Raw genomic sequence first — 111070 nt, 5'->3', positions numbered from 1 at the left:
GGCAGGACAGAGGGGGGTGCTGTCCCGCCAGCATTTCTAACTTCACTTCCCCGCCCGCCTCCCCGCTTCATAAGCCCGCCGCGCCCACACTGCCATTTCATCGGGATCGTCGAAGGCGTCGTCGGGCACGCTCCAATAGGGCATCGCCACCTCCTTGCCGTGGCGCGAGCCGGTATAGGTCCACTGGCGGCAGCCCGCGGCCTCGAAATCGGGAATGGTTTCCTCATCCGCCTTGAGCATCAGCTCGCCACGCACGACGACCGCGACAATGACGCCGTCGCAATAGATGCCCTTGCCACCGAACATTTTTCGGATGCCGATCGGCCCAAGGCTTTCGAACAATTCTTCAAGGCGCGCATTATCCATGCCGCGATCATCTCATCCGTCACCGGCCTTGTCATCGCCGCAACCAAAAGCATGCTGACAGGTTGAAACCTGGAAACGGAGTTCCCGCCATGCCTGTCCTGCTCAAAGGCTCCTGCCGCTGCGGCGCCGTCCGCTTCGAGGTGGAGAGCCACACGCCAGTGCCCTTCATGCTCTGCTACTGCTCGATCTGCCGTAAGCAGCAGGGCGGCGGCGGGTTCGCCATCAATCTCGGCGCCGAGTACGAGACGATGAACGTAACGGGCAAGCGCAGCCTCGGCGTCTACCGTGCCGAAATCGAGGATGACGAGCACCCGCATTGCGAGGTCTCGACCGGCGAGCGCAATTTCTGCCGGAAATGCGGCGCGGCACTCTGGCTCTATGATCCGACCTGGCCGGAGCTTGTGCATCCGTTTGCCTCGGCGATCGACACCGACCTGCCGACACCACCGGAAAAGGTGCATCTGATGCTGAAATACAAGGCGAACTGGGTCGAGCCGGTCGTCGGCAGACAAGACAAGGTGTTCGACGTCTATCCAGAGGAATCGATCGCCGACTGGCACAAGCGGACTGGAATGTGGGTTGATTAGGCAATTCCGGCAACACTGCGCAGCGGTTTTCCGCCCGGAATTGCATCAAGACGACCATCTGGCGACAGGAGACCGAAATGAAGCTCACGACGCACAAGAAATTCAAAGGCGATCGTTTGATGCCTTGGGGCAAGGGCACGGTCGTCTCGGATGCGAAGGGATATGTTTTCCTGTCCGGCAACACCGCCACCGTCGACGACTACGATCCCTCGAAACACCAGGGCGGCGCTGTCGGCGACGCGGCAGCGCAGTGGCGCGAAATCCTGGCCAACATCAAGGAGGATCTGGAGGAACTTGGCAGCTCGCTCGACCATCTGGTCAAGGTGACGTTCTACGTCAAAGGGCCTTTTCCGTCCGGCGGCGTTCTCAGTTCACCCAATTTCCGTCTGGATGTGTTGGACGAATTCTTCGCCGAACATTGCCCGAAGCACTGTAGCTACAACAATCCGCCGCCATCAGAGGTAATCGGGGTGGCCGCCCTGGCGCAGCCGGATCTTGTTGTCGAGCTTGTCGTCATCGCTGCGCTGCCCGACTGAGGGGGAGCGTTGGCGCCTGATCAGGCTGAGGCGCGTGCCTCGGCAAGCGCCTTAAGATCGGCAGGCTTCAGCTCGACGGATTCGCCGCAGCCGCAGGCTGAGCTCTGGTTCGGATTCTTGAAGGTGAAGCCGGTACGCAACGTCGTCTGCTCGAAATCCATCTCGGTGCCGAACAGAAAGAGCGCGGCTTCAGGCGCGACATAGACATGCGCGCCGTCACGCTCGATATGGTCGTCCTTGGGATTCGGCTCGGTCACCAGGTCAACCGTATACTCCATGCCGGCGCAACCGCCCTTCTTGATGCCGAGCCGGATACCATGCGCACCTTCGCGCGTGGCGACGATCTCGCGCACCCGGTCGGCGGCCTTTTCGGTCATCGTGATGACGGCGAAGCGTCCCATGTCTTTCCTACTCCATTCCATGCAGGTTCAAGGCCTGCCGAATGATTCTCACCTAAAATGGTGAAGTTTTACAACTGGCGCAAGGGTATAGGCCTCAATACCACCCGACCGCGACCTGCGCCTCTTCCGACATGCGATCGGGCGTCCATGGCGGATCGAACACCATGCTGACCTCGACGCCGGAAACGCCTTCCACGGCGCCGACGGCGTTCTCGACCCAGCCCGGCATCTCGCCGGCCACCGGGCAGCCCGGCGCGGTCAGCGTCATGTCGATCTTGACCGAACGGTCGTCCTCGATATCGATCTTGTAGACCAGGCCGAGCTCGTAGATGTCAGCCGGGATTTCCGGGTCGTAGACGGTCTTCAGCGCCGAAACGATGTCGTCGGTCAGCCGCGCCAGCTCGTCGGCGGGGATCGCCGAGGCCGTGACGATACCGTTCGCTACCGTTTCCGGCGCTTTTTCTGCGGTGGTGCTCACGTCGTCCATCATCGTCACCCGAAGAACTTTCGCGCCTTTTCCAGCGCCTCGGCCAAAGCGTCGACTTCGGCCCTTGTATTATACATGCCGAACGATGCCCTGCATGTGGAGGTGACGCCGAAGCGTTTCAACAGCGGCTGGGCGCAATGCGTGCCCGCGCGGACGGCAACACCTTGCCGATCGATCACCATCGACACGTCATGCGCATGGATACCCTGCAATTCGAACGAGATGATGGCGCCCTTGCCGGGCGCGTCGCCGAAGATGCGCAGCGAGTTGATCGCCCGCAGCCGCTCATGCGCGTATGCCTTGAGGTCCGCCTCGTGCGCGGCGATGCGCTCGCGGCCGATCTTCTCCATATAGTCGAGCGCGGCGCCCAGGCCGATTGCCTGCACGATCGGCGGCGTGCCGGCCTCGAAGCGGTGTGGCGGCTCGTTGTAGGTGACGATGTCCTCCGTCACCTCCTCGATCATTTCGCCGCCGCCCATGAAGGGGCGCATCTCTTCCAGCCTGTTCTTCTTGCCGTAGAGCACGCCGATGCCCGACGGACCGTAGACCTTGTGGCCGGTGAAGACGAAGAAATCGCAGTCGAGATCCTGCACGTCGATCGGCATGTGCACGGCGCTCTGGCTGCCGTCGACGAGCACGGGAATTCCACGCGAATGCGCGATGCGCACGATCTCCTTGATCGGCGTCACCGTGCCCAGCGCATTGGACATCTGGGTGATGGCGACCAGCTTGGTGCGGTCGGTCAGGCGCTTTTCGAATTCCTCGATGTGGAAGGCACCGAGATCGTCGACCGGCACCCAGACGAGCTTGGCGCCCTGCCGCTCGCGGATGAAATGCCACGGCACGATGTTGGAATGGTGCTCCATGATCGACAGCACGATCTCGTCGCCCTCGCCGATCCGCGGCATGCCCCAGCCATAGGCGACGGTGTTGATCGCCGAGGTGGTATTAGAGGTGAAGACGATATTGTCGGTGCTCGGCGCGTTCAAAAACCGCTGCACCGACTTCCGGGCGTTCTCATAGGCGTCCGTCGCCGCATTCGACAGGAAATGCAGGCCGCGATGCACGTTGGCGTATTCCTGGGAATAAGCGTGCTGGATGGTGTCGAGCACCACCTGCGGCTTCTGCGCCGAGGCGCCATTGTCGAGATAGACCAGCGGCTTGCCATAGACCTGGCGCGACAGGATCGGGAAGTCGCGGCGGATCGCCTCGACGTCGTAGGGGGTGGTTTCGATCTTCTGGTCCATTTCGAAGTCCTTGCCGGCCAAGGCCGCGATCCTTCCAACACCCCTCATCCGTCCGAGCTTCGCTCGGCCACCTTCTCCCACAAGGGGAGAAGGAAAGGCGCTTATCCGTGCGTCGAAAACCAGCCGTCGAGCCGCGCTTCGAGCGCTTCGACCAGCGCCTCGTCGTCCAGTTCCTCGATCACTTCCGCGACGAACGCCTTCACCAGAAGACCCCGCGCCGACTTCTCGTCGATGCCGCGCGCCATCAGGTAAAACAGATGGTCGTGGTCGATCTCGGTTACGGTGGCGCCATGGCCGCAGACGACGTCGTCGGCGAAGATCTCCAGCTCAGGCTTGGTCGAGAACTCGCCGTCATCGGACAGAAGCAGCGTGTTGCAGGCCATTTTGGCGTTGGTTTTCTGCGCGTATTGATGCACGTTGATGCGGCCCTGGAAGACGCCCCGCGCCTTGCCGGTCACCACATTGCGGATCACTTCGGTCGACGTTGTGTGCGGCACGGCATGGTCGAGTACCATGGTGGTGTCGGTGTGCGTGTCGCCGGCCAGAAGATTGATGCCGCGCAGCTTGAAATCGGCGCCCTCGCCCGTCGTCCTGACCACGACCTCCTGGCGCACCAGCTTGCCGCCGGCGTTCATCACGAACAGCGTCAGCTTCGCGTCCTTGCCGATATGCGCCTTGAACTGCGCGAGATGCGTGGCCGTCTCCGGCTGCTCCTGCACGATCAGCCAGGTCACTTCCGCGCGGTCGCCAACCACGAGCTGGCTGACCGAAGAGGCGAGCGCCTCGTCGCCTTCGCCTGCCTGGCGCTCGACGATGACTGCCTTCGCGCCGGCCCCGACACGCGCCAAGAGCCGCACATGCGACTGGCCGCCGGCCTGCAGGTTCTGCAATTCGATCGGCTTTTCCAGCTCGGCGCCGTCGGCGATGTCGACGAAATAGCCGTCGGCGACGAAAGCCGTGTTCAGCGCGCCGATCGCGTCGTCACTGCCATAGGGATCGAGTCCAGGCGCGACGCTGCCGTCGGTCAGCTTCTCCGACAGGCGCTGCACGGCGACGCCGTCGATCTCCGGCAGTTTCGTCTGCGAGAGGCCGTTCAGCACCGGCAGGACCGCCGACCCTTCAAGGATCGGCGCAAGCGCCTTTGTGACGGCGCCGGCCTCGAAAGCCGGAACCTTGGTCAGCAGCCGGCGCAGATCCGTGTAGTGCCAGGATTCGACGCGGCGCGTCGGCAGGCCGTGCTTGATCGCCTCGATCGCATCGTCGCGCTTGACCATCACCGCGCGGTCGCCAGGCAGCAGCGACAGCCGCTCGCCGAAGGCATCGATCAGCGCCGTCTCGGCCAATGTCCGCTGGGGCTGTGCGTGCATGTTCATGACTTTCGCCTCGACTGCTCCCATCTCACGCGGCTTGCCCGATCACGCCGGCATAGCCGTTGGCCTCGAGGTCGAGCGCCAGCGACTTGTCGCCCGACTTGATCACCTGGCCCCTGTAGAGCACGTGCACCGTATCAGGCACGATATGCTCGAGCAGGCGCTGGTAGTGGGTGATGACGACGATGGCGCGGTCCGGCGAGCGCAGCGCGTTGACGCCGTCCGAGACGATCTTCAGCGCGTCGATGTCGAGGCCGGAATCGGTTTCGTCGAGCACGCAGAGTTTTGGCTCCAAGAGCTTCATCTGCAGGATCTCGGCGCGCTTCTTCTCGCCGCCCGAGAAGCCGACATTGAGCGGCCGCTTCAGCATGTTCATGTCCATGCTGAGCGAGGCGGCAGCCTCCTTCACCCGCTTCAGGAATTCCGGAACCTTCAGCGGCTCCTCGCCGCGCGCCTTGCGCTGCTCGTTCATCGCCACTTTCAGGAATTCCATGGTGGCGACGCCCGGTATCTCCATCGGGTACTGGAAGGCGAGGAAGATGCCGGCGGTGGCGCGCTCGGCCGGATCCATTTCGAGGATCGACTGGCCGTTATAGAGGATGTCGCCCTCCGTCACCTCATAGTCCTCGCGGCCGGCGAGGATATAGGACAGCGTCGACTTGCCCGAGCCGTTCGGCCCCATGATGGCGGCGACCTCGCCGGCTTTCACCGTCAGGTTCAGCCCGCGGATGATCTCGGTGCCGTCATCGACGATGCGGGCGTGCAAATTCTTGATCTCAAGCATAATTTCTTCCTGAATGTCTTTTGCGGTCAGCCGACCGAACCCTCAAGCGAGATGCCGATCAGCTTCTGCGCCTCGACGGCGAACTCCATCGGCAGCTGCTGGATGACGTCCTTGACGAAGCCGTTGACGATCAGTGCGATTGCTTCCTCTTCGGGGATGCCGCGCTGCATGACGTAGAACTTCTGGTCCTCGGAGATCTTCGAGGTCGTCGCTTCGTGCTCGAACTTCGCCGTCGCGTTCTTGGCCTCCATGTAAGGCACGGTGTGCGCGCCGCACTGGTCGCCGATCAGCAGCGAATCGCAATTGGTGAAGTTGCGCGCGTTGGCCGCCTTGCGATGCGCCGAAACCTGGCCGCGATAGGTGTTCTGCGAGAAGCCGGCGGCGATACCCTTGGAGATGATGCGGCTCGACGTGTTCTTGCCGAGATGGATCATCTTGGTGCCGCTGTCGACCTGCTGATAACCGTTCGACACCGCGATCGAATAGAATTCGCCGCTGGAATCGTCGCCGCGCAGGATGCAGCTCGGATATTTCCAGGTGATCGCCGAACCGGTCTCGACCTGTGTCCACGAGATCTTCGAGCGGTCGCCGCGGCAGTCGCCGCGCTTGGTGACGAAATTGTAGATGCCGCCCTTGCCCTCGGCATCGCCGGGATACCAGTTCTGCACCGTCGAGTACTTGATCTCGGCATCGTCGAGCGCGATCAGCTCGACCACCGCGGCATGCAGCTGGTTCTCGTCGCGCTGCGGCGCCGTGCAGCCTTCGAGATAGGAGACATAGGCCCCCTCCTCGGCGATGATCAGCGTGCGCTCGAACTGGCCAGTGTTCTTCTCGTTGATGCGGAAATAGGTCGATAGTTCCATCGGGCAGCGAACGCCCTTGGGCACGAAGACGAACGAGCCGTCGGTGAACACCGCGGAATTAAGCGTCGCGTAGAAATTGTCCGAGGTCGGCACGACCGAGCCGAGATATTTCTTCACCAGCTCCGGATGCTCGCGGATCGCTTCCGAGATCGAGCAAAAGATGACGCCCGCCTGCGCCAGTTCCTTCTTGAAGGTGGTGACCACCGAAACGGAATCGAACACGGCGTCGACCGCGACTCGGCCGGACTTGTAGACGTTGTCGCCGATCTCGTCCTCGTCCGTGACGGCGGGCTTCTGCACGCCGGCGAGGATCTCCTGCTCCTTGAGCGGGATGCCGAGCTTCTCGTAGACCTTGAGCAGTTCAGGGTCGACTTCGCTCAGCGATTTCGGCCCCGGCGTGCTCTTCGGCGCGGCATAGTAGTGGATGTCCTGGAAGTTGATCTTCGGATAGTGGACGCGCGCCCAGGTCGGCTCTTCCAGCGTCAGCCAGCGGCGATAGGCTCCCAGACGCCATTCCAGCATCCAGTCCGGCTCGCCCTTCTTCTCGGAGATCAGACGGATGATATCTTCGCTCAGGCCCTTGGGGGCCTTGTCCATCTCGATCTCTGTCTGGAATCCGTATTTATACTGGTCGACGTCGATCTTTCGAACCCGATCGATCGTCTCCTGCACAGCAGGCATAAGCGTTCTCCATCCACGCCGGGGTCAAGGCCCGGCAGTTTTCAAACTATGGCACCGCCGAAATCGCGCCCCAGGGAGGGACTCGCGGCGGAGTAGGCTCCATATAGTGCGTGTCCGCCGGAAATTCACCCGGCCAGGACAAAACGCACGGCTCTACCAGGCCCTAAAGCCTGAATTCGTTTTCGAGCAGCGGAAATCCGGAAACCGCAAGGCGTTTCTCGTTCCGATGCTTTGCCGCGTCAGGCGGCTTCTTCCTTGCCCGCCCGGCGCGCGACGATGCCGGCCAGCGCCGCCCGGAACGCCGCGATATCCTCGGCGGCGGTCGCACGCCCGATCGAGACGCGCAAGGCGCCCAGGCTGTCGCCATGGCCCATCGCCTTGAGCACATGGCTCGGTCCGACCTTTCCCGACGAGCAGGCCGAGCCCGCCGACAGCGCGACGCCGGCAAGATCGAAAGCGATCTGCGCCGTCTCGGCCTTGATGCCGGGAATAGCGAAGAATGTCGTGTTGGCAAGCCTTGGCGATGCTGCTCCAAAGATTTCCGCGTCGGGCGCCAATTCGGTCACTATGGCTTCGACCTCGTCGCGCCGGCGCGCGATGGCCTCCATCTCGGCGAGACCGGCCAGCGCGGCACGCGCGGCGGCGCCGAAACCTGCGATCCCGGCGACGTTTTCCGTGCCGGCGCGGTGCCCTTTTTCCTGGCCGCCGCCATTGATCAGTGGGCGCGGCATCATCAGGTCGGACGCGGCGACGATCGCGCCGATGCCTTTCGGACCGCCGATCTTGTGCGAGGACAGGATCAGATAATCGGCATAAGGACCTGACATATCGATCGGAATCCGCCCAACGGCCTGCACGGCGTCGACGACCAGCACCCCGCCCGCTTCCTTGACGATTTCGGCAATGCGCCCAATCGGCTGGACGACGCCGGTCTCGTTGTTGGCGGTGTGGATCGCCACCAGCGGCAGGCCGGCGGCCTTGTCATGCGCGGCGAGCGCTGCGGCAAGCGCGTCGAGATCGGCAATGCCGTTGCGATCGACGCCGATCCTCGTCATCAGCGCCGCAGCGAAGCGCCCACCATTCAGGATGCAGGGATGATCCGCCGCCGAGACATAGAGATGGCTCATGCGGATGGCGCCGCGTCCCATTTGCCAGTCGGGCCCCAGCAGCGTCGAAGCAGCTTCGGTGGCGCCGGAGGTGAAGACGACATGTTCGGGCCTGGCGTTGACCAGCCGCGCCACGTCGCGGCGCGCGTCTTCGACCAGCCGGCGCGAGGCCCGGCCCTCGGTGTGGACCGATGAGGGGTTGGCGGCATCGAGCGCGGCGACCATCGCCGCGCGCGCTTCCGCAAGGAGCGGCGCGCTGGCGTTGTAGTCGAGATAGGCGCGGGTTGCGGCCATTTTCGCTCAGTTCGTCCTTTCGCCAACTATCCCGCGAGGATAGCGCGTTATTTCCTTGAAATTGCAAGGCAAGCCGTCCTATTTACGCGGCTTGCGGCGCGGGCGGCCGGACCATCGGGTTTCGGCCTCCCAGTTTTGAACAATTCTAAACTAGCTTCTAGGAAGACGCTCGCCCGGCGTCAAGGCCACAGAAGGTGTGGGGCCGCACGAGAGTTGGGCCGAAGAGTTCCGGGCTAGCGCATTCATATGCCACGTGGAGTATTTTATGCCTGAGGTCATTTTCGCCGGTCCGGCTGGTCGCCTGGAGGGACGTTATCAGCCCTCGAAGGAAAAGAGCGCCCCGATCGCCATCGTGCTGCACCCGCACCCGCAATTCGGCGGCACGATGAACAACAAGATCGTCTACGACCTCTTCTACATGTTCCAGAAGCGCGATTTCACCGTGCTGCGCTTCAATTTCCGCGGCATCGGCCGCAGCCAGGGCGAGTTCGACCACGGCACCGGCGAATTGTCGGACGCGGCCGCGGCGCTCGACTGGGTGCAGTCGCTGCATCCGGATTCCAAGAGCTGCTGGGTCGCCGGCTATTCGTTCGGCTCATGGATCGGCATGCAGCTTCTGATGCGCCGGCCTGAGATCGAGGGCTTCATCTCGGTCGCGCCGCAGCCCAACACCTATGATTTCTCCTTCCTGGCGCCCTGCCCGTCATCCGGCCTGATTATCCATGGCGATGCCGACAAGGTGGCCCCGCCGAAGGACGTACAGGGCCTGGTCGACAAGCTGCACACGCAAAAGGGCATCACTATCACCCAGAAAACGCTGCCCGGCGCGAACCATTTCTTCGCCAACGATTCCGAGCTGCTGATCCAGGAGTGCGCCGACTATCTCGACCGTCGCCTCGCCGGCGAGCTCGCAGATCCGAGGCCGAAGCGCCTCCGCTAAGGCCGCCAGTCCAAGCGTCTTAGGGGGTCTGGGTTCGGTCGACGCCGGTCTCCACCGGATCGGCCGCCGCAATTCTGCCTCTCGGCGCGCGGGACGGTCCCAGCCGGAATGTCCGCTTGCGCACGGGCAGCTTCGAGCCTGACTGGCCGAAGATGAAGCCAAGCCGGGCAAACACCAGCCCCGAGACCACCGCAAAGGCCAACCCGAGGCCGAAGCCCGCGACCGTGTCGCTCGGATAGTGCGCGCCGACGAAGACGCGTGTCGAGGCGATGCAGGCGGTGACCGCCAGCGCGACATACCAGCGCCGCGGGAACAGCAGCAGCAGGATGCCGAACACCGCGCCCATCGTCGTGGCATGGCCGGACGGAAAGCCGGCAAAGCGCGCGTCCATGGAGAAAGGATGCAGCGACAAGACGCCGAAACTGTCGAAATAGAGCGGCCGGGCCCGGCCGATGCCGTATTTCAACAGGTTGACCGCCAGACCGGACAGGCCGACGGCGCAGAGCACCAGGAACGCGAAACACGTCCAGTTGTAGACGACCAGCCGCCCACGCATGGACAGGCCGCGCCAATCCGTCAGATTGGCAGCGACGAGGCAGAGCGCCGCCGGAATGAGATACCAACCGCCCAAGCCGAACTGCGTGAAGAAATCGGTGAAGCGCACGAAGCCGGGTGACCATTCGCCGCGCATCTCGCCCGCGCCGGTGTCGAGACGCAGGAAGATCGTCACGGTGAGCAGCATCCAGGCCACAAGCCAGACGCTCCACAGAATTCGCGGATAGCGCGCCGGCCGCACGACAAAGCGTCGCTTCACGATCGACATCGTGTCGCGGAAATTGCCGAGCGAGCGGCGGTAAAGGGCAAGTGGCGCGGCGGACATGGCTTCGGCGCAAAGTCTATAGGGACATTCGATGCCCGACGCTATTCATCACGGAGTCACCCGGTAAAGGCCGAGCGAAAGCTTGTCTCCTGACGAATAGTTGATGCCGTCGATCTCGGTCAGCCGCTTCGCCGATTTGCCCTGGGCGGTCAGCACATCCGAAAGCTTCTGCTCGTCCTTGATCGGCGCCAGCCCAAGCGCGCAGGGCGGATCGGCGAGCAGATGCCGCGCCACCCCCTCGACATCGGTAAGCACGGTCTTGGTGCCGACCAGGAAGACCAGGCTCGGCTCCTGGAATTTCGCCGAGGCGAGCACCGTGGTGTCGCAGAGCCGGTTGGCGTCGACGGCGGCCTTGACGGCGGGGCTGAGCCAGATCGGTTTCAGCAACGGCGCGATGACGCCGAACAGCAGGCTGAAGGTGATGCCGGCGCCGAAGGCGATTGCGGCGATGCGCGGAAGCGGCACCTGCAACTGCCTGGGGAAAGCAAGATAGCCGGTGACCAGAGCGGCGATCGCGGCCGGTATGCTCCACCAGGAGAAGGTCTTTGTCAGATAAAGCGGCGCGCCGACGCAGACCACGGCAAGGCCGATCGCCACCACGGCAAGGCCGAAAGCCGTCGCCCACCACAGCCATGTCTGCCAGCGCTTCAGCGGCGCGTTGGCCTTGTCAGCCGGCAAGGTGAGCAGCCAGCCGACCAAAAGCGCCATGCCCGGATAGGCAGGCATCACATAATGCGGCAGCTTGGTCGGGATCGCCTCGAACACCAACCAGAACGGGACGTACCAGGCCAGGCAGAAGCGCAGGCGCGGATCGTCCCAAAAACGGTTGATCGCCTGGAGCCCGGCGCCGACCGCGATCAGCCCGAAGGGCCACATGAACAGCGAATAGGTCAGCATGTAGAAGCCGGGCGGCAGGCCGTGCGATTCCTCGCCCTGCGCCACCTTGTTCAGCATGTCCTTGCCGACCGCCTCCTGGAAGAAGGCGCCGCCGCTCTTCCAGGTGATGAGAATGAGCCACGGCAGCACGATCACGAGCACGATCAGGATGCCGCGCACCAGCTTCATCTTCAGGAGCCAGCGCCAATCGCGGTCGAAGGCAAAGAGCGCAGCGGCCGTCAGCAGCGACAGTAGCGGCGAAACCGGGCCCTTGATGAGGATGCCGAAGCCTTGCGCGATCCAGAAAATCCGCGGCAGATGCCCGGGAACCGGTTCGTTGCGCTTCGAAGCCCAATAGACCTGCGCCAGCGCGCCTTGCGCTATCACGCAGCAGGCAAGCAGCATGGCATCGGTCTTGGCGTCGCGGCCCTCGAAGGCGGTGGCGAAGATCGCCGCCATCATCAGGCCGGCGGCCAGCCCGGCATTGGCGCCGAAGAGTTTTGTCCCGGTCCAGCCGATACCGACGACCGCGAGCGCGATGCCCAGCATCGAGACCAGGCGATAGATCCAGATGGGCGCCGCAGCCCCCTCGCCGCTCAATGCGACCGCCGCCGACTGCAGCCAGTAGATGCCGATCGGCTTCTTGTAGCGCGTGACATCCTGCAGGCGGATATCGACATAGTCGCCCGTCTCGACCATCTGCTTGGTCGCCTGGACGAAGCGGGATTCGTCGCGGTCGACCGGCGGAAGGCTGGCCAGCCCGCTGACAGTCATGACGATGCTGAACAGAAAGAGGAAGAGGTAGTTCCTGTTCATCGCGGGAGCTCGTCCGATCTGAAACTGCGGGATGGCCCCGTCGCGGCGCATGGAACGCATTGCCTTGCGCGGGCGCCTCATTACGCCAGCAAAAGGGACGAAGCAAGGATATGTGGGCGTCTCCGAATCGGACGCAAAACCGGAAACCACTTTTGCTGATCGCGGTCTTTCGTTTGGCGGGCGATCGGACGCAAAACCGGAAACCACTTTTGCTGATCGCGCTTGGATGCTAAACGCGCGCCTTCATATCAGCATGGCCAAGTGCCCGGCGACCTCCAGGAAGAACAAATGTCCGCCTTCAAATCCGATTTCCTGCGCATCATGAGCGAGCGCGGCTTCATCCACCAGATTTCGGATGAATCGGCCCTCGACCAGCTTTTCGCCAAGGAAACGATCAGTGCTTATATCGGCTTCGACGCCACCGCCAAGAGCCTACATGCGGGATCGCTGATCCAGATCATGATGCTGCATTGGCTGCAGCAGACCGGTCATCGGCCGATCGCGCTGATGGGCGGCGGGACCTCGATGATCGGCGACCCGTCCTTCAAGGACGAGGCGCGCAAGCTGCTCACTCCTAAGGACATCGACGACAATCTGGTCGGCATCCGCCGCAATTTTGTGCCTTACCTGAAGTTCGGCAGCGGTCCGGGCGACGCGGTCATGGTCAACAACGCCGACTGGCTGATGCAGATCAACTACGTCAACTTCCTGCGCGATGTCGGCCGGCATTTCTCCGTCAACCGCATGCTGGCCTTCGATAGCGTGAAGCTGAGACTCGACCGCGAGCAGTCGCTGTCCTTCCTCGAATTCAACTACATGATCCTGCAGGCCTACGACTTCGTCGAGCTGTACAAGCGCGTCGGCTGCCGGCTGCAGATGGGCGGCTCGGACCAGTGGGGCAACATCGTCAACGGCATCGACCTCGGCCATCGCATGGAGGGCGTGCAGCTCTTCGCCATGACCACGCCGCTGCTCACCACCTCGTCCGGCGCCAAGATGGGTAAGTCCGCCTCGGGCGCGGTCTGGCTCGATGGCGACATGCTCTCGCCTTACGAATTCTGGCAGTACTGGCGCAACACCGAAGACGCCGATGTCGGCCGCTTCCTGAAGCTCTACACGACGCTGCCGCTCGACGAGGTGGCGCGCCTTGAAAAGCTCGGCGGCTCGGAGATCAACGAGGCAAAGAAGATCCTTGCTACCGAGATCACCGCCATGCTGCATGGCCGCGACGCGGCCGAGACCGCAAGCGAGACGGCGCGCAAGACTTTCGAGGAAGGCGCGCTCGCCGACACTCTGCCCAGCATCGAAGTAGCCAAATCGGACCTCGAAGCCGGGATCGGCATTCTGGCGCTGTTCGTAAGCGCCGGGCTGGCCGGCTCGAATGGCGAAGCGCGTCGCCATATCCAGGGCGGCGCCGTACGCGTCAACGACCAGCCGCTGACCGACGACCGGCGTGTCGTCACGCTTCGGGACCTCGGTCCCGAAGGCGTCGCGAAACTTTCGCTCGGCAAGAAGAAACACGTGCTGGTTCGGCCGATCTGATCGGCTGCACCTTACTGCCCACTTTGGGACGGTTGCTGCCTGTACTCGAAGATCGAGCGGAATATGCCCGGCGCCACCACCGATAGCGGATTGATGTTGAGCGTCGGCTTGTTGGCGTTGCCGCGTAGCCGGTAGGTGACGCCAATCAGTCCGCGGTCGCGCCCGTTGCCGAGCAGCGGTCCGAACAACGGCAGTTCGCCGAAGATGCGGTTGAGACCATAGACCGGCATGAAGGTCCCGGTCATGTCCATGTTGTTGTTCGCATCGTAGAGCGTGCCCTGGAAGGTCGTGCCGATGCGCGGGCCGCGCAGCAGGCCGTTCGCCAGTTTGAGATAGCCGGAACCCTTGTCGATCTCGGCGTAGCCGCGCTCGAACTGCACTCTGGACGTGTCGATGTTGCTTTTGACGGCCTGGTTTAGGCTGCGTGTATCGCCGGCCGGCGTTGTCGACACGATCGAGGCCAGCTTGGGCTCGTTGACCACATAGAAGTTGCGGGCATCCACCTGTCCCTTCATCGGCCCGTCGGCGGCGCCCGAGAGCGACAGCGTGATCGCGCCGCCTTCCATATGCTCATAGACGTTGAGGAACCGCAGGATGGCGCCGGCATCGGCAGATTTCACCCTGAGCACGCGACCGCCTTCGCTTGTGGTGTTGTTGATCGCGATCGCCGCGCCGGAGCTTGCCGCGGCGGTGACGTTGAGCCCGTTCACGCGCGATCCGGCGGCGCTGTATTCGAGCCTGAGATTGGAGAGCACCTCGTCGTGGAAGCCGGTCAGCGATGCCACGTCGGCGCTCACCGAGACGGCATCGCTGCCCGCGCCCTTGGTCGCGGTGTCGACATCCGAGGTGAACTGCTTGATCAGCGAGCGGGCGTCGAGCGACGCACCGCTGACGTCGACGGCATAACCCTTGCCGGAGCGCTTCACCGAAACGGCGACGTCGTCGCCCCGGTTCAACGAAACCTTGCTGAAGCGGGCCGTGGATAACGCGCCGTTGACCAGCGTCACATTGCCGTCGATCGAAAAGCTTTTTCCGCCGAGATCGAAATCCGACAGCGTGGTGGTGCTGCCGGACTTTGCCATGTTGAAAGCGACCTTGGCGGGAATGCCAGCGCCCTTGCTCCAGCCGGCCCAGGGAATGTCGAGCCTGGCGTTGGTCAGGTCCGCCGAAACCTGCTGGGCGCCCTCGCCGCTCTTGTCGATCGCCACCTTGATGGTTCCCGAAAGCAGATCCGACAGTCCAGGCATGCTGGCATTGCGCGTCTTGTCGTCGAGGACCAAAGTAACCTTGCGGCTTCGCGCCGGCCCGTCGTCGGCTAGCGGCTCGACCAGATCGAGCTCGGCCGAAATCCCGTTGAGCTTGGCCTCGGCGGAAATCACCGCCTGCTTCGGCCCGACGGTGATCGAGCCATTGGCGTCGGTGACCGTCTGGTCCTCGAAAGGCTTGGCCAACGACAGGCCCTGATAGTCGAGCGAAACCAGCCAATCGAGGGTCGAGGTATCCATGCCCTTCGTCAGCGGAATGTCCGCCCTGACATGGCCGGTGACGGTGCCGGACAGATCCTCGGGTGCCAATCCGACATGGCGCATGGCGTTGATCGGCTCGTAGGAGGCAAGCTCGGCGATAGCCGGGGCCTCACCCGCAACGTCGATGTCGAGGCCGCCAACCACAATCGGCAGGTTCGCGTTCTTGATCGTCAACGTGCCGCCGCTTGCCGCCACGGTGCGGCCGCTCGGCATATAGACGCTGCCGGAGGAGAGCGCGATGTCGACATCGTTGCCGTGGAAGGCAACGATGCCGACGGCGTCACGGACCGGCGGGATGCGCCCGGCGGTATCGAAGCGCGATCCTTCGATCTGGAAACGGCCGAACACTTCGTCGCCGGTAAGCGGCACGCCGTTGCCCAGGCGGCCCGGCGCGACCTGGAACTGCAGTTTGGCGTCGGTCACCGTGCCGCCGAACAGATTGCTCAGCACCCAAAGCCGCGCGTTGCGGGCCGAGAACCACGGCCACAATTGCTTGACATGCGAGACCGGCATGTCGTGAACGTTGAGCGACAGCGATACTCCTGGAGGACCGTTGTCGATGAAAGCGACCGTGGCGGCCCCCAGCACCTCGCCCGATCCGCCGGAGCGCACGCCGATCTGCTCGGCGACGAGCTTGCGGCTCTTCGGCTGGTAGACGCCGGCGATACGGGCCAGGAACTGAAGCGCCGGTTCCGGCGATTCCGAGGGCGCCAGCGTCGAGCCATCGCTGGTGAGATCATAGCGGTAGGCAGGCTCCTCCCCGGCTGCTGCCGGCTTCGGCCCGATCGATCCGGCAAAGTCGAAGCTGGAGCGGCCGCTTCTGATCAGCAGCCGGTCGACCGAGATCTTGTTCGAACCGGCCACCAGCGTGGCATCGGCATCGACATCGGTCGGCAACAGCCCGCGTTCGTCCAGGTCGAGCACCGAACCGTTGAGCGAGAGTGATGCCGCCAGGCGCGAAGGGTTGTCGCCCGACGCTTCCGATCCCGACAGCTTCAACGCGATCGAACCCAGTTTAGCGCCGTCGGCCGCCGGGCTGATTCCTGTCGACCTGTTCCCGCCGGAGGGGCCGGCTATCTCGAGTTTGGCGTCCAGCGACGAAATACGCTTTGCCGTCGCGTCGCGCGTCGCCGAGGCGATCAACGTCGCGTGCCGGCCGTCGACATCGGCATCATACGAGAACTGCATGCTTCCCGTACCGGTTTGCGCGACGGTCGCCGAGGCGACGGTCACGCGCTTGACTGGCCCGGTGTCCGGCAGCTCGAACTCGACATTGCGCAGATCGATCTGGCGCATCGAGTCCTCGCGCACGGCATCCAGCGCGTCATTGACGCCTGAAAATACCGCCGCCGACACTTTCTCCGGGTCGATAAGGCCGTTCTCGTTGCGCAACGCCGCCGTCCAGTCGCCTCCGCCGGAGGGCATGGCGGCCACCACGATATGGGCGTCGGAAAATCTGGCGGCGGTCAGCCGGACTTCGCCGGAAAGCAGCGGCAGCAGACGCATGCCGAAACGCACGCGCCCGATATCGGCCATCGGCTTGCCGTCGGCCGTCTTCAGGCTGACATCGTTCACCTGCAGGGCGACGAAGCTCGACCCGTCGAGCGTCAGTCGCGCTGCGCCGACGGCGACGTCGACGTCGACGCCCGCCAGCTTCTCTATGGCGGTCTCCGCCTCGGCCCGGAGGCGCTCCGTGCCTACGCCCGAGGCCCCGAGAACATAGACGCCTGCCGCCGCCAGGAGCACGAGCGCGCAAAGCCCGGCAAACACGCGACCGAGCATGCGGAAACGCCGCCGCACGGCTGCCCGGCCCAGCGGCGGCACGCTACACGCGGACGGAAACCTCGCCAGGTCGGTGATCTCGTCACGCCTGAACCTGATCTTCTCGTGCTGCGGTTCTTCCTGATCCAAGCAATATTCCGTTGTGACGAACCCGTCGTAGACGAATCCCCGCTTCACGTTATATCGATGATTTCCCGCGCGTAACCGCTAGCAAGGGCATCGATATGGCTGATCTCGACGTGGGCGACGCAGCACCCCAATTCGATCTCCCGCGTGACGGCGGGGGCTCCCTCAGCCTTGCTGCGCTCCGGGGCAAGCCGGTTGTACTCTATTTTTATCCGCAGGACGACACCACAAGTTGCACCAACGAGGCGATCGGCTTCTCGCAGTTGAAGCCGGAATTCGAAAAGGCCGGTGCAGTGGTGATCGGTCTATCGCCCGATAGCGTCAAGAAACACGACAAATTCAAGGCGAAGTACGATCTCACCGTCGATCTCGTCGCCGATGAGGAGCGCAAGGTGATCGAGGCCTATCATTTGTGGGTCGAGAAGATGATGTACGGGCGCAAATATATGGGTGTCGAGCGCGCCACCTTCCTGATCGGCAAGGACGGTCGCATCGCCCGCATCTGGCGTCAGGTTCGCGTCAAGGGCCATGCCGAAGCGGTGCTCGAGGCCGTGCGCGCGCTCTGAAACGGGAGCGCGTGGCTTTCGCGATCGCCCGCCGCTCGCCAGCCCCATCTCCGTTGCAACCGGCCACCCGCAGAGCGCGACTGGTTGCGCCGATACTGCGGCCGGCAAAACTTTGTTAACCCTAATAATGTGTAATCGAGCTGTCGTTGGTCCCCGTAACGAAAGCTCGGTCCCGTGAAACAAACCGGTCAGTCAGCGGTCTTCGGCAAGCGCAAGGAACCGCATACGGTCATCATTGCCCGGGGCAACGAGATCAGGCATTTCACCATCCGCCCCTGGCTCGTTGCCTTCATCGGCTCGGCCCTGGCGGCCATCGCCATCGGCTATCTGCTCGCGACGTCCTATCTCGTGCTGCGCGATGACCTGATCGGCGCCACGACGGCAAGACAGGCGCGCATGCAGCAGGCTTATGAGGACCGCATCTCGGCGCTTCGTTCCCAGGTCGACCGCATCACCAGCCGCCAGCTTCTGGACCAGCAGTTGATGGAAACCAAGGTCAGCGAGCTGCTGGCCAGGCAGACCCAGCTCAGCGAGCGCCACGGACGGCTCGGCCCGATTCTTGAGCGCGCCGAGAACGAGGTCGGCGACACACCTGCAACGGGCGCAGCGGCACCCAAGCCCGACGAGCACGCTGAGGTCACCGGCAGCCTCTCGCAGGCGCCGACCTATTCGGTCGCATCCTTGAGCGCCGGCGACACAAGGCCCTTCTCACTCTGGTCGACAAGGTCCGATCCGCTCGATGGCGAAACGGCCGCCGACCGCGCCGACAAGTTGTTCGTCTCGATCAATGCGTCGTTGAAGGCCATCGAGAACCAGCAGCTTTCGCGCATCACCACGCTTGCCGACAACGCCTATAAGAATGCCGATGCCATCGCCCAGGCACTGGAAGCGGCGGGCCTGCCGGTCGACAGCGAACTCAACAAGAGCGATGTCGGCGGCCCGCTGGTTCCGCTTGATCCGTCGATGGTTTTCGACAGCAAGGTCAAGGAGTTGGACGAGGCGCTCGATGCGCTCGACGAGGTCAAGAAAGAGGCGAGCAAGCTGCCGCTCGCCAACCCGGCCCCGGGCCATGCGGTGACCAGCCCGTTCGGCGTGCGCACCGACCCGATCCTGGGCAGCGCCGCCTTGCATACGGGAATGGATTTCAGGGCGCCGATCGGCATGCCGGCCAAGGTTACCGCCGCTGGCACCGTCACCAGGGCCGGCTGGGCGGGCGGCTATGGCCGCATGGTCGAGGTCGACCACGGCAACGGCTTTGCCACACGCTATGGCCATTTGAGCGAGATCGATGTGAGCGTCGGCCAGAAGCTCGCCGCCGGGGACGTCATCGGCAAGACCGGCAGCAGCGGCCGCTCGACAGGTCCGCACCTGCACTACGAGGTGCGCCACGGCGGCGAAGCGGTCGACCCGCTGCGCTTCCTGACTGTCGGCAAGAAGGTCGCGCAGTATCTTTGACCGGCTGATCCAGCACCGGCGCCCGCGAATTCGCTAAGCGCCGGGATTCTCTTGCCCTGCCGGATACATCGTTGCCGCCGAAACCAAGGCAGGATGCCGTTCTTCAACGCGGCCCCGTCGACGCGCGGAACCTGGAATTGTGAAGCGATAGACCGATCCGACCTCCGGCCCGTCAGGCTTTGACATGGATATCCCGCGGGAACTTCGTCAGCGTCTCGTTCCCGGTTTCGGTCACCAGGATGGTCTCGCTGACCTCGATGCCCCAGCCGTCCATCCACATGCCCAGGATGGAATGAACGACATTGCCGGGTTGCAGCACCGTCTTGTCACCCGGTCTCAGGCTGATCGTATGCTCGCCCCAATCCGGCGGATAAGCGACGCCGATGGAATAGCCGATGCGCGATTCCTTCTTCAGCCCGTGACGCTCTATGACCTTGCGCCACGCGGCTTCGACCGCTTCGGCGGTCGTGCCCGGCCGCACCGCATCGAGCACCGCATCCATGCCTTCGATCACCGCCTTTGCCGTGTCCGCGACGCGAGCCGGCGTCTTGCCGAGTTGCATGGTCCTGGCAAGCCCCGCGGCGTAGCGGCGGCAGACGCCGGCAAGCTCGAGCGCGATCGTTTCGTCCTTTCCGAACCGCCGATCGCTCCACATGATATGCGGCGCGGAAGCATTTTCGCCGCCGAGGATCGTCGGCGGCAGCGCCGTGATGTCGCCGGCGAAATCCGGGCTGCTGGCGATCTGCGCCGCCTGGATCGAAGCGATCGCGTCGCATTCGCGCACGCCTGGCGCGATGACTTCGTAGGCCCGCGCGACAGCCGCTTGCGCCAGCCTCGACGCGTTGCGCAGATAGGCGATTTCCGGCGCTGATTTCACCGCGCGGATCCAGTTCACGAGCAGATCGGCATCGTGCCATGTCCCATTGGGCAATCCGGCGACGAGCCGCGCATGCGCCTTCGGCGAGAAATAATAGGCTTCGAGCTCGACGCCAATGTGGCGGCTTCCCCAGCCCTTGGCGACGATCCAGGCCGCGATCCAGTCCATGGGATGACGGTCGGCGCGCTGCACGTGGTCTTCCGGGAAGCCGACCACATTTTCCGGCTTCATCCAGGCCGTCAGCAACCCGCCGGCCGCATCCATGGCGCGGCCGATCCAGACCGGCTCGACATCCTCGATCGGCACAAGCACCACCTGTGGCGTGTAGAACGACCAGCCGTCATAGCCGGTGATGTAATGCTGGTTGGCGACGTCGTTGACGATCAGGAGTTCGATGCCGCGCCTGGCCATCTCGGCGCGGATTTTTGCAAGCCGCTGCTGATACTCTTCGCGGGCAAAAGGCAGTTCAATCATCTTTTCTCCTCGCCGGACTATCTGATCGGGGGCGAGCCGCGGCTTCCCTTGCCACCACCATCGCGGTGGTTTTCACGACCGGCAATCGGCCAGCACAACGCATAGGCAGGGCCTGGCCCGACAGAGGCGGCTTCCCCACCGACATGGTCACCACCCCCTGTTGACGAGCCGGTGACGTGTTCGCCGAACAGGAAGGCGATTGACTCGAAGTAAGTTGTAGGATGATATATATGACCCGATATCCAGACGTCGACGTTCATGACTGTTCAACGCCTTTCACCGGAAATCCTCGGCGCTATGGAAAGTGCTGTCGGACAAAACGGGATCGCCACCAATCCGGCCGGAATGGCGAAGTACCTCGGCGACTGGGCCGGCGACTATCGCGGCGGGGCTCTTGCCGTGCTGCGGCCAGCTTCGGTGGCCGAGGTCCAGGCACTGATGCGGTTGTGCAATGAGTTCGGGCTGGGCGTCGTTCCACAGGGTGGCAACACCGGTCTGGTATCAGGCGCGATCGACAGCAAAGGCGGCCTTGTTGTCGTCAGCCTGGAGCGGATGAACGCCATCCGGCAGATCGATGAGGAGAATTTCACGCTGCAGGCCGATGCCGGCTGCGTGCTGCAGGCGATCAAGGACGCGTGCGAGGCGCGGGATTGCTTGTTCCCGTTGGCGCTCGGCGCGCAAGGTAGTTGCCAGATCGGCGGCAATGCGGCCACCAACGCTGGGGGCGTCAACGTGCTGCGCTACGGCATGGCGCGCGATCTGATCCTTGGCCTCGAAGTGGTGCTGGCGGACGGTGAGCTGTGGAGCGGCTTTTCCGGCCTGCGCAAGAACAACAGCGGCTATGACCTGAAGCAGCTTTTCATCGGCTCGGAAGGCACGCTGGGCATCATCACCGGGGTCGAGGTCAAGTTGTTTCCGAAGCCGGCCAAAACGGACACCGCCTATCTCGGCCTGGCTTCGTTCGAGGCAGCCATCAGGCTGTTCAACCGGGCGCGCAGCGACTGTTCGGACCTGATCTCCGCTTTCGAGATCATCGGCTCGGAATGCATCGAGCTTGCGCGGCTGATCGACCCCGCGATGAGAGCGCCGGTCTCGGCGCCCGTCCAGGTGCTGATCGAATTGTCGTCCAGCGCGGCTGTCGATCTCAACGGCTTGATGGCCGGCTTCCTCGCCGATGCCATGGACAATGGCCTGGTGACGGACGCGGTTCTCGCCGCCAGCACCGCGCAGGCCAGGAGTTTTTGGGCGATCCGCGAAGGACTGGTCGAAGGCCAGGCCAAGCGCGGCTATCACGTGCGCACCGACCTGTCGGTGCGGATTTCCGATATTCCAGCCCTGATCGAGCAGGCCCGCCGCTTCGTCGCGAATGATCATCGCGGCTGGATTCCCCTCGCCTACGGCCACGCCGGCGACGGCAACATCCATTTCAACGTGCTGCCGCCGCCCGAACTTGCCGAGCACGAGGCTCGCGCGCGTGGCTCCGAGATTGTTGCCGGGCTCTACGAAATCACCGTTGGCCTCGGCGGCTCGATCAGCGCGGAGCACGGCATCGGCCGCAGCCGCCGAAAGGAATTCTGGGTCGGGCTTTCGCCGGCGCATCGGCGCATGGTCGCGGCGCTGAAGAACGCCCTCGACCCCAAGGGCCTGATGAACCCCGGCTGCCTGCTGCCATCCACGGAAGGGCTTCCATGAAACAAAGACTGGCCGCCATCGGCACTGTCGAAACGCTGCCGCACCGTGTCGCCGCCTTCCTCAGCCGCGAGATCGAATCCGGTGAACTGAACCCCGGCGCGCGCCTGCCGACCGAGCAGGAGCTGTCGGAAAAATTCGGCGTCAGCCGCAATGTCGTGCGCGAGGCGATCGCCCAGCTTCGTGCCGACGGCATGATCGAGGCGCGCCAAGGCATCGGCGCCTTCGTGCTGGCGCCCGAGCAGCGGGCCGCGATCCGCATCGACCGCGAGGCGCTCAAGGATACGCATAATATGGAGCGGCTGTTCGAGCTGCGCTGCATCCTCGAGGCCGAATCGGCGGCGCTCGCGGCGGCGCGCCGCAGTCAGGAACATCTCGGCTCGATCAAGGCGGCGCTCGACCGCATGGGGGGCGAGGAGCGTTGGGAGGAAGGCAGCATCGACGCCGACCTGCTCTTCCACCGCGAGATCGCGCGCGCGACCGGCAACAGCTACATCCACACCTTCATTTCCTTTGTCTGCGAGCAGATCCGCCACTCGATCCACTACGCGCGCATGACCAACCCGCTGCACGATCTGGTCGAGATCAATGTCGGCGAGCATGTGCGCATCTATGACGCGCTGGTGGCGGGCGACCCGGCGGCGGCGGAAGCGGCAATGCGCGCCCATATCATCGGTGCCGCCAATCGCGTCGGCGTCAAGCTGCCGCTCTCGAAAGCCAAGGGAGCAAAATAGTCATGTCGGCAAGCATCACCCGCATCACCGACGTCTGCCTGCTGGTCGAAAACATCGAAAGGACGGTCGACTTCTACGTTGAAAAACTCGGCTTCCGCCTGCGCCGCCGCGCCGAAGGTTTTGCCGATTTCCATGGCGAAGGCGTCACCCTCGCCGCCTGGGAGCTCGATCACATCAACCGCCATACCGGCGTGTCGAAGCTGAGATCGCCGCGCCACGCGCACAAGGTCTGTGTTGCCGTGCAGCTCGATAGGCCCGCCGACATCGACCGGATGCATGCCGATCTCAGCGCCAAGGGCGTGCCCTTCTATGGCCCGCCTGACAACTACGTCTGGAATGCGCGCTGCGCCTATTTCACCGACCCGGACGACACGCTCTGGGAACTTTACGCCTGGCTCGACGGCGGCCCCGGCGACTACCACGACGAACAGCCGTAGACGCCGCGCTGAAGGGAGCGGCGCCTGAAAGAGACGACAAAGTCTGCAACAGGAGCGAAAAATGAGTGGGAACCGAGACTTCGAATTGAACCGCCGCACTTTCGTCAAAGGCGGCATGGCAGCCGTTGCGGCCGCATCGGCCGGCATGCAGCTGGTGCTGACGCCGGGCGCAAAGGCCGCCGGCAAGGTCGTCATCCAGTATGACTGGCTGATGTCCAACGGCCAGATCGGCGATATCGCGGCCGTCGCCAACGGCTATTTCAAGGATGCCGGACTGGAGGTCGAATTCAGCCCCGGCGGCCCCAATGCGTCGACAGTGCCGCCGGTCATTTCGGGCGCCGCGCAGCTTGGCCAGTTCTCGGAAACGCCGCAGCTCTATTCGGCCCGCGCTAGCGGCGTGCCGATCAAGATCATCGCCTGCGGCTTCCGCACCGGCCCCTACGCGCTGACCTCGAAGCCGGCCAAGCCGATCCGCAGCGTGGCCGACCTCAAGGGCAAGAAGATCGGCATCCAGCCGACGGCGCGCTTCGTCATCGACGAGATCCTGGCCAAGAACGGCATCGATCCGTCGGAGGTGACCATCGTCAATGTCGGCTTCGACAAGGCCCCGCTGGTGCGCGGCGATGTCGACGCGATCGGCGGCTGGATCACCAACACCCAGGCGCTCAGCGTTGTCGGCGACGACCGCATAGACCTCCTGGTGCGCGACCTCGGCCTGAGCTCCTATGCCGATGTCTATTTCGCCACCGACGGGGCGATCGAGAAGGATCCGGAAACGCTGGCCCAGTTCGTCGGCGCCGTCGGCAAGGGCTGGGGTTGGGTGCATGCCAACCCGCAGGAAGCGGTCAAGAAGATGGTCGCCGCCTATCCGGAAATGGATCTCGGCTGGGAGGAAAAGACCGTCAATCTGGTGCTGAAGCTCTCCTTCGACGGCACGACCGCCAAGGATGGCTGGGGCACGTTCGATCCGGCCTCGATCGAGGAGCAGCTGGTGTTGCTCGACACGGTCGGCCAGTATCCAAACGGCCGTCCGGCCGCCAAGGATGTCTACACCACCAAGATCCTGGAGCTTTCGGCCGCAGACCGGCCCAAGCTCGACGCACCCGCGGCCTAAGGCATGATCCCAAACAGTGGGAACCGGTTATTGGAAAAGATCATGCTCCAACAAAGAGTTGGATTGGCATGACGATTGAATCAAACGTCGTGCTGATCTAATGCACAACGCGATCGAAGCGCGACAGTTGGATGTCGGCTATGGCGGCCGGCAGATGGCCGTCAAAGTGCTCGCCGGCCTCGACCTCACCGTCGCGGCCGGTTCCTTCCTGTCGATCCTGGGGCCGTCCGGCTGCGGCAAGTCGACCTTGCTCCGCGTGGTGGCCGACCTGCTCGATCCGCTCGGCGGCACGATCAGCGTGCTTGGCGAAACGCCGCATGCGGTGCGTTCGCGCCGCGATGTCGGCTTCGTCTTCCAGGATTCGACGCTGCTCCCCTGGCGCACGGTACGCGACAATGTGCGCCTGCCGCTCGGCGTCGGCCAAGGCAGCCTGACCCGCAAGATCGAGGACCGCAGCGCGGAACTGCTGGAGCTGATGGGCCTCGGCGGCCTCAGTGAGCGCCTGCCGCGTCAGCTCTCCGGCGGCCAGCGCCAGCGCGTTGCGATCGCGCGCGCCCTGCTCGGCGAACCAAAACTGCTTCTGATGGACGAGCCCTTCGGCGCACTGGACGAGATCACCCGCGATCGTCTCAACGACGAACTGCTGTCTCTCTGGCGGCGCACCGGCACGACCGTCCTCTTCGTCACTCATTCGATCGCCGAAGCCGCATACCTCGGCGAACGCGTCATCGTGCTCGCCGCCAATCCGGGGCGCATCCTCAAGGATCTCGACATGCGGCCCTTCAAGCAGGAAGGCAATCGCTGCAAACGCGAGGATCCGGCGATCGTCGCCGCCATGGCCGATCTGCGCGTGGCGCTGGAGCACGCATCGTGAGACAGCCGCCGCTCTCCCCGCAAATGACGATTGCGCTTCCCGTCCTGGGTGCGGCATCGATCTTGCTCGCGTGGCAATACCTCCTGCCGCTGCTCGGCGTGCCGGCCTATATCGTGCCGACGCCCACGGCGATCTTCGGTGTCTTCCAGAAGAGCTTTTCGCTCCTCATCGACAACCTGCGGCCGACGCTGATCGAGGCGCTGGCCGGCTTCGTCATCGGCAATTTGGCTGCCGTGCTGCTGGCCGTTCTCTTCGTCCACAGCCGCGTTCTGCAGGCTGCCTATTTCCCAATCGTGCTCTTCTTCAACACCATCCCGATCCTGGCGCTGTCGCCGATCATCATCCTGATCTTCGGTCTCGGCATGACTCCGAAGATCGTCATCGCCGCGGTGATCTGCTTCTTCCCGACGCTGGTGAACATGATCCGCGGCCTCGATTCGGCCAGCGACAACGAGCACGAGCTGTTCCGGGTGCTGTCGGCGACGCGTTCGGAGATTTTCTGGAGCCTGCGCCTGCCGCGCGCCTTACCGATGCTGTTCTCCTCGCTCAGGATCGCGTCGGCCACCGCCGTGATCGGCGCCATCGTCGGCGAGTGGATCGGCTCGGACAAAGGGCTCGGCGCGCTGATCATCCAGGCCACCTTCAACTACCAGTCCGACCGGCTTTATGCGGCGATCGTGCTGTCATCGTCACTGTCGATCGCGCTGTTCTGTATTGTCGTGCTGATCGAGCGGCGGGTTATCCGTTATTAGGGCAATGCCGGGGAAGTGCGTGGCAAATCTTCCGGAACTGTACAAAAACAAAGTCTAGAGCACTCCGCGACGTTGTGAAACGCTGGACCGCTCCAACCGCCCCACTGGCTTCGAGTTTGAGCCTCCCGCTGCGAAATGGCGATCGCAGCGGGTTCCTGTTGCCGCAATCAGAAATATTTTTGAATTCCATTTGACTGAATAAATCTTCTCTGCAAGTCTGGCCGCAGAGATGGGAGCGCAAGGCATGGCGTTGCGGGGGACCAATCAGGAATTCGGGCGACCGTACAACCGGCGCATCGTGCTTGAGTCCATCCGCCGCTTCGGCCCCATCGCGCGCGGCGACATCGCCCGGCATGTCGGACTGACAGTCCAGACCGTTTCGACCATCGTTCGCGAGTTGGAGGAACAAGGCTACATCCTGTCGGTACGCGAGGAGCCGAAGGGTCGTGGCCTGCCGCCGGCGACGCTGCGCATCAACCCAGACGGCGGATATGCCGTCGGCATCCACCTCACTCCGCTCGGCATCGACGCGGCGCTGATCAACCTCAGCGGCGATGTGATCGAGGGTGCGCACCGCGACGTGCCCAACGCCGCTCCCGATGACGCGTTCGAAGCAATCGGCGCCATGGTCGCCGAGATGACAGGGCGCCGCCCGGGCAGCCGCGTCATCGGTATCGGCATGGCGCTTCCTGGCCCGTTCGGTGTCGAACCCATGAGCTTCGTCGGCCCGACGACCATGGTTGGTTGGCGGGACGTTTTGCTACGCGAGCGGCTGTCGGCAGCCACCGGCCTGCCGGCCTTCTTCGAAAACGACATGGCGGCCGCCGCCATGGGCGAGCGCCTTTATGGTCTCGGCGCAAAGCATTCCGAATATTACTATCTCTATTTCGGCGTGGGGCTCGGCGGCGCCATGCTGCATGACGGCAGCGTGCTGCGCGGCGCCTGGGGCAATGCCGGCGAGATCGGCCATATCCCCGTCGTTCCGGGCGGCGAGCCGTGCCCCTGCGGCAATCGCGGCTGCCTCGAACGCTATATTTCGCTGGACGCGCGAAGCCGCTGGAGCGGCGACGATGCCGGCTGGGTGGCCGAGGTCGCGCCCGTATTTCGCAACGCGATCGCCATCATCGAGAACCTCTTCGATCCCGAAACCATCGTTCTTGGCGGATTGGCCTCGTCTGGCCTGCTCGAACGGCTGGCGGCATCGCTGGAGCCGCTGCTGAACTCGGTTTCGGCGCGCAAGGATCGCACCACACCGCGTATCCTGGTGGCGCAAGGTGGCCAGCACGCGGTGCTGCGCGGAGCGGCGGCACTTGCCGTTTCGGGCGTGCTCTCCCCGCGCTTCGGCCAGATCTTCACCGCCAAGCGGCAGCGCGATGGCGACCTTCTGAGAGGCGGAGACGTCGCGGCATGAGCGAACCCCTGCTGGTCCTCGACAACGTCGCCAAGAACTACGGCGCCATCCAGGCGCTGCGCGGTATCAGCTTTTCGATCGGACGCGGCGAGGTTGTAGCCCTGCTCGGCGACAACGGCGCCGGCAAGTCGACGCTGGTCAAGATCATCGCAGGCGGGCTCGAACCGACCTCGGGCCGCATGCTCTTCGAAGGCAAGGAATTCCTCGCCAGGTCTCCGGCCGAGGCCAAGGCCGCCGGCATCGAAACCGTCTACCAGGACCTTTCGCTCTGCACCAATGTCGATGTCGTAGCCAACTTCTTCATGGGACGCGAGATCACCCGCAAGGTGCTGGGCGTTCCGGTCCTCGACGAGCGCGCGATGGAAGCGGTGGTCGGCAAGGCGCTGGCCAATGCCGGCACGCGTATTCCTTCGCTGCGCACCAAGGTCGAGCATCTCTCGGGCGGCCAGCGGCAGGCGATCGAGCTCAACCGCTTCGTCCATTGGGGCGGCAAGCTGGTGCTGCTCGACGAGCCCTTCGCCGCGCTCGGCGTCGAACAGACGCGCCGTGGCCTCGACATGATCCGCCAGGTGGCAAGGCAGGGTATCGGCGTCGTCATCATCACCCACATCATGCAGCAGGCCTTCCAAGTCGCCGACCGGATCGTGGTGATCCGCCAGGGCGTCGTGGCCGGCGACGTTGCCCGCAACAAGACAAGTCCCGACGCGGTGATCAACATGATTACCGGGGAGACGCTCGCCGGTGCCGGACCGGCGGGCTGAGAAACAATGAGGGGTCCGGCGCAAGAGGAGCGAACGACATGAAGCGACTGCTACTTTCTGTCTTCGGCATCCTGGCACTGGCCTTTGCCACGCTAACGCCGGCATTCGCCCAGTCCAAGGGTACCGTCTATTACCTGGTGCCGACATTGCTTGACGAATTCCAGACCGGCTCGGTGAGCGCTCTGGAACTGTTCCTGAAGCAGGTCGGCTATGAGATGAAAACGCTGAACGCGGACAACAAGACCGACGCTCAGCAATCGCAAATGAATGACGTTATCGCGCTGAAGCCCAAGGCGATCATCCTCGCCGCGGTCGATTTCAACGCGTTGAAGCCATCCGTTGAAGCCGCCCGGGCCGCCGGCATCCCGGTGGTCGAGTTCGACCGCCAGATCACCGCAACGCCGTCCGACTTCACCTCGGTCGCAGGCACGGTCGAGATCGGCCACATCGCGGCCGATCAGGCCGAGGCCCTGCTGAAGGCCAAAAACGGCTCGGTCAAGGGCAAGATCCTCCAGGTGCTCGGCGATCCGGGCGATCCCTACACGCTCGATATCCAGAAAGGTTTCGAGGAGAAGATGAAGGCGTTTCCGGACGTCAAGATCATTTCGCTGCCGGCCATGCAGTGGGAAGCGAGCAATGCCGGCACCATCGTTGCCGACCAGATGCTGGCCAATCCAGACATCGACCTGATCTTCAGCCATGCCGCCCACCTCTCGGTCGCCGCGGTCGCTTCGCTCGAAGCCGCCGGCAAGAAGCCGGGCGATGTCATGCTGATGAGCTCGAACGGCGCGCCGGTCGGCCTCGACCTCATCCGGAAGGGCTGGCTGAACGTCGAGGTCGAGCAGCCGCTTTACGCGCAGGCCGCAGCCGTCGCCATGTTCATGGATAAGGTCGCCAACAAGCAGGAGATCAAGCCCGGTGACTACGACGTGCTCGGCCTGAAGTCGGTGGTGACCAAGGAAGCCTGGGGACCCAACATCAAGATCCCGGGCGCCGCGATCACCAAGGCAAACGTCGACAATCCCGCCTTCTGGGGCAACCAGAAGCCGCCGACGGATACGGTCAAGTCCGTCGAATAGGCTTTCCCAGCAGAGCTCCGGGCCGTCATGGCCCGGGGCACTGCGGTGCGTCCGCGCAGAAGCGGTCGTGCATCCCGTCCTGACGCCAACCGGATCGCCCCATGAATCCGCGCACTCGCCATAGTCTCGAGCTCGTGCTCGACAATCTCGTCTGGTTCATGCTGGTTTTCGTGCTGGCGGTGTTCTCGATGTTCATTCCGAACTTCTTCCAGCTCGGCATCTTCGCCAACATCGTCGAGGCTTCGAGCGTACTGGGCGTCATGTCGATCGGGCTGGCGCTGGTCATCATTGCCGGCCACATGGACCTTTCGGTCGAATCGGTCGCCGCGCTGAGCGCCATGGCGGTCGGCATCATGTTCTGCTCGTCCGGCATCGGCCTCGGCGTGCAACTGCATCCGGATTGGCTGATGGTGCCGGTATCGCTCGCCATCGCGCTGGCGGTGGGCGCGATCATTGGTGTCATCAACGGCCTCCTCATCGTCAGATTGAAGATGAGCGCCTTCATCATCACACTTGCTTCCTACATCTGGGTGCGCGGCCTCGTGCTGGTCATCTCCGGCGGTCGCTCCGCACAGGACCTCGCCCCCGCGATCCGCTGGTTCGGCATCCAGCGCCTTGCCGGTCTGCCCCTCACCGCATGGATCGCGGTCGCCTGCTTCGTCATCTTTTCGTTGATCCTGGCCAAGACGCCTTTCGGCCGGCATCTGGTGATGATCGGCGGCAACGAGACGGCGACCTTCCGCGCCGGCATCCGCGTCAACCGCAACCTGATCGTCGCCTTCGTGCTCGCCGGCGCCATTGCCGGGCTTGCCGGTTGGCTGCTTGCCATCCGCACCTCCGGCGCCACCGCCAATCTCGGCGTCGGGCTCCTCTTCAACGCGTTCGCCGCCGTCGTCATCGGCGGCGTCAGCCTGAAGGGCGGCGTCGGCACACTACCCGGGGTTTACGCCGGCGTGTTGCTGCTGTCGGCCATCAACACGGCCATCAACCTGATGGGCCTGCCGGCTAACTTCACCCAGGTCATTCATGGTCTGCTGGTGCTGGCGGCCGTGCTGCTCGACGCTTTCAAGCAAACCATTCGTCAAAAACTCGCATGACAGGACCGCTCGCATGACCGGACGCATCGAAGGCAAGGTGGCAGCGATCGTCGGGGCCGCGCGCGGCATCGGCAAGGGCATAGCCCAGCGCTTTGCCGAGGAAGGCGCAAGGCTGGTGCTCGCTGACAGCGAGGCCGAGGCCGGCAAGGCGAGCGCCGATGAGCTCGGCGCCGCTTTCATCCACACCGACATCTCGAGGATGGCCGACGCGGAAGCCGTTGTGGCGTTGGCGCTGGAGCGCCATGGCCGCCTCGACATCATCGTCCAGAACGCCGGCATCTACCCCTGGCAATTAATCGAGAACACCAGTCCCGACGATTGGGACCGCGTCATGGCGGTTAATTTGCGCGGCACCTTCAACGCCGCCCGCGCCGCCCTGACACCGATGAGGGCACAGCAGAGCGGCCGCATGCTCTTCACATCCTCGATTACCGGTCCACAGGTGAGCAGCCCCGGCCACGGTCACTATTCCGCCAGCAAGGCCGGCATCAACGGCTTCATCCGTTCCGCGGCTCTGGAGTTTTCCGGCTATGGCATCACCGTCAACGGCGTCGAGCCCGGCAACATCCTGACCGAGGGCATGAAGCTGCATCGCGATGCCGCGTTCATCAAGAGCATGGAGGACGCCGTGCCGCTCGGCCGCCTTGGTACGCCGCGCGACGTCGCCAACGCCTTCCTGTTCCTGGCCTCGGACGACGCCAGCTATATCACCGGCACCACTATTGTCGTCGATGGCGGCCAGCTCCTGCCGGAAGGCCAGGATTTCCGCCTGACACCATCGTGATTCGCTGCAACTCCGGCGCCCGTCCACCCTTGGCGGCGACAGCCGCTCTTGCAATGACCGGCTCGTTCATCGCCTGTTCAACCGGCCTGCTGTAGCATGGTGAGCCTGAATCGCACGGAGGACGAATCGTGTCAAAAACCCCAATCTTCTTGATCCGAATGGCCTTGGCAGTCATTTGCTTCGTCGGCTTGGCGGTGACCGCCACCACCCTTTTCCCCGCCACCGCCTCGGCCCAGCAGCTGCGGCGATGCGCCAATGAAGGCGGCATATGCCGCTTGCCCTATCCCACGGAGGTGATTTACGGCGCGCGTGGTCGAACAACCTCGCGGTTTTTCGAACGCCGGTCCGTGCCCTGCTCGAATCGCGTGTTTGGCGACCCCGCCCCCGGCCGCGAAAAGGCCTGTTATTTCGTGGCGCGAGGCGGCGACTATGGCGATGAGGACAATTACGGGGACGACGATTACGGCTCACGCCCCGACCGTGGCGAATGGGTCGCCTGCGCCAGGGAGGGTGAGTTCTGCGATTTCCGCGGCCGCGCGATGGTCAGATACGGCGCGCGTGGCCAGTACACGCAGGATGTTTTCAGGAACGGTGTCAGATGCGGCAACGACGCCTTTGGTGATGACCCCGCCCCTGGCGCTCGCAAACGCTGCTACGTCAGGCAGTAGCCGCGCCTGAACCCGGCGCGCAATAGGGTGGCGGCCCCAGCGAGGGCCGTCGCCGCATTCTGCTTCAGCTTGTCCGGCAGGCTGGTGGGCGATGACGGGCTCGAACCGCCGACATCTTCGGTGTAAACGAATTGAGCCTTGTTCCCGTCACTACCTCTAGTTTCATCGTGCGATTGATTTTGCTGCACTTTTGAGCTAACAGGTACCCTACGGTTCCCTAGAATTCCCGCGACTTCTGTTGCTAATCTGTAGCTAATTTTGCCATGCCCCTCACGAAGACTGATGTCGAGCAAATGGAGCCGAACTCGACAATGTGGGATTCCGGCCGCGGCTCAGTTCCCGGCTTCGGCGTACGCCGCCAAACCAAGCACCCCAGCTTCTGCATTAAATACTCTACCAAGGGCAAGCAAAGGTGGTTCACTATCGGACGCCTTGGCGCGCCATGGACGGTCGAGACGGCGCGAATTGAGGCTAAGAGGTTGTTTGGGCTGATTGCTGCTGGGGAAGACCCTTCGGTAGCGCGGGACAGACCGCCGGGAATGAACGTCTCGGACCTATGCGACAGATATATGGTGGCCGCTGAAGCCGGGGCGATCCTCACCCGCTTTAATCGCCCCAAGAAGGCATCGACACTCGCAATAGACAAGGGACGCATCAGCCGCCACATCAAACCGCTTATAGGCGGGAAGGCAGTAGATGAGATCGACAGCCGAGCTGTTAGGCGCCTGATTGGCGACATTACGACCGGCAAGACGGCTGCCGTGGTGAAGACGAAGCTCCGCGGCCGGGCCAACGTAAGGGGCGGTCCAGCGACAGCTGCCCGCGTCGCTGACCTGCTATCGGGTATCATGACATGGGCGGTCGACGAGGGTGTGATCGAACACAATCCTGTTCACCGCGTACGACGCTTCCGCAGCGAGGCCCGCCAACGATTTTTGAGTAACGAGGAATTAGGACGGCTGGGGGCGATCCTAGCCGCAGGAAAGGACCGTGAGGCGAAGGCCTTCAACCCTCACGCGATCAACATTGTGGCGCTGCTTTGCTTGAGTGGATGCCGGGTCGGCGAAATGACCGGCCTGCGATGGAGCGAAGTTGATTTCGGCCTGAAGTGCCTTCGCTTAGAGGATACCAAGACCGGCAAGAGCCTCCGAGCTATTGGAGATCCCGCAATCAGTATCTTGAGAGCTCAGAGTCGCATCGCAGGAAGCCCATTCGTGTTCACAGGAAGTCGGCGTAAAGCACCTTATCAGGGCATCGGCAAGGAGACCCGCCGCATACTCAATGCAGCAAACATCGAGGGGGCTACTCCCCATACGCTGCGACACACCTTTGCTTCCGTAGCGTCAAGCCTAGGCTATTCCGACGGCACAATCGCCGGTCTGCTTGGACACAAGGGCAGAGGCGTGACTTCCCGGTATATTCATCGCCCCGATCAAGCACTAGCTTCCGCTGCGCAGGCTGTAAGCGAAAAGATCAACGGGTTGCTCAATCAGGCGCAAATCCCGACACTGCCGGTCGAAAGCACCGATACAACCGATTCTTCGTAGAGGGCCTTGAAACCCCAAGAGGGCGTTCATAACTTCCAGCCTACGGACCCTGTATGGGGGTCCGTCTTGCCCTCAAACGGGGCATGGTTGAGCCTGCGGGCTTAACTTGGAGACAGCGAGCCTTTCCGCGATAGCCCGATCAGCTGCGGCAAGGTCATGGCGCCTAATCAGCGCCTCCGGATGATCGGACGGCCGTCTCGTCAGACCGAACTCAACTGAGTGTGAGTCGGGCTGGCGGACGGCGTTTTTGTATGCTGCCCCCTAGCCCGGCTCCTTTGCGAAGGAGCTGTAATAGATGAAACCTCTCAAAACAACACCGGAAGCCGCTTTGCGGGCGGGCCTATTGAAGTTGGCCTCAGCCGCAGCTGTCCGTGCGGGAACTGATGCCAGCGAGTTCCTTCCCCACTACGGCACCAAATCATCCAAGCGTTATCGCCGAAACGAACTGCTGAGCACCAAAGAGGCGGCGGTGGTCCTCAAGATCAGCCTAAAGACCCTGCAGAACTGGCGTGTCACAGGGCACGGTCCTCAATACGTGAAAATCGGCTCGGCAGTTAGCTATCGCTACGGCGATCTCTTAGTATTCATCCGGCGCAATACCCACAGCTCCACGAGCGAGGGAGGCGGACGATGAAGGGCCTATCCCACACCAAGTCGGCTCCGATTTACCACGACGCGGAGAAACGGAGACGTAGGTTTGACGAAGTGATTCGCGCGAGCAGGGTCGCTCCCCCAATTCACGTTACCGTGGATGCGCTTGCCACAACGCTTGTTGCTGGCGACTCCAGCCCGGATCTTTTGATCGCCTCGCCCGCCTCCGAAGTTTGCGTAACGCAAACTTTGCAGGGGATATCTGTCGAACCTGCAGGCATCAAAAATCCGCTCGGAGCCAATGTTCCTTCGGTGGAAGAAGCGCGCACCTCGCCAATTTCCGTCCTGCTGACGTGCCGCGCGCAAACTCCACCCCGGGACAAGAAATACCAAGCGAGGTTATATGCGACCGCTGTTGCGGCGTATGGGGCCTATTACGAAATAGAGCGCAGCAGCGCGCTTTGGAAGGAGTTTATCGAGGTAGCCAATGCGGTTAAGGCCACTAAGCACCCTATCCGTCTAAAGGATCGCTCCAAAGCCCTTCTTTTGGTCATGAGGTTTGTTTTCGGGTGGTCTCATGACTATGACCGCGCCTACAAGCTCGCGCGCGGCCTTGAACTTTGTCGACTGAGGAAGCTCCAGCCTCAAGACATGCTTCCGGAACTCGAACGCAAAGGCATCGAAAAGCTTTATCAAGCAGCACGCGAACAGTTGCCCTATAGTGGCAAGACTGCCCAAGAGAAGGCGGATATGCGTATGAGCTATGACCCGGCGGTCGCCGACGATTTTTTAGCCGATCTCGATGGAGGCTCGAAGCGCAAATCGCTGGTGGCCAACCACACCTCCCCCGATCTCGATGGCGGTTCAAATGGCAAACCGGCAACAGCGCGTCCTATTATGAACTATCAGGATGCGGTGACCGACGATTTCTTCGCTGATCTCGATGACGGATCAGATGGCAAGTCGCCAACAGAGCCTCCGATCCTATCAGGATCCGAGCTGAAGCGAGCTGGCGAGCGGATTCTTTGCATCGAACTTGAAGTTGAGCAACTGGCCATGATTCTCAAATCGCCGGAGCACCAACGTTTTTCGATTTTGTTTGACTGTGCCGGTATCCTTAGGGACGGCTGGCGACGGTACGTTGCGGCCGAAGTTACCAAGGTCGGCAGCAAGCACTGGGACCGGTAGGCCTTCATTCTGAGCGGTGACAAGTAGCGAAAGCCCTTGTCACCATCTTGCTCGTAAAGGGCACATAGCCACCTTCGGCCCAATCCCAATTCAAAGCATCGAACAGCAACGCCTGCGGTGGACTCGCCACGCAGAGCCGACCTGTTCTTCGAACCTGCCGATGTCGTTGCCAAGAGGTAACGCATTTGGGTTGGTTCGGGCGTGGGAGTGGCGGGGCAGCCTTCGAAGGTGTGACGGTCAGGTAGGCCCACGACCCCTACGGGGAAGACCTTCCCACCGAGGAAAGCACCCAACATCGCCCCAACAGGCACCCCCTTATCATCAACCACAGGAGAGACAACATGAACGTGGAGAACACCGTTTCACCCGCGATGGTGAGAGATCTCATCACCGGATACACGGAGATGGTGGAGAGCCGAGTGTTCTGGGGAGGATGGGAGCCCACGCTACTCACCTTCATGTTCAACCAGCTCAAGGGGTCGGAGAATAACGTCGCGTTTCAAATGCAGGACGCCGTAGAGGCGATATACGCGAACATTTTGAACTGGTGCTTTCGTAAGCCGAGGAACGTGCCGACCCTCGCGATGCCGCTTTGGATCTGCACCCCGGACTACCCCGTCTATAAGCGAAACAAGGATAGCCTTCGCGTCATCACGCCCAACAACGGGCGACACGTCCACGCTATCGCACTAACGCCGCCGGGCACGCGTATGAAAGACACACTGGATAGCCATTTCGACGAGCAACAACGGCGATATGCCGGACGTGATCGCCCACTTTCGTGCATCGATACGCGACCGATTAGGGATCACCTCAAGCTGGTTACCGACTATGCACCCAAAGGCATCAAGAACCCGCGCATCGGCCCGGATGGGATGTTCGTCCTCCCGAGAACACATTCCGAGATGGAAGGCCGCCGGGCCGAAAAAGCCTATCTCAGCGACCTCGCCTAGCGACGCGCGTAAACGGGATTGCTTGGATGCTGGCGGTGCCGGAAGAGAGCAGCTTCGGCGCAGACGGACCGTCGCCGTGCTGTCAGACGTCCGACGCGTAAAGGGTTTTGCAGGGGGGCAAACCGCCTGCGTGAATCCAAGAGATCGGAGTTGCAATATGGTCGATTATACAGACGAACCTCGACATGACCGCAGACGTCCCCCGAGGCGGCCTGCCCGCCCCGGTAGCAGGCAGTCACCGCCCGAACCGAGCGAAGCCTCCTCTATAGATTATTTCAGCGACATGCCGGACCTCTCAACCGGTGATCGGACGATAACGGATCCGCATGAGCTTTTGGGATGGCTGGTGGCAGAGGCGAAATGGGTCGGGGAATGGGAGCACGTCTCCGCAGCCTTCATGACGGTCCTCGACGAGCTTCTCAAGCAGGTCCGATCTGCTGGATATTTGCCAAGCCTCGGGAGCGAGTTCGAAGAGATGCTCACCATCCTTTTTAGGCCTCGCGACACGGTCCGTGTGAGTCAAGCTCTGGTCCGCTTGGTTAAGCGCCTCCTGATAGAGGCGGTGTGCTACCGTCACCATCAAGAGCTCTCTTCGCTTATTGGCCGCTTTGCAGAAATCGCCGGAGTTGACGACGGTCTCTCAATCGACATTGGCGAGCGCAAGGTTCGCATCACCTCTTCTCGTGCGCTCCGCCGCTCACGTCGGATTCGGGTAGAGATTGCCTTTGATCGGCAGCCGCGATCCTAGGCGGACATGCCGTAAGCCTTTGAGCTGACCCCCATGGCGGTGGCGACCCCCAATCGCCCCGCCAGCAAAGAACGAGCTGATAATGCCGAAGAGCTGTCACGGCAGGGTCCGAACCGGCCATGGCCGAAGCTGGTGCCCGTGATTTTGACGCGAAACGCCTTATCCCTGAGATCGAGTTGGCCATATTCTATCGCCTGCCGACAGAACCACCGTTGCGGCACGCCCCAGTTGTCGTGGCCTCGGTGAAATATCTAAAACATTGATTTTATTACATAATCTTGACAAGTTGGCCTCGGATCGCTATAATGCGACCTGTTCAGATGGCCGTTTTGGCCCTGAAAACCGCTGAAAAGGTGAGTTGTTGGGCACTTTTACGATAGGGCGTCACGCCCGGCTTAGGCCGCCAGCGGCCCTGCGCCGACACCGCCGACCATCATCTGAAAATTTAACCAACGAGGCCCCCTTAGCGGGGCCTCTTCCATTTGGAGATGCGAATGACCCATCAAGCAGGTTCTACCGCTGTACCGGCTGCCACTTTGCCTGCCCTCATCGTCCTTGGCCTCGACGACGGCGGGAAGGCCCATGCATCATGGTTTGGCGAGGCCGAAGTCGGTATGGCAGAGAAGGCCGCGGGGATGATGGGCATGGCAGCCCTGCCAGTAGCTGATGCCGACGACCTACATGAACTTGCCGGACGGCTCCCACAAGGCCGGGTGTTCGAGAGCGGTCGAGCCTTTGTGCCCTTTGTGAAGCGCGCGCTCTACGACGCCATCGCCACGCACCTGCCGCCGGGCTACCAGTTCCCTGTTCGCGCTGCTGATGACCGGCCGACACCCAAGCCGAGGAAGAAGGCATCGGCCGCCGACGCGTCGGAGAGTGGACCGAAGCGACCCGAGCCGCATCGGCCAACCGACTGGGACAAGATCGAAGTCGGCAGCCTCGTTCTAGCGACCACGGGGGCGTACGAAGGATGGTACGAGGCAACGGTGACCAAGATCAGCGCCGAAGGGGTCTACACCCTGCGCTGGCGTGACTGGCTTGAGGAGCCCGCCTTCACCCGTAAGCTCGTTCACATCGCCTTGCTGCACCCGGACCACCGGGACTGACGCCATCTGACGAGGGCGGCACGGCTCAGGCGGCCGCCCACTCATCCCCGACATTCATTGACATAAACACGGTCGCTTAGCGGCCCAGAGTAGGATTCACTAATGGCGATGGAATGTACCTTTCGTGAGGCGTGTGCGCTCGGCAGTCGGCAGCAGCGCATCGCGAGCTTGAACGACAGCTTGCGTAGGACGGGTCAAGGCGGCCGCGTGGTGCTGACCGTCGGCATTACCGGGCTGCGAGCGGACGTTCGTGCCGAGGTCATTGCGGCGGTCGCTCGGTTCGACGAGTTCAATGAGGACAATGATCCAAGCGGAGAGCACGACTGCGCGGTGATCGAAGTCGATGGCAACACCGTCATCTGGAAGATCGACTACTACGACAAGCCCATGCAGTTCGGCTCCGACGACCCGGCAGACCCGGCGGTCACCACTCGCGTTTTGACCATCATGCTCTCCGAGGAATATTGAGATGCTCGGCCGCGGTCTTTCACGCCGCGCTTTGCTGAGCGCGTTGCCTGCTGGCTTTGTCGCCGCAACAGCATCTGCCGCCGATGGCCATTCAGCGTTACCGGATGATGGTCTGGTCGACCCGACCGCCGAGGACGTGTCGCCCGCGCTTATGCAGGCCATCTGCGCGCACTGCGCAGCTTACTGGGAACTTCGGCAAATCGCTCGACGGACCGACGATGTCGTCATCGGCCGTCCTGTGACGCGCGAAGAATTCGACCATCTAGATGCGGCGAGCGATCTTGAGGAGCGATTGCTGCTGGCGATTTGCGAGTATCCCGCCGCGAATGACGCCGAGCGCCACGACAAGGCGACGTACCTGCTCGCTGTCTTCGAACGCGATGAGCGCGAACCTGAACTGGTTACAGCTATCTTGAGGTCGATGACCCGGGAGGCGGCTCAGCCGACTGAGCCGTGATCGGCCTATTTGACATTTGCAAGAGCGGCCGTGACACCTTGCAGCGCCAGCGCGTCAGGCCTTGGACATCATCTGCCGGGCTTTCGCCCCGCGCTCAACGGCTTTGGCCGCTCGCTACCCGGAGATGGTAAAAGCAAAAGCTCGGCAACGTCCACCGCCAGCGCAGCCGCCAATCGGTCAAGGAGATCGATGGACGGGTTAAACTTCAGGCTCTCGATTTCGCTGATCGTTCCGCGGTCAACCTCGGCTTCAAGCGCGAGGCTCTCCTGACTGATACCCTTTGCGGCTCGAACACGTCGAAGATTCCAAGCGATGCGGCTGCGTCCATCCATGCGGGCGACGCGACCAACTTGCCGCCCACTAATCTATCGGATATAGCCGACATATTCGGGAATATTCGGTTGGGTGGGTAACGGCGCGCCACTATCACGGCATTTGAAACGCGACTTGGGGGACAGGAATGAAAATTGCAGTTGGCATCATCGGGATTTTGCTCGGGATAATAACAATGCTGCAGTCCTGTGCAGTGGCGACGGGCGGCAACATCTTGGCCAACCAAGAACTCGCTGGCGCAGGTTCGGTTGGCGTATTGGTCGGACTTCTCTTTTTCGTTGGAGGAGCCTTTGCGTTTGGCCTGCCGCTGGTGGCGGCCATCGTTTTCGTTGTCGGCAGCTTCTTCGCGCTGATTGCGATCAACGCCTTTCCAGACATGAAGGTATGGGCGGTTGCAGACCTTCTCCTTGCAGCGATGGCCTTCTTTGCATGGCGGAGTGCGCGGCGCTCAGGGGCCAATGTTGAAACCAGCGGATAGCGCGCGACCCAATTGGTGACATGGGCCAACGCCCAGCACATCGCGATGGACTTAAACTCATATGGAGCGACGAAATGGCTGAGCTGTCGAGGCGCATAAAACAGGCGTTCGTCGGGCTGTCCCTCTTTGGAGCGTGCTTCAGCTTAGGAACGATGCCGGTGCGAGCCGCGCAGGTGGCTGGGGACAAGGGCACGGTCTACGCAGAGATGGTCGCCGTGGAACAGATGTGCTCCTTTCTCGGGAGCCCCGCCCTGTTATCTCTCGCTGATCTGAAGGCCCTAGACCCGGGAGCTTATGATCTCTCGTTCCGAGAATTTTCATCTTCAATGGATATGTGGCTCACAGCGAAAAATAAATCGGTGGGTGCTGATCATCCGGACACCATCTTCGCAAGCGATCAAACTCAGAGCGACATAACCACTCGTTTCAATTTGTGCTTCGGATTGCATAGCGCGGACAAAAACTTGATTAATGTCCTGAAGGTCGTTTTCGACGAAGGAATGCCGCCGCCTGATTTGTGGTTCAAGCAAATTAACCTCGGAAGAGCGGTGGACATATCTACTGTAGTGTTTATAGCTGCGATGCAGGACGGCAACGAGTACCTGAAGAGATATCTCGAGGGTACGGCAGGCTTGCTCGCGAGCCGTGTCGCCACCGCGCGGCAAAATCGCGCTGCACAGCAGTCAGCAGCTTCAAATGAGGAAGGCGAGTCCGACGAAGATCCCGGTGACGATCTGGATTCAGTCTTGGGCGGTGGCCCAGCATACGCGCAGTACACCTGCGAGATAACTGAATCGGCCCTTTACGGGGTGCCAGATTTCAACGGCCCCGGCAAATCAGTCACCGCAGAGATTAGCGTCAAAGGCGACGGCAATGCCATCATAAATGGCAAGGGCATTAAGGCAGCGAAGGTTTTTCCAGCGTCGGCAGGATCAGACGAACCGTTTAACAGTGTAGTTTACAGAGCGATTGACGTGAAGAACGCGCTATTCTCGACGGAAGGGCTAGGGCCGGGTCTGATCAATCCAAGCCAAGACGAACTTCAGGCATTCGAGCAGATGAAGGGAATTATGCAAGGAATGAGCGATTCACTTTTCGGAGGACGAACCCGAATTTTAGGCATTTCGCTCGCAAACGACACCGTCGTGTTTGGCGATTTGAAGCCCGGTGCGAACTTCGTCAATCGAAGCACGCCGAATTGCACCCGAACGCGCTGAACCCGCTCACACATCAACGGGCAGCTCACACGCCGGTCGCTCGGCACCCACAGCCGTTAAAGGGAAAATCGGCCCTGCGAAGCCCGCCAGCGCGTTTTTGCGTTCGGCCGGTGTTGGGGTGCGGGCTCGCCTGACCGGTAGCTGCGCCGGGCCGCAAGGCGCTACCTGTCACCACAAACCGATCCGTGGCTGACTATTTGCTGAACACCGTCGCTGGATCAGCATCTAAGCTGAATTCGTGGATTGTGCCGCTCTTGTCCGTCAGGCGAAACCAGTGCTCCTGTAGCGCCCGAGGTGAGATGACTCTGCCCGTTACATCTTCGACCGCCCTCAAGGCATCGTCAGCGTCGGCATCGTTTGTGGCGATGACATCTTCGCCGAAGAGTTCGTCGACGCGGTAGCGAGCCATCATCGTACCCCAAGGCGCTTCGCCTCTGCCTCAAGGGTCTCGCGGTCGTTGCCATGCTTGGCGATCAACTCGCGCACTTGAGGAATCGACAGCCCGAATTTGCTGGCGAAATAGCCAACCTCGTATTCTTCATCACCCGATACACGGTCCCGGTCACGGAAATCCGTTTTGCTCTTCGTCGGCCATGTGCCTGTCCTCCGCTCGTGAAAAAGAAAGCGGACATCGGCAAAATGTTCCACTTTGATGCTTCAGCGACTGCTAAGGAACGCAACCAGCTCCCCAGCCATTCCTCAGGGTCAGGGAGTTTCAGTGCATGCGTACCCAAAAAGGGCAACTCACCTTCATCGAGTTCCAATCGCCGACGCTGGTCGAGAAAGCTCCCGGCTGCAACCGTCGCGAAGATACCGCTGGCGAAGAACAGCGTTCCATCAATCGCGCTCCCGTGCTCAATAGCCGGATTCTGCACCTGAAACACGAGATACAGTCCCAGCGCCACCGCCGCAATCGTGACCGTCCAGGCCAGCGGGACACCGAAGATGATGATGGCTGTAATGGCCACGAACAGCATGACGTTCAATTGCCGTTCATAGAACTCGCCGCCAGCGCTTACGCCGACCAAGGCAACCGATAACAGGATCAGGAACATACCTACAACTAGCGAAGCCCCTTCGAGCCAGGAGGGGCGCGGCTTTCGCCATGCGAAAACCACTGCGATGACGACAGGCGGGATGATAGCTCCAGGCAGGAGCATGGACTGCACGATTGCGCTTGGGAGCATCAGCATGTTGAGCGCCAGCGTCAGCACGTCCAACAAGGCCACCCAGATCATCCAGGCGCGGATGATCTTCGCCGTTTGCGACCAAACTCGTGCGCGAAACAGACGCTTGATCTCACCTTTGAGGCGGATATCGCGTGTTCGGCGCGCCAGAAGCCGGTCAACTTCGGCACTTAAGGCAGGGTCATCCTGCGCATCGAGGTGCATGAGGTCTGACAAGTCGATAGGCCTTACGCTTCTCCTGATCGTCCACTCGAAGCCTTTCGGAGCTCCGCAAAGCGCGAGCCTGTCAAACTATCCTGAAGATTTCATTTCTAGCATAGTGTGTTTCAGAAGCTCGGGTGGCCAGAAATCTTCCGGCCGCCATCGGGGGACCAGCTTTGGAAAGCGCCGACCCCAAAAGTTGATTGCTTTTTATCCCGCCGAGGTGGAAGAATTCGGGTGCTTGGGTGTGGCATTTCTGTGGTGGGCGTTCCCATTGGCGATAGGCCGCATGGTCAAACTGCGGAGTCGATTCGACAGCTCTCGCCAACGTCCAGCCCGGAGATACAATCTCGTTAAGGAAACTGTTACCGTGAAACCTTTGGGTTTTGCGGGTTCGCGCTCAGTATGCCGTGCCACAGTAAGCGCCAGCAAGGTCGGGCGACGGCTTTTTGGCTCGTCACTGTTCCCGTCCATTCTCCAAAAAGGGTGATTATCAGCGCAAGCTAATATGTGCTATAGTTAATCGTAGAGTCTGCAGCTAACTGGTGTCTGTCCCCTCACCCACCTCGTCTCTCCTGACGCTGCTGCGAGGCTTCGCTGAAAGAGGGCCGGTCGTTGCGCTAAGCGGCCGACCCTCTTTCTCGTCGGCCACCATGTTACTATCCTGAATTGTAGGTCCGCCGGTCGCTGTCCTCCCAAGACTTTGCGCGGTGGGCTTCAAGGCCCGGACTGCCGGGTAGACAGTTCCGATCCTCTTCCTATTTCACACAGATTTTTGTTGATTTCTGTAAGCCTTGACCCAACGATAAGCGCTCGGGTTTTGGGTGGAGTTGGGCTGGTGGACGTTCAAGCCGATTATAGGCGGGCGAGCACCGCTAGAGAGCTTGTCCATGCAGCGCTCCTGAGCGCCCCGTTTGCCGAGACGGTTTCGATCAAAGAAACCATCGCTGCCGTCCGCCGACTAGGTCCCGGACTCCGCGAGAGCGATTGCCAACTCACCGAATGCATCATGTACGAGGCGATATTGCTGGGCCGCTTCGTCGCCTTCGACATCCATGAATAGATGCGAGCCTACGGCGTTCCTCTGGTTCCCCCTCGGTCTCGGAACGATTCCCTCACGGGGGAGTTCCGTCTTTGAGGGCACCGATTGGATGCCCTATTCAATGGCCATCCTTAACGAGTCTGCCCGAGCCTTCCGGCAGTTGATCACTTCGGAAGACTACCGCCGAAATTTGCGCAAGCAGCTGGGCTTGAGCGTCGAACCGCCGCTGCCGACGTCTTTCACTGAATTGTTAGGCGCGCTGGATCGGCGGGACGAGGAAACAGACGAGGCAAGCTCGTAGGGACTGGATTGCACCCACTGCATTTCCTCTCAACACGGATTGACGCGATTTGGCCATCTTGGCAAATTCAGACCTGTTCCAGCGGCACCCCAACGCCCCCGCGTTTAGTCCCCGCCGCTGCAAACGCCCAAGCTCTAGCCCGACAGCCCCCTGTCGGGCTTTTTTCTTTTCCTCAACTTTTAGGGAACCGAATCCTACGTTCGGACGTTGCGGCCGCTGGGGAGAGGGAATCCCGCCGATGTCAGACGGAAACCAGACGATACCAGTCGTCCAGAAGCTGGTTCAAGAAACCGGCATTGCTGCGGCGCAAGCCCACGAACTTGCCCTCCTGATCGGATTGAATTGGAACTCGCTAATGCGAGAGGCAAAGCTCCTTCAGGCTGGGGCAAGGGCCGAGGTCACCCAGGACAGACCACCCCCGAGGATTGACGCGCTAGGGACGCAATTCCTATCCTGACCACCGGTCCGCCAGCCCGGGAGTGCCCTCCTTGGAACGGTGCTGCGGGCTGTGAGGGTCGGGTCGCCGGTAGACGGTCCGGCCCTCTTCCTATTTCACGCAGATTTTGAAATGATTTTCCGGTAGCGGGTCAGTTTGAAATTTAAGGCCGCCATTCAGCCGAGTCGCTTAATGTCATATGATTCGGCACATGGGCAAGAAGGCAAAGCAGAAAGCCAAACAGGCGATTGAAGTGTCATTGGAAGGCGAGCTTGCTGCGGAAGCCGTCTACTATGCCCGCAAGGTCGGCATCACCAAAGAGGAAGCCGCCAAGATCATCCGGGAAACCCACCAGCCGAAGCTCTCAATAGTCCGCAAAGACAAGCCCAGATAGACGCTTAGGCAATCTTCTTTTGTAAGGGCCGCGCACCATTGGCTTTTCGGCTTGTTTCGGCTCGATAAGCGCAACGATATCCGCGATCTCGCAAAGCTTGTCGGTCACGCCAGCGGCCATCGCAGCGGTAACGCGCAGCATCTTATGGATGCGCATGAAGTTGTAATACATGAAGTGGAGCGCAACCGCGTTGGCGCGGGCTTCTGACTATGGAAATCTTCCAAGTTTTCGACGACGGCACTAATGAAGAAGAGGCCCTGTGGCGCGCGATCTCCAAGCGCAGCAGAGCGTAGACTGTCATCGGACCTTCAACACGCAATCGCCTTCCCAAGAACACACTGAGACGTCCCGCCAACGAAGGCCAAGGCTTAGGCAGGTATTGTTATTCAGCCATAATGGAGACGGGGTTTTGGTAAGGTGCCCGTGAATTGAATGCCCACGCGGTCGTTCCGTCGCCACCGCCGGATAGATTGATACGCGACGCCGTCGGTGGGCACATATTAGACGAACCGCTCTGGCACAAACGCCTCGACCGGCACCTTGAGTTCAGCCCCACCGCTGTTCTGGTTTCGAATCGTGCAGCTGATTTCGGAGTCGTTGGTGCCGTTGATAATCGCCGCGCCTTTCAGCACTCGCTGACGCCTTTCTCGGCGGTTTTCGGACTCTTCAACCATCGTGACCTCCATCAGGCCACCCCCAGCCATTTTACGCTCGGCGGGACGCAATTCCAATTCGCTTCTTTCCACGCGTACGGGCAGGAACTGGTTAGGATCCGCTTCCGGTTACTGACGCAAATTCGGTGGGAACGGCGCGTCGTCTGATGGGACGAACGGCACCCTCTACCAACCTCGCTGCCCTTGCCGCCAGCTGCGAGCAAAGCCGATCAGAACTACCCCGGTAGTGCCAAGAAGACAGACAAGGATGCAATTGAACAGCTGCGATAGCACCCCGGGCGCGAAGATCGCGCCGGGTGCGAATGGATTAATGTTGGGGTACTCAAATGTGACCCATTGAAGGAAAGCGGCAGCTATGAGGGAGCCCCCTACAAACTGAAGTAGTGTGACGAAGAGCGCTTTCATTTTGTCCCGCGCTTGGCTGAAGTTTTTTTCGTCGGTTTGGTGCCGACCTTTCGACCGAGCCCGCTTGACTTCGCCAGAGCGGAGCGCTGCGCAGCGTAGTTGGGTGCCACCATAGGATAGTCGCGAGCCAAGCCCCACTTCTCCCGATACTCATCGGGCGTCAGGCCGTAGTGCACGCCGATGTGGCGCTTCAATGATTTGAACCTCTTTCCGTCCTCAAGGCAAATGATGTAGTCAGGAAATACAGACCGCTTCGGGTTTACCGCTGGAGTATAAATTGGCTTCTCGGGCTCAACCGGTTGTCCGACCTTCGCGAGCGACGAATTCACACTTTGGATCAGGTCAGGCAGCGAAGCGACTGGCACTGCGTTCTTGCTGACATAAGCCGAAACGATATCCGCGGTTAGGCCCATCAACACAGCCTGTGTGTTCGAAACTTCGTCTGCCACGTAATAGCTCCTGGTTATTAGGGATGGACTTATCTAGCGAATTCACTTGGGATTGCCAGCCAGAAATAACGAAGCGGGCGGCGCGTCGCCTATCTTGCCGTCCCATGCCCATTCAGAATTCGATAAACCTGCATCCGCGAGCAACCCACCAACTTCGCAATTTGCGTCGGATTATGGTTCTGATCACGAAGAGCCAGCACCTGCCCTCTATCCAGGCGCTGTTTGCCGCCCTTATATACGCCTTCGCGTTTGGCCTGCTCGATGCCATCGCGCTGTCGTTCTTTGATGAACCGACGCTCCATCTGAGCGACCATACCAAGCACGGTAAGCACGATATGACCCATTTCTCCCCGCGTTGACACGTGCGGGTCGAGCACGGTCACGAACGCGCCCTTCTGCTCGCATTCGTAAATCAGGTTGAGGACGTCACGCGTGTCGCGGCCAAGCCGGTCTAAGCGCGTCACCATCAATTCATCCCCGGGGCGGAGGAACTCTAGAACGGTTGCCAGTTCGGCGCGGCGGTCGCGGCTGCCGCCCGACACCTTCTCTGACCGAATGACCTCGCACCCTTCAGCTTTTAGCTTGGCGAGTTGCGTTTCGAGGTCCTGATCAACCGTGCTGACGCGAGCGTAACCAATGCGAGCCATAGCCTGTCACCTCAAGGTCGAAAAGCTCGACGCTACCCTGTCGTAAATAGTCAGTGTCAAGTGACCTCTTCGGCGATGAATACTCGCGTGTAGCTCCTTGCAGCTGCACATGAACGAGGCCTGCCCGATCCGAGGCGGGCTTGTTCCCGTCCTCGCTGCTCGTCTCTCTAACGGCACCGGCTTCAACACCTCAGGCCACTTCGAATCGTTTTTAGCTACTGCTAACAATTGTGATTCCGCAGGAACTGATTTCGGCTTAGCACTCGGCTTAGAAAGAGATTGGGCGGACGCGCGGGTCGGAGCATGACAAACCACGTAAGAAACGGCGGCGACCTATTTGAAGCCGCAATGATCACGGTCATGGCCTTGGCGGTTATCGGTATCATCCTGATCATTGCGGTGGGAATTTACTGACGTCGTTCAGCCCCGCTATCCAATCGGCCTTGAGCGGCACCCTAGGTAGGCATCGGGGGCAAAGAAAAACAGTTTCATCTGGTCGCCCGCTTCACAAAAGCCAATCAGGCGCTTGGAATTGTGCAGCAAGCACCCTTTAAAAATCAACGGCATAGAGGGGAACGAATATCAAAGGGTATCGTTGAACCCGGTTTGGGGTCACGCCTCCTGGGAGCCACGCTTAAGCCGATACCTCGGGCCGCGACCTCGTGCAGAGGCTTCTGGAAGAAACCGGCATTACCGAGGCAACAAGCGCGAGAGTTGGTCTCACTACTCGGCACGAATTGGTCTTCGCTCGTCCGAGAGGCCAAAGCCATCACCAACAAGCCGAGGCCGCCCAGACTGCGCTCGTAACACATCTCTCCAAGCTCGCGCTTGGCAGCAAAGCCGCCCGCGAAAATGGAACATTAGCGCCTGATCCCGGTTCGGTACGCAACTCAACCCGGTCACCCAACTTGGCACATGTCCTTTCCCCGAACGTTTTGGTCCGTAAGCTTCAGAACATCTCCGATCTGACCCAGTCAGATATAGCTATTTTAGAAGGCATTCCGCTTTCAAAGAGGGAGTGTCGTGCAAACGAGGATATTGTACGCGAGGGCGAGCGACCCACCCATTCATTTGTGGTCTTGGAGGGCTTGGTGGGATCCACCAAGCTTACCGGCGACGGCAAACGGCAGATCACGTCCTTCTTTGTTCCGGGAGATATTCCCGATCTGCACGGTATGCATCTCTCGGTTCTGGACTGCACCTTTTCATCGCTCGCGCGCGCCAGTCTGGGCTTCATGCGGCATGATGCCATGCGAGCCATCTGCGACCGACATGCCTCCATAGCCGCTATATTTTGGCGCTCGACGCTGATCGACGCAGCAATATACCGAGAATGGGTTACCAACGTTGGAAGGCGCGACGCCTATACTCGTATGGCTCACATATTGTGCGAACTGATCGTTCGCCTTCACTCGATGGGGGTTATCAAAGATCATGTAGCCAATCTCCCGATCACGCAGGCGGCCCTTGCCGACGCGTTGGGCCTGTCAACCGTCCACGTGAACCGAGTGCTTCAGGAGCTACGACGCAACGGGCTGATATTTACCGAGGGCACCCGATTTCATGCTGTTGATTGGGCCGGGCTCGTCCGAGCCGGAGATTTTGACGCCACCTACTTGCATCAAAGGACCGCAATAACATTCTGATGGCGAGCTGGTGCGATGGCGAGATACTTCTTTGATAGCGGTGATCGCGACGTTGTCCTCAAGGACGAGGTAGGCATCGAATGCGATGGGATCGGAAGCGCGCGTGATCTGGCCATAGAAGGTCTGGTAGATCTGACGAGGGAATTCCTTAAGGACCTCAATGGCCAGGAGTTGTTCATCGAAATCCGCAACGAGCATGGAGAAACGCTGGCAAGGTTAAGCCTATCTCTGCATGCGCAACCGAGCACTCAATGAAGGCTAGGGATTTCTGCGACTGCTGGCCATCACGGTGCATGTTCAGCTCACGTGCACGCCGTCCGAACTCGCTGCCTGATACAAGTGCTGAAATCCACAGGCGTCCGAGAAGCGTCCTCATGCCGCTTGGGCGCAAACTACCGTTGACAGCCGCTGACCTCCCATGACGCGCTGGTCGCTTCCCGCGGTGAGGCTGTCACATCAGGTTTTAGGCTTGATGGCGCGCTGTCACAAATGACTGCCAGCTGCTCTGATGTTACGACCCTCGTCGCGGGCGAAGTTACGTCACCCGGGGGTATACCCTGATGATATCGAACATTGGGTGGGGTCATACTGAGCTCACAGACGAGACTCGACCAGAGGCATGTCCTGCGGCGTCGACATCGATTCTCGACGGCACCTCTTGCTGGTTACTCACGCGCGCCATAAGGAGTATCGGGGGAGGAAGACATCATGATCATTGTACTGGAAGGACTGGAAGGCGTCGGGAAAACAACGTTAGGGCTAGCCCTAGCAGAGGCAACAAGCTCGCTCTACGTTAAAACACCTCCTGCTGAATTCAATCCAGTAAGAGGCGCTATTGCTAAAGCAGAAAATCGCTTCGCAAATTTCTACTTCTACCTATCCTCGATTTACACCATCCAGAAAACAATTTCTCCATTTAAGCTATCGAAAGACAGGCACGCAGTCGTAGATCGGTACATCTATTCAACCATCGCGTACCATGCTGACGGGGAAGATTTTAATCCTCCACCGTTTCCAGTCGGCTCAATTTTATCGGCTGACCTTACCGTGCATATCGTGTGTTCGGACGCAAACCGTGAAGCTCGAGTCAACAACAGGGGTCATCATATATTTGAGCGCGTGAACTCAAATGAAAAGGCAATCCTTACGTACTTTGCGCGCCAGTGCGACATGGAGCACAAAAATGACGTTACTCTTGAAGAATCCACAAAATCTCTAGCCGAGAGAATCATAACTAGGTTTACAAAATAAATAGACCTGCTCGGTCGTCAGGCTTGGGTTCTGGCGGCGTTGTACCGAAATTTGGCGCTCCACCTCGCCAGCCAGACAGAAGCCAACACTTTCAGCAATTGCCACAATGTCATCAGAATTGAACGTACGACTCTTCGATGCTCCAAACACAACCGCGCATGGAGCACCAGCCTTAAGACAAACGTACATTGATTGAAAGGTATTACGCAGATCGGCTTCGAATTCGTCTACTGCAAGACGCCGATGGCGTTTGGATCGCGCTCCTATCTCTTGTATACGATGCTGCTCGATATCGTGACCAAACCACTCCATCGATAGCCGCTGTGACTTAACATAGTCAACCACCCCGAAATAAGGGGGCGACGTCACGATTAGGTCGACTGCATCAGCTCCGACGTAGTCTGTCAGAGCTTGAGATCTGCCCTGTATGACCAACGAATCGAATGGAATTGAACCGGCAATCGCTCTATCTCTCTCTCGGTAGGCCGCTAGCAGAGATCTAGTCAACTCAAAAAGAGCTTCCGAGACGCTTCGTTTGGGATCTCCTTTTGGAGAAGTGTTGTCGCAGACATAGCCCCAATGGCGCGTTTCGCGCGATACGCCGAGAAGGATAGCAGAAAAGCAAAACTCCCCGATTAACCTGACGCAAGGGTCATCGTACCTCGCAATCAAGTGAAACAGCCTTTTTAAATCCGGAAGGACGGAACCTGAATACCATTTGCTCGCCTGAACCAAGGGAGGAAGGGGGGCGTCGGTATTAATCACCACGCTTCGACTGGTAAAATCTGTTAGAATGCGGTCAAGAGTCGCCTCGATCTCCACGCTAGAAATGCTCAGAGTCTTAGCCTTTGATATCAATACGCTGATTGGATTTATGTCGACACCAACGGATCTGCGCATGAGCCGCTGCGCCTCGACCAGCGTCGTGCCCGACCCGCAAAACGGGTCCACAACCAACTCACCGGGGCTGCTGAGCAGCGATATTAGTATCGAAGGGAGTTGCGAGATAAATCGGCCGGGGTGAAAATGAGCTGCCGAAAAACCGGACCGACTACGAGCGCCGTCAAAATTCCACGACACCTCCTCGAGCTGGCGTAGCGCCAGCCGAATTCGGCTCGATGATCCAACCGCTTCTTTCAGCGCAATGTCCAAACTGCCTCCCGACGGCATCAGCTAGTCGCCCCCTGACTTTGGGCGAGGCGACGTAAACGTTCAAGCGATAAGTTGGCTGGGGCTCGCCCATCGACCACGGTTCGCTGGTGGCAGTATCGAAGAACCGCAGGCGACGCGTCAAAACGTCCCCAACCGACTCGACCGAAACATAGACTAAGGTGTTCAACTCGTGCTCTAGACCTTGGGTGATCCGATCCCTGTGATCGAGCAGAACGGTTCGAGGCATTCGCACCTCAGACCTAAAAGCCAGCGAAACCTCGTAGAGTTCGACCCCCCGGTGCAGGTGAACAAAATACCGGCTGAGCTCCGACTCGCGTTGAAGTCGAGCGTTCAAGCGCTCGTCAGTTAGGAACCAGTCGAATTTGCTGATCAGGCCAAGCTGGATTGCCTCGAACACGATTCTAGCAAAGACAGCTTGGTTTTGCCGGTGCATTCTGACGCCCAAGATGGTCCTGTACGATTGTTCGCGAGCGGACATCCAGCTTTCGATCAGACTTTTCTTGGCGACAGGAAAGAATTTGTCGCCATTTTTATCAACAATAAGCTCAGACGCGATTTCAACAGGAGTGCTGTGATCGACGGAGAAGCCTAGATAGTGGGCCATTCTGAACACGTTATCGATGTTATCGAGATCGATATCACCGAAGAGATATTTAGACAGCGGGTGGTTTCCAGCTAGGATTGATCTAACGGTTTCCTCAATTCCAAGAGAAGAGATGACCTTCGAAAGCTGCGGAGCCTGCCCTTCATATATCTGATGATCCTCTGCCAAAGGATGATGGCTAGCATCAAGAATGTTACTTGCAATCTGCTCGTGATTTATTCGGTAACGCCTGACGAATTCGTACTCGACTGTATGGCCGAATGGGGGAGTACCTATGTCATGAAGCAAGATGGCACATAGAAGCGCGTTGATTTCAGTCGAGTCAAAATCAATGGTTCTTATTCGAGTTCCGAGGTGCATTACCCCAAGAGTGTGAGAAAGTCGTCGAACCTCCGACAAAGCCGCAAGTTGGATCGACTCGTAGTTTAGTAGACGGATTGATGAAAGCCTCTTAAGCTCAGGTGAATTTAGTAGAGGAGAAAGAAAACTGGGAACGGAGATCTGTCCATACACGGGGTCATAAACAATTTGGTAGCTCCTACTCAAAACGAATTCCCTCTATTTAGCCTATTCGCGGTAGAGTGAAGAGACAGCTGAGTGGAGATTGCGGCTGCTTGATCATGTAAGCGCCACGTCTCGAAACCACTTTCTCCGAGCGCACCAGCAACTATGCGACGTAGCAGTTGCCGACTGTCCCGCTTTATAAAAAATATGCGCAACTCAGTGAGATCAAAGGAGAACCAAATATAGTTGTTTCCATTTACTCCGGATAAATTGTCGAATGCAATTGTTTTGTGTGGCGAAAGCTCGTTAGCGCTGATGCATTTTTGTACCTCCGTTTCGAGCGCGGCGTGAAATTCCGTTTCCAGCCCGCTGGCAATCCCAAGAGGCACAAGGTGAATGTGCGCGTGATCGCAACACCCGAGAGATCTGACGCTCCCGTCAGCGGGCCCATGTTCAAGGAACACCTTCGGCGAACCACCAACTTTCATCGCTTCGGTGAAGCTGAGGATCGTGCCTTTGGCGGCACTCAATTCAAAAGATGACAATTCCGAGAAGCTGCGGTGGTGCTCATCGGTATAAAACAAGGAATGATCCGCGCGAATTGGCGCAATGTCGCTGGTCACGCGCAGCGAGCTATCGAGTTGGACAAACCCGCCTCTATCGCTAAGCGAACCACAGAGAAAACATGTCGGGTCAAGCATCGGGCTTAAACAGATCGCCTATATCACGCACCTGATGATCCCATGGCTTCCCCGGAAAGGCGCGGCGAAATTGACCGTCCGGTCTCCGCATCCTTATTAATTGATCCGCTGTGGTCACCCCGATTTGAGTCACGTGTGTCTGACATCGTGCTGCGATATCCATAACGATTTCGGTCTGATCGATTGGAGCACTAAAGAGCAACTCGAAGTCGACCGACGGCCCGCAACCCAGTTCCGCTTTTTCCATATGAAGTGCAGCAGCGATTGCGTCGACGGCCGGATCAAGCGGCAGGCGCTCCTCATCTATTATGAAACCCACCTTGGCGATCCGAGAAAGTTGCTGAAGCGATGCGGCAAGGCCATCGGACACGTCCATACACGAGATAGCAAGCCCTGAGGCGACGAGAGCCCGACCCATGGCGATTCGCGGTTCAGGCTTGATCCACTTTTGAAGTGCCCGATCAAGCTGACTTTTCCGTACAAGATCCGGCCCTCTGGTAACGGCGGCAAGCGCCGCGGCTGGCCGACCGATGTCACCTGTCACAAAGACCGCTTGTCCGGATGACATTGTGGACCTTGAAAGCTGCCTCCCAGCCTCGACAATCCCGATGGCGGTGCCGCTCAGTACATCAGCTTCGTAAGTGCCTGAATCCCCTCCAACTAACTGGCACTTGAAGTCCTTGCATGCCATGTCGATCCCGTCGAGGATCTGCATTATATCGTCCTTGGAACGTTCAGGGCGATACCTAAGGACAGACAGAAAACCTAGCGGTTCGCTGCCCATGGCAGCAAGGTCACTCACGTTCGCCGCGACAACGTAGTACCCGACTGAGCGCAAATTGAGATGCCCGGTTTGAAAAAGTCTGAAGCCTGTGCCTCGAACGAAATCCGTCGTTACACAAAGGTCAAAACCCGGTCGAATTCGCAGAACCGCAGCGTCATCCTGCGCTTGCACGCCTTCAATGACGTCCCCCTTCTCCGGGGACGTTCGGCTGACCAACATGGCTAAGATATCAGATTCTTTGATCATCGTTTCTTCGTCCGAGATAAACCCAGCAAGCCAGTGAGCGTGATAGCTAGAGAGGCGCAAACATTGACCAACTTTTGCAGATTTCCATCCTTTTCCGGGGTAAGTAAATAAAATATCGCAGCACCAAGACCAAGGAACGAGAGGGCAACCTCAACTACGCCCTTCCAAGTAAGATTTTCGGTTGCGTAAGTTATGCTTGATGCCTTTCGCCGAAAATATCCTGCCTTCGGAACAGAAATGTATTCTGAAAAATGCAATATTATAAACTGGAAAAATATATAATATGAAGTCGCGCGGGCACGGTCGAGACCTTCGTCGCTGGTATATGGAGCGCCTATGCTCATTATAGTGTCCTTGACGTACGCCAACTTATAGAAATTGGCGTCGGACCCTACGTTGATGAAAATTGCCAGCAGGATCACGAATCCAGCAGGAATGCGGACGTAGCGATTTCTTGTGCTGGAGCCAGAGGAGTCGCTAAAAAATACATCGATGTATGACGCGTGGTGCGGCAGGGTCTTTGCCCAATCCATGTCGCTGCGATAAAGATCTTTTAGTATTGCCCGATGCTTTTTGATGCCTTGATCAAAGTCAAATAGACATATAGTCGATGAAACATAAAGTCTGGTTAAAATATCTATGTCTTGCGAATGGAGAGAGTTCGATAATTGTTGAATAGTCGCTGATATTTTGGATCTTTGCTTATAAGTGCTAACCCTTCCAATATACAAAAGTTGCAACACATAACATGTGTTTACGATGTCACCGGACTTGTTAGTGGCGTCGGCGACAGGTTTTAGCAGATTGTTTCCGCTGAGAAAATCCTTAAAAAGCTTCTCAACCAGAGGATCAGCTTCTTTTTTTGGCAATAGCATCGTTAACAGCGCCGTCTTCGCCGCCACTCTTGGGATGTCTTTTAGTAGACGCTGTTTTTCGCTCGTTTCGGCGTGATCGATGTTTTTCAAGAGGTCGTCCGCGAAGCGAAGAACCTCCGCATCAATCCCGTGACGCCTCGATACAAACAGCATGAACGCGGTCCCGGCCAATCCGAACTGGTCAGATCGGCATCCTGCGTCGTCGAGAAACTCGCCTATCAGCAGCTTTTCGCTTCGATGGTTTAGATAGTCGGCCAGAAACTTCCGAAGTGAGCTCCGCTGCCTGACCAGATACTCCGGAACCTCTTTGAGATCGGAAACCATTTCCCTTCCCCCCTGTTATCCCGCCGCGGTTCGCAGGACCGCGACGTCGACAGCAGCTTTACAAGGGAATATCCTGCCGCTCAACGTGTGTCAGATTCGCCCCCCCCGAGCATGGATCTTGTCGGCTAGCGCTGCGCGTCTCCCTCTTCGTGGAGCTTGTAGAAGGGAAGCTTTGCGATCTCACTGACCATGGTTGTCATCGTTACCTCGCCGTACGTTTCAGCGACCGTTCGGGGTGCTTGTCCCTGAATCGCATCGAGGATGCGCAGCGGAATACCAGCTTCCATAATGTTGTTTTGAAGCGATGTCTCCAGCCATGGTTGGGAGCGACCCTTGGGGTCTGCCACGAAGCTACGACCGAATTCGGCTAGGCGGTTCTTGAGGCCTCGTCGCTCTCGACCGTCCCTTCCCCGCATCGGGGTGATCTGGATTATCCAACTGCCATCCCGCTGGCTTGGAAGGTCTTCCGGTTCTCGCGGCGTTGCTCACGAGCTTGGGCAGAATGGCCTTGGCCTCTTCGTCGGAAAGGCCTTTCGACCGATAAGGGATAGGCCGTCTGTGGCACATTGGCTCCCTACGTCGCCACTACGCGGCTTCCGCTACCTGAGGCGCAGCACACATATTAACTAGCTCGCGGATCAAGCCCGCCGCATCCTCGGCGATCTCCTCAGGTAGCATTGCTTTGGCTATGGCGATGGGTGTGACGTCGAGTACCCTTTTTATAGATCGGTCGTCCGTCTGCGTGATCTCTTTTCCTCGCGCGTCAAGCATCGCGTCGGCCACATCCCGTGAGGCAAAATTGGCGGGTGCCACAAGGGCGTGTTCGGCAAATAGGTCGGTGACTTCTCCCACGGGGCGGTCTGACGCTCTTGCAATAGCCGTCGGAAGGAGGAGGTAATTCTCGATGTGCCGACGTCGCCATACCCGTAGATGAAGATTTTCCTCGTGGTTGCTGACCGATTTGTCTCGAAGCGTCGCCTTATCAACTTGCTCAAGTTCTAAGTCATCGCGGTCACGCAGGCTCAGGGCTTTCAAATCAGGGACCTCCGCCTTCAGCTGCAGAAACAGCTGCTTTCGCTCTGTGCTTCCTCCCGTCCAAGGCCAGATCACCAGACCTTTTGGCCATTCAATCCCCAACGTATCTGCCCACGCCTTTAGCAGTCGAGCATCGCTGTTGTTCTCTACGATCAGCATACATTTCGACTTACGGAGAGGGTCAATCTTGGGCGCATAGTCACTTCCCAAACCGATGAACAAGTTGATCTTCTGATCGTCTTTCTGAAGATACCGCGCGCCAGCACCCTTAAACTCCAAGACCTTCGTGTGATCAGCCCATCTCAAAATTTCGGTGCTATGGGTAGCCATCAAGACCTGCTTGCCTGTAACCGCAACAATTTCCTCAAGAGCCTCGACTAGCTGCGCCTGAAGTGAAGGATGAAGGTGAGCGTCAGGCTCGTCTAAAAGAAGCGTTTTCACAGTAGGGCTCAGTGCAAGCGTGTATACGCTTAGCCATTGAAGAAATCCGCTGCCCTCGGCCATTAAGTCGCGCGGCTGAAAGTTAGGATAGCGTTTGAATTTCTTTCCGTCCCAAGTTCCTTTAATGCATTTCACTCGAATGTATGCATGGTAGAGTTGATTGAAAGGTTCAACGTCCAGCTGCATGCCAAAGAGCCGTGCCATCGTAGCCTGAAGCACCTCCCAAGGGTCTTCACGGCGAAGCCTGTCTAGATCAGAGTTCTTTATTTTAGTACGGCCCTCTTTGAGCTTCGCTCGTTCCTGCTCGTTCACCTGAAACATGTCGTGTATCAGGTTGCGTATTACACCTCCCGCTAGGCCTCGACCAATCATTGCGCGTCGTTCAGCGCCAGACATTTGGTTCTCGCGGCTAACGATCCCTGCAAAAGGAGGAAGGTAAGCTACGGTAGGGAGAATGTCTGTCGCTGCAAGATTCGTGTCGGCGGTTTTTATGAACAAGCGGTCGTTGGTAAGGGCAAGCGCCAACTTGAGACGCTTCTCAGCCCCAGCAGCATCCAACCACCTACACTCAACTGCGAGTGAGTAGCCATCGCCGCCGGGATTTTGCGACTTAAGATTGGTCCAAAGGTGCTTAAGGCTGGCGACGGCTATCGGAGAGAACTCGTCATCGGACAACCCCAAACCTTGTCCATGAAAATTTGGGAGCAGGCTCGGCATTCCTTTCTCCATCGCAAGGAGAAAGCGGCAAAATTCCCAAACAGCTATTGCCTGCAAGAGAGTAGATTTGCCCGAGTTGTTAGCCCCTGCGAGGAACGAAATGCCATGCGGGTGCAACTCAAAAGTAGAATCTGTAAACCGCTTAAACCTAGTCAAGCGAACGCTTTTGATCATTGATGACGCCCCTCCTGCCACGATATCTCTAGTAGCAGGGGGAGGTATGCGTCAATTGATGACCCTCCGTGCCAATAGGCCATTCGCATGCACGAACGGCACCACAAGCTTCTCGCTTGGATAATGGGCAAGGGATTTGGTAAGGGTCTGTACGATGGGCCCTTGAGCAGGAGCAGGATGCTGATCGCGCTTGTTTTGAGCCGTGCCTTCCGAACGAGACCAACGGACGAGGGTCATGGCCCGGCCTTCCGCCTGAAACGTGCGTCCTTGTCACGCTATGTTCGACTTGATCTTTAGCGACACGGGAATTTGTACTGCAGGATCACCACGGCCGCCGCGAACCAGTTCGAACGAACCTCATCGACGTCGGTTTGCATGCCCGAGATCTCGTGTGCGTATGTCCTGATAAAATCGTCGGTCGTGGTGGCATCTGGAATGCAGGCACGAGGGATCGATTTCAACACGCCCATATTTCGGAGGGTCACGAATGACCCTATGCAATAGCCTGCATGAAGGTACTCTTGCGAATTGCGGGGGTCGGAACCGTCAACAACCGGCGCGCACCAGTCGCGCATCTGTAGTGCTGACACGGCTCCATCATCTGTACGGCCGACACCCGGCGCAGCCATTGCCATGATGGGCAGAAGCATCGATGCCTTGAGGAACTTCATGGATCTGCTCAAAGGTTGCCGCATAACCGATAGCCGGGGAATCTGCTTCGACCGACTATCCGTCCAAAAGCATCCTAAGGGAAAGCCAGTCCTGCCAACGTTGCAAGCTCCGTTGATCAATTCAAGGCCCGATTAAACCGATGTCCAGCTCGTCTGAGTCCGACGAGTCGATCAAAAATGACGGCTGCTGCTGTTGCTATTCTGTAGCTATTAAGCCGTAAGCTTCACAAAATTCCTAGAGAAAAATGCAGATTTCTGTTTTAAAATCAAGGTGGTGGGCGATGACGGGCTCGAACCGCCGACATCTTCGGTGTAAACGAAGCGCTCTACCAACTGAGCTAATCGCCCGCTTGAGCGCGGACCTTTAAGCAGTTAGGGCCTCATTCGCAAGGCCAAATGAATAGACGGCGCGCCTGTCGCGGTGCGGATTTCCCGAGCCTCGGCGCCGCTGTCAAAAAACCTTCTCCCGATTGCTGTAATGCGTGAATGCCGCGCTTGACACCCGCGGGCGAACCCCTTATCCACCGCCCCAACGACGAACACGCCTGACACGTGCTCGTCAGTGCGCGGGTGTAGCTCAGTCGGTTAGAGTGCCGGCCTGTCACGCCGGAGGTCGCGGGTTCGAGCCCCGTCACTCGCGCCATCTTTTCAAGGGTTTAAGCCCTTTCCTCCGTTCCTAGCCGAGCAATTTGCGACCTTTGCACCGGCAATCGTCGGCGGCTCGTACCGCGTCAAGTAGACCCTAAGTCCGCTCCAGGCCTTTGATCCCGGAACCATTCCAAACTTGTCTCGTTCAGCCCTCGGGCGAAAAACGGGAGAGATCAGATGGCTGTGAGATGTCGGATTTCCATCGACGATGAGAGGGATGTCGACGAGCTTGCCTTCCAGGAATTGCCGCGGGTCGGCGAAAGCGTCTCGATACCGGTCGACGGATCGAACAGGGACCTGCGCGTGCTCCGCGTCGTGCATATGCCCGGCAGCGAGCAAGGCGCAACGACGATGTTGGAACTGACCAGCAGGATTCTTTAGCGCGGCCGCTTGGAAATCATTCGCCCAGCACGACCCCGGAAGCGACGATCTGGGCCGTCCTTTCGGTGAGCTTCTGGCGCTTTACAAGTGTGGGCTTTTCGTAAGGCTTTTTCATCCTACCGTTCCAAATCGGCGCGCCGACAGGACGATGAACGCGCTCGCCTCAGTTGCGTTCCGCGATAAGGGGCCGCTAAAAAAGCCGCGAAAAATGGAAGGCGGGAGGCCTCAGGCCTTGGCGAGCAGCGCCTCGACCTCCTCGAGGGTCGGCATGGACGGCGCCGTGCCGGGGCGAGTCACCGAAATGCCGGCTACCGCGCAGGCAAAGCGCACGGCCTCCAGCGGCTCGACGCCTCTTGCCAAGGCGGCTGCGAGACCGCCGTTGAACGCGTCACCCGCCCCCGTGGTCTCGATCACCGGGCCGGCATTGACCGCGTCGGCATGTTCGGATCGGTGCTTGGTGTGCAGCAGCGCGCCCTTTTTCCCCAGCGTCACGATGACGGTGCCGACGCCCTTGGCGAGCAGCGCGTCGGCGGCGCGGCGGGCGTCGTCGCTCGAGGAGACATTGATGCCGGTCAACCCTTCTGCCTCGGTCTCGTTGGGCGTGACATAGTCGCAGAGCGCGTAGATGCGGTCGGGCAGGCTGGCGGCCGGCGCGGGATTGAGAATGGTCGTCACCCCTGCCCCGCGCGCGATTTCCAGCGCCCTCAGGGCCGCATCGATCGGCTGTTCGAGCTGGGTGACGAAGACGCCGGCGGAACGGATGAGCTCGGCATGCGCGTCGATGTCGGCTGGTGAGATCAGCATTGCCGCGCCCGGACTGACGATGATGGCATTGTTGCCGGTGCCTTCCTCGACGAAGATATAGGCCGCGCCCGTATAGCTGTCCGGCGTGTCGATGACGGCGCTTTTCACGCCTGCATCCTTCCAGGTCTGTTTCGCCATATCGGCGAAGGGATCGACGCCGAGCCTGGTCAGAAAGGTGATGTCGGCGCCGAGCTTGCCTGCCGCCACCGCCTGGTTCGAGCCCTTGCCGCCAGGGCCGAGCTTGAAGGAATTGCCGAGGATCGTTTCACCCAGGCGCGGCTGGCGCTCGGCGCGATAGGCGGTGTCGGCGACGAACACGCCCAGGATTACAACAGGTTTCATGATGAAGGGTTTGCCGGTAGCCATGTCCTTACTCGGCATCCGGCGGCACGACGCCTTTGCGGAAGGCAAAGCAGCCATAGAAGCGGCGCTCGCCTGTCTGGATCACGCAATAGGCTTTCTTCGAGCGCTCGTAGAAGGCGTAGCGTTCGATCGAGATCATCGGCCAGGCTTTGCCCTCGGCCGCGTCGATCTCCCTCTGAACTTCCTTCTGCACCGGCGGGATTTCGTTCGGCTTGCCGACGATCTCCATGCGCGCTGCCGCATCGTCGACGAAAGTATCCAGCGGATAGAGCGACAGCACCGCCTTCACCACCTCCGCCGCCGTCGCATCGATGCGCAGCAGCTTGCCGAGCACCGTCTGCCGCGCCACCGAATCGGACGGGAAATTGGTGTCGGCGATGATCAGGTCGTCACCATGGCCCATCGCCCGCAGCGCCTGGAGCACATCGGCATTGAGCAGCGGATTGATCCCTTTGAGCATGGTCTCCTCTTGAAGGGTTGATGCGGTCAGAGACGCTTGCCGGTTTCGGCGTCGAACAGATGGACCTGGTCGAGGCGCGGCCTGAGCTTGAGCGTGTCGCCCGGCTTGAAGTCGTGACGCTCGCGGAACAGCGCCACCATCTCTCCCTCGCCGAACCGTACGAACACCAGCGTCTCCGAGCCTGTCGGTTCGACCACCGAAATCGTGGATGCGACGCCGTCCGGATGGATTTCCAGGTGCTCGGGGCGCACGCCATAGACGACGGCCTGGCCGTCCGCCGCGGCGATATTGGTCGGCATCGGAAACGCCGAGCCTGCAATGTCGACCCTGGGCTTCCCGTCCTTTTTAACGGTGCCCTTGAGCAGGTTCATCGCCGGCGAGCCGATGAAGCCGGCGACGAACAGATTGGCCGGCCGGTCGAACAGCTCCAGCGGCGCGCCGACCTGTTCGATGCGGCCGTCGCGCATCACCACGATCTTGTCGGCCATGGTCATGGCCTCGATCTGGTCGTGGGTGACGTAGATGGTGGTCGTCTTCAGCCGCTGGTGCAGCTCCTTGATCTCAGTGCGCATCTGCACGCGCAGCTTGGCGTCGAGATTGGAAAGCGGCTCGTCGAACAGGAACACCTGCGGGTTGCGCACGATAGCGCGGCCCATGGCGACGCGCTGGCGCTGGCCGCCGGAAAGCTGGCGCGGGTAGCGCTTGAGATAAGGCGCAAGGTCGAGGATGTCGGCGGCGCGCTTCACCCGTTCGGCAACCACGGCCGGATCGGTGCCGCGCAGCTTCAGCGCGAAGGCCATATTCTGCTCCACCGTCTTGTGCGGATAGAGCGCGTAGTTCTGGAACACCATGGCGATGTCGCGCTTCGCCGGCGGCAGGTTGTTGACGACCCGGTCGCCGATCGAGATCGTGCCGCCGGAAACCGTCTCCAGCCCGGCCACCATCCTGAGCAGCGTGGACTTGCCGCATCCCGACGGGCCGACCAGCACGACGAACTGTCCGTCGGCAATATCGACGCTGACCTCATGCAGGACCTTGACGGTTCCGAACGCCTTGGCCACACTGCTGATCGCGACTTGAGCCATCGTCTCCCCTTTATCGTTTGCGGTGAAGCTAGCCATTGCGAACGGTCACGGCAAGTCGGTATCTTATAGATAAAAAGCCAATCTTGTTGACAAGGTAATCGATTACGCGAATAGTGGCGAGTGCCAATCCGAGAGCAGGCCTGCTACCCTGAGATCGGAGCTCCGGCGACGCAGGGTGGGGCCCCACGTCCGGTATGATCGAGGAGAACCGTGAGACGTTTCGACGTCCGAGAGATTGGCCACTTCAATTCAATCGCTGATGTTCTGGGAGGAACCTGTAAATGAGAGTCGACCTGTATGAAAAACTGATGCGCGCCGGAGCGAACCGTCGCGATCTGCTGAAGGGTGCGGCCAGCATGGCAGCGATCGCCGCCGCCTCCGGCGCCGGGCTCGGCGCGCTGACGAAGCCTGCGGCCGCCGATGACAGTGTGCGCGCGAAAATCCTGCAGATCCCGGGCGTCGGCAAGGGTCAACCGACGGATGCCGACTTCCAGAAAGTCGGCGAGCTTTGCCTGGGAGCGACCAAGGCCAATGTCAAGGAAGGCGAGTTCGCCGGAGTCGAGCTCACCTTCATGGGCCTCAACAACCAGAACCTGCACAACGTGCTGTTCCGCGGCTTCCTGAAGCCATGGGAGGCCTATACCGGCGCCAAGATCAGCTGGATCGACCTTGCCCAGGCCGACTACAACGCCCGCCTGCAGCAGTCCATCGCAACCAAGACCGTCGATTTCGACATCATCGAGATGGGCGCGCCCTTCGAAGGCGATGTCTGCGGCAAGGGCCTGACCTCCGAGATGCCCGACTGGGTCAAGAAACAGATCGATTTCGAGGATCTGGTCAACTATCTCAAGCCGCCGGTCGGCACGTGGAACGGCAAGCAGTATCGCGTGACCATCGACGGCGACACGCACAATTTCAACTACCGCACCGACGTGTTCGCGGATGCCGATCTCGCCAAGGCCTGGAAGGAAAGCGGCGCCACGACCGAATGGGGCGTGCCGAAGACCTGGCAGCAGGTGCAGGCCGTCACCAAGTTCCTCAAGGGCAAGAAATTCAAGGGCCAGGACGTCTACGGCTATCTCGACGCGCCCAAGCCCTGGGGCGGCTTCGGCTTCTATTTCCTCGGAAGCCGCGCCACAGCCTATGCCAAGCATCCCGACGACAAGGCCTGGCTGTTCGATGCCGACACGATGAAGCCGCGCATCAACAATCCGGCCTGGGTGCGCGCCATCCAGGACGTCATCGACGCCCTGCCCTCCGAACCCGCCGACCAGATTAACGCCGATCCGAACACGACCGCGTTCCAGCAGTTCCTGGCCGGCACCGGCTCGATGATCCCCTGGTGGGGCGATGTCGGCTCGAATGTGAAGACCAATGACTCATCGGTCATCGGCGACGTCACCGGCTTCTCGATCCTGCCGGGCTCCGACGACGTCTACAATTCCAAGACCGGCAAGTGGGAAAAGCTCGCCAGCGGCCCGAACTATGCGCCGAACTGCGCCTATCTCGGCTGGGGCGTCTATGTCATGGCCCGCGTCGATTCCGACGAAAAGAAGAAGAAGGCCGCGTGGTCGGCGGCCGCCCATCTCGGCGGCAAGGACCTGTCGATCTGGACGGCGATGTATCCGTCGGGCTTCCAGCCCTACCGCAACTCCCATTTCAACATTCCCGAATGGGTTGCGGCCGGCTATGACGAGGCCTTCATCACCTCCTATCTCAAGTCGGAAGGCGATTCCTACAACCATCCGAACGCGGCGATCGAGCCACGCATTCCCGGCATCTTCCAGTACTATTCGGCTGCCGAGGACATCCTGGCCAACACTTTCGCCGGCAAGATGAAGGCACAGGAAGGCGCCGATGCCATCGCCGCGGCCTGGGAGAAGCTGACCGACCAGATCGGCCGCGAAAACCAGGTAAAGCTCTACAAAGCCTCGCTCGGCATGTAGGCTGGCTTATGAGACGTCGCGGCCCGGTGGCACATCGTCACCGGGCCGCATCTTTACCGGCTCGGCCGGTTTGATGCGTTAGAGCAATTCCAGGAAAAGTGTGAGCGGTTTTCCGTCCGGAATTGCATAAAACAAAGAGATAGAGCGGTTCGCCGTTTCCGTGAAACGGTGAGGCGCTCTAGAAGGCGAGAGGCGTGGCTGAGCAGACTTCGACCGCGAATGCGTGGCCGGCACATCCGGCCGACCTGATCCCGACAGGCCGCAAGCGCCTCGGCTGGGGCCTGCTGGCCATTGCAACGCTTGGCTTGCTGGCGATCATCGTCGTGCAGATCCTCTATAAGACTGAGATGTCCACGGTCGGCTTCGACACATGGCGCCCGGTGGTCTACGCCTACATCTTGTGGGGCGCAGCACTTGGCGCCTGGCAGGTGCTGACGCGCGGCGAGGACGGGCAGCGCGCGCTGTTCCTTTTGCCGGCCCTGCTCTTCACCATCGCCATGGTGATCTTCCCGACGCTGTTCGGCTTCTACATCGCGCTGACCGACTGGAACCTCAGCTCGTTCTCGGGCCGCCGTTTCAACGGCCTCGACAATTTCTGGCAGATGCTTGCCGACCCCTATTACCGCAACGCGCTGTTCAACATGGTGCTCTATGTGCTTGCGGTGCTGGTCGAATATGTCATCGCCTTCGGCCTGGCGCTGCTGCTCAATGCGCAGATCCGGGCACGCAAATTCTTCCGCGTCGTCTTCCTGCTGCCGCTGATGCTATCGCCGGTCGCCGTGTCCTGGATGGTCGGCAAGTCGCTAATGGAGTACCGGTTCGGCCCGGCGGCTACGCTGGCGCGTCATCTCGGCTGGGACAACCCCGCCTTCTTCTCCGATCCGATCACCGCCCGCATCTCGATCATGATGCTCGATGCCTGGACCTTCATCCCGTTCATGATGATCATGTTGCTTGCCGGCCTGCAGGCGATGTCGCGCGAGGTGCTGGAAGCCGCCCGCGTTGATGGCGCGACCGCATGGCAGACATTCTGGCAGGTCACTTTCCCGCTGATGCTGCCGGTATCGGTGACGGCCGTGATCCTGCGCATCATCTTCAAGCTGAAGCTCGCGGACATCATCATCACCCTGACCTCCGGCGGACCCGGCGGCGCCACCGATTCCGTGTCGAGCTTCATCTATCGCGAATACCGCGACCGCTCCAATGTCGGCTACGGCACCATGCTGGCCATGGCCTATCTGGTCATCATCATCGTATTCGTGACCTGGCTCCTGAAATTCGCCAGTCGCTTCGTGCGCAACGTCAACTGAGCGGCATCATGAGCGTCCAGACCACCGACTACACCGTTTCCGAAATCCGCTCGCCGGCGGCCTTCATCACCAGCCGCGTCTTCATTTATGGCGCGCTTATCTTCTGGGCTTTCGTCTGCCTGTTCCCGATCTATTGGACGATCACCACCTCGTTCAAATCGGCGGTCGACGTCACCCAAGGCCATCTCATTCCCTTCGTCGACTTTACACCTGACTGGAAGGGGTGGCGCTCGCTCGGCCTTTCGCCGGATTCGATCTTCCAGACATCGACCGTGCGCGACGAATTCCTCAAACGTTTCATGAACTCGGTCATCACCTCGGTTGGCGCATCGAGCCTCGCCATCATCATCGGCAGCCTCGCCGCCTATGGTCTTGTCCGCTACCGCTACAAATTCGCCTGGTTCAAGAACGAGGACATCTCCTTCTTCTTCCTGTCGCAGCTGATCCTGCCGCCGGTCGTTCTGGCGCTGCCTTTCCTGGTGCTCTACCGGGAAGTGGCGCTCCTCGATACCCGCATCGGGCTCGTGCTCCTCTACACGCTGATGGTGCTGCCGATCGTGATCTGGATCATGCGCGACCAGTTCAACTCGATACCCGTTGAGTTGGAGGAAGCGGCTTTGGTCGACGGGCTGTCGATCTGGGGCGCCTTCTTTCGCATCGTCATGCCGATCGCCCTGCCCGGCATGGTCGCCGCCTTCATCCTGGCGATGGTGCTGTGCTGGAACGAGTATTTCTTCGCCGCGCTTCTGACATCGACCGATGCCAAGACCATCCCCGTCATGGTGGCGAGCCAGACCGGCTCGCAGGGCATCAACTGGTGGTCGATGGCGGCCTTGGCCACCGCCGCGATCGCGCCGCTGGCAATCATCGGCATCGCGCTCGAGCGCTATCTGATCATGGGCATGACGGCCGGCTCGGTGAAGTAGCTGGACTTCCCCTTCTCCCCTTGTGGGAGAAGGTGTCGCCGAAGGCGACGGATGAGGGGCGTTCCAGGGAACGCCAACCTCTCACTCCGCTGGAACACCCCTCATCCGTCTCGGCGCTGCGCGCCGATCCACCTTCTCCCACAAGGGGAGAAGGAAGAACTGCGCCTATCGCGCCAGAATCGAGCGCAAATGATCGAGGATCATGGCGACGCCGATCTTGCCAAGGCCCGCCGAGGCCTCCGGCGCGCTCTTAGTGTACCAGCTGGTATTGTCCGCGAAACGCCCGGCATCCACCGCCTCGGGACACAGCGCCACCATCAGCGACGTCTCGCCGATGCCGGCATGGTCGAACGGATATTTGCCGGTCATCGCGGCCGGCATCAACGGATGCACCTGCACCCAATTGAAGACATTCTCGCCCTGCGCATGGCCGGCATAGTAATCGGCCATGGTGTTGGAACCCCACCAGCCCTCGCCGCGCTCCTTTTCCAGGAAGCGGAAGATAGCCTGCCGGCCGGCGGTCTTGAAGGCGAGATCGGTCGGCATGCCCGCCGCGAAATTCTCGGTCTGGTGATGGATGATGGCGTGGATGTTGCGGAAGCCGATACGCAGCAGGCCGTAGAACAATTCCTCCGCGAAGGGCGAAAGCGCCGGGCCGCCGACCTGCACCGAGCCGCTGCCTTCCGGCGCCGCGACCGCGTAGCTTGCCGCGCCGTAGTAGAAGGGCGGCAGGATGACGAGGTCCCTCTCCTTCTCGATCAGCTCCACCGTCTTGATGACGGCCAGCGTGTCCATTCCGACTGCCATGTGCTCGCCGTGGTATTCGAGCACGCCGAGCGGCAGCACGACCGGCCAGTTCTCCTCGATCGCCTTGCGGATCTGGTGCGGCAGCATCAGTTCGTAGCGCATCCCCTACTCCATATTGGTGTGCCTGGCGCGCATCGCTTCCGGCGTCGCCCCAGTCAGCGCCTGGAGCTTCAGCACCATGATTTCGAACAGAAGGAACAGCGCGCCTTCGAACAGCGAGCCCATCGGCAGCACCGAGCTTCTCGCCGCGCCCTGGTCGCTGGCCATTGTCTGCGCCGGGATGAGCAGGGTGAAGTCCGCGAGCTTGGCGGCGCTGCTTTCCGGTTCTGCCGTCAAAAGCAGCACCTTCGCGCCGGCATCGCGGGCAACGCGCATCAAGGTCAGCACGGTGGTGGTCTCGCCCGGCCCTGAGCTCGCCAGGAACACGTCCCCCTGCCCCAGCGGCGGCGCGGTCATGTCGCCGACGACCGAGATCGGCAGGCCGAGATGGTAGAGCCGCATGGCGAAGCCCTTCACCTGCAGGGCCTCGCGGCCGCAGCCATAGACGGCGATCTTGCCGGCGCCGGCCAGCATTGCGCAGGCAGCGTCGATGCGAGCTTCATCCGTGCGCGCCAGCACCGCGCCAAGCTCGTCCAGCGCGGTCGCGAACATGCCGGATCCGGCTTTGATCATGATGGCTCACCCTCCTGCGCAATATCGCGAGTCTATCGATTGCGGCTCGCCGCCCGCGAAAGGCCTGTTTTTTGTTCATGCTACCATTGCGAAAATCGCTGTCCAACGAGCCTCGGCACTTTTGCTGGGCCACGGGCATGATAGTGTCATGTCAGACAAATCACTCCGGGACATCGTCAGACATGAAGACACGGCACTTCGACCGCATCGGCAATGGCGGCATCACCTTCACCGAGCTCGGCTTCGGCACGGCGCCGCTCGGCAATCTCTACCGCGCCATCTCCGACGCGGACGCCAACGCCACCCTGGAAGCGGCATGGGCGACCGGCTGCCGCTACTTTGATACGGCGCCGCTTTACGGCCTCGGCCTGTCGGAAACCCGCCTCAACCCGTTCCTGCGCGGCAGGAAGCGCGATGACTATGTGCTGTCGAGCAAAGTCGGCCGCATCATGCGCGTCGCCCCGCCGGAGCAGCGCACCGGCATCGGCAAGTTTTTCGAGACGCCGTCGCGCCGGGAAGTCTACGACTACTCCTATGACGGCATCATGCGCTCCTTTGAGGCCTCGCTGGAGCGTCTTGGCGTCGACCGTATCGATATCCTCTTCGTCCACGATGTCGACATCTTCACCCATGGCAGCAAGGAAGCCTCCGACGCACGCATTGAGGAGTTCATGTCGTCCGGCTATTATGGGCTGCTGGCGCTGCGCGACCAGGGGGTCATCAAGGCCTTCGGAGGCGGCATCAACGAGTGGCAAGTCGCCCAGACACTTGCCGAGCGCGGCGACTTCGACCTGTTCCTGCTCGCCGGCCGCTACACGCTGCTCGAACAGGAAGCGCTTCAATCCTTCCTGCCGCTTTGCCAGAAGCGCGGTATCGGCATCGTGCTGGGCGGCCCCTACAATTCCGGCGTGCTGGCTACCGGACCGAAGCCCGGTGCCTTCTACAATTACAGCGAGGCGCCGAAGGAGATCCTCGACCGCGTGGCGCGCATCGAAGCCGTCTGCAAGCGCCACAATGTGCGCCTGATCGAGGCGGCTCTGCAATTCCCGCTGCGGCACCCTTCGGTGATGTCTGTGATCCCCGGCGGCCAGCGGCCTGCCGAGGTCGAGAGCAACCGCGCGCTGCTCGACACCAAGATACCGGCGGCGCTCTGGGCGGATTTGAAACAGGAAGGCCTGATGCGCGCGGATGCGCCGACGGCCTGAGCAATTCCAGGAAAAGTGCAGGGCCGATCGCCAGAAAAAAGAAAAGCCGGGCAAGCCCGGCTTTTCTGCACTTAAAGAAAAAGGTCTTAGTTGACCGCGTCCTTGAGGCCCTTGCCGGCCGAGAACTTCGGCACGGTGCGCGCCGGAATCTGCACTTCCGCGCCGGTCTGCGGATTGCGGCCGGTCGAAGCAGCGCGTTTTGACACGGTGAAATTTCCGAAGCCGACAAGCCGGACATCGCCGCCCTTCTTCAGTTCGCCTGTGATCACGGAGAACACGGCATCGACGGCGGACTGCGCATCAGCCTTCGAAATGCTTGCGGAGTCGGCGACAGCGGACACCAGTTCGTTCTTGTTCATCAAAATTCCCTTCCATGAGAAAACCGGAACTACGACTCATCCGGCAGGAAACGGACTTTAGAAAGAAGCGTACAGGAACCCAAGCCGAAAACCGCGGAATTCCGGGCTTTTTTGCATTTTTTCATGGCTTTTCACATGAAAAAAGCCGGGCTCTGGGCCCGGCTCTCTCTTTGTGCATTGCAACGTTAGAATATTCTAATGAGCAAGCGACTTTCCGGCATCGTCGCCGGTGTCGACTGGAGCCGGCGCGTTGACCGGCTCGACCCACTCGATCGGCTCCGGCATCCGGGTCAGCGCATGCGCGAGCACCTCGCCGACCCGCGAGACCGGGACGATCTCCATGCCGTTCTTGACGTTGTCCGGAATGTCCGCCAGATCCTTGACGTTCTCTTCCGGGATCAGCACCTTCTTGATGCCGCCGCGCAATGCCGCGAGCAGCTTCTCCTTCAAGCCGCCGATCGGAAGGATGCGGCCACGCAGCGTGATCTCGCCGGTCATTGCCACATCGGCCCGGACCGGGATACCCGTCAGCACCGACACGATAGCCGTGGCCATTGCGGCGCCGGCGGATGGGCCGTCCTTCGGGGTCGCGCCTTCTGGCAAGTGGACGTGGATGTCGCGCTTGTCGAACAGCGGCGGCTCGATGCCGAAATCGATTGCCCTGGAGCGGACATAAGAGGCCGCCGCCGAGATCGATTCCTTCATCACGTCGCGCAGGTTGCCGGTCACCGTCATGCGGCCCTTGCCGGGCATCATGACGCCTTCGATCGTCAGCAGCTCGCCACCGACTTCCGTCCAGGCAAGACCCGTGACCACGCCGACCTGATCGTCGGCCTCGACCTGGCCGAAGCGGAAGCGCGGCACGCCGAGATAATCAGCGAGGTTGTCCGCCGTGATCTTCACCGTCTTCTTCTTCGTCCGCAGGATCTCGGTCACCGCCTTGCGCCCGAGCTTCATCAGCTCGCGCTCCAGGCTGCGCACGCCGGCTTCCCGCGTGTAGGTCTGGATGATGCCGCGGATCGCGTCCTCGCCGACCGAGAATTCGTTCGGCTGCAGGGCATGGTCCCGGATCACCTTGGGCATCAGGTGACGCTTGGCGATCTCGATCTTCTCGTCCTCGGTGTAACCGGCGATACGGATGATCTCCATGCGGTCCATCAGGGGCGCAGGGATGTTCAGCGTGTTCGCCGTCGTCACGAACATCACGCTCGACAGGTCGTATTCGACCTCGAGGTAATGGTCCATGAACGTCGAGTTCTGCTCCGGATCGAGCACTTCGAGCAGGGCCGAGGACGGATCGCCGCGGAAGTCCTGGCCCATCTTGTCGATCTCGTCGAGCAGGAAGAGCGGGTTTGACTTCTTGGCCTTCTTCATCGACTGGATGACCTTGCCGGGCATCGAGCCGATATAGGTCCGCCTGTGGCCGCGGATCTCGGCCTCGTCACGCACGCCGCCGAGCGCCATGCGGATGAACTCGCGGCCGGTCGCCTTGGCGATCGACTTGCCGAGCGAGGTCTTGCCGACGCCGGGCGGTCCGACGAGGCACAGGATCGGCCCCTTGATCTTCTTCTGGCGGCTCTGCACGGCGAGATACTCGACGATGCGCTCCTTGACCTTGTCGAGGCCGAAATGATCGGCGTCGAGCACGTCCTGCGCATAGTTCAGGTCTTGCTTGACCTTGGAGTTCTTGCCCCACGGGATCGACAGCAGCCAGTCGAGATAGTTGCGCACCACCGTCGATTCAGCCGACATCGGCGACATGGAGCGCAGCTTCTTCAATTCGGCTTCCGCCTTCTCGCGGGCCTCCTTGGAGAGCTTGGTCTTCTTGATGCGCGCCTCGATCTCGGCGGCCTCGTCGCGGCCATCCTCGCCCTCGCCGAGCTCCTTCTGGATCGCCTTCATCTGCTCGTTGAGGTAGTACTCGCGCTGCGTCTTCTCCATCTGGCGCTTGACGCGCGAGCGGATGCGCTTTTCCACCTGGAGCACGGAGATTTCGGCTTCCATGAAGCCCATCGCCTTCTCCAGCCGTTCCTTGACGGAAAGCGTGGCGAGCATCTCCTGCTTCTCGGGGATCTTGATGGCGAGATGCGACGCAACCGTATCGGCGAGCTTGGAATAGTCGTCGATCTGGCTGGCGGCGCCCACCACTTCGGGCGAGATCTTCTTGTTCAGCTTGACGTAATTTTCGAAGTCGGTGACGACCGAGCGGGCAAGCGCCTCGATCTCGACCTCTTCCTCTTCCGGCTCGGCGAGCGCCGTGGCGCGAGCTTCATGGAAATCGGGGCGATCGGTGAACGAGACGATCTTGGCGCGCGAGGCGCCCTCGACCAGAACCTTCACGGTGCCGTCGGGCAGCTTCAAAAGCTGCAGCACATTGGCGAGCGTGCCGATGTCGAAAATCGCATCGGGCTCAGGATCGTCGTCGGCTGCATTCATCTGGGTGGCGAGCAGGATCTGCTTTTCCTGACCCATCACCTCTTCCAGCGCCTTGATCGACTTTTCACGGCCCACGAAGAGCGGAACGATCATATGCGGGAACACGACGATATCGCGCAGTGGGAGAACTGCGAAAACGCCGTCGCCGGAAGCCTTAGATATCTTGGCCATTGTCCAACCTTTCATGTCGCGGCCGCTTATTTAGCCAACCGCGAATCTCATATTAACGACCGAGCGTCGTTCCGCCTACCACCGTTTGTGACGGGAATTTTACAGCACAGAATTCGGCGCCTCGGCCTTCTGCTGTTAGGTGGATGTAGCCGAGGCAAAGATCAAGGGTTAACACGGTCGTTCGAGCCCTTCCACTGCCCGCCTCCCCCGCCTTTGACAGCAAAACGGCGCCACGCGGGCGCCGTTCCATGAAAATTGACAGGTCCAGTGCCATTTTCAGGCGCTGACATTGCCCTTCTTTTCCTTCTGCTCGGAGTAGATGTAGAGCGGCCGGGCGTTGCCGGACACCACCTCTTCCGAAATCACCACCTCGCGCACGCCTTCCAGCGCCGGCAGCTCGAACATGGTGTCGAGCAGGATCGCTTCCATGATGGAGCGCAGGCCGCGCGCGCCGGTCTTGCGCTCGATGGCGCGCTTGGCAATCGCCGACAGCGCGTTCTCGTGGAACGTCAGGTCGACATTCTCCATCTCGAACAGCCGCTGATACTGCTTGACCAGCGCGTTCTTCGGCTCCGTCAGGATCTGGATCAGCGCCGGCTCGTCGAGATCTTCCAGCGTCGCCAGAACCGGCAGACGGCCGACGAATTCAGGGATCAGGCCGAATTTCAACAGATCCTCGGGCTCGACCTGGCGGAAGATGTCGCCGGTGCGCCGATCCTCGGGCGAGGCAACGGTCGCGCCGAAGCCGATCGAGGTTTTGCGGCCACGGTCCGAGATGATCTTATCGAGACCCGCAAAGGCGCCGCCGCAGATGAACAGGATGTTGGCGGTGTCGACCTGCAGGAATTCCTGCTGCGGATGCTTGCGGCCGCCCTGCGGCGGCACCGAAGCGACCGTGCCTTCCATGATCTTGAGCAGCGCCTGCTGCACGCCCTCGCCCGACACGTCGCGGGTGATCGACGGATTGTCAGACTTGCGCGAGATCTTGTCGATCTCGTCGATATAGACGATGCCGCGCTGGGCGCGCTCGACATTGTAGTCGGCCGACTGCAACAGCTTCAGGATGATGTTCTCGACGTCCTCGCCGACATAGCCGGCCTCGGTCAGCGTCGTGGCGTCGGCCATGGTGAAGGGCACGTCGATGATGCGGGCGAGCGTCTGGGCGAGCAGCGTCTTGCCGCAACCGGTCGGGCCGATCAGCAGGATGTTCGACTTCGCCAGTTCGACGTCGTTGTTCTTGCCGGCATGCGCCAGGCGCTTGTAGTGGTTATGGACCGCCACCGACAGCACGCGCTTGGCGTAAGGCTGGCCGATGACGTAGTCGTCGAGGACCTTGAGGATCTCCTGCGGGGTCGGCACGCCTTCGCGCGACTTCACCATCGAGGTCTTGTTCTCCTCGCGGATGATGTCCATGCACAGTTCGACGCATTCGTCGCAGATGAAGACCGTCGGTCCAGCGATCAGCTTGCGGACTTCGTGCTGGCTCTTGCCGCAAAACGAGCAGTAAAGCGTGTTCTTTGAATCGCCGCCGCCGTTGCTGACCTTGCTCATTTTTCTGTCCTTTCACCGTCGCCCGCCGATCGCCTGGCTTTGAGTGACGTCTCACCAATCTATCGCGGGAATCCGCCACCGCCAGTGTCCCGGCTCACGCAGCGCATTCCGTACGAAACACAATTCAGAAAACGCGGCAACGATTCGCAGCAACCCCATGCAAAGCTAAGCCGTCGAAAATCAACATAGCCTTAACGTAGGCAATCCCAATGCCTGAGGGAACAGCCAATTGTGGCCGAAATGCCGCAAGACGCGCCAAAACCGCGTTATGCTGTCATTTGCTGTGGATGTCAGGCCGAGACTGCGACCGTCTCGACGGCCTCGCGGCTCGAAATGACCTTGTCGATCAGACCAAAGTCCCTCGCCTCGTCCGCGGTCATGAAATGGTCGCGGTCGAGCGTCCTCTCGATCTCGTCATAGCTCTTGCCGGTGTGCTTGACATAGACCTCGTTCAGGCGGCGCTTCAGCTTGATGATGTCCTGCGCATGACGTTCGATGTCCGAAGCCTGCCCCTGGAAGCCGCCGGACGGCTGGTGAACCATGATCCGGGCGTTCGGCGTGGCAAAACGCATGTCTTTGTGGCCGGCGGTCAGAAGCAGCGAACCCATCGAGGCCGCCTGGCCGATGCAGAGCGTCGACACCGCCGGCTTGATGAACTGCATGGTGTCATAGATCGCCATGCCCGAGGTGACGACGCCGCCCGGCGAATTGATATAGAGGTTGATTTCCTTCTTGGGGTTTTCCGCCTCTAGGAACAAAAGCTGTGCACAAACCAGCGTCGCCATCCCGTCCTCGACCGGGCCGGTGATGAAGATGATGCGTTCCTTCAAGAGACGCGAGAAAATGTCATAGGCACGCTCGCCGCGATTGGTCTGCTCGACCACCATCGGAACGAGGTTCATGTAGGTTTCAACGGGGTTCTTCATGGACTACCCTTGTTGGAGATGGATTCCGGCATCTTGGTATATCAGCAATCGCGCGGAATCGTTCTGGATCGGTTACGATCTAAATAGGATGCCGGCTCACCCTGGCGCAAGGCCGCCTCTCCTAGCCATCTGGTTAAGCCGAATCAAGCGTTGCGGCGCCGGCAAAAACCCGAGGCGAACAGGCCGACGAGGCGGGCTCGGTCCGGTTGGCCGAACCGAAGACATGGTAAGGTAGCAATTCCTTAACCGCGCCGCTTAACGAAAAGCCTTGAAATCGCTGCCGGCCCCCGGACCTTCCGCTACAGTCCTGCGTTGTGACGGCGTCCTTTTTCAACGGGGGAATGTCATGATCCGCAAAAGCTCCGCATCGCTGGCGGCGGTCGCCATGCTTGCCAGCGTCTGTGAAACCGCCGCCGGCGGCCGCGCGCTCGAATGCTATGAGCCGATGCATAGGCCGGCACTTTACGACACCGTCTACGAGGATGTGATGGTGAGCCCCGGCGGACAGGTTGTCGATTACGACGCGCCGATCTACGGCACCTATCAAAGCCTGGACCGGATCGCTCCGGCGCGCGTCACCTATGAGACAGTGCCGGCGGTCACACGCACGATCTACCACACAGTCAAGGTCGACGATGCCGGCTATGCCTGGGAGTGGCGCCTCATTCACGGCCGCAAGGTGCTGTGCAAAATGTGGCGCAAAGCTCGCTATGCGCGTGTCGCCGAGACGGTTGTGGTCCAGCCGGAGCGCGTCCGGCGCGTCATTCAGCCGGTGGAATTTGAAGCGGTTGCCCACGAAGTGCTGGTGCGTCCGCAGCAGGTACGCATCCGGCAAATCCCGCCCTCATACAGGACAGTGGCGCGCCGGGTGGTGGTGCGGGAAGGTTCGACCAGCTGGCGGCGGGTGCATATCCCGCAGCACTGTCAATATTAGGCGGCATTTCGCCTGTAGGTTGCACCGGCCGGGCGGCGATGTTCCGCGCCCCGGCCAGAGCTGTTGCCGGCTCAGCCCAGATCGATGTCGAGAATGGCCATCGAGAAATTATAGTCGCCGTCGTCCTCGTCCTTGAAGACGATGCCGAGGAACTCGTCGCCGACATAAACCTCGGCCGAGTCTTCCTTGCGCGGGCGCGCCTTCACCTGCAGCTTGGGATTCTGGAAGACGCGTTTGAAATAAGCGTCGAGCTTTCTGATTTCGTCAGGCTTCAAAAGTCTTCTCCGAAATGTCGGCCTTGTTCGTGGGAACGCGCTTCTGACACGCCAACAATGGCCATGTAAAGGCAAGCTGGCAGGATAACATGGGAGAACAGCCAGGCGAACCGGCGGTCCCGTTCGGCGGCCGCCGGCAAACGGTCGGTCAGATATCGAAGCTCACGACGTGGTCCATGCTTTGCGACGGCAGGAGCTGGTCCATCTGCCGCGAAGGCTGGTCGCAGCCGGTTTCCCCCACAACCCGAGCGGGCACGCCGGCGACCGTCTTGTTGTGCGGCACGGGCGACAGCACGACCGAGCCGGCCGCGATCTTGGAGCAATGGCCGATCTCGATATTGCCGAGGATCTTGGCGCCGGCGCCGATCAGCACGCCGCGGCGGATCTTCGGGTGGCGGTCGCCACTGGCCTTGCCGGTGCCGCCCAGCGTCACCCCGTGCAGGATCGAGACATCATCCTCGATGACGGCGGTCTGGCCGACGACCAGACCCGTGGCATGGTCGAGGAAGATGCCCTTGCCGATGCGGGCGGCCGGATTGATATCGGTCTGGAACACCGAGGATGAGCGGCTCTGCAGATAGAGCGCGAAATCCCTGCGGCCGTGGTTCCACAGCCAATGCGCCAGCCGGTGCGTCTGGATGGCGTGAAAACCCTTGAAATAGAGAACCGGCATGATGAAGCGGTCGCAGGCCGGGTCGCGATCGTAATAGGCCTGGATGTCGACGCGAACCGTCGAGCTCCACTCCGGATCGTCGTTCAGCATCGCCTTGAAGGTCTGGCGGATGAGATCGGAACCGATATCCTGATGCGCCAGGCGCTCGGCCAGCCGGTGGATCACCGCTTCTTCCAGACTCTCCTGGTTGAGGATGGTCGAATAGAGGAAGGCCGCGAGCAACGGATCGCGGTTCACCGCCTCCATCGCCTCGTCGCGGATCGACCGCCAGATCGGGTCGACCGGCTGCACCATGCTGGGGCGGGCAATCGTAACGCTATTCATCGACGCTCTCCGGCCTTGCTCATTCTCCGGCGGCACATATAGGCCAGATCATAGCACGGTTGAACTCAATTTTCCTCAATGCTTTGTCAAATGGACCTGGCTCACGCAAATTCAAGCGACGATGGAAAACGAACCCTTGATTGGGAGCGCATTCGAAACCGCCTCGATTGTCGTCTTCCAAACGTTGCAAACGGGCACGGTCCGGTCTCAGCCCTTATTGCGGCAATTCCGTTCCGGCCTGTTCCGCCACCATGTAAGCCGCGCACCAGTCGGGCCAGTTCTTGTCGTACTGTCCGCCAGTGCGTTTCTCATGCTCGCCGTGTGCCGCTGCCGCCCGCCGCAGCGCGGCCGCAAGTTCCGGGGATGAGGTGAACGTCGTGTCACGCGCATCGACGCGCCCGGGCAAGCGCTGGGTGATCTCCTGCAGCAACCAGCCATTGCCGTCCGGATCGCTGAATGTGACGAACGAGGAATAGCTGAGCCCCTCCGGATGCCGGCCTTTGATCGGCGGCTGGCCGGGGCCGTTGCGGTGGAAGACGTCGCTTGCCTCGACGCCACGTGCCACGAGTTCAGCGCGGGCCGCTTCAATATCGGACACGATCAGATAAAGGACTTTCGCCGAACCAGGCGCGGCCGATGTGAGGCCCGTGCCGAAGTGGATCGAACACGGCGAACCCGGCGGCGTGAACTGCACGACCCGAAACGTGTCGCCGACCACGAAGTCGGCGTCGAGCCTCCAGCCCAAGCCGGCATAGAAGCCTTTGGCTCGATCGACATCGGCAACCGGGATGACGACCGCCTCCAATTTCATGTCGATCGTGCCAGGTTTGGTCCCGCCGGTCATGTCATACTCCTTGGGTTCGATGCGCGGCGGCAGCTTCCCTCCGCCGCGCATTCTGGTCAATCGGATACATATGCTCTTGAAGCTGGCGGCGACTTGCGTTGTCCTGCCGGCGTAAGCCGCCCGGAAAAATTCGTCATGGAAAAAGAGACGCTGATCGACGATGCGCTGAAAGCCGAGCTTTCCGCGCTCTATCAGGCCTGGGACAGGCACTATCACAACCTCGCCCATATCAAGGCCATGCTGGGGCTGGCTCAAGAATACCGGGGCCTGCTCGACGACCCGGGCGCCGTCGAAGCGGCGATCTGGTTTCATGACGCGATCTATGACAGCCGCGCCAAGGACAATGAGACCAAAAGCGCCGCATTGGCCAAGGAAAAACTCGCCGGGCGCGTCGATCCTCATCGGCTCGCCCGCATAGCGGCGATGATCAACGCTACCGCCACCCACCAGTTGCCGCCTTTCCGCGACGAGGACGCGCTCAACGATGCGGCCCTTTTGCTCGACATGGATCTGGCGATCCTCGGCGCCGAACCGGCGGTGTTCGATGCTTATGAGAAGGCGGTCCGGCTTGAATATGGCTGGGTGGAGGAGCCGATGTGGCGCGCGGGCCGCGCGGTCGTCCTGAAGAGTTTCCTCGCCCGCCCGCACATTTTCTATACGACCGAGTTCCGGGATCGGTTCGAGGCGCATGCCAGGAAAAATCTCGGCCGTTCACTGCACGCCCTGCAAGACCAGCCCTGATAGGCCTATACTCCCGCAGGGCTTTGCCCCTATGTCCAAATCCAGGGCCCTGCGATCACTATCGAACGTGAACCGCTCTGGGATGGCCGCCACCATGGAGAACAGCTTCCACCAACCCGTCGACGCAGCGCAGGTGCCGCGCTTTGCCGGGCTTTCCACCTTCATGCGACTGCCGGCCGTGCCGAGCGCGAAGAGGCTCGACATCGCGCTTGTCGGGATTCCGTGGGACGGCGGCACGACCAACCGGGCCGGCGCCCGCCACGGTCCGCGCGAAATCAGGAACCAGTCGAGCCTGATGCGCCGCGTCCACCATGTCTCGGGAACCGAACCGTTCAGCATCGCCAATGTTGCCGATGTCGGCGACGTTTCGGTCAATCCGATCAACCTGCTCGACGGGTTGAAGCGCATTGAGGACGGCATTGCCGCGATCGTGGCGGACGGCGCCCTGCCGCTCGCCGCGGGCGGCGATCATCTGACCACACTGCCGGTGCTGCGCGCCGTGGCCCGCAAGGCGCCTGTCGGTATGATCCACTTCGACGCGCATTCCGATACCAACGACCGCTATTTCGGCGACAATCCCTACACCCACGGAACGCCTTTCCGCCGCGCAATCGAGGAAGGGCTGCTCGACCCGAAGCGGATTGTCCAGATCGGGATCAGAGGCTCGATCTATGAACCGGGCGAACACGATTGGGCGACCGCTCACGGCGTGCGCATCATCTATATGGAAGAATTTATCCGGCGCGGCGTCGCTTCCGTCATGCAGGAAGCGCGCGATCTTGTCGGAGACAGCCCGACCTATGTGACGTTCGACATCGATTGCATTGATCCGTCGATGGCGCCCGGCACCGGAACGCCGGAGCTCGGCGGCTTCACCACACGCGAGGCGCAGGAAATGGTTCGACTGTTGGGCGGATTGAATTTCGCAGGCGCCGATGTCGTCGAGGTCGCGCCTCCCTTTGATGTTGGCGGCATGACGGCGCTGGCCGGCGCGACGATGATGTTCGAGCTGCTGTGCGTCATGGCCAGATCCCTCGCCGACAGAAGGGCGCAGGGCTAGCGCGATTACAGGAAAGGCGCACAGCGCCTTCCGATTAGTCCGGAAAGCTCTCGACCCTCTGGGTGTAAACCCTGAATCCCGCGCGTTCATAGACCGACTGTGCGGCCGGATGGTCGTATGTGTCGGTGTGGAGCCAAAGCCTTTGCGGCCGATGCGACCACGCCGCGCGCAACGCCTGGTCGAGCAGGAACGGCCCTAGCCGCTTTCCTTGAAAAGCCGGAATCAAACCGAAATGGACGAGCTCGATGGCCGCCTGCTCGATTCCGTTGAACTCGCAGAAGCCCGCGGCCTCGCCATCGACGCGCAGCACATGGATATGCGTCGAGGCGCTGGCAAGCAGCGTTTCGAGGTCCGCCTCGGCCATGCTCAGGCGCTGGTCCCACTGCACCGGACCGCCGACCGCGCGGTAGAAATCGAGATAGTTCGAAAGATCGAGCCTTTCGCGCGCCACGACAGCGCCAGACGACGGGGACGCAAGCGGTGCGCCCTGCGGCGGCGCCAGCATCTCCATATAGGTGACGAGAAGATCGACCATTGCGAGCCGAGGAGCGCCGCGCGCTCAGAGCGGGTTTTCGGCGTAGAACTCGAGCACGCGCTGCTTGAAGCTCTTGTCGCCGACGGCGAGCATGTGGTCGCGTCCCTCGATGTGAAAGGCCCTGGCGTTGGGCATGAGGGCGGCAAGCTCGTCAGGCGAGCCGCCGATATCGTCCTTGGTGCCGACGGCGATCAGTGTCGGCTGGGCAATGCGGGCCATGTCATCCTCGCTGAGCAACTCGCGCGACTTTGTGATGCAAGCCGCAAGCGCGCGACGGTCGCTGCGCGTCTGATCCGCGAAGGCGCGAAAGGATCGCCCGCGCGGATGTGTGGTCTGGGAAGGGTCTTCCGCCAGCAGGGCAGCCGCGATCGGATCCCAGTCGCCGACGCCGTCGACCATGCCGATGCCGAGGCCGCCGAACACCAGCGTCGCGACCTTCTCCGGATCGGAGAGCGCCAGGAAGGCCGAGACGCGCGCCCCCATCGAATAACCCATGACATGCGCGCGCTCGATGCCGAGATGATCGAGCAGCGCGGCCGCGTCGGACGCCATCTTTTCAGGCGTGTAATCGGCCTCGTCATAGCTCTTCGACGACGAGCCGTGGCCGCGATGGTCGAAGGCGATCGCCCGGTAGCCGGCGTCGTTCAGCGTCTTGAACCAGCCCGGCGAGACCCAGTTGACATAGTGGCTGGAGGCGAAGCCATGGATCATCAGCACCGGGTCGCCCTGCCCCGAGGCCGGCTGGCGATCGAGATAGGCGAGTTCGAAACCGTCATGCGAAAAGAAATCCATCGGCGGAACTGCTTCTCAGTTGGAACTGGAGCCGATAGCCGGATGGCGCATGAGATCGCCTTCCTTGATGCCGTCCTTGTCGGCCGTGCCCGCCTTCAGTTCAAGCACGAAGCGCACCGGCTGTCCGGGAGAGATGATCGCTTCGGATTCGGGCTCGCCGCGCTTGATCGCTTTGATCCTGCCGTCTTGGCCGATGAAGATGAGGTCGAGCGCCATCGGCGTGTTCTTCATCCAGAAATCCACCTCGTCGGTTCTTTCGAAGACGAACAACATGCCGTGATCGTCGGCCATGGTTTGGCGAAACATCAGTCCCGCCTCGCGTTCGGCAGAGGTATCGGCGATCTCGATGGAAAATGAACGCTCGCCGGAGCCGGTTGACACCACCAGCGGCGTCCGGTCGGTGGGCAGCAGCATCGCATCCGCCGAACTCGGCTTCGCGGCGATGAAACAGGCGGCGAAAACGATCGCGGCGCAGAGCGCGCCCGCGGTCAGCCAATTGCGATGAGCCATGGGGTACCTCGTCCAGACCCTCGTCCTAGACCATGATCCGGAGAAGTGGAACCGGTTTTCGGACAATATGGTCGGCCCGCGGCATAGGGACTTTTCGACTGAGTCGAAAGACCCTTAGTGCGAGACCGACAGGGTGCCCATATCGGGGTGGATTTCGGCAGCCATAAGGCCTTTGTCGCCGCGTCCGAAGCGGACGAGCACGACCTGGCCGGGGCGGAGCTCGGTTATGCCGTAGCGCCGCAGCGTCTCCATGTGGACGAAGATGTCTTCCGTCCCCTCGCCCCGCGTCAGGAAGCCGAAACCCTTGGTGCGGTTGAACCACTTCACCAGGGCCCGCTCGAGGCCGCTCTCAGGGCTCACGGTAACGTGGGTGCGCTGTTCCTGCTCTGCCGGGTGCACCGCCGTCGAGGCATCCATGGACAGGACGCGGAAAGCTTGCAAGCCGCGCTCGCCCTGTTTCACCAGGCAGACGACCCGCGCGCCTTCGAGCGCCGTCTGGAAACCGTCCCTTCGAAGACAAGTCACATGGAGGAGAATATCACCCGAGACGCCGTCGTCCGGAAGGATGAAGCCGTAGCCCTTGGCCACGTCGAACCATTTGATCGCGCCGGCGATTTCGACAAGCTCGGCGGGATCGCCGCCATTGTCCCGCTGCAAGGCGTCGTCAAGGCTTCCGTCCCGCCTCGTAAAAGAGGCTTTTTCCCCCATAAGAATGCCCCCTTTTTTCCAACTGAACTGCAACTGATTCTTGCCAAGAGATTAACACTGCGGCTTCCGGGGTGTGCAAGGGCTGACGTGCCTTTTTTCACCGTTCAGTTGCGGAAAGGCTGAAATGTTGTTTGCCGGCGCTTCCCAAAGACGAACGGCGAGGTCCGAAATCAGCCGCAGCGCCGTAATTGTCGGACGATTGCCCTTTCGCCGGGTGGCCCCTATGTTGCCTGGTAACCCCAACAGCCCGAGGAAGCCGCCATGCGCTATCTGCACACAATGGTCCGCGTCGCCGATATCGACCAATCGCTCGATTTCTACTGCAACAAGCTCGGCCTGAAGGAGGTGCGCCGTTACGAAAACGAGCAGGGCCGCTACACGCTGATCTTCCTCGCCGCGCCGGAAGACGAGCAAAGCGGCATCCATGAGAAGGCGCCGCTGATCGAATTGACCTACAATTGGGACCCGGAGGACTACAAGGGCGGTCGCAATTTCGGCCACCTCGCCTACGAGGTCGATGACATCTACGCCACCTGCCAGAAGCTGATGGACAATGGCGTGACCATCAACCGCCCGCCGCGCGACGGCAACATGGCCTTCATCCGCTCGCCGGACGGCATCTCGATCGAGTTGCTGCAGAAGGGCCCGGCCAAGGCGAAAGCCGAACCGTGGGCCTCGATGCCGAACACGGGCGTCTGGTAAATCCATCCCGATTTGACCGGACCGGCTGGCGTTTCGCCGGGCATTGCCTATCTATCGGGAATTGGCGCCAGCCTTATGCAGGCTGGCGTTTCTTCATCCGCCAGGAGAATTTCATGCCGACCAGCCGCGCCGATGTCGCCACCGAACATGCAAGCCGCTATCTGCAGCAGCTCTGCAAGCACTGGTCGCACAAGTTCCCGGTCGAGTTCGACCCGCAACACGGCGCAATCCAGCTCTCGATTGGCCGCACCGTGATGGATGCCGACGATCAGGCGCTGCACATCGCTTTAGCCGCCGACGATGAAGCTTCGCTGGAGCGGCTGGAGAGCGTGGTCGCCGACCATGTCAAGCGTTTCGCCTTCCGCGAGGAATTGAGCTTCGACTGGCAAAAGGCCGCCTGAGCCGGAGCAATTCCGGGAAAAGTGCCCTGAACAGTCAGCCGCCGGCCTTGCCGGCCATGTCGAGCAGCGCCAGCACGCTGCGCCAGTTGCGCGCCGTGCCCGGCACCTTCAAGGTACGCGGGATGAGGTTGGCGAACACCGATTTGCCGAGCCCATCCGGCGCATGCAGGTAAAGCACGTCGCCCTTGATTTCGAAGCGCTCGGGGCCGGCGCATTTGTCGGCGAGCCGCTTCGTCTCCTCGGCGGTCGGCTCCCTTTCCAGCGCATAGGCATGCAGCTTGGTCGGCTCGCCGGCGACCTCGGGATAGGGATTGTCCATCACCAGCCGCTCGAACCAGCCGGCATCGCGCACCATGATGCGCGAGTTGAAGCCCCATTTCTTCTCGAAGGCCGTCTCGAGTTCCTTGGTCAGCGCCGCCGCATCCCCCTTCTTCGCTCGGAACACGACATTGCCGCTCTGCACATAAGTCGCGACATCGCTGAAGCCGAGACTTTCGAAGAAGGCTTTGAGCTCCGCCATTTGGACGATGCGGTTGCCGCCGACATTGATGCCGGAAAACAGCGCCACGAAAACCGTGCTTTGTTTTGCGCTCATATGATGAACCCCGCCAGCGTCTCGTTGTCGGTGATATCCTGATATTGCACGCCCTCGGCGTCGAAATTGGCCTTCAGCAGGTCGAAATTGCGCCGGTCCTTGGTCTCGATGCCAATCAGCACCGAACCGAAATTGCGCGCCGACTTCTTCAGATACTCGAAGCGGGCGATGTCATCGTCGGGACCAAGCATTTCGAGGAAATCGCGCAGCGCGCCCGGCCGCTGCGGAAAGCGGATGATGAAATATTTCTTCAGCCCCTCGAAGCGCAGCGCCCGCTCCTTCACGTCCGGCAGCCGCTCGAAATCGAAATTGCCGCCGGAGACGACGGCGACGATGGTCTTGCCCCTGATCTCCTTGCGCGAAAAATCCTTGAGTGCGTCGATCGCCAGCGCGCCAGCCGGCTCCAGCACGACGCCCTCGACATTGAGCATCTCGATCATGGTGGCGCAGAGCCGGTTCTCCGGAACCAGCCGCACGGCATCGGCGGTGAAGTCCTTGAGATGGCGCAACGGCTCGCGGCCGATCTCGGCCACCGCGGCGCCGTCGACGAAATTGTCGACCTTGGCGAGCTTGACCCGCTTGCCGCCGGCAAGGCTTTCACGCAGGCTCGGCGCGCCCGCCGGCTCGCAGAACACGAAACGCGGGTCGCGATGCTGGTCGGCGAAATAGTGGGTCACACCGGCGGCAAGGCCGCCGCCGCCCACCGGTAGCATGACGATGTCGGGCACGCGCCCGCCCGGCATCTGCGCCGCGATCTCGTAGGCGACGCTCGCCTGGCCCTCGATGATGTCCTTGTGGTCGAAAGGCGGCACCATATGCGCGCCGGCGCTTTCGGTGAATTCGAAGGCGGCGCGGTAGCAATCGTCGAAGAAGTCGCCGACTAGCCTGATCTCGACGAAATCACCGCCGAACAGCCGCGTCTTGTCGATCTTCTGCTGCGGCGTCGTCACCGGCATGAACACGACGCCCTTCTTGCCGAAATGCCGGCAGACGAAGGCGAAGCCCTGCGCGTGATTGCCGGCAGAGGCGCAGACGAACAGCTCGGCATTGTTGCCGGCGGCGAGCGCCTTGCGGAAGAAGTTGAAGGCGCCCCTGATCTTGTAGGAGCGCACCGGCGTCAGGTCCTCGCGCTTCAAAAGAATACGGGCGCCTGTCTTCTTCGACAGATAATCGTTCTCCTGCAGCGGCGTTTCCGGAAAGATTCCGCGGATCGCCTCGGCGGCAGCGGCGACGCGGGAAGAGAAGCTGTTCAACAGAAGTCCCTCATTTGGTCTCGGCGGTACGCCAGGACAGCCATGTCCCGTGCCGGCAGACCTTCCTGCCGCCCTTTTGGCTTTCGCGCAACACTGCGATGACGGTCGTGCGGCACGGAGCGGATTTCCGCTGGACACGACTTACTTTGGCCGCACTTCGCCTGTCCGGGAGATTTCCGCGGAGGTGGACGGCCAATTGTGGCTGCGGTGGAATTGCAGTGAAAGTATCGACGTGCGGTTGAAGACAATTCTGATCATTGCCGTTGCCCTGCTGATGGCGGGTTGCGCGGGCCACCAGACGCAGGAAATCCTGGGCAGCGTCGTCGTGCCGACGACGGCGACCGAGATCGCCGGCAACCACTCGATCTTCATCACCACCACGCGCAAGCGGTCCGACGACCCGAACAAGGTCTTCGATGGCGAACGCTCCGCGACGCTCAACTACGCACGCGTCAACGTCACCGTTCCCCCTATTCATCAGACCGGCCAGATCGAACGCCGTTCGCGCGGCAAATCGAACGATCCGACCAAATATTTCATGGCCTCGGAAGTCGTCGGCTACGACACGCAGCCGAAATTCGCGAGCGCCCTCAACGCCGACATCGACGCGCGCGGCGGACGTGTGATGGTCTTCGTCCATGGTTACAACACCGGCTTCGACGATGCCGTCTATCGGCTCACCCAGATCGTCCACGATTCCGGCTATCCGGGCACGCCGGTGCTGTTCTCCTGGGCTTCCGGCGCCAAGACCACCGACTATGTCTACGACAAGGAAAGCGCCGCCGCCGCCCGCGATCAGTTGGAAGTGACATTGCGGATGCTGGCGCAGACCGGCGCCCGGCGCATCGACATCGTCGCCCATTCGATGGGAACCTGGGTGACAATGGAAACGCTGCGTCAGCTCGCCATCACCGGCGACCGCGATCTCGGCGGCAAGCTGGGCGACGTGGTGCTCGCCTCGCCCGACATCGATGTCGACGTTTTCAAGAGCCAGATGCGCCGCTACGGCAAGCCGGACAAGCCCTTCATTCTGCTCCTGTCGGACGACGACCGGGCGCTGCGGCTTTCCGGCCTGATCGCCGGCGCTCGGCCGCGCGTCGGCGACTACAGGGATGCCGCCGACCTCGCCTCCTATGGCGTCACGGTGGTCGACCTCTCGAAAGTCAAGGGCGCCGACAGCTTCAACCACACCAAATTCGCCGACAACCCGATGATGGTGCAGATGATCGGACAGCGGCTGCGCGAGGACGACGGCTTCGCCAGCGACCGCGACGTGACGGACCGCATCCGCCAACTCGCTGCGCAGTAACCGTATCGGTGCGGGTTCGGCGCCGCAGGGACTTTGAACTGGACCCGGCCGCCCTCTGGCTTTATCGGAGTAGCAAGAGAGGTTGCCGCCCTTGGGGGATCCCGGGTGACTGCGCATGTGAAGATCGTTGTCGGCCTTGCCTTCACGCTCGCCCTCGCCGGCTGCGCCGGTCCCACGCATGACCTTCTCAACCGCAAAACAGTTACAGCGCCCGCCTCCGACATCGCCGCCAGGCACGAAATCTTCGTCGCCACCACCCGCCAGCAGGCGACCAAGGATCCGCGCCAGGTGTTCGACGGCGACCGTTCGCTGACCACCGGCTACGCCCGCGTCGACGTCACCGTGCCGAAGATCCATCAGGTCGGCGCGATCGAACGCGCCAAGGGCTCGGCAGACTCCAATCCGGCCAAGCAGTTCACCGCCAGCGACGTCGTCCACTATGGCGACGCGCGGCAATTCGCCAAGGCGGTCGGCGCCGACATTTCCATGCGCGGCGACCGCGCTTTGGTGTTCGTGCACGGCTTCAACAACGGTTTCGACGACGGCATCTACCGCATCACGCAGATAGCGCATGACACCAAATATCCCGGAACGCCGGTGCTGTTCTCATGGGCATCGAGCGCCAAGGCGACCGGCTATATCTACGACAAGGACAGCTCGACCGCTGCGCGCGACGACCTCGAGGCGACGCTCAGGATGCTCGCCAAGACGCGCGTCAAGAGCATCGACATCATCGCCCATTCAATGGGCACCTGGCTGACGATGGAGGCGCTGCGCCAGCTCGCCATCACCGGCGACCGCGATCTCGGCGGCAAGCTCGGCTATGTCATCCTCGCCTCGCCCGACATCGACGTCGATGTCTTCAAGAAGCAGATGATCCGCTACGGCAAGCCCGACAAGCCCTTCGCCATCCTGCTTTCGGGCGACGACAGGGCGCTGAAGCTGTCGAGCTTCATTTCCGGCGACAAGCCGCGCGTCGGCGACTACGGCAACGCCGCAGATCTCGCCGATTACGGCGTGACGGTCGTCGACCTGACCCACGCCAAGGGCGGCGACGGCGGCCTGAACCATGCCAAATTCGCCGACAACCCGATCCTGGTGCAATTGCTGGGCAACCGGCTGCGCACACCGGCCGGGCTTGCCTCGGACGAGCCCGACCCGACGCAGCTCAACGATATCGGCCAAGGCCTCGGCAAGGCGGTCGGTTCGGTCGCCGAGGTCGTTATCACCACGCCGTTCAAGGTGTTGACCATAGCGACCGGCGGGTGACTTACCCTAAACAAACAGGTCGACCTTCCGGAACGTCGTCACGTCGACCAGGCCAACATCCGAAATCCTGAGCTCCGGAATAACCACCAGCGCCAGCAGCGAGTGCTGCATATAGGCGTTGTTGAGCGAGCAGCCGGCCTTGCGCATCGCCTCGGTCAGTTGCTCGGCTTTCGCCGCGACGATCTCGGCGCGCTCGTCCGACATCAGCCCGGCGATCGGCATCTCGACCAGCGCCAGTTCCTTGCCCCTGGAATAAAGCACGACGCCGCCGCCCACCTCGCCCAGCCGGTTGACGGCCAAGGCCATATCTTCCTTGTTGGTGCCGACGACGATGATGTGGTGCGCGTCATGCGCGACGCTGGACGCCATCGCGCAGTCCTCCACATAGCCGAAACCGGACACGAAAGCGTTGGTGACGCCGCCCGTGCCGCGATGGCGCTCGACCAGGGCGATCTGGCAGATGTCGTTGCGCCTGTCCATGGCGACCAGCCCGTCCTCGACCGCCAGATCGGCTTCCAGAGCCCGCGTCGGCGCCTGGTTCTCGATCACGCCGATCACCCGCGCCCGCACCTCGTTGGCGCCCTGCGGCGCAAAAATGTCAAAATCCTTCGCCGCGAGTTTCTTGCCGAGCCTGACGGTATTCTTCGCCGATTGCGGATAGTCATAGGCCGCGATGTCGATCTCGAGCTTGCCGGCCTTGGCCAGCCTGACGCCGCGGCCATAAACCTCGTCTATGGTCATCTGGGCAAGGTCCGAAACGATGAGAAGATCGGCCAGGCGTCCGGGCGCGATCGAGCCGATCTCGCGCTCCAGCCTGAAATGTTGCGCGGTGTTGAGCGTCGCCATCTGGATCGCCGTCACCGGCTTCAGCCCCTGGCTGATGGCATGCCGCACCACGCGATCCATATGGCCTTCATGCACCAGCGTGCCGGAATGGCTGTCATCGGTGCACAGGATGAAGTTGCGCGGGTCGACGCCGCCTTCGGTCACCGCCTTGATCTGCGCCGCGACGTCGTACCAGGCCGATCCCAGCCTCAGCATTGCCTTCATGCCTTGGCGCACCCGCGCGATCGCGTCCTCCGCGCGCGTGCCTTCATGGTCGTCCTCCGCCCCGCCGGCGACGTAGCCATGGAAGGGCAGACCGAGATCGGGCGATGCATAATGCCCGCCGACCGTCTTGCCGGCCCTGACCGTCTCGGCGATCTCGCCCGACATCACCGGATCGTTGGCGGCGACTCCGGGGAAATTCATCACCTCGCCGAGCCCGATGATATTTTCCCAGGTCATGGCCTCTGCCACGTCGGCGACCGTCAGCTCGGCGCCGGCATGCTCCAGCCCCGGCGCCGAGGGCACGCAGGACGGCATCTGCACATGCACGTTGATCGGCATCGCGACCGCCTCGTCATGCATCAGGCGAACGCCCGGCAGTCCAAGCACGTTGGCGATCTCGTGCGGGTCGATGAACATCGAGGTGGTGCCGTGCGGGATGACCGCGCGGCAGAACTCCGTCACAGTCACCATGCCGCTCTCGACATGCATATGCGCGTCGCAAAGGCCGGGCACGAGATAGGCCCCGCCGGCATCGACGACCTTGGTCCCCTCCCCGATCGCATGGCTGGCGTTCGGCCCGCAATAGGCGAAGCGGCCGGCGGCGATCGCGATATCGGTGCCGGGGATGATCTCGCCCGAATGGACATTCACCCAGCGACCGTTGCGGATGACTAGCTCCGCCGGCTTTCGGCCCATCGCGACATCTACCAGATATGTCGCCACCTCGGTCCACGGCTTTGGCTTTGTGGCGCTTGTCGGCTTGGCGTTCGTCATGGGCTTGAGTCCTCTGCATGGGCCAGTTTGGCAAATGTCGGCGCCCGGAGCCAGAGCGTCAGGTCGTAAACCACTGTTGCAGAGATGCAATTCCGTTTCGCGGTGATTGGGGCTAGTCTGCCCGAAGGAGTCTTTCGAAACCGCCATTTCGGAGCGCCCTATGCGTCGACTGACGCTCGCCACTGCCGGCCTTCTTGCCCTGCTGTCCGGCTCTGCCTGGGCAGCGGACCTAGGCACCAATCTGCCGATGACCGCGCCCGGCTTCGACTGGACCGGCTACTATGCCGGCATGCAGGCCGGCTATGGCTGGGGTCGATCCGACATCAGCATCGATGGCGGTTCGGTGAAGCCCGACATCGACGGCGGTTTCGTCGGCGGCCATGTCGCGGGGCTCTGGCAGTTCGACCAGGCCGTGATCGGCGCCGAGGCCGATCTCAATTACGCTTCGATCGACGGCACCGCCGGCCCGGCAAACACATTCGGCACCGACGTCAAGTGGTTCGGATCGGTCAATGCCAAGGCCGGCTACGCAACGGATCGCGTATTGGTCTATGGCATTGGCGGCTTGGCTTTCGCCGGCATCGAGACCTCGCAAGCGGCGGGCACCGGCTTTGCCCAAACCCGCACCAGCACCGGCTGGACGCTCGGCGCCGGCGTCGACTATGCCTTGACCAACAATGTCGTCGTCGGCGCGCAATATCGCTACTATGATTTCGGCAAGGAGCATTTCGACGCTTCGAACACCTTCACCGAGCGCGATCAGGACGTGAAGCTGCAGACGCTGGGCGTGAATTTCAGCTATAAATTCTGAGGCTTGCGCCACCGGTGTCGATGCGGAAGACCTCTCCCGCATCAATCTGTCGAAATAGCGTGGCCGGCGCCCGCAGGGGGCGGGGGAATGGGTAGGGGCCTGATAGACGCCGGCCTTGGCGGATCGATCCGCCGCGCCGCGGAACCTAGCGTTCCCTTGGCAGACCGTAATTCCGTGATCGCGCCACTTTCCAACCGCCCTACCCTGCCGTGGCGGATGTGGCGGACATGCTTGGCTGAATGCTTTGCGACCGGCCTCAGGATCGGTTCGAAGCCCTCTTTCCTTCGGGCATGGCGTCGAGGCATTCCTCCAGCCGCCGCAGCCGGGCCTTTTGCCAGCGCAGCGTGTGCGCGACCTCATGCAGGTTCCATTTGGCCTTCGAGTTCGCGGCCTCGATCAGACCCCGCTCGAGCCGATCGATCTCGCGGCGCAGCTGCCGCGCCTCCGCCTCCCGCAGTCCCCTGATCCAGCCTGGCCCACGCATGGTTCCACCATCAAAGCCGGCCCGATGCTCGCATACAAACGCTAATGGGATCGGTCTGGAGAATTTGGCATTTTAAACATCACTAATATTAAATCTGCGCGATGGTCGCCCGCGCAAACTGCGGACGATCGGAAACATCGCTTGACGGCTCATATCAGGCGTCTGAAAAGGGCACGCCTGCGGACGTGGCGGAATTGGTAGACGCAAGGGACTTAAAATCCCTCGATCTCTGATCGTACGGGTTCGATTCCCGTCGTCCGCACCACCCCTTCGCATGTCGAGCTTCGGGTGGCAGGCCACCGGACGCCGAAGCATTGCAGCCGAAGACAGAGTCAAATCTTGATCGGATTGAGCTTCAGGTGCTGGATCAGGATGATCGTCTTGGCGTCGACGATGCGGCCGTCGGCGATACCGGCCAGCGCCTCGTCCAGCGGCATTTCCAGAACCTCGATGTCCTCGCCTTCCTCCGGTGAGCCACCGCCGTCGGAAATGCGGTCAGCCGGCGAATAGTGCGCCGTGAAGAACCAGAGCCGTTCCGTCACGCTGCCCGGGCTCATGAAGGGCGAAAACAGCCGCTCGACATCCTTCAGGTGGTAACCCAACTCCTCTTCCGCTTCTTTGCGGATGGCGGTTTCGGGATCGTTTTCGTCGAGCAAGCCGGCGCAGGCCTCGATCAGCGGCTCGCGATAGCCCACGGCGTAAGCCGGGAAGCGAAACTGCCGCACCAGGAGCACGGTCGAGCGCTGCGGATCGAAGGGCAGGATCACCGCGCCGTCTCCGCGATCGTAGGTCTGGCGGATCTGCGTCTCCCATCGCCCGTCGCGGCGGCGATAGTCGAGCACCGTCTTCTTCAGCACCGCCCAGTCGTCCGAAAGGACCTCCTCCGAACGGATGCGAACGCGATCTTCCATGACGATCTCCGTATTGGCGACAAGGGGTAACGACGAAAGGTGGCGCACGCAATCCTGGAAACCGGCTGGCCGAAACCGACTGGCCTGGAAACCGACTGGTCCAGCGGGAGTTTCACCGGCTCGTGACTGGCGCGACGCGCCGCGGCTGCCTAGATAGCGGTATCTCGCCAGGAGCCCGTTTCATGACGTCATCGCTTTTCCAGCCGATCACCCTCGGCGGTCTCACCTTCCCCAATCGCATCGCGGTTGCCCCCATGTGCCAGTATTCGGCCGAGGACGGCTCGGCCAGCGACTGGCATCTCTATCACTGGATGAACCTGGCAATGTCGGGCGCCGGCATGGTGACCGTCGAGATGACCGATGTCGAGCGGCGCGGACGCATCTCGCATGGCTGCCTCGGCCTCTATTCCGACGACAACGAGGCGGCCGCCAAGCGCACGCTCGACGCCGCCAGGCGCGTCGCCGCGCGCGGCACGAAATTCGGCGTTCAGCTTGCCCATGCCGGCCGCAAAGCTTCTAACCGCAAACCCTGGGAAGGCGGCGGTCCGCTGCAGCCTGGCGAGGATTCCTGGCAGACGGTTTCTGCCTCGGCCATCGCCTATGACACGGGCTGGAATGTGCCGCACGCGTTGGAGGAGGACGAGATTCTGGAGCTGATTGCGCGCTTTGCGCAGGCGGCCGTGCGCGCCGAACGCGCCGGCTTCGACTTTGCCGAACTGCACGCCGCGCATGGCTATCTGATCTTCCAGTTCCTCTCGCCGCTCTCCAACCAGCGGACGGACCGCTGGGGCGGGTCGCTGGAAAACCGCATGCGCTTTGCGGTCGAAATCGCCAGGGCGGTGAGGAAGGCCGCTCCGTCCATGATGCTGGGCGCGCGCCTTTCGGTGAAGGAATGGGTCGATGGCGGTTTCGACGTCGAGGACGCAATCGAGGTGGCCAAGGCGCTAAAGGCCGAGGGCATCGCCTATATCTGCTGCTCCAGCGGCGGCAATTCGCCTCTGCAGCAGGTGCCGCCCGGCCCCGGCTACCAGGTGCATCTGGCGGAGGCCGTGCGCAACGGCGCCGGCATTCCGACACGCGCCGTGGGGCTGATCGACGATCCGAGCCAGGCCGAGGCGATCGTGGCCGACGGTCGTGCCGATATGGTGGCGCTGGCGCGCGCATTCCTCGCCGACCCGCGCTGGGGCTGGCGCGCGGCGGCTGCCTTCGGCGAGGAAATCCATCCCGCGCCTCAACTGGCACGTTCGGTGACGACGATGCGGCATTGGATGAAGGCCGCCGGCTAGAGCAATTCCAGGAAAACTGTGACACGATCAGGCCCGGCGGCTTCGCCGTGGCATTCCGTTCGGAATTGGGTCAAAACAAACTCGAAATCAGCAGAGTGCTGAGACGTTTGGGCGCAGGTTTCTCGCCACAACTGCAACCAATTTGGCCGTTTTACGTTGGCGGCCATGATAGACAACAAGCCCTTTGAAAAGCCGGTGGTGGTCGAACTCGGCCATGTCGGCAAATATCGCCAAATCCGAAGCACCCGCGAAGCCGCCGAGTGCCTGATGACCGTTTGGCCGCTCAATCGCGGCGAGCGTCATCGTGATGCTCTGGACACTTGCCTCAAGGCGCTGGAAGGTTATCGTTCAACAGCGGACGCGCGTCGCGCCCTCGTCGAGGCGGCCAGGGAATCGGAAGTGCTGGTTCCTGAAGACAGGCTGGCCGACGGGAAGCTGCATTGAGCGGGTTTCTTAACCGGAGGATTCCATGGCGAAGCTGACTTACAAGATCGTCGAGCATGATGGCGGCTGGGCCTACAAGGTCGGCTCGACATTCTCTGAGACTTTCCGCACGCACCAGGAAGCGCTGCGCGCGGCCGAAATCGCTTCGGCCGAGCAGCAGGTCGCCGGCACCACGGACGGCATCCAGTATGAGGATGCCGAAGGAAAGTGGCACGATGAACTCGCCGACGGCCGCGACCGCCCGCAGACCGAAGTATCTGACTAAAACATTCCGGTCAGGCTCGGCGCTTTCGCCGCAACCTTCCGCCCCGGATTGCGTCGGGCGTTTCGCCGTCTCGTGAAACGGCGAAAAATACTCCAACAAACTGGAATCGCCTCCGCGACCGGCAAGCCCAAGGCTTCATGCCGGCCGCCGGCGACTATGCGGCCCTATTTGCCGCAGTAGTTGTCATTGACGTTCTGCTGCGAATTGGCATCGGGACCTGGCGTTGTGTCGGCACACGGCCCCATAGCGCCGGTACTGCCGTGGGCGGTCAACGCGGAGCCACCGTTGATGCTGCCTGTAGTATAGGGGTCCACCTGCTCGCGGACGTCGGGACGATGGTCGCGGTGCCACCACCACCAGTCATCTGATGACTGCGCCATGGCCGCGCCACCCATGGCCAGCACCAGCGCCGAAGCTGCGATAAGTCGTGTAAGCATCGGATTTCTCCATTCTCTCGATCGCAAAATATATGGGGCCGAAGCCCCACAGCGACACAGACGAAACCCTGCCGCAGAGGCTAAGTTCCACCGGAAATTGCGGGTGGGACGGAATGTCCGACACGTTTGTGTGACACCGCGTGATCAGCCGCGAGGCATTGCCGCGACCACTAGCCGAATTCATTTCGCGTCGGCGAAAGCACGCGCGGCGATACGTTTTACGAAAGCGACGACCCGTTCGGGCTCCACGAATTGCGGCATGTGTCCCAGACCTTCGACCCGTTCGAAGTCGAGCCCCCCGATCTTGTCCAGCATCGGTTCGCCATGCACGGCCTCGCCGATCACCCGGTCGTCGGTCCCGAAGAGAATGCCTGCCGGCAGCGCTATATCGCGGTAACGCCGTTCGATTTCGCCAAGGTCCCGTTCCACCGCCACGACATCGGTGGAGGTGGCGAAATAGTGGGACGGGCGCAACCCGAGCCATCCCCCGCCAGCGACCATGTAGTCCGCGGAAACCGCTTGCGGCGCGAAAATGAACCTCAGCGTCGGCTGCGCGTAACGAAGGCTGAGTGGTATCGCCACCGTATGGGCCAGGACGCGGCGCAACAGCGGGGATGGAACATAGAGCAGGTCAAACCGCTCACGTATCCTCGCTTCGAGATGCGTCAGCGGCGAGAGCAGCGCAATGCCGGAAATCGCTGTCGGATGCCCGGCTGCCAGAGCAAGCGCGATGGCCCCGCCGAGCGAATGGCCGACGATGAGTGGCCGTTCCAGGCGCAATTCCTCGATGAAGCGCCGCAGGATGTCGGCCTGTTCGGGCAATCGGCCGGTCGCATCCCTTGCCCGAACCGAATAGCCGGAGCCCGGCCGGTCGAGCGCGATCAGTCGGTAACCAGGACCGAAGCGCCCGAACAGCGTGTAGCGGAAATGGTGGAGCTGAGCGCCGAGCCCATGCACGAAGACGATCGGCCTGCCCTCGCCCTCTTCCACATAGTGGATGCGGTTGCCGTCGACCTCGATGAATTTCCCGCAACCCGGCACCAGTCCTTCGGCCTTTGCCGCGATCCGCCAGGTCGCAAGCATCAGCGCGAGGACAACAAGCACGACGGCGGCAAGCACGCCGGCAAGCAGCCAAAAGACAATCGATATCAGCATGTTTTCACCCGGCCGGACCGACAGCACCATATCGGCAACGGCAGCCGCCACAAGCGCGGATCCGACACTTCGGGTTTCGCATTGCCGCCAGCCGCCGGCCGCGTTATCTCAGGCGACCTATTGTGCCGGAGCCCGCCATGCCTGAAATCGTCACCGCCGCCATGCTCGTCATCGGCGACGAGATCCTCTCCGGCCGCACCAAGGACAAGAACATCGGCCACCTCGCCGACATCATGACGGCGATCGGCATCGACCTGAAAGAAGTGCGCATCGTCCCCGACGAGGAGGACGAGATCGTTGCGGCGGTGAATGCCGTGCGCGCCCGTTATACCTACGTCTTTACCACCGGCGGCATCGGCCCGACGCATGACGATATCACCGCCGACTCGATCGCCAAAGCCTTCGGCGTGCCCTGCGAATACGACGCCAGGGCCTATGCGCTGCTCGAAGCAAGCTATGCCGGGCGCGGTATCGAATTCACCGAAGCGCGCAAGCGTATGGCGCGCATGCCGCGCGGCGCGGATCATATCGACAATCCCGTCTCCGTCGCGCCGGGCTTTCGCATCGGCAATGTCCATGTCATGGCCGGCGTGCCGGCGATCTTCCAGGCCATGCTCGACAATGTAGTGCCGACGCTCAGGGCCGGCACGAAGATGCTGTCGGCTACGGTGCACTCTCCCTTCGGCGAAGGATTGATCGGCGGGCCGCTGGCCGATATCCAGAAGGCGCATCCCGACACGATCATCGGCTCCTATCCCAAATATGGCGACGGCAAGTTCTGGACCGAGCTTGTCGTCCGAGCCCGCAGCGAGGAAGCGCTCGAGGCCGCGCGCAAGGACGTCGAGGCAATGGTGGCGGGCTTGGCCAAGGCAGGCTGACCGGGCATTCGGCTGGAACCAGTCAACGCGCTGAGACGTTCCTTCGCTGCGCGCATGCGTAGCGCAAACAATTGAGGGACCGGTCATGCGCTTCAAGACAATCGTCGCCATTTTGCAGAACCAACAGGACGCCGAGCGTGTTCTCGATTGCGCCCTTCCGCTTGCCGAAAGGTTCGACAGCCATCTCGTCGGCATTCATGCCGAGGCGCTTCCCGTGCCCTACACATCGGCCACCGGCTTCCCGGATACCGAATTCCTCCAAGTCTCGGCCGAGATGAACAAGGAACGCGCCGACAAGATGCAGGCCTATTTTTTGAAACGGATCGAGGAATCCGGCCTGTCCTTCGAGTGGCGGAGCCTGGAAAGCTTCTCCGGCGACAGCGCGCTGACCGGCATATCGAGCGTGCGCGCCGCCGATCTGATCATTGCCGCGCAGCGTGACACCGGCGGCGATCCGAGCGCCGATGTCGACACGTTGGTCTACGATGCCGGCCGACCGGTGCTGGTCGTGCCCCATGCCGGGCCGCTGATCACGACCTTCAGACGCGTGCTGCTTGCCTGGAACGGCAGCAAGGAAGCGGCCCGGGCCGCGTTCGATGCCCTGCCCTTCATCGCCGAGGCCGACAAGACGGACATTCTCGTCATCGACCCGCCGGAGACGCTCGATGAATCTGCAGAAGCCGCCGGCGCCGAGATCGCAGCGGCGCTGTCGCGTCACGGTGCCAATGTCAGCGTCTCCGTGCAGAGATCGGACGGCTCCTCGGTGGATGATATCATCCAGTCGCGGATAACCGAGTCCGGCGCCGATCTTCTGGTGCTCGGTGCCTACAGCCACTCCTGGCTGCGCCAGCTTCTGTTCGGCGGCGTCACCCGCACGGTGCTGCGCACGACGAATGTGGCAGCCTTCCTGTCGCGGTGAGCGCAGCTTTCGAACCCCGTAAGCGGTTTCGAGGCCGCGAGCTGTCAACCCAAAAGCGCATCGCTTCAATTCGTCTCAGCGCGACGCGCTTTGAGTCCACAGCCCTCCCCTTGCCAAGCCCGGCGCTTTCCGGCTAATTCCGCCTGCATTCCAGTGTTTCTGCGCGCCGACGGCGCGCCTTGCGGAGTGCGCGAACCATGTCCCTTCCCGAAAAAGCCTTTCCCGTCTCCTGGGACCAGTTCCACCGCGACGCCCGGGCGCTTTCCTGGCGGCTGTCCGGCGCCAGCAAGGGGCAATGGAAAGCGATCGTCTGCATCACGCGCGGCGGCCTGGTGCCCGCCGCCATCATCGCGCGCGAACTCGGCATCCGCGTCATCGAGACGGTGTGCGTGGCCTCCTATCATGACTACACCAGTCAGGGTCAGTTGCAGGTCCTGAAGGAGATTTCGCCTCCGCTGCTCGCCGATGACGGGGCGGGCGTGCTGATCATCGACGACCTCACCGATACCGGCAAGACGGCGGGCATAGTGCGCGCCATGATGCCGAAGGCGCATTTCGCGACCGTCTATGCGAAGCCGAAGGGCCGCCCGCTGGTCGACACATTCGTCACCGAGGTCAGCCAGGACACCTGGATCTACTTCCCCTGGGATATGGGCTTCACTTACCAGAAGCCGATCGCCGACGATCACGCCGGCTGAGCGGCCTTCACGTTTCGAGAGGAACTGCCTCAAGGGCAGACCGTGTAACCGCGCCAACGAGCGCAACTACTTGGGCAAATGACCTTTTCTGGTGGCATTTCCCGATAGAGTGAAGTTTTTTACTTTTAAAGCCCACAATTCGCCCTAAGATTTGTAAGGTGGCAAACGATTCTGGAGGCTTGGGGCAGCTTCTTACCATGTTGACGAGGCCGACGACGCACAACCAGATGGCCGAGAGAGTCCGGCGGCTCTTCGGCGTCGCGCCTTGTTGCCTGCAGGTCGCCGCCTTGCCTTGGCGCGAGGGCGAGAACGGCGTCGAGATCATGCTGATCACCAGTCGCGACACCGGGCGCTGGGTGCTGCCCAAGGGCTGGCCGGAGGCCAGGGAACCGCTTTGCGAGGCTGCTGCGCGCGAAGCGGGCGAGGAAGCCGGGCTGCGCGGCACCATCTCGCATCTTGAAGCCGGCCGCTATTTCTATGCCAAGGTCCTTGCCTCGGGCGAGGAAGTGCCTTGCGAGGTGCTGGTCTTTCCGCTGCATGTCGAGCGCGTGGCGGATCGCTGGAAAGAGAAGCGCGCGCGCACCCGCAAATGGGTCGGCCCGAGCGAAGCGGTCCGTATGGTCAACGAACCCGACCTTTGCCAGATCATCGCCGGCTTCTGCGCCGCGCCGCACAAGTTCGCCTGACCCGGTCAGGCACGGCCAAAATCGTCGGAACTGAGCCGGGTCCAACGATCGCCCATCAACCCGCCGATGAAAATGTCGCCGGAGCGTACCGCTTCCGTGACTTCGGCAATGCGCGAGCGGACCATCGTGCCTCCGGCATAGCGGAAGAAGACGTTCTTGTGGCCGAAGAGCTGAGGCATGAACCTGCTCTGGGTCTGGCCGGCAATGCCTACGCAGCCCAAATCCCGCGCCGCCGCGATGAGGGCATCCAGCGTCACGCCCCAGTGGGATCCGGACGCCTGGATTTGCAACAGGTTCGCGACGCCGCCGGCTTGGCCATAGAAGGCATAGCATCCCAGCATCTTGCCCGTTTCGTCGTCAATCCCGCCGAAATGAAGCGGCCCGTGGGCCTGCTTCTCGGCCGCCAGCGCGAGCAACCGCGGCAGCTCGCCATCCTTCCAGCTCGGACGCAGGGAATAATCGGCCATAAGGACAGGCAGCCGCTCCGCAAATTGGGCCGCATCGATCGGCTCGCTGTGGATTCGTTGGCTTGACGAATGCTGGGCCGGCGGCTCGAACCTTCTTCGTGCAAGCGCGTCAAATGCTCCCGCGAAGGGATCGAGCGCAAGGCGTGGCAGCCCCGGCCATTTGCGGCGCAGCATGGCGACGGCCATGGCGCCCGGCCGAAAAACACAGGTCCATTCCAGGCAATGCACCGGCAGGAGCTGATACTTCATCGGACGCGCGAAGGCCAAGGATGTCCGGTTGGCGGAATCGGTCAGGTACAGGTCGAATTCGCTCTGATGCAGGGCACGCAGCAATTGCGGCCCGGCCCAACCATGATCGATGCCGGAGTCGGTCATGAATGGACCGATGATAGCAGCGTTCAATGCCCTTCCGTTGAGCTCATAACGAGCTTTCAGAACGCCCATGAAGCCACCCAATCGGCCCTGTGGGTTGATCTGGACAAGAGCCTTGCTCTCGTCCCCGTCAAGGTAAAGTTCCCTCATATAGTCCGCCGTCTGCGCGATCGCGCGATCGCGCTGGCGGCGACGATGGCGAAATTTCATCAGGAACAACGCGGCGACGCGCTCGAGATCCGCGGCGGCTAAAGGCCGAACCGAACCATGGGATTCCAGCGCCGACGGCCCAGCCACCTCGCCCGGACGCGCTTTTGCGGAAACAGGATTCATCGTGAATGCCTAGACCAAAGCGCTAAAGGCTGCCGTTCTTCCCAAAGAAGTCTCCATCCGGTCGGCTTCCTGCGAAAATCTCCAAGAGGCCTTCTTCTGCCATATCTGATTTTCTTTTCTGTAAATACATTCAAATCATTGTGTGAAAGCGCATGAATAGCTAAAAACTAAAATATTATTTCCTAAAACTTAAACAAATATAAAGTAATTTGAAAAACATATTGAGCCACCCTAACCCCGTAACGGGAGAGCGGTTGCAACCGCGTTGCGGCCGACTGCGCCCGGGCCAAGGCCGGGCGCAGTCCTTTCCTCAGGCGACAAGGCCCTTGGTCAGTTCGAGTGCCTGGCGCTCGAATAACCGTCGATAGATGCCGCCGTTCAGCCGGATCAGCTCGTCATGCGAACCTTCCTCGGCGATACGTCCGCGATCGAAGACCAGCAGCCTGTCGAGCGCCCGCACCGTCGAGAGCCGGTGCGCGATCACCAGGGTCGTGCGTCCGACCATCAGCCGCTCCATCGCCTTCTGGATCAGCACTTCCGATTCCGAATCGAGACTCGATGTCGCCTCGTCCAGGATCAGGATGCGGGCGTCGGCCAGGAAGGCGCGGGCGATCGCCACGCGCTGTCGCTCGCCGCCCGACAGTTTCACGCCGCGCTCGCCGACCAGGGTCCCATAGCCCTTGGGCAGGCTGCTGATGAAATCATGCGCGCTGGCGAGCTTGGCCGCATGCTCTATCTCGGCCTGGCTGGCGCCGGGCCTGGCATAGGCGATGTTCTCGGCAAGCGACCGGTGGAACAGGATCGGCTCCTGCTGGACGATGGCGATCTGGCTGCGCAGCGACGCCTGCTCGACCTGCGAGATGTCCTGCCCGTCGATCAGGATCCGCCCGGCGTTCACGTCATAGAGCCGCTGGATCAGCTTGACGAAGGTCGTCTTGCCCGAACCCGAATGCCCGACCAGCCCGATGCGTTCGCCCGTCGCGATATCGACCGAGAAATCGCGATAGAGCGGCAGAAGGTGATTGCCGTAGTGGAACGTCACCTTGTCGAAGGCGATACGCCCATCGGTGATCCGGATCGGCCGAGCGCCGGGCCGGTCCTCGATGCCGAGCGGTTCAGACTGGAAGTCGACCAGTTCCTCCATGTCGTTGATCGACCGCTGCAGGTTGCGGATATGCGTGCCGATGTCGCGCAGATAGCCCTGCAGCACGAAGAACGAGGTCAGCACGAAAGCGACATCGCCGGCGCTCGCCTGGCCCCAGGCCCACAGCATGAGGGCAAGACCGATCACCGCCGCCCGCATCAGCAGCAGCAGCGCTCCTTGCGTGGTGCCGTTGGCGGTGCCGCGCATCCAGGTGCGGCCGGTGCGCAGGCGCCATTTGGCGACGACGCGCGCCAGCCGCGCTTCCTCGCGTGCCTCCGCGCCGAACCCCTTGACGACCGCGTTGCAGCTCACCGCGTCGGCCAGCGAACCGCCCAGCCGCGTGTCCCAGCTGTTGGCGAGCCGCGCAGCGGGCGCGACATAGCCGAGCGACAGCATCGTCGTGACGGCGATGAACAGCAGCGAGCCGGCGGCCACGACGGCCCCCATCAGCGGCCAGAACCAGCCGAGCAGCAGCGTCGATCCGACGAGCATGACAACCGACGGCAAAAGCGCGATCAGGATCGTGTCGTTGAGCAGATCCAGCGCCCACATGCCGCGCGTTATCTTGCGCACCGTCGATCCGGCAAAGCTGTTGGCGTGCCAGTCCGTCGAGAAGCGCTGCACCCGATGGAACGCATCGGCGGCGATGTCCGACATCATCTTCAGCGTCAATTCAACGATACACAGGAACGCGACATTGCGCAGCACGACGCCGGCCAGCGCCAGCGCCATCAGCATCGAGAACGCCGTCATCGCCGCATTCCAGGCGACTGCCTCGGTTCCGGCGCCGCTGGCGACTGCATCGACCAAGCGGCCGGAGTAAAAGGGTGTCAGCACGTCGGCCAGCGTCGAGAGCAGGAACGCGCCCATGATGAGCGAAAGCCGCCACGGCTGGCGCTGCCAGTGGCCGGACGTGAAGCCAAGCACGCTGCGAAAGGCGCTCGCGCGCAGATCGATCTTGAAACGAGCCATGATGTCATCCGGGCGCAAACGAGCCCGGTCCCGGTAAAATCAAAATTGGAAAACCCGCGTCCGCGCCTACGGCGCCCCAAAAGAGCGGGAGGTTCAGTATGGTAGGCCGCCTGCCCCTGAGGCGGCGGCTGGCAGCGGCGAATGCCTGTTCCGCGTCTGGCTCTCCGAGAACCCCCCGGAGCGCCAGCGCCGACCTAGGCCTCGCGGCCTCGCATAACGATGTCAAATCCTGCCATACGGTCCTCCCGGAAGGGAATCGCGGAGAGGCCGTTATAGGCAGGCATCAGCCGATCGCCAAGTCGGCCCGTCGCCAAAACGACATTTGGTCCAAGCACTGAGACGAATCTGCAACAACGGCGGGTTGTGGCCGGGGCTCAGGCAGCGGGTGAGCGATCCAGTCGCATGTAGCGCCCTTCTGCCCGGAATCCGAACTTCTGGTAGAGACTGTGAGCGTCGCTGGTCGTAAGGCTCCAATGAGAGACGGTCTTCATATCGGGATGATCGAGGAGTGCCTGCACAAGCCGTTTTCCGATGCCATGCCCACGACGCTCCGGCCAGACGATGACGTCGGCAAGATAGGCGAAGACCGCGTAGTCGGTGATTGCGCGGGCGAACCCGGCCTGCTCGCCGTCGAGATAAGCGCCGACGCAAAGCGAGTTGTCGAAGGCGCGGCGGTTGGCCTCGTCGGTTCGCGACGCACCCCAATAGCTTTGCATGAGCAGATCGGAGGTTGCCTGGAAATCGATCCGCGACAGGTCGAAACTGATTTCAACATCCTGCATGCGCGGCGCAATCTCGCGGACTAGCCGCGGTCCCGGAACCGGTTGGTGATCGGATAACGGCGGTCGCGGCCGAAATTCTTCCGTGTGATCTTCACGCCGGGCGCCGCCTGCCTGCGCTTGTATTCGGCGATGTAGAGCAGGTGCTCGACGCGCGTCACCGTCGCCCGGTCGTGGCCGCGCGCGACGATGTCGTCGACGCTCATCTCGTTCTCCACCAGGCATTCCAGGATGTCGTCCAGCACCGGATAGGGCGGCAGCGAATCCTGGTCGGTCTGGTTCTCGCGCAGCTCCGCCGACGGCGCCTTGTCGATGATGTTCTTCGGGATGACCTCGCCGGACGGCCCAAGCGCGCCCGGCGGCACATGCGAATTGCGCCAGCGCGACAGCGCGTAGACCTGCATCTTGTAGAGATCCTTGATCGGGTTGAAGCCGCCATTCATGTCGCCGTAAAGCGTGGCGTAGCCGACCGACATCTCGCTTTTGTTGCCCGTGGTGACCACCATCGAGCCGAATTTGTTGGAGATTGCCATCAGGATCGTGCCGCGGGCGCGGCTCTGCAGGTTCTCCTCGGTGATGCCTTCCTGGGTACCCTCGAAGAGCTGCGTCAGCGCATGCTTGAAGCCTTCGACCGGCTCGGAGATCGGCACGATGTCGTAGCGGCAGCCGAGCGCGCGCGCGCAGTCCTCGGCATCCTTCAGCGAATCCTTCGACGTATAGCGGTAGGGCAGCATGACGGTGCGCAGCCGCTCTTCGCCCAGCGCATCGACGGCGAGTGCCGCGCAGATCGCCGAGTCGATGCCGCCGGAGAGGCCGAGCACCACGTTCTTGAAGCCGTTCTTGTTGACGTAATCGCGCAGCCCCAGCATGCAGGCGCGATAGTCGGCCTCTTCACGCTCGGGGATCTTCGACATCGGGCCTTCCGAGCAGACCCAATGATCGCCTTTGCGTTTCCAGGTGGTGACGGCGACCGCCTCCTCGAACTGGCTCATCTGGAAGGCCAGCGTCTTGTCTGCGCCGATGGCAAACGAGGCGCCGTCGAAGATCAGTTCGTCCTGGCCGCCAAGCTGGTTGGCGTAGACCATCGGCAAGCCGGTTTCGATGACCTGCCGGATGACGATCTGGTGGCGAACGTCGATCTTGGCACGGTAATAGGGCGAGCCGTTCGGCACCAAAAGGATCTCGGCGCCGCTTTCGGCCAGCGTCTCGCAGACGGCGATATCGCCCCAGATATCCTCGCAGATCGGAATGCCGATGCGCACGCCGCGGAAATTCACCGGACCCTGCAGTTCCGGCCCGGCCTGGAAGACGCGCTTCTCGTCGAACTCGCCATAGTTGGGCAAATCGAGCTTGTAGCGTTCGGCGATGATCTTGCCACCGTCGGCGAAGACGATGGAATTATGCGTGCCGGACCGGCGCTTCAGCGGCGTGCCGATGATGACGCCGGGGCCGCCATCGGCCGTGTCGTTGGCGAAATCCTGCGCGGCCTTCTCGCATGCCTTCAGGAAGGAAGGTTTCAGCACCAGGTCTTCAGGCGGATAGCCGGCGAGGAAGAGCTCGGTATAGAGCACCAGATCGGCGCCCTGTCGCGCCGCGTCCGCCCTCGCCTCGCGCGCTTTTGCCAGATTGCCGGCGACGTCGCCGACGGTCGGATTGAGCTGGGCAACGGCGATGCGCAGGGTATCGGGAGCGGTCTTGGTCATGGAACGGATTTAGCGTGGCTGAAATCGCCCCGCAATGGCGTTTGGTTGTGCCACTTAGGACTAATCGGCAAAGCCGATTATGTCCCTGATCGATCGAAGATCGTATCCTGACTAATCGGCAGAACCGATTATGTCCTCATCGATCGAAGATCGTATCCCGACTAATCGGCAGAGCCGATTATGTCCTCATCGATCGGAGAACGTAACCCGACTAATCGGCAGAGCCGATTATGTCCTCATCGATCGACGGACATCGATCGATCCCAACCACCTAATCGCCCATATATTCGCGCAACGCCTCCGCCGAGCGGTTCTCGCCGATCGACATCGCCAGGATGCGCGAGATGTGGCGGCGCGGCAGGCCGGTCTCGGCCGACCATCGGTTGATCTGCGCCTGGATCTTGTCGAGGTCCCGCTTCGAGGTCGGGTTCTCGGCGATATCGAGGCCGGCGTCGCGCAATGCCGCTGCCATGTCGGCGGAGACGACGAACGTGTCCCATTCCAGCCAGCGCAGGAAATATTGGCCGGTGTTGCCGCCGAGCCGGCTGCCATGTTTGGCGAGATACGCGGTCAGGCCGACCTGATCGTCCGCCGGCCACCCGGCGATGAATTTGCCGAAGCTGCCATGTTCCTTCGAAACGCGATCGACGAAGGCGGCATTGTCGCGCACCGACTTGATCTTCTGCGGGTTGCGCACGATGCGGCTGTCGGACGCCAGCTCGTGCCAGAAGTCGTCGGGCTGGAACAAAAGCCGCTTCGGCTCGAAGCCGAGGAACGCTTCCTCGAAACCGGGCCATTTCTGTTCGATGACCCGCCACACGAATCCCGCTGCGAAAATGCGCTCGGCCATGGTGGAGAGAATACGGTCGTCGGGGACTTTCGCCACCGCCGCATTGTCGGGGGCAGGACCAAGCAGCGGAGAGAGCACCGACTCACCGCCCTTGCGCTTTGCCGCCCGCGCGTGGAATTTCTGGAAATCGAGCATCATTGTCCTCGCCTGTTCGCCGCAATCTAGCACTTCACGTCCGGCCCGGCAGCCTCTACGTCTATCGATACCGGGCGAAGGAGAGGACAGATGAACAAGATCGTCGAGGATATGGCGAACCGTTTGCTCAAGCGGAAGCCGGAAGGTTTCGGTCTGCTCGAGAGCCGTGTCCTTCAGTCGACGCTTGAGCGCACCACCATCACCCGCGACACCAACAAGGCCGTCGCCTTCCACGCGACGTATGGCGACCGCGTCGCCGATACCATCGCCAGGATCGGCGGCTCCTGGTCCTTCATCCTCGGCTTCCTTGCCTTTCTCGTTGTTTGGACCATCGGCAATGCCTGGCTGCTCACGCGCGACGCCTTCGACCCCTACCCTTTCATCTTCCTCAACCTTGTTCTGTCGATGCTCGCGGCGATCCAGGCGCCGGTGATCATGATGTCGCAGAACCGTCAGACCGAGCGCGACCGCATCGACGCGGCCCACGACTACGAGGTCAATCTGAAGGCCGAGATCGAGATCATGGCCCTGCATGAAAAGCTCGACGAGCTGCGCCACAGCGAGATCATCGGCATGCGGGACGAGATCCTGCGCATGGCCGAGCAGATCAGGCGCATCGACGAGAAACTGTCGGCGCGGCCCGCAACGGAATGAGCGAGACGATCCACCATCTCATCGAGCAATACGGGCTGATCGCGGTCTTCCTGGGTTGCGTCGCCGAAGGCGAAAGCGCGGCAATCCTTGGCGGTTTCTTTGCTCATCAGCATGTTTTCGTGCTGTGGCAGACTTTCCTCGCCGCCTTTCTCGGCGCCTTCGCCGGCGACACCTTCTTCTTCACCATGGGGCGCAGCTTCGCCGAACATCGCTATGTGAGACTGTTGCGCAGGCGTCCGGGCTTCAGCCGCGCCTACCGCCTGCTCAACACCCATCCCAACATTTTCGTGCTGACCAACCGCTATATCTACGGCATGCGCCTGGTCGGCGGCGTCGCCGCCGGCCTGTCGATCGTGTCCGTGCCGCGTTTCGTCATCCTGAATGCCGTCTCGTCCGCGGTCTGGGCGGCCCTGTTCAGCGGCATCGGCTTTGTCTTCGGCCTGGGCGCGGAGGAAATGGTGGGCCAGGCGTTTGCACGCCATGAGCGGCTGGTCATCGCCCTTGGCGTCGGCATCGTTATCGCCGTGGTAGCCTGGTTGGTAGGCCATCACTTCGCAAAGCGTGAACGCGCCCGGGAAGACCAGGCGGGATCGTGATCAATCGCGAGGATCAGATCGGCGCGCCGGTAAGGCGCTCGATCAAGGCAATGCCCCAGACGCCGCCAGCGATCACGATCGAAATCAGCACCGCCAGCGAACCGCAATCCTTGGCGAGCTGGATGTCGATGTGGAACTCCCGCGAGATCGCGTCGCAGGCCGCCTCGATGCCGGTGTTGAGCACTTCGACCATGATCAGGAGCAGCACAGCGCCGATCAGCAGGGCATAGCCGCGCCAGGAGACCGAGATGAACCAGCCGGCCGGCAGGGCGAGCGCAAGCAGCATCAGTTCCTGCTGGAATGCCTTCTCGTGTGCGGCAAGCTTGCGGAAGGCCCGTACCGAATTGATGAAAGCGTCGATCAGCCGCTGCATGCCCAGCCCCGTTTCGAGTAACCGTCAGGGGGATATCGCAACGGCCGGATCAAGGGAATAAGGCAGCCGAGCCAAAAATCATTCGTCCGCCACCTTTATCGATGGCGTCGACTTCTCGAACTGGGCCAACCCGTCTTCGATCGAATAATAATCGCCCTTGTCGCCGACGAAGATGTGGCACTCGCCCCGCAGGCTCGTCGGTTCGTCGAAAGACCCGGCCAGAACCGACACATATGCGTCATCCCTCGGCTTCCAGAACAGCGCCGATCCACATGTCTTGCAAAAGCCGCGTCTGGCAAAGACGGAGGCTTCGTACCAGGTGAGGTTTTCCGCGCCGGTAATCGCGATATTGGCATCTGGAACATTGGTCGCGGCGTAGAAATGCCCGCTCTGCTTGCGGCACTGCGTGCAGTGACAATAGATCACTCCTCGCAGCGGGCCCCTCGTCCTGAAGCGCACCGCCCCGCACAGGCATGATCCGCTGTGATTTTCGTCCATCCCGGCCTCCGTCGACATCGTCCGCTGCCGGATAGAATTCCAGGTTTAAGGCGGCCGGTCGCAGGCAAATGCGACACCGAAGCGCCGCCTTTCGAAAGCTGCTCCTGCATGGAATTGCACGTTGTGATAGCAAAGACATCGAGGAAATGCAGGCTGTTAAGGAAACATTAGCGCAACTGCATCTATGATTCCTGCAAGCGAAAGTCGTGTTGGGGACGCGCCGTCGCATTTATGGTTCCGATTCAAATCCCGCGAGCGACTCCCGGCGGAGGCAGGTCTGCGGTCGCACTGAAGGGGCAGTGAACACGATATGCAGCCGGCAGCCATTCCGACTGACAGGAACACCGACATCGCCAGCACCGTCGTGGGGACGATGCGTCAGCTCGGCGTGCTCGGACTGCCGCGCAACTACGAAATCTTCTACGAGGCGCTCACTGGCAGCAATCACGAGCTCAGCCTTGCCGTCGTCTCGTTGAGCAATCGCCCGACCCAGGAGGACCTCGACGGCATCGGGCGCACCTTCTTCCCCCAGCACCATGGTCCGGCCATCGTCGAGCATGCCCGCGAGATGGTCGCCAACGAACTCGAGGACATCGCCGCGCTGTTGCGCAGCGAGCGTTCGCATATCGAAAAGTATGGCCGAATTCTCGATGAGACCTCGACCGGCCTCAGCAACCGCAGCCTGCTGTCGCAGGAAATCCTCCAGAAGATCGCCGGCGCGATGTCTGCCGCCACCAATTCGACGATCGACCATGGCCGCCAGATCGCCAGCACGCTCAGCGAAAAGACGGCCGAGCTTGAAAGCGTCAAGTCGAAGCTCGAGGAATACAAGCGGCTTGCCGATACCGACCCGCTCACGCAGCTGTGGAACCGCCGCGCCTTCGACAAGGAGATCACCCGGATCTACAACAGCAATCGCGGCATCCTGTTCAACGCCTTGATCCTAGCCGATATCGATCATTTCAAGGACATAAACGACCGCTATGGGCATCCGGTCGGCGACCGGTTCCTGCAGATCGTCGCCGAGATCTTCCAATCCAGCGTCCGTTCCGACACGTTCATCGCGCGCACCGGCGGCGAGGAGTTCGCGTTTATCGTCGAGGGCGCCAGCGAGGAAACCACATACGAGATCGCCGAGCGCATCCGCGCGCTGATCGAGCAGACCCCGTTCACCAGCAGCCAGACCGGCATGAACTACGGCACCGTTACCGTGTCGCTGGGCATCTGCATGGCCTCGGAGGCGGAAAACCCCGAAGATCTCTATACCAAGGCGGACCGGGCGCTTTATCGTTCCAAGGTCGGCGGTCGCAACCGTGTGACAAAGCACTCGGCTACGGCCGGCCGGGCCGGCAAAGGCTGGCTGCTTTACAAGAAAGACTGACACTGCCCTTTCCAGAAGAATTTTTGTGGATTATATTTTCCACAGAAATGAAAGGGTGCGCTTATGCAACGTCCAGTCGCGGCCGCGGCGGCGGCCGAAAACGCCGTTATCACCAAGGCCACGTTGCGCGCGGCCGATCTGCTCGACATCACCGCCAGGACGCTCGCTTTGGTCATCGGTGTGTCGGAAGCAACGGTCTCGCGCATGCGCCGGCAGGAATTCCTGCTTGAACAGGGCACCAAGCCGTTCGAGTTGGCGGTGCTGTTCGTCCGCCTGTTCCGCTCGCTCGACGCCATCGTCGGCGGGGACGAGACCGTTGCCCGGGCCTGGCTGAAGAACCCCAACACCACGCTCGACGGCACACCGCTCGAAAAAATCCTGACGATTGCCGGACTTGTCGATGTCATTGCCTACCTGGACTCCCGACGCGCTCTCGTCTGAGGCCATCAGGCTCGACGGCAAGTACTGGCGCATGGTCGAGGCGCAGCACCGGGTCTCGACCCTCAAGCTCGTCGAGACCCTCGACGAGCAGTCGCTGCTGGAAGACCTCATCGAGGATACCAAGCCGCATATCCCGCTGGAGTGCCGCCACCTCCATTACCTGTTGTCGACGCCTTTTCGCTATGGCTCCGTCTATCCATACGGCTCGCGTTTTCGCCGCGCCGGCAAGACCAAAGGCGTCTATTATGCCGCCGAGACGGTGCTGACGGCGGTGGCGGAAATGGCCTTCTACCGCTTGTTGTTCTTTGCGGAGTCGCCGGCGACGCCATGGCCGAACGACGCAGCGGAATACACTGCCTTCGCCGCTGCGATAAAATGCGACCGCGCGATCGACCTGACACGGCCGCCCCTCGACCGCGACGAAAAGGCCTGGACCCAGCCCACCGACTACACCGCCTGCCAGGCGATCGCCGATGTCGCGCGCGAAGCCGATCTGCAGGCGATCCGCTATCGCTCGGTGCGCGATCCCAAGGGCGCCAACATCGCGCTGTTGACCTGCAAGGGCTTTGCCAAGGCCAGGCCGCTGGAGCCGCAGACCTGGCGCATCCGTATCGGCTCTTTCGGCCTGCAGGCGATCTGCGAATTCCCGGAGAAGAGGCTGGAATTCTCACGCACCGCCTTTGCCGATCCGCGACTGGCCGGCATGCGCTGGGAGCGGGTCACCTGACATCGGCGATGAGCTGTGTTGAGATTCAAGTCAGGCCGAGCAGAAAATCGTCATTGCAGACCGGCCTCACCTGAATATCGATACAGTTTTAGGCCAGGATGTTGACGGCCCGCGCCGCCACCAGCGCGATCGTCAGGAGCGAAATCATCGCTTCCGCCATCATCAGGAGCTTGGCGCGTTGCGTGAGCGGCAGAGTGTCGGTCGGCGAGAACGCCGTGGCGTTGGTAAAGGCCAGGAAAACATAGTCGACGAAGCCTGGCAGCCAGCCCTGTATCTCGCGATCGGGCAGCGTCATTTGCGGGAACAGGAAGTCGGCTTGCGCGCGCTTGACGAGGCCGCAGGTCGGCGGACCGCCGCGATCGGTGCTCCAGAACCACAACGCAAAGACAATAACATTGGTGACCCAGATGTTGAGCGCGTCGACGAGCAGCGTCGTGCCGGCGCCGGCATGCCCTTCCAGCAACGCCCTCACCAGGAAGACCAGCGAACCGCAATTCATGATGCTGATGACGCCGGTCATCACCAATGCCGTGCGGCGGATATAGAGGCGCAATCGGCCGATCGCGTACCAATGCTCATGGTCGACGGCGCTGCGCGTCGCCATCTGCGTCCATGCCGTCGCGATCGACAGGGGCGCCAGCAGCGCCGCCTCGACCGTCGGGGCCAGCCAGCGCGGGCCGAAGGACAGGTTGTTGATGACCAGAAGCTGCAGACAGATGATGACGAGAACCGCCGCGCGCGCCGACCAGAAGTCGAGCCCACGGTGATGGATGACGGCGTGCTGGTGACGCATGGAGGCACCTGAATGACTGGAGCATGATGCCGAAAGCGGAAAGCGGTTTTCGGACGGCACCATGCTCTCTCGAAACGCAGCGCTCCGAACAGCGGGCCGGCTCAGGCAACCATCAGCCGGCGGGTCCTGCCCGAAGCGCCGGCGATGGGTTCCATCGCAATCTTGGTTTTACAATGTTGCGGAAGAATACATTTTCGTAAGCTTTTGCTATCGGACTGTTCAGCAATCCACCGGTATGATTTTAGGCCCGCATGTCGAGAACCACGGAATCCGTTCATCTTTGGCCGTCGGCAATCGCCGCGGAAGGCAATCTGCCTTCGATCTGGAACGGCTTGGTCCGGCACCAATGGCGATTGCTGGCGCTTTTATGCCTGACGCAGATCGCTTGCTGGACCGTCATGCCGGCGATCGTCAATGTTGGGCCGCCTCGCGACGTCGTCGAGGGGTTCATGTGGGGCCGCGAATGGGTGCTGTTGACCTATAAGCACCCGCAGCTCCCGTGCTGGCTGCTCGAGATCAGCCATCTCCTGACCGGCTCGTTCCGCTGGCCGCAATATATGCTGTCGCAATTGATGGTCTCGACGACTTTCGTCCTGGTCTATCTGCTGGCACGCGACATCATGGGCTCGACCCGCGCGCTCGCCGCCGTGCTGTTGATGCCCTCGATCTACTTCTTCGGCTGGCCCACCCCGCAATTCAACCATGATTACGCGCAGATGCCGTTCTGGGCGGCGATCTCATGGCTGCTGTGGCGCTCGGCGCGCGACGGGCGGCCGGGCTGGTGGCTCGCGCTCGGCCTCGTTTCCGGCCTGGGGCTCTATGCCAAGTTCTCGACGGCTTTGCTGCTCGCCTTCGGCGGCATCTGGATCTTGTACGACACCCGTGCCCGAAGCCGGCTTGCCACCCCATGGCCGTGGCTCGGCCTCGCAGTTTTTCTTGGCGTCGCGGCGCCGCTGGCAATTGAGCTTGTTCGCCTCGATTTCCTGCCGTTGACCTATGCCGCGCATCGCAACGCCTGGGTGCTCGCCAACCGCGCCCGGCTTTACTATATCGGCGTTCAGCTTGCCGGACTTGCCGCTCTTCCCGTCGTTCTTGCTCTTTCCGGCCTGCTGGGAAGGCAGGCCGACCC

At 61.3% G+C, this 111070-nt stretch carries 118 protein-coding genes, 3 tRNA genes and 2 pseudogenes; 62 read left to right on the top strand and 61 right to left on the bottom strand.

Annotated features, from left to right (window positions below; all coding sequences use genetic code 11):
• Positions 1 to 42: 42 nt before the first annotated feature.
• Positions 43 to 366 carry a TfoX/Sxy family protein gene (locus LB565_RS20360; protein ID WP_224587076.1) on the bottom strand — a complete coding sequence of 108 codons (324 nt, stop codon included), beginning with the start codon at positions 364 to 366 and terminating at the stop codon, positions 43 to 45.
• Between the two features lie 89 nt (positions 367 to 455).
• Here LB565_RS20360 and LB565_RS20355 point away from each other — a divergent pair, with 89 nt between their 5' ends.
• Both LB565_RS20355 and LB565_RS20350 read left to right on the top strand, forming a co-directional pair.
• Positions 456 to 953 carry a GFA family protein gene (locus LB565_RS20355; RefSeq protein WP_224587073.1) on the top strand — a complete coding sequence of 166 codons (498 nt, stop codon included), beginning with the start codon at positions 456 to 458 and terminating at the stop codon, positions 951 to 953.
• 77 nt (positions 954 to 1030) lie between these two features.
• A complete protein-coding gene (locus tag LB565_RS20350) occupies positions 1031 to 1489 on the top strand; it encodes a RidA family protein (RefSeq protein ID WP_224587071.1) in 459 nt (152 codons plus the stop codon).
• 20 nt (positions 1490 to 1509) lie between these two features.
• Here the strand turns inward: LB565_RS20350 and sufA are convergent, their stop codons facing one another.
• From sufA to LB565_RS20315, 7 genes are all read right to left on the bottom strand, one after another.
• The gene (gene sufA / locus LB565_RS20345; protein WP_140627530.1) at positions 1510 to 1890 is read right to left on the bottom strand and encodes a Fe-S cluster assembly scaffold SufA; all 381 of its coding nucleotides are present in this window, start codon (positions 1888 to 1890) and stop codon (positions 1510 to 1512) included.
• A gap of 94 nt (positions 1891 to 1984) precedes the next feature.
• Positions 1985 to 2377, bottom strand: a complete 393-nt coding sequence (locus LB565_RS20340; RefSeq protein ID WP_224587068.1) for an SUF system Fe-S cluster assembly protein — start codon at positions 2375 to 2377, stop codon at positions 1985 to 1987.
• Between the two features lie 5 nt (positions 2378 to 2382).
• Positions 2383 to 3624, bottom strand: coding sequence for a cysteine desulfurase (locus LB565_RS20335; RefSeq protein WP_224587067.1), 1242 nt, complete (start codon positions 3622 to 3624; stop codon positions 2383 to 2385).
• 101 nt (positions 3625 to 3725) lie between these two features.
• Positions 3726 to 4997: a Fe-S cluster assembly protein SufD gene (gene sufD, locus LB565_RS20330; protein ID WP_224587066.1), complete on the bottom strand. Its 1272-nt coding sequence runs from the start codon at positions 4995 to 4997 to the stop codon at positions 3726 to 3728.
• Positions 4998 to 5022: 25 nt separating this feature from the next.
• On the bottom strand, positions 5023 to 5778 hold the full coding sequence (sufC, locus tag LB565_RS20325) for a Fe-S cluster assembly ATPase SufC (protein ID WP_224587065.1): 756 nt from the start codon (positions 5776 to 5778) through the stop codon (positions 5023 to 5025).
• A 26-nt stretch (positions 5779 to 5804) separates the two neighbouring features.
• Complete coding sequence (gene sufB / locus LB565_RS20320) at positions 5805 to 7322, bottom strand: Fe-S cluster assembly protein SufB (protein ID WP_224587063.1); 1518 nt, start codon at positions 7320 to 7322, stop codon at positions 5805 to 5807.
• 239 nt (positions 7323 to 7561) lie between these two features.
• Positions 7562 to 8722: a cysteine desulfurase family protein gene (locus tag LB565_RS20315; RefSeq protein WP_224587061.1), complete on the bottom strand. Its 1161-nt coding sequence runs from the start codon at positions 8720 to 8722 to the stop codon at positions 7562 to 7564.
• A 265-nt stretch (positions 8723 to 8987) separates the two neighbouring features.
• Here LB565_RS20315 and LB565_RS20310 point away from each other — a divergent pair, with 265 nt between their 5' ends.
• Complete coding sequence (locus LB565_RS20310; protein WP_027166430.1) at positions 8988 to 9662, top strand: alpha/beta hydrolase; 675 nt, start codon at positions 8988 to 8990, stop codon at positions 9660 to 9662.
• 19 nt (positions 9663 to 9681) lie between these two features.
• On the opposite strand, the gene LB565_RS20305 is transcribed toward LB565_RS20310, so the two are convergent.
• Positions 9682 to 10542: a phosphatase PAP2 family protein gene (locus tag LB565_RS20305; RefSeq protein ID WP_224587059.1), complete on the bottom strand. Its 861-nt coding sequence runs from the start codon at positions 10540 to 10542 to the stop codon at positions 9682 to 9684.
• Between the two features lie 48 nt (positions 10543 to 10590).
• The gene (locus LB565_RS20300; protein ID WP_224587049.1) at positions 10591 to 12234 is read right to left on the bottom strand and encodes an ArnT family glycosyltransferase; all 1644 of its coding nucleotides are present in this window, start codon (positions 12232 to 12234) and stop codon (positions 10591 to 10593) included.
• Positions 12235 to 12522: 288 nt separating this feature from the next.
• Here LB565_RS20300 and tyrS point away from each other — a divergent pair, with 288 nt between their 5' ends.
• Positions 12523 to 13776, top strand: a complete 1254-nt coding sequence (tyrS, locus tag LB565_RS20295) for a tyrosine--tRNA ligase (RefSeq protein ID WP_224587046.1) — start codon at positions 12523 to 12525, stop codon at positions 13774 to 13776.
• 11 nt (positions 13777 to 13787) lie between these two features.
• On the opposite strand, the gene LB565_RS20290 is transcribed toward tyrS, so the two are convergent.
• Positions 13788 to 17213: a DUF3971 domain-containing protein gene (locus LB565_RS20290; protein WP_224587045.1), complete on the bottom strand. Its 3426-nt coding sequence runs from the start codon at positions 17211 to 17213 to the stop codon at positions 13788 to 13790.
• Positions 17214 to 17308: 95 nt separating this feature from the next.
• Here LB565_RS20290 and LB565_RS20285 point away from each other — a divergent pair, with 95 nt between their 5' ends.
• Positions 17309 to 17776, top strand: coding sequence for a peroxiredoxin (locus tag LB565_RS20285; protein WP_224587042.1), 468 nt, complete (start codon positions 17309 to 17311; stop codon positions 17774 to 17776).
• Positions 17777 to 17950: 174 nt separating this feature from the next.
• Positions 17951 to 19231, top strand: a complete 1281-nt coding sequence (locus tag LB565_RS20280) for a peptidoglycan DD-metalloendopeptidase family protein (protein WP_224587040.1) — start codon at positions 17951 to 17953, stop codon at positions 19229 to 19231.
• A gap of 172 nt (positions 19232 to 19403) precedes the next feature.
• Here LB565_RS20280 and LB565_RS20275 read toward each other — a convergent pair whose 3' ends face one another.
• Positions 19404 to 20582, bottom strand: a complete 1179-nt coding sequence (locus tag LB565_RS20275; protein ID WP_224587038.1) for a M24 family metallopeptidase — start codon at positions 20580 to 20582, stop codon at positions 19404 to 19406.
• A gap of 258 nt (positions 20583 to 20840) precedes the next feature.
• Between LB565_RS20275 and LB565_RS20270 the strand changes: the two genes are divergently transcribed.
• The 20 genes from LB565_RS20270 to LB565_RS20175 all read left to right on the top strand — a co-directional run bounded on the left by LB565_RS20270 (position 20841) and on the right by LB565_RS20175 (position 39040).
• A complete protein-coding gene (locus tag LB565_RS20270) occupies positions 20841 to 22274 on the top strand; it encodes an FAD-binding oxidoreductase (RefSeq protein WP_224587037.1) in 1434 nt (477 codons plus the stop codon).
• Positions 22271 to 23005 carry a FadR/GntR family transcriptional regulator gene (locus LB565_RS20265; protein WP_224587035.1) on the top strand — a complete coding sequence of 245 codons (735 nt, stop codon included), beginning with the start codon at positions 22271 to 22273 and terminating at the stop codon, positions 23003 to 23005. Before LB565_RS20270 ends, LB565_RS20265 begins: the two co-directional genes overlap by 4 nt.
• A gap of 2 nt (positions 23006 to 23007) precedes the next feature.
• On the top strand, positions 23008 to 23442 hold the full coding sequence (locus LB565_RS20260; protein WP_224587034.1) for a VOC family protein: 435 nt from the start codon (positions 23008 to 23010) through the stop codon (positions 23440 to 23442).
• 61 nt (positions 23443 to 23503) lie between these two features.
• Positions 23504 to 24556 carry an ABC transporter substrate-binding protein gene (locus tag LB565_RS20255; RefSeq protein WP_224587033.1) on the top strand — a complete coding sequence of 351 codons (1053 nt, stop codon included), beginning with the start codon at positions 23504 to 23506 and terminating at the stop codon, positions 24554 to 24556.
• 100 nt (positions 24557 to 24656) lie between these two features.
• On the top strand, positions 24657 to 25430 hold the full coding sequence (locus LB565_RS20250; protein ID WP_224587032.1) for an ABC transporter ATP-binding protein: 774 nt from the start codon (positions 24657 to 24659) through the stop codon (positions 25428 to 25430).
• On the top strand, positions 25427 to 26182 hold the full coding sequence (locus LB565_RS20245; RefSeq protein WP_224587031.1) for an ABC transporter permease: 756 nt from the start codon (positions 25427 to 25429) through the stop codon (positions 26180 to 26182). The genes LB565_RS20250 and LB565_RS20245 overlap by 4 nt, the downstream gene beginning before the upstream one ends.
• A 244-nt stretch (positions 26183 to 26426) precedes the next feature.
• Entirely contained in the window at positions 26427 to 27593 is a 1167-nt protein-coding gene (locus LB565_RS20240; RefSeq protein ID WP_224587030.1) for an ROK family transcriptional regulator, read from the top strand.
• Complete coding sequence (locus tag LB565_RS20235) at positions 27590 to 28354, top strand: ATP-binding cassette domain-containing protein (protein ID WP_224587029.1); 765 nt, start codon at positions 27590 to 27592, stop codon at positions 28352 to 28354. The genes LB565_RS20240 and LB565_RS20235 overlap by 4 nt, the downstream gene beginning before the upstream one ends.
• 38 nt (positions 28355 to 28392) lie before the next feature.
• Complete coding sequence (locus LB565_RS20230; protein WP_224587028.1) at positions 28393 to 29433, top strand: sugar ABC transporter substrate-binding protein; 1041 nt, start codon at positions 28393 to 28395, stop codon at positions 29431 to 29433.
• Between the two features lie 101 nt (positions 29434 to 29534).
• Positions 29535 to 30530 carry an ABC transporter permease gene (locus LB565_RS20225; RefSeq protein WP_224587026.1) on the top strand — a complete coding sequence of 332 codons (996 nt, stop codon included), beginning with the start codon at positions 29535 to 29537 and terminating at the stop codon, positions 30528 to 30530.
• A 13-nt stretch (positions 30531 to 30543) separates the two neighbouring features.
• Entirely contained in the window at positions 30544 to 31314 is a 771-nt protein-coding gene (locus LB565_RS20220) for an SDR family NAD(P)-dependent oxidoreductase (RefSeq protein ID WP_224587024.1), read from the top strand.
• A 128-nt stretch (positions 31315 to 31442) separates the two neighbouring features.
• A complete protein-coding gene (locus LB565_RS20215; protein WP_318012178.1) occupies positions 31443 to 31982 on the top strand; it encodes a hypothetical protein in 540 nt (179 codons plus the stop codon).
• A gap of 263 nt (positions 31983 to 32245) precedes the next feature.
• The gene (locus LB565_RS20210) at positions 32246 to 33529 is read left to right on the top strand and encodes a site-specific integrase (protein WP_224587021.1); all 1284 of its coding nucleotides are present in this window, start codon (positions 32246 to 32248) and stop codon (positions 33527 to 33529) included.
• 295 nt (positions 33530 to 33824) lie between these two features.
• On the top strand, positions 33825 to 34163 hold the full coding sequence (locus tag LB565_RS20205; protein WP_224587019.1) for a helix-turn-helix domain-containing protein: 339 nt from the start codon (positions 33825 to 33827) through the stop codon (positions 34161 to 34163).
• Positions 34160 to 35308, top strand: a complete 1149-nt coding sequence (locus tag LB565_RS20200) for a hypothetical protein (protein ID WP_224587017.1) — start codon at positions 34160 to 34162, stop codon at positions 35306 to 35308. The genes LB565_RS20205 and LB565_RS20200 overlap by 4 nt, the downstream gene beginning before the upstream one ends.
• Before the next feature lie 341 nt (positions 35309 to 35649).
• A complete protein-coding gene (locus LB565_RS20195; protein WP_224587016.1) occupies positions 35650 to 36261 on the top strand; it encodes a hypothetical protein in 612 nt (203 codons plus the stop codon).
• A gap of 283 nt (positions 36262 to 36544) precedes the next feature.
• Positions 36545 to 37009 (top strand): hypothetical protein, encoded by a 465-nt coding sequence (locus LB565_RS20190; protein WP_224587014.1) that lies wholly within the window; start codon positions 36545 to 36547, stop codon positions 37007 to 37009.
• A 494-nt stretch (positions 37010 to 37503) separates the two neighbouring features.
• Positions 37504 to 38115, top strand: a complete 612-nt coding sequence (locus LB565_RS20185) for a tudor domain-containing protein (protein WP_224587012.1) — start codon at positions 37504 to 37506, stop codon at positions 38113 to 38115.
• Positions 38116 to 38217: 102 nt separating this feature from the next.
• Positions 38218 to 38583: a DUF3768 domain-containing protein gene (locus tag LB565_RS20180; protein WP_318012177.1), complete on the top strand. Its 366-nt coding sequence runs from the start codon at positions 38218 to 38220 to the stop codon at positions 38581 to 38583.
• Position 38584: 1 nt separating this feature from the next.
• Positions 38585 to 39040: a hypothetical protein gene (locus tag LB565_RS20175; protein ID WP_224587010.1), complete on the top strand. Its 456-nt coding sequence runs from the start codon at positions 38585 to 38587 to the stop codon at positions 39038 to 39040.
• 68 nt (positions 39041 to 39108) lie between these two features.
• Here LB565_RS20175 and LB565_RS20170 read toward each other — a convergent pair whose 3' ends face one another.
• Positions 39109 to 39372 (bottom strand): helix-turn-helix transcriptional regulator, encoded by a 264-nt coding sequence (locus LB565_RS20170; RefSeq protein ID WP_224587008.1) that lies wholly within the window; start codon positions 39370 to 39372, stop codon positions 39109 to 39111.
• A 128-nt stretch (positions 39373 to 39500) separates the two neighbouring features.
• Between LB565_RS20170 and LB565_RS20165 the strand changes: the two genes are divergently transcribed.
• Both LB565_RS20165 and LB565_RS20160 read left to right on the top strand, forming a co-directional pair.
• The gene (locus LB565_RS20165; RefSeq protein WP_224587007.1) at positions 39501 to 39851 is read left to right on the top strand and encodes a hypothetical protein; all 351 of its coding nucleotides are present in this window, start codon (positions 39501 to 39503) and stop codon (positions 39849 to 39851) included.
• Between the two features lie 74 nt (positions 39852 to 39925).
• The gene (locus LB565_RS20160; RefSeq protein WP_224587005.1) at positions 39926 to 41068 is read left to right on the top strand and encodes a hypothetical protein; all 1143 of its coding nucleotides are present in this window, start codon (positions 39926 to 39928) and stop codon (positions 41066 to 41068) included.
• Positions 41069 to 41261: 193 nt separating this feature from the next.
• Here the strand turns inward: LB565_RS20160 and LB565_RS20155 are convergent, their stop codons facing one another.
• The 3 genes and pseudogenes from LB565_RS20155 to LB565_RS20145 form a co-directional block, all read right to left on the bottom strand.
• Positions 41262 to 41477, bottom strand: a complete 216-nt coding sequence (locus LB565_RS20155) for a hypothetical protein (protein WP_224587004.1) — start codon at positions 41475 to 41477, stop codon at positions 41262 to 41264.
• The gene (locus LB565_RS20150) at positions 41477 to 41716 is read right to left on the bottom strand and encodes a DUF3606 domain-containing protein (protein WP_411970675.1); all 240 of its coding nucleotides are present in this window, start codon (positions 41714 to 41716) and stop codon (positions 41477 to 41479) included. Before LB565_RS20150 ends, LB565_RS20155 begins: the two co-directional genes overlap by 1 nt.
• A 143-nt stretch (positions 41717 to 41859) precedes the next feature.
• A pseudogene (locus tag LB565_RS20145) lies at positions 41860 to 42459 on the bottom strand (GGDEF domain-containing protein); the annotation flags it as partial.
• An 835-nt stretch (positions 42460 to 43294) separates the two neighbouring features.
• On the opposite strand from LB565_RS20145, the gene LB565_RS20140 reads away from it, so the two are divergent.
• The 3 genes from LB565_RS20140 (at position 43295) to LB565_RS20130 (ending at position 44629) form a co-directional block, all read left to right on the top strand.
• Complete coding sequence (locus LB565_RS20140; protein ID WP_224587002.1) at positions 43295 to 43519, top strand: hypothetical protein; 225 nt, start codon at positions 43295 to 43297, stop codon at positions 43517 to 43519.
• A gap of 100 nt (positions 43520 to 43619) precedes the next feature.
• On the top strand, positions 43620 to 43799 hold the full coding sequence (locus LB565_RS20135; RefSeq protein WP_224587001.1) for a hypothetical protein: 180 nt from the start codon (positions 43620 to 43622) through the stop codon (positions 43797 to 43799).
• 647 nt (positions 43800 to 44446) lie between these two features.
• On the top strand, positions 44447 to 44629 hold the full coding sequence (locus LB565_RS20130) for a hypothetical protein (protein WP_224587000.1): 183 nt from the start codon (positions 44447 to 44449) through the stop codon (positions 44627 to 44629).
• On the opposite strand, the pseudogene LB565_RS20125 reads toward LB565_RS20130, so the two are convergent.
• The 4 genes and pseudogenes from LB565_RS20125 to LB565_RS20110 all read right to left on the bottom strand — a co-directional run.
• Positions 44600 to 44833: pseudogene (locus tag LB565_RS20125) on the bottom strand (hypothetical protein); the annotation flags it as partial. The gene LB565_RS20130 and the pseudogene LB565_RS20125 sit on opposite strands and share 30 nt — an antisense overlap.
• Before the next feature lie 296 nt (positions 44834 to 45129).
• Complete coding sequence (locus LB565_RS29955) at positions 45130 to 45360, bottom strand: hypothetical protein (protein WP_318012176.1); 231 nt, start codon at positions 45358 to 45360, stop codon at positions 45130 to 45132.
• A 344-nt stretch (positions 45361 to 45704) separates the two neighbouring features.
• A complete protein-coding gene (locus tag LB565_RS20115) occupies positions 45705 to 46157 on the bottom strand; it encodes a MucR family transcriptional regulator (RefSeq protein ID WP_411970674.1) in 453 nt (150 codons plus the stop codon).
• Between the two features lie 89 nt (positions 46158 to 46246).
• Positions 46247 to 46804, bottom strand: coding sequence for a recombinase family protein (locus LB565_RS20110; protein WP_224586999.1), 558 nt, complete (start codon positions 46802 to 46804; stop codon positions 46247 to 46249).
• Positions 46805 to 47466: 662 nt separating this feature from the next.
• Here LB565_RS20110 and LB565_RS20105 point away from each other — a divergent pair.
• The 3 genes from LB565_RS20105 to LB565_RS20095 all read left to right on the top strand — a co-directional run bounded on the left by LB565_RS20105 (position 47467) and on the right by LB565_RS20095 (position 49701).
• Entirely contained in the window at positions 47467 to 48450 is a 984-nt protein-coding gene (locus LB565_RS20105) for a Crp/Fnr family transcriptional regulator (RefSeq protein ID WP_224586998.1), read from the top strand.
• Positions 48451 to 48465: 15 nt separating this feature from the next.
• The gene (locus LB565_RS20100) at positions 48466 to 48705 is read left to right on the top strand and encodes a DUF6894 family protein (RefSeq protein WP_224586997.1); all 240 of its coding nucleotides are present in this window, start codon (positions 48466 to 48468) and stop codon (positions 48703 to 48705) included.
• A 453-nt stretch (positions 48706 to 49158) separates the two neighbouring features.
• Complete coding sequence (locus LB565_RS20095; protein ID WP_224586996.1) at positions 49159 to 49701, top strand: hypothetical protein; 543 nt, start codon at positions 49159 to 49161, stop codon at positions 49699 to 49701.
• Here LB565_RS20095 and LB565_RS20090 read toward each other — a convergent pair.
• From LB565_RS20090 to LB565_RS20050, 9 genes are all read right to left on the bottom strand, one after another.
• On the bottom strand, positions 49666 to 50871 hold the full coding sequence (locus LB565_RS20090) for a DNA methyltransferase (protein WP_224586995.1): 1206 nt from the start codon (positions 50869 to 50871) through the stop codon (positions 49666 to 49668). The genes LB565_RS20095 and LB565_RS20090 overlap by 36 nt on opposite strands.
• On the bottom strand, positions 50765 to 52024 hold the full coding sequence (locus tag LB565_RS20085; RefSeq protein WP_224586994.1) for an HD domain-containing protein: 1260 nt from the start codon (positions 52022 to 52024) through the stop codon (positions 50765 to 50767). Before LB565_RS20085 ends, LB565_RS20090 begins: the two co-directional genes overlap by 107 nt.
• Entirely contained in the window at positions 52021 to 52605 is a 585-nt protein-coding gene (locus LB565_RS20080; protein ID WP_224586993.1) for a hypothetical protein, read from the bottom strand. The genes LB565_RS20085 and LB565_RS20080 overlap by 4 nt, the downstream gene beginning before the upstream one ends.
• Positions 52606 to 52675: 70 nt before the next feature.
• Positions 52676 to 53713, bottom strand: a complete 1038-nt coding sequence (gene thiL, locus LB565_RS20075) for a thiamine-phosphate kinase (RefSeq protein ID WP_224586991.1) — start codon at positions 53711 to 53713, stop codon at positions 52676 to 52678.
• A complete protein-coding gene (locus LB565_RS20070; protein ID WP_224586989.1) occupies positions 53710 to 54912 on the bottom strand; it encodes a hypothetical protein in 1203 nt (400 codons plus the stop codon). The genes thiL and LB565_RS20070 overlap by 4 nt, the downstream gene beginning before the upstream one ends.
• 125 nt (positions 54913 to 55037) lie before the next feature.
• Positions 55038 to 55259 carry a hypothetical protein gene (locus LB565_RS20065; protein WP_224586987.1) on the bottom strand — a complete coding sequence of 74 codons (222 nt, stop codon included), beginning with the start codon at positions 55257 to 55259 and terminating at the stop codon, positions 55038 to 55040.
• 238 nt (positions 55260 to 55497) lie between these two features.
• On the bottom strand, positions 55498 to 57279 hold the full coding sequence (locus LB565_RS20060) for an ATP-dependent nuclease (protein ID WP_224586985.1): 1782 nt from the start codon (positions 57277 to 57279) through the stop codon (positions 55498 to 55500).
• 293 nt (positions 57280 to 57572) lie between these two features.
• Positions 57573 to 57950, bottom strand: coding sequence for a hypothetical protein (locus LB565_RS20055; protein ID WP_224586983.1), 378 nt, complete (start codon positions 57948 to 57950; stop codon positions 57573 to 57575).
• Between the two features lie 272 nt (positions 57951 to 58222).
• Positions 58223 to 58298, bottom strand: a tRNA-Val gene (locus tag LB565_RS20050).
• A 218-nt stretch (positions 58299 to 58516) separates the two neighbouring features.
• Between LB565_RS20050 and LB565_RS20045 the strand changes: the two genes are divergently transcribed.
• Together LB565_RS20045 and LB565_RS20040 are read left to right on the top strand one after the other, a co-directional pair.
• Positions 58517 to 58593 (top strand) — tRNA-Asp (locus tag LB565_RS20045).
• A gap of 182 nt (positions 58594 to 58775) precedes the next feature.
• A complete protein-coding gene (locus tag LB565_RS20040; protein ID WP_224586981.1) occupies positions 58776 to 58979 on the top strand; it encodes a hypothetical protein in 204 nt (67 codons plus the stop codon).
• A gap of 16 nt (positions 58980 to 58995) precedes the next feature.
• Here LB565_RS20040 and LB565_RS20035 read toward each other — a convergent pair whose 3' ends face one another.
• The 4 genes from LB565_RS20035 to LB565_RS20020 form a co-directional block, all read right to left on the bottom strand.
• Entirely contained in the window at positions 58996 to 59094 is a 99-nt protein-coding gene (locus LB565_RS20035) for a putative RiPP precursor (RefSeq protein ID WP_208648418.1), read from the bottom strand.
• 110 nt (positions 59095 to 59204) lie between these two features.
• On the bottom strand, positions 59205 to 60149 hold the full coding sequence (gene rbsK / locus LB565_RS20030; RefSeq protein ID WP_224586979.1) for a ribokinase: 945 nt from the start codon (positions 60147 to 60149) through the stop codon (positions 59205 to 59207).
• Between the two features lie 4 nt (positions 60150 to 60153).
• Positions 60154 to 60606, bottom strand: coding sequence for an RbsD/FucU family protein (locus LB565_RS20025; RefSeq protein WP_224586977.1), 453 nt, complete (start codon positions 60604 to 60606; stop codon positions 60154 to 60156).
• 26 nt (positions 60607 to 60632) lie between these two features.
• Positions 60633 to 61691 (bottom strand): ABC transporter ATP-binding protein, encoded by a 1059-nt coding sequence (locus LB565_RS20020; protein WP_224586974.1) that lies wholly within the window; start codon positions 61689 to 61691, stop codon positions 60633 to 60635.
• Positions 61692 to 61972: 281 nt separating this feature from the next.
• Between LB565_RS20020 and LB565_RS20015 the strand changes: the two genes are divergently transcribed.
• From LB565_RS20015 to LB565_RS20005, 3 genes are all read left to right on the top strand, one after another.
• The gene (locus LB565_RS20015) at positions 61973 to 63637 is read left to right on the top strand and encodes a sugar ABC transporter substrate-binding protein (protein ID WP_224586972.1); all 1665 of its coding nucleotides are present in this window, start codon (positions 61973 to 61975) and stop codon (positions 63635 to 63637) included.
• A 194-nt stretch (positions 63638 to 63831) separates the two neighbouring features.
• Positions 63832 to 64947, top strand: coding sequence for a carbohydrate ABC transporter permease (locus LB565_RS20010; RefSeq protein WP_224586971.1), 1116 nt, complete (start codon positions 63832 to 63834; stop codon positions 64945 to 64947).
• An 8-nt stretch (positions 64948 to 64955) separates the two neighbouring features.
• Entirely contained in the window at positions 64956 to 65873 is a 918-nt protein-coding gene (locus LB565_RS20005) for a carbohydrate ABC transporter permease (protein WP_224586969.1), read from the top strand.
• 165 nt (positions 65874 to 66038) lie between these two features.
• Here LB565_RS20005 and LB565_RS20000 read toward each other — a convergent pair whose 3' ends face one another.
• Together LB565_RS20000 and LB565_RS19995 are read right to left on the bottom strand one after the other, a co-directional pair.
• A complete protein-coding gene (locus tag LB565_RS20000; protein WP_224586967.1) occupies positions 66039 to 66782 on the bottom strand; it encodes a creatininase family protein in 744 nt (247 codons plus the stop codon).
• A 3-nt stretch (positions 66783 to 66785) separates the two neighbouring features.
• Entirely contained in the window at positions 66786 to 67352 is a 567-nt protein-coding gene (locus LB565_RS19995) for an SIS domain-containing protein (protein WP_224586966.1), read from the bottom strand.
• Between the two features lie 182 nt (positions 67353 to 67534).
• Here LB565_RS19995 and LB565_RS19990 point away from each other — a divergent pair, with 182 nt between their 5' ends.
• Entirely contained in the window at positions 67535 to 68557 is a 1023-nt protein-coding gene (locus LB565_RS19990) for an aldo/keto reductase (protein WP_224586964.1), read from the top strand.
• 86 nt (positions 68558 to 68643) lie between these two features.
• Here the strand turns inward: LB565_RS19990 and hupB are convergent, their stop codons facing one another.
• The 4 genes from hupB to LB565_RS19970 form a co-directional block, all read right to left on the bottom strand.
• Positions 68644 to 68916: a DNA-binding protein HupB gene (gene hupB, locus LB565_RS19985; protein WP_140532907.1), complete on the bottom strand. Its 273-nt coding sequence runs from the start codon at positions 68914 to 68916 to the stop codon at positions 68644 to 68646.
• A 195-nt stretch (positions 68917 to 69111) separates the two neighbouring features.
• Positions 69112 to 71523 carry an endopeptidase La gene (gene lon, locus LB565_RS19980; protein ID WP_140750552.1) on the bottom strand — a complete coding sequence of 804 codons (2412 nt, stop codon included), beginning with the start codon at positions 71521 to 71523 and terminating at the stop codon, positions 69112 to 69114.
• Between the two features lie 276 nt (positions 71524 to 71799).
• On the bottom strand, positions 71800 to 73074 hold the full coding sequence (clpX, locus tag LB565_RS19975; protein WP_224512195.1) for an ATP-dependent Clp protease ATP-binding subunit ClpX: 1275 nt from the start codon (positions 73072 to 73074) through the stop codon (positions 71800 to 71802).
• Between the two features lie 290 nt (positions 73075 to 73364).
• The gene (locus tag LB565_RS19970; protein ID WP_224586961.1) at positions 73365 to 74000 is read right to left on the bottom strand and encodes an ATP-dependent Clp protease proteolytic subunit; all 636 of its coding nucleotides are present in this window, start codon (positions 73998 to 74000) and stop codon (positions 73365 to 73367) included.
• A gap of 346 nt (positions 74001 to 74346) precedes the next feature.
• Here LB565_RS19970 and LB565_RS19965 point away from each other — a divergent pair, with 346 nt between their 5' ends.
• Positions 74347 to 74934, top strand: coding sequence for a hypothetical protein (locus tag LB565_RS19965; protein ID WP_224586958.1), 588 nt, complete (start codon positions 74347 to 74349; stop codon positions 74932 to 74934).
• 71 nt (positions 74935 to 75005) lie between these two features.
• On the opposite strand, the gene LB565_RS19960 is transcribed toward LB565_RS19965, so the two are convergent.
• The 3 genes from LB565_RS19960 to LB565_RS19950 form a co-directional block, all read right to left on the bottom strand.
• A complete protein-coding gene (locus LB565_RS19960; RefSeq protein WP_042644432.1) occupies positions 75006 to 75209 on the bottom strand; it encodes a DUF3126 family protein in 204 nt (67 codons plus the stop codon).
• 148 nt (positions 75210 to 75357) lie between these two features.
• Positions 75358 to 76206 carry a serine O-acetyltransferase gene (cysE, locus tag LB565_RS19955; RefSeq protein WP_224586955.1) on the bottom strand — a complete coding sequence of 283 codons (849 nt, stop codon included), beginning with the start codon at positions 76204 to 76206 and terminating at the stop codon, positions 75358 to 75360.
• 214 nt (positions 76207 to 76420) lie between these two features.
• Positions 76421 to 77050, bottom strand: a complete 630-nt coding sequence (locus LB565_RS19950; RefSeq protein ID WP_224586953.1) for a VOC family protein — start codon at positions 77048 to 77050, stop codon at positions 76421 to 76423.
• A gap of 135 nt (positions 77051 to 77185) precedes the next feature.
• On the opposite strand from LB565_RS19950, the gene LB565_RS19945 reads away from it, so the two are divergent.
• The gene (locus LB565_RS19945) at positions 77186 to 77791 is read left to right on the top strand and encodes a hypothetical protein (RefSeq protein ID WP_224586951.1); all 606 of its coding nucleotides are present in this window, start codon (positions 77186 to 77188) and stop codon (positions 77789 to 77791) included.
• 94 nt (positions 77792 to 77885) lie between these two features.
• Entirely contained in the window at positions 77886 to 78851 is a 966-nt protein-coding gene (gene speB / locus LB565_RS19940; RefSeq protein WP_224587084.1) for an agmatinase, read from the top strand.
• Positions 78852 to 78885: 34 nt separating this feature from the next.
• Here speB and LB565_RS19935 read toward each other — a convergent pair whose 3' ends face one another.
• The 4 genes from LB565_RS19935 to LB565_RS19920 form a co-directional block, all read right to left on the bottom strand.
• Entirely contained in the window at positions 78886 to 79386 is a 501-nt protein-coding gene (locus LB565_RS19935) for a GNAT family N-acetyltransferase (protein WP_224586948.1), read from the bottom strand.
• 24 nt (positions 79387 to 79410) lie between these two features.
• Positions 79411 to 80178, bottom strand: a complete 768-nt coding sequence (locus tag LB565_RS19930; RefSeq protein ID WP_224586947.1) for an alpha/beta fold hydrolase — start codon at positions 80176 to 80178, stop codon at positions 79411 to 79413.
• 15 nt (positions 80179 to 80193) lie between these two features.
• The gene (locus tag LB565_RS19925) at positions 80194 to 80688 is read right to left on the bottom strand and encodes a DUF192 domain-containing protein (RefSeq protein ID WP_224586944.1); all 495 of its coding nucleotides are present in this window, start codon (positions 80686 to 80688) and stop codon (positions 80194 to 80196) included.
• A 114-nt stretch (positions 80689 to 80802) separates the two neighbouring features.
• Positions 80803 to 81396: a cold-shock protein gene (locus LB565_RS19920; protein ID WP_224586942.1), complete on the bottom strand. Its 594-nt coding sequence runs from the start codon at positions 81394 to 81396 to the stop codon at positions 80803 to 80805.
• Positions 81397 to 81657: 261 nt separating this feature from the next.
• Between LB565_RS19920 and gloA the strand changes: the two genes are divergently transcribed.
• Entirely contained in the window at positions 81658 to 82098 is a 441-nt protein-coding gene (gene gloA / locus LB565_RS19915) for a lactoylglutathione lyase (RefSeq protein ID WP_224586940.1), read from the top strand.
• Between the two features lie 113 nt (positions 82099 to 82211).
• A complete protein-coding gene (locus LB565_RS19910) occupies positions 82212 to 82499 on the top strand; it encodes a DUF2218 domain-containing protein (protein WP_224586936.1) in 288 nt (95 codons plus the stop codon).
• Positions 82500 to 82533: 34 nt separating this feature from the next.
• Here the strand turns inward: LB565_RS19910 and LB565_RS19905 are convergent, their stop codons facing one another.
• Positions 82534 to 83094 (bottom strand): DUF1697 domain-containing protein, encoded by a 561-nt coding sequence (locus LB565_RS19905; protein WP_224586934.1) that lies wholly within the window; start codon positions 83092 to 83094, stop codon positions 82534 to 82536.
• Positions 83091 to 84347: a threonine ammonia-lyase IlvA gene (gene ilvA / locus LB565_RS19900; RefSeq protein ID WP_224586932.1), complete on the bottom strand. Its 1257-nt coding sequence runs from the start codon at positions 84345 to 84347 to the stop codon at positions 83091 to 83093. Before ilvA ends, LB565_RS19905 begins: the two co-directional genes overlap by 4 nt.
• A 274-nt stretch (positions 84348 to 84621) precedes the next feature.
• Here ilvA and LB565_RS19895 point away from each other — a divergent pair, with 274 nt between their 5' ends.
• Together LB565_RS19895 and LB565_RS19890 are read left to right on the top strand one after the other, a co-directional pair.
• Positions 84622 to 85656 (top strand): alpha/beta hydrolase, encoded by a 1035-nt coding sequence (locus tag LB565_RS19895; protein WP_224587082.1) that lies wholly within the window; start codon positions 84622 to 84624, stop codon positions 85654 to 85656.
• Between the two features lie 105 nt (positions 85657 to 85761).
• The gene (locus tag LB565_RS19890) at positions 85762 to 86925 is read left to right on the top strand and encodes an alpha/beta hydrolase (RefSeq protein ID WP_224586930.1); all 1164 of its coding nucleotides are present in this window, start codon (positions 85762 to 85764) and stop codon (positions 86923 to 86925) included.
• 6 nt (positions 86926 to 86931) lie between these two features.
• Here the strand turns inward: LB565_RS19890 and ade are convergent, their stop codons facing one another.
• Positions 86932 to 88749: an adenine deaminase gene (ade, locus tag LB565_RS19885; protein WP_224586928.1), complete on the bottom strand. Its 1818-nt coding sequence runs from the start codon at positions 88747 to 88749 to the stop codon at positions 86932 to 86934.
• Between the two features lie 160 nt (positions 88750 to 88909).
• On the opposite strand from ade, the gene LB565_RS19880 reads away from it, so the two are divergent.
• On the top strand, positions 88910 to 89560 hold the full coding sequence (locus LB565_RS19880) for an outer membrane protein (protein ID WP_224586926.1): 651 nt from the start codon (positions 88910 to 88912) through the stop codon (positions 89558 to 89560).
• A 256-nt stretch (positions 89561 to 89816) separates the two neighbouring features.
• Here LB565_RS19880 and LB565_RS19875 read toward each other — a convergent pair whose 3' ends face one another.
• Complete coding sequence (locus tag LB565_RS19875; protein ID WP_224586924.1) at positions 89817 to 90044, bottom strand: hypothetical protein; 228 nt, start codon at positions 90042 to 90044, stop codon at positions 89817 to 89819.
• A gap of 179 nt (positions 90045 to 90223) precedes the next feature.
• Between LB565_RS19875 and LB565_RS19870 the strand changes: the two genes are divergently transcribed.
• Positions 90224 to 90309: transfer RNA gene (locus LB565_RS19870), tRNA-Leu, on the top strand.
• A 67-nt stretch (positions 90310 to 90376) separates the two neighbouring features.
• On the opposite strand, the gene LB565_RS19865 is transcribed toward LB565_RS19870, so the two are convergent.
• A complete protein-coding gene (locus LB565_RS19865; RefSeq protein WP_224586922.1) occupies positions 90377 to 90955 on the bottom strand; it encodes an NUDIX domain-containing protein in 579 nt (192 codons plus the stop codon).
• 182 nt (positions 90956 to 91137) lie between these two features.
• Between LB565_RS19865 and LB565_RS19860 the strand changes: the two genes are divergently transcribed.
• From LB565_RS19860 to LB565_RS19850, 3 genes are all read left to right on the top strand, one after another.
• The gene (locus LB565_RS19860) at positions 91138 to 92241 is read left to right on the top strand and encodes an NADH:flavin oxidoreductase/NADH oxidase (RefSeq protein ID WP_224586920.1); all 1104 of its coding nucleotides are present in this window, start codon (positions 91138 to 91140) and stop codon (positions 92239 to 92241) included.
• Between the two features lie 165 nt (positions 92242 to 92406).
• Positions 92407 to 92685 carry a DUF982 domain-containing protein gene (locus LB565_RS19855; RefSeq protein WP_224586917.1) on the top strand — a complete coding sequence of 93 codons (279 nt, stop codon included), beginning with the start codon at positions 92407 to 92409 and terminating at the stop codon, positions 92683 to 92685.
• 25 nt (positions 92686 to 92710) lie between these two features.
• The gene (locus LB565_RS19850; RefSeq protein WP_140750592.1) at positions 92711 to 92950 is read left to right on the top strand and encodes a DUF2188 domain-containing protein; all 240 of its coding nucleotides are present in this window, start codon (positions 92711 to 92713) and stop codon (positions 92948 to 92950) included.
• Positions 92951 to 93114: 164 nt separating this feature from the next.
• On the opposite strand, the gene LB565_RS19845 is transcribed toward LB565_RS19850, so the two are convergent.
• On the bottom strand, positions 93115 to 93387 hold the full coding sequence (locus LB565_RS19845; protein ID WP_224586914.1) for a hypothetical protein: 273 nt from the start codon (positions 93385 to 93387) through the stop codon (positions 93115 to 93117).
• Positions 93388 to 93567: 180 nt separating this feature from the next.
• Complete coding sequence (locus LB565_RS19840) at positions 93568 to 94593, bottom strand: alpha/beta hydrolase (protein WP_318012175.1); 1026 nt, start codon at positions 94591 to 94593, stop codon at positions 93568 to 93570.
• An 86-nt stretch (positions 94594 to 94679) separates the two neighbouring features.
• Between LB565_RS19840 and LB565_RS19835 the strand changes: the two genes are divergently transcribed.
• The 4 genes from LB565_RS19835 to LB565_RS19820 all read left to right on the top strand — a co-directional run bounded on the left by LB565_RS19835 (position 94680) and on the right by LB565_RS19820 (position 97723).
• Positions 94680 to 95420, top strand: a complete 741-nt coding sequence (locus tag LB565_RS19835; RefSeq protein ID WP_224586912.1) for a competence/damage-inducible protein A — start codon at positions 94680 to 94682, stop codon at positions 95418 to 95420.
• Between the two features lie 85 nt (positions 95421 to 95505).
• Complete coding sequence (locus LB565_RS19830) at positions 95506 to 96339, top strand: universal stress protein (protein WP_224586910.1); 834 nt, start codon at positions 95506 to 95508, stop codon at positions 96337 to 96339.
• Between the two features lie 197 nt (positions 96340 to 96536).
• The gene (gene gpt, locus LB565_RS19825; RefSeq protein WP_127226028.1) at positions 96537 to 97037 is read left to right on the top strand and encodes a xanthine phosphoribosyltransferase; all 501 of its coding nucleotides are present in this window, start codon (positions 96537 to 96539) and stop codon (positions 97035 to 97037) included.
• Positions 97038 to 97234: 197 nt separating this feature from the next.
• On the top strand, positions 97235 to 97723 hold the full coding sequence (locus tag LB565_RS19820; protein WP_224586908.1) for an NUDIX hydrolase: 489 nt from the start codon (positions 97235 to 97237) through the stop codon (positions 97721 to 97723).
• 5 nt (positions 97724 to 97728) lie between these two features.
• Here LB565_RS19820 and LB565_RS19815 read toward each other — a convergent pair whose 3' ends face one another.
• From LB565_RS19815 to LB565_RS19795, 5 genes are all read right to left on the bottom strand, one after another.
• Positions 97729 to 98895 (bottom strand): hypothetical protein, encoded by a 1167-nt coding sequence (locus LB565_RS19815; RefSeq protein WP_224586906.1) that lies wholly within the window; start codon positions 98893 to 98895, stop codon positions 97729 to 97731.
• 310 nt (positions 98896 to 99205) lie between these two features.
• Complete coding sequence (locus LB565_RS19810) at positions 99206 to 101011, bottom strand: ABC transporter ATP-binding protein (RefSeq protein ID WP_224586904.1); 1806 nt, start codon at positions 101009 to 101011, stop codon at positions 99206 to 99208.
• A 374-nt stretch (positions 101012 to 101385) separates the two neighbouring features.
• Positions 101386 to 101793 carry a GNAT family N-acetyltransferase gene (locus LB565_RS19805; RefSeq protein ID WP_224586902.1) on the bottom strand — a complete coding sequence of 136 codons (408 nt, stop codon included), beginning with the start codon at positions 101791 to 101793 and terminating at the stop codon, positions 101386 to 101388.
• A 20-nt stretch (positions 101794 to 101813) separates the two neighbouring features.
• Positions 101814 to 103493: an NAD+ synthase gene (locus LB565_RS19800; protein ID WP_224586900.1), complete on the bottom strand. Its 1680-nt coding sequence runs from the start codon at positions 103491 to 103493 to the stop codon at positions 101814 to 101816.
• Between the two features lie 271 nt (positions 103494 to 103764).
• Positions 103765 to 104478: a DNA-3-methyladenine glycosylase I gene (locus LB565_RS19795; protein WP_224587078.1), complete on the bottom strand. Its 714-nt coding sequence runs from the start codon at positions 104476 to 104478 to the stop codon at positions 103765 to 103767.
• Positions 104479 to 104568: 90 nt separating this feature from the next.
• Here LB565_RS19795 and LB565_RS19790 point away from each other — a divergent pair, with 90 nt between their 5' ends.
• Both LB565_RS19790 and LB565_RS19785 read left to right on the top strand, forming a co-directional pair.
• Positions 104569 to 105132: a DUF1003 domain-containing protein gene (locus LB565_RS19790; protein ID WP_224586897.1), complete on the top strand. Its 564-nt coding sequence runs from the start codon at positions 104569 to 104571 to the stop codon at positions 105130 to 105132.
• Positions 105129 to 105728: a DedA family protein gene (locus LB565_RS19785; RefSeq protein ID WP_224586896.1), complete on the top strand. Its 600-nt coding sequence runs from the start codon at positions 105129 to 105131 to the stop codon at positions 105726 to 105728. The genes LB565_RS19790 and LB565_RS19785 overlap by 4 nt, the downstream gene beginning before the upstream one ends.
• Positions 105729 to 105741: 13 nt before the next feature.
• On the opposite strand, the gene LB565_RS19780 is transcribed toward LB565_RS19785, so the two are convergent.
• Together LB565_RS19780 and LB565_RS19775 are read right to left on the bottom strand one after the other, a co-directional pair.
• The gene (locus tag LB565_RS19780) at positions 105742 to 106101 is read right to left on the bottom strand and encodes a diacylglycerol kinase (RefSeq protein WP_224586893.1); all 360 of its coding nucleotides are present in this window, start codon (positions 106099 to 106101) and stop codon (positions 105742 to 105744) included.
• 78 nt (positions 106102 to 106179) lie between these two features.
• The gene (locus tag LB565_RS19775) at positions 106180 to 106599 is read right to left on the bottom strand and encodes a GFA family protein (protein WP_224586890.1); all 420 of its coding nucleotides are present in this window, start codon (positions 106597 to 106599) and stop codon (positions 106180 to 106182) included.
• Between the two features lie 310 nt (positions 106600 to 106909).
• On the opposite strand from LB565_RS19775, the gene LB565_RS19770 reads away from it, so the two are divergent.
• From LB565_RS19770 to LB565_RS19760, 3 genes are all read left to right on the top strand, one after another.
• A complete protein-coding gene (locus tag LB565_RS19770; protein ID WP_224586888.1) occupies positions 106910 to 107980 on the top strand; it encodes a GGDEF domain-containing protein in 1071 nt (356 codons plus the stop codon).
• Between the two features lie 63 nt (positions 107981 to 108043).
• Positions 108044 to 108421, top strand: coding sequence for an antitoxin Xre/MbcA/ParS toxin-binding domain-containing protein (locus tag LB565_RS19765; RefSeq protein ID WP_224586878.1), 378 nt, complete (start codon positions 108044 to 108046; stop codon positions 108419 to 108421).
• Complete coding sequence (locus tag LB565_RS19760; protein WP_224586876.1) at positions 108381 to 109148, top strand: RES family NAD+ phosphorylase; 768 nt, start codon at positions 108381 to 108383, stop codon at positions 109146 to 109148. The genes LB565_RS19765 and LB565_RS19760 overlap by 41 nt, the downstream gene beginning before the upstream one ends.
• Positions 109149 to 109236: 88 nt before the next feature.
• Here the strand turns inward: LB565_RS19760 and LB565_RS19755 are convergent, their stop codons facing one another.
• Complete coding sequence (locus LB565_RS19755; protein WP_224586874.1) at positions 109237 to 109941, bottom strand: hypothetical protein; 705 nt, start codon at positions 109939 to 109941, stop codon at positions 109237 to 109239.
• A 251-nt stretch (positions 109942 to 110192) separates the two neighbouring features.
• Between LB565_RS19755 and LB565_RS19750 the strand changes: the two genes are divergently transcribed.
• On the top strand, positions 110193 to 111070 hold an 878-nt coding region (locus tag LB565_RS19750; protein ID WP_224586872.1), incomplete at its 3' end, for a glycosyltransferase family 39 protein.

Origin of the sequence: Mesorhizobium sp. CA14, assembly GCF_020165195.1 — a bacterium.
Taxonomy (GTDB): Bacteria; Pseudomonadota; Alphaproteobacteria; order Rhizobiales; family Rhizobiaceae; genus Mesorhizobium.
Note: the sequence above shows the minus strand (reverse complement) of the source record. Positions and strands in the feature narration are given on the sequence as shown.

What these genes read in the sequence shown, in the direction of transcription:
- sufD (WP_224587066.1), bottom strand. Translation starts at nt 4,997, where the DNA reads ATGAACATGCACGCACAGCCCCAGCGGACATTGGCCGAGACGGCGCTG.
- LB565_RS19925 (WP_224586944.1), bottom strand. Translation starts at nt 80,688, where the DNA reads ATGGCTCATCGCAATTGGCTGACCGCGGGCGCGCTCTGCGCCGCGATC.
- LB565_RS19815 (WP_224586906.1), bottom strand. Translation starts at nt 98,895, where the DNA reads ATGAATCCTGTTTCCGCAAAAGCGCGTCCGGGCGAGGTGGCTGGGCCG.
- LB565_RS19880 (WP_224586926.1), top strand. Translation starts at nt 88,910, where the DNA reads ATGCGTCGACTGACGCTCGCCACTGCCGGCCTTCTTGCCCTGCTGTCC.
- sufA (WP_140627530.1), bottom strand. Translation starts at nt 1,890, where the DNA reads ATGGGACGCTTCGCCGTCATCACGATGACCGAAAAGGCCGCCGACCGG.
- LB565_RS20070 (WP_224586989.1), bottom strand. Translation starts at nt 54,912, where the DNA reads ATGGTTTCCGATCTCAAAGAGGTTCCGGAGTATCTGGTCAGGCAGCGG.
- lon (WP_140750552.1), bottom strand. Translation starts at nt 71,523, where the DNA reads ATGGCCAAGATATCTAAGGCTTCCGGCGACGGCGTTTTCGCAGTTCTC.
- LB565_RS20040 (WP_224586981.1), top strand. Translation starts at nt 58,776, where the DNA reads ATGGCTGTGAGATGTCGGATTTCCATCGACGATGAGAGGGATGTCGAC.
- LB565_RS19920 (WP_224586942.1), bottom strand. Translation starts at nt 81,396, where the DNA reads ATGGGGGAAAAAGCCTCTTTTACGAGGCGGGACGGAAGCCTTGACGAC.
- LB565_RS20195 (WP_224587016.1), top strand. Translation starts at nt 35,650, where the DNA reads ATGAACGTGGAGAACACCGTTTCACCCGCGATGGTGAGAGATCTCATC.
- LB565_RS20055 (WP_224586983.1), bottom strand. Translation starts at nt 57,950, where the DNA reads ATGAAGTTCCTCAAGGCATCGATGCTTCTGCCCATCATGGCAATGGCT.
- LB565_RS19930 (WP_224586947.1), bottom strand. Translation starts at nt 80,178, where the DNA reads ATGGATTTCTTTTCGCATGACGGTTTCGAACTCGCCTATCTCGATCGC.
- LB565_RS19775 (WP_224586890.1), bottom strand. Translation starts at nt 106,599, where the DNA reads ATGGACGAAAATCACAGCGGATCATGCCTGTGCGGGGCGGTGCGCTTC.
- LB565_RS19905 (WP_224586934.1), bottom strand. Translation starts at nt 83,094, where the DNA reads ATGAGCGCAAAACAAAGCACGGTTTTCGTGGCGCTGTTTTCCGGCATC.
- LB565_RS19845 (WP_224586914.1), bottom strand. Translation starts at nt 93,387, where the DNA reads ATGCTTACACGACTTATCGCAGCTTCGGCGCTGGTGCTGGCCATGGGT.
- LB565_RS20185 (WP_224587012.1), top strand. Translation starts at nt 37,504, where the DNA reads ATGACCCATCAAGCAGGTTCTACCGCTGTACCGGCTGCCACTTTGCCT.
- LB565_RS20350 (WP_224587071.1), top strand. Translation starts at nt 1,031, where the DNA reads ATGAAGCTCACGACGCACAAGAAATTCAAAGGCGATCGTTTGATGCCT.
- LB565_RS19765 (WP_224586878.1), top strand. Translation starts at nt 108,044, where the DNA reads ATGCAACGTCCAGTCGCGGCCGCGGCGGCGGCCGAAAACGCCGTTATC.
- LB565_RS20165 (WP_224587007.1), top strand. Translation starts at nt 39,501, where the DNA reads ATGAAAATTGCAGTTGGCATCATCGGGATTTTGCTCGGGATAATAACA.
- LB565_RS20180 (WP_318012177.1), top strand. Translation starts at nt 38,218, where the DNA reads ATGGCGATGGAATGTACCTTTCGTGAGGCGTGTGCGCTCGGCAGTCGG.
- LB565_RS20300 (WP_224587049.1), bottom strand. Translation starts at nt 12,234, where the DNA reads ATGAACAGGAACTACCTCTTCCTCTTTCTGTTCAGCATCGTCATGACT.
- LB565_RS19895 (WP_224587082.1), top strand. Translation starts at nt 84,622, where the DNA reads ATGGCGGGTTGCGCGGGCCACCAGACGCAGGAAATCCTGGGCAGCGTC.
- speB (WP_224587084.1), top strand. Translation starts at nt 77,886, where the DNA reads ATGGAGAACAGCTTCCACCAACCCGTCGACGCAGCGCAGGTGCCGCGC.
- LB565_RS19945 (WP_224586951.1), top strand. Translation starts at nt 77,186, where the DNA reads ATGGAAAAAGAGACGCTGATCGACGATGCGCTGAAAGCCGAGCTTTCC.
- cysE (WP_224586955.1), bottom strand. Translation starts at nt 76,206, where the DNA reads ATGAATAGCGTTACGATTGCCCGCCCCAGCATGGTGCAGCCGGTCGAC.
- LB565_RS19855 (WP_224586917.1), top strand. Translation starts at nt 92,407, where the DNA reads ATGATAGACAACAAGCCCTTTGAAAAGCCGGTGGTGGTCGAACTCGGC.
- LB565_RS19835 (WP_224586912.1), top strand. Translation starts at nt 94,680, where the DNA reads ATGCCTGAAATCGTCACCGCCGCCATGCTCGTCATCGGCGACGAGATC.
- LB565_RS19810 (WP_224586904.1), bottom strand. Translation starts at nt 101,011, where the DNA reads ATGGCTCGTTTCAAGATCGATCTGCGCGCGAGCGCCTTTCGCAGCGTG.
- LB565_RS19760 (WP_224586876.1), top strand. Translation starts at nt 108,381, where the DNA reads ATGTCATTGCCTACCTGGACTCCCGACGCGCTCTCGTCTGAGGCCATC.
- LB565_RS20005 (WP_224586969.1), top strand. Translation starts at nt 64,956, where the DNA reads ATGAGCGTCCAGACCACCGACTACACCGTTTCCGAAATCCGCTCGCCG.
- LB565_RS20035 (WP_208648418.1), bottom strand. Translation starts at nt 59,094, where the DNA reads ATGAAAAAGCCTTACGAAAAGCCCACACTTGTAAAGCGCCAGAAGCTC.
- LB565_RS20095 (WP_224586996.1), top strand. Translation starts at nt 49,159, where the DNA reads ATGATCATTGTACTGGAAGGACTGGAAGGCGTCGGGAAAACAACGTTA.
- LB565_RS19795 (WP_224587078.1), bottom strand. Translation starts at nt 104,478, where the DNA reads ATGCTCGATTTCCAGAAATTCCACGCGCGGGCGGCAAAGCGCAAGGGC.
- LB565_RS19965 (WP_224586958.1), top strand. Translation starts at nt 74,347, where the DNA reads ATGATCCGCAAAAGCTCCGCATCGCTGGCGGCGGTCGCCATGCTTGCC.
- clpX (WP_224512195.1), bottom strand. Translation starts at nt 73,074, where the DNA reads ATGAGCAAGGTCAGCAACGGCGGCGGCGATTCAAAGAACACGCTTTAC.
- LB565_RS20210 (WP_224587021.1), top strand. Translation starts at nt 32,246, where the DNA reads ATGCCCCTCACGAAGACTGATGTCGAGCAAATGGAGCCGAACTCGACA.
- LB565_RS19820 (WP_224586908.1), top strand. Translation starts at nt 97,235, where the DNA reads ATGTTGACGAGGCCGACGACGCACAACCAGATGGCCGAGAGAGTCCGG.
- LB565_RS20060 (WP_224586985.1), bottom strand. Translation starts at nt 57,279, where the DNA reads ATGATCAAAAGCGTTCGCTTGACTAGGTTTAAGCGGTTTACAGATTCT.
- LB565_RS20160 (WP_224587005.1), top strand. Translation starts at nt 39,926, where the DNA reads ATGGCTGAGCTGTCGAGGCGCATAAAACAGGCGTTCGTCGGGCTGTCC.
- sufC (WP_224587065.1), bottom strand. Translation starts at nt 5,778, where the DNA reads ATGCTTGAGATCAAGAATTTGCACGCCCGCATCGTCGATGACGGCACC.
- LB565_RS20130 (WP_224587000.1), top strand. Translation starts at nt 44,447, where the DNA reads ATGGGCAAGAAGGCAAAGCAGAAAGCCAAACAGGCGATTGAAGTGTCA.
- LB565_RS20000 (WP_224586967.1), bottom strand. Translation starts at nt 66,782, where the DNA reads ATGCGCTACGAACTGATGCTGCCGCACCAGATCCGCAAGGCGATCGAG.
- hupB (WP_140532907.1), bottom strand. Translation starts at nt 68,916, where the DNA reads ATGAACAAGAACGAACTGGTGTCCGCTGTCGCCGACTCCGCAAGCATT.
- LB565_RS19800 (WP_224586900.1), bottom strand. Translation starts at nt 103,493, where the DNA reads ATGACCAAGACCGCTCCCGATACCCTGCGCATCGCCGTTGCCCAGCTC.
- LB565_RS20335 (WP_224587067.1), bottom strand. Translation starts at nt 3,624, where the DNA reads ATGGACCAGAAGATCGAAACCACCCCCTACGACGTCGAGGCGATCCGC.
- LB565_RS19935 (WP_224586948.1), bottom strand. Translation starts at nt 79,386, where the DNA reads ATGGTCGATCTTCTCGTCACCTATATGGAGATGCTGGCGCCGCCGCAG.
- LB565_RS19785 (WP_224586896.1), top strand. Translation starts at nt 105,129, where the DNA reads ATGAGCGAGACGATCCACCATCTCATCGAGCAATACGGGCTGATCGCG.
- LB565_RS19865 (WP_224586922.1), bottom strand. Translation starts at nt 90,955, where the DNA reads ATGGAAGATCGCGTTCGCATCCGTTCGGAGGAGGTCCTTTCGGACGAC.
- LB565_RS20225 (WP_224587026.1), top strand. Translation starts at nt 29,535, where the DNA reads ATGAATCCGCGCACTCGCCATAGTCTCGAGCTCGTGCTCGACAATCTC.
- LB565_RS19805 (WP_224586902.1), bottom strand. Translation starts at nt 101,793, where the DNA reads ATGCAGGATGTTGAAATCAGTTTCGACCTGTCGCGGATCGATTTCCAG.
- LB565_RS19770 (WP_224586888.1), top strand. Translation starts at nt 106,910, where the DNA reads ATGCAGCCGGCAGCCATTCCGACTGACAGGAACACCGACATCGCCAGC.
- LB565_RS20220 (WP_224587024.1), top strand. Translation starts at nt 30,544, where the DNA reads ATGACCGGACGCATCGAAGGCAAGGTGGCAGCGATCGTCGGGGCCGCG.
- LB565_RS20275 (WP_224587038.1), bottom strand. Translation starts at nt 20,582, where the DNA reads ATGATTGAACTGCCTTTTGCCCGCGAAGAGTATCAGCAGCGGCTTGCA.
- LB565_RS20110 (WP_224586999.1), bottom strand. Translation starts at nt 46,804, where the DNA reads ATGGCTCGCATTGGTTACGCTCGCGTCAGCACGGTTGATCAGGACCTC.
- LB565_RS19860 (WP_224586920.1), top strand. Translation starts at nt 91,138, where the DNA reads ATGACGTCATCGCTTTTCCAGCCGATCACCCTCGGCGGTCTCACCTTC.
- LB565_RS20355 (WP_224587073.1), top strand. Translation starts at nt 456, where the DNA reads ATGCCTGTCCTGCTCAAAGGCTCCTGCCGCTGCGGCGCCGTCCGCTTC.
- LB565_RS19780 (WP_224586893.1), bottom strand. Translation starts at nt 106,101, where the DNA reads ATGCAGCGGCTGATCGACGCTTTCATCAATTCGGTACGGGCCTTCCGC.
- LB565_RS19830 (WP_224586910.1), top strand. Translation starts at nt 95,506, where the DNA reads ATGCGCTTCAAGACAATCGTCGCCATTTTGCAGAACCAACAGGACGCC.
- thiL (WP_224586991.1), bottom strand. Translation starts at nt 53,713, where the DNA reads ATGATCAAAGAATCTGATATCTTAGCCATGTTGGTCAGCCGAACGTCC.
- LB565_RS20250 (WP_224587032.1), top strand. Translation starts at nt 24,657, where the DNA reads ATGCACAACGCGATCGAAGCGCGACAGTTGGATGTCGGCTATGGCGGC.
- LB565_RS19910 (WP_224586936.1), top strand. Translation starts at nt 82,212, where the DNA reads ATGCCGACCAGCCGCGCCGATGTCGCCACCGAACATGCAAGCCGCTAT.
- LB565_RS20170 (WP_224587008.1), bottom strand. Translation starts at nt 39,372, where the DNA reads ATGGATGGACGCAGCCGCATCGCTTGGAATCTTCGACGTGTTCGAGCC.
- LB565_RS20015 (WP_224586972.1), top strand. Translation starts at nt 61,973, where the DNA reads ATGAGAGTCGACCTGTATGAAAAACTGATGCGCGCCGGAGCGAACCGT.
- LB565_RS20310 (WP_027166430.1), top strand. Translation starts at nt 8,988, where the DNA reads ATGCCTGAGGTCATTTTCGCCGGTCCGGCTGGTCGCCTGGAGGGACGT.
- sufB (WP_224587063.1), bottom strand. Translation starts at nt 7,322, where the DNA reads ATGCCTGCTGTGCAGGAGACGATCGATCGGGTTCGAAAGATCGACGTC.
- LB565_RS20235 (WP_224587029.1), top strand. Translation starts at nt 27,590, where the DNA reads ATGAGCGAACCCCTGCTGGTCCTCGACAACGTCGCCAAGAACTACGGC.
- LB565_RS20315 (WP_224587061.1), bottom strand. Translation starts at nt 8,722, where the DNA reads ATGGCCGCAACCCGCGCCTATCTCGACTACAACGCCAGCGCGCCGCTC.
- LB565_RS20340 (WP_224587068.1), bottom strand. Translation starts at nt 2,377, where the DNA reads ATGGACGACGTGAGCACCACCGCAGAAAAAGCGCCGGAAACGGTAGCG.
- LB565_RS20205 (WP_224587019.1), top strand. Translation starts at nt 33,825, where the DNA reads ATGAAACCTCTCAAAACAACACCGGAAGCCGCTTTGCGGGCGGGCCTA.
- tyrS (WP_224587046.1), top strand. Translation starts at nt 12,523, where the DNA reads ATGTCCGCCTTCAAATCCGATTTCCTGCGCATCATGAGCGAGCGCGGC.
- LB565_RS20025 (WP_224586977.1), bottom strand. Translation starts at nt 60,606, where the DNA reads ATGCTCAAAGGGATCAATCCGCTGCTCAATGCCGATGTGCTCCAGGCG.
- LB565_RS19850 (WP_140750592.1), top strand. Translation starts at nt 92,711, where the DNA reads ATGGCGAAGCTGACTTACAAGATCGTCGAGCATGATGGCGGCTGGGCC.
- LB565_RS19970 (WP_224586961.1), bottom strand. Translation starts at nt 74,000, where the DNA reads ATGAAGAACCCCGTTGAAACCTACATGAACCTCGTTCCGATGGTGGTC.
- LB565_RS19790 (WP_224586897.1), top strand. Translation starts at nt 104,569, where the DNA reads ATGAACAAGATCGTCGAGGATATGGCGAACCGTTTGCTCAAGCGGAAG.
- LB565_RS20200 (WP_224587017.1), top strand. Translation starts at nt 34,160, where the DNA reads ATGAAGGGCCTATCCCACACCAAGTCGGCTCCGATTTACCACGACGCG.
- LB565_RS19995 (WP_224586966.1), bottom strand. Translation starts at nt 67,352, where the DNA reads ATGATCAAAGCCGGATCCGGCATGTTCGCGACCGCGCTGGACGAGCTT.
- LB565_RS20305 (WP_224587059.1), bottom strand. Translation starts at nt 10,542, where the DNA reads ATGTCCGCCGCGCCACTTGCCCTTTACCGCCGCTCGCTCGGCAATTTC.
- LB565_RS20190 (WP_224587014.1), top strand. Translation starts at nt 36,545, where the DNA reads ATGCCGGACCTCTCAACCGGTGATCGGACGATAACGGATCCGCATGAG.
- LB565_RS20230 (WP_224587028.1), top strand. Translation starts at nt 28,393, where the DNA reads ATGAAGCGACTGCTACTTTCTGTCTTCGGCATCCTGGCACTGGCCTTT.
- gpt (WP_127226028.1), top strand. Translation starts at nt 96,537, where the DNA reads ATGTCCCTTCCCGAAAAAGCCTTTCCCGTCTCCTGGGACCAGTTCCAC.
- LB565_RS20270 (WP_224587037.1), top strand. Translation starts at nt 20,841, where the DNA reads ATGACTGTTCAACGCCTTTCACCGGAAATCCTCGGCGCTATGGAAAGT.
- LB565_RS20265 (WP_224587035.1), top strand. Translation starts at nt 22,271, where the DNA reads ATGAAACAAAGACTGGCCGCCATCGGCACTGTCGAAACGCTGCCGCAC.
- LB565_RS19950 (WP_224586953.1), bottom strand. Translation starts at nt 77,050, where the DNA reads ATGACCGGCGGGACCAAACCTGGCACGATCGACATGAAATTGGAGGCG.
- LB565_RS20260 (WP_224587034.1), top strand. Translation starts at nt 23,008, where the DNA reads ATGTCGGCAAGCATCACCCGCATCACCGACGTCTGCCTGCTGGTCGAA.
- rbsK (WP_224586979.1), bottom strand. Translation starts at nt 60,149, where the DNA reads ATGGCTACCGGCAAACCCTTCATCATGAAACCTGTTGTAATCCTGGGC.
- LB565_RS19990 (WP_224586964.1), top strand. Translation starts at nt 67,535, where the DNA reads ATGAAGACACGGCACTTCGACCGCATCGGCAATGGCGGCATCACCTTC.
- LB565_RS19755 (WP_224586874.1), bottom strand. Translation starts at nt 109,941, where the DNA reads ATGCGTCACCAGCACGCCGTCATCCATCACCGTGGGCTCGACTTCTGG.
- gloA (WP_224586940.1), top strand. Translation starts at nt 81,658, where the DNA reads ATGCGCTATCTGCACACAATGGTCCGCGTCGCCGATATCGACCAATCG.
- LB565_RS20240 (WP_224587030.1), top strand. Translation starts at nt 26,427, where the DNA reads ATGGCGTTGCGGGGGACCAATCAGGAATTCGGGCGACCGTACAACCGG.
- LB565_RS20360 (WP_224587076.1), bottom strand. Translation starts at nt 366, where the DNA reads ATGGATAATGCGCGCCTTGAAGAATTGTTCGAAAGCCTTGGGCCGATC.
- ade (WP_224586928.1), bottom strand. Translation starts at nt 88,749, where the DNA reads ATGACGAACGCCAAGCCGACAAGCGCCACAAAGCCAAAGCCGTGGACC.
- LB565_RS20285 (WP_224587042.1), top strand. Translation starts at nt 17,309, where the DNA reads ATGGCTGATCTCGACGTGGGCGACGCAGCACCCCAATTCGATCTCCCG.
- LB565_RS20135 (WP_224587001.1), top strand. Translation starts at nt 43,620, where the DNA reads ATGGCCATCCTTAACGAGTCTGCCCGAGCCTTCCGGCAGTTGATCACT.
- LB565_RS20175 (WP_224587010.1), top strand. Translation starts at nt 38,585, where the DNA reads ATGCTCGGCCGCGGTCTTTCACGCCGCGCTTTGCTGAGCGCGTTGCCT.
- LB565_RS20155 (WP_224587004.1), bottom strand. Translation starts at nt 41,477, where the DNA reads ATGGCTCGCTACCGCGTCGACGAACTCTTCGGCGAAGATGTCATCGCC.
- LB565_RS20020 (WP_224586974.1), bottom strand. Translation starts at nt 61,691, where the DNA reads ATGGCTCAAGTCGCGATCAGCAGTGTGGCCAAGGCGTTCGGAACCGTC.
- LB565_RS19875 (WP_224586924.1), bottom strand. Translation starts at nt 90,044, where the DNA reads ATGCGTGGGCCAGGCTGGATCAGGGGACTGCGGGAGGCGGAGGCGCGG.
- LB565_RS20100 (WP_224586997.1), top strand. Translation starts at nt 48,466, where the DNA reads ATGGCGAGATACTTCTTTGATAGCGGTGATCGCGACGTTGTCCTCAAG.
- LB565_RS20090 (WP_224586995.1), bottom strand. Translation starts at nt 50,871, where the DNA reads ATGCCGTCGGGAGGCAGTTTGGACATTGCGCTGAAAGAAGCGGTTGGA.
- LB565_RS20255 (WP_224587033.1), top strand. Translation starts at nt 23,504, where the DNA reads ATGAGTGGGAACCGAGACTTCGAATTGAACCGCCGCACTTTCGTCAAA.